The sequence below is a fragment of the Streptomyces sp. NPDC008317 genome (assembly GCF_042955955.1).
GTDB lineage: Bacteria > Actinomycetota > Actinomycetes > Streptomycetales > Streptomycetaceae > Actinacidiphila.
In genome coordinates this window covers 56,976-169,963 of sequence record NZ_JBIBFQ010000013.1, presented here as the reverse complement: position 1 = coordinate 169,963, position 112,988 = coordinate 56,976, and the positions used below count along the sequence as shown (strand labels likewise).

The 112,988-nt window shown below is 72.3% G+C and carries 104 protein-coding genes, 1 tRNA gene and 3 pseudogenes (1 of these 108 only partly in view); 43 read left to right on the top strand and 65 right to left on the bottom strand.

What is annotated here, in order from left to right:
* Positions 1-78 precede the first annotated feature (78 nt).
* The 4 genes from ACFY9V_RS33080 to ACFY9V_RS33065 are packed head-to-tail and all read left to right on the top strand — an operon-like array spanning position 79 to position 3,624.
* Positions 79-810 (top strand): SigE family RNA polymerase sigma factor, encoded by a 732-nt coding sequence (locus ACFY9V_RS33080; RefSeq protein ID WP_391049628.1) that lies wholly within the window; start codon positions 79-81, stop codon positions 808-810.
* On the top strand, positions 798-1,595 hold the full coding sequence (locus ACFY9V_RS33075; protein ID WP_391164073.1) for a hypothetical protein: 798 nt from the start codon (positions 798-800) through the stop codon (positions 1,593-1,595). Before ACFY9V_RS33080 ends, ACFY9V_RS33075 begins: the two co-directional genes overlap by 13 nt.
* A 4-nt stretch (positions 1,596-1,599) precedes the next feature.
* A complete protein-coding gene (gene cseB / locus ACFY9V_RS33070; protein ID WP_355342294.1) occupies positions 1,600-2,283 on the top strand; it encodes a two-component system response regulator CseB in 684 nt (227 codons plus the stop codon).
* Positions 2,284-2,289: 6 nt separating this feature from the next.
* Positions 2,290-3,624 carry an ATP-binding protein gene (locus ACFY9V_RS33065; protein WP_391164072.1) on the top strand — a complete coding sequence of 445 codons (1,335 nt, stop codon included), beginning with the start codon at positions 2,290-2,292 and terminating at the stop codon, positions 3,622-3,624.
* Positions 3,625-3,708: 84 nt separating this feature from the next.
* Here the strand turns inward: ACFY9V_RS33065 and ACFY9V_RS33060 are convergent, their stop codons facing one another.
* Positions 3,709-4,119 (bottom strand): hypothetical protein, encoded by a 411-nt coding sequence (locus tag ACFY9V_RS33060; RefSeq protein WP_391164071.1) that lies wholly within the window; start codon positions 4,117-4,119, stop codon positions 3,709-3,711.
* A gap of 108 nt (positions 4,120-4,227) precedes the next feature.
* Positions 4,228-4,728, bottom strand: a complete 501-nt coding sequence (locus tag ACFY9V_RS33055) for an ATP-binding protein (RefSeq protein ID WP_355342288.1) — start codon at positions 4,726-4,728, stop codon at positions 4,228-4,230.
* 158 nt (positions 4,729-4,886) lie between these two features.
* Here ACFY9V_RS33055 and ACFY9V_RS33050 point away from each other — a divergent pair, with 158 nt between their 5' ends.
* Together ACFY9V_RS33050 and ACFY9V_RS33045 are read left to right on the top strand one after the other, a co-directional pair.
* Entirely contained in the window at positions 4,887-6,263 is a 1,377-nt protein-coding gene (locus ACFY9V_RS33050; RefSeq protein ID WP_391164070.1) for a transcriptional regulator, read from the top strand.
* Complete coding sequence (locus ACFY9V_RS33045) at positions 6,260-6,619, top strand: hypothetical protein (RefSeq protein ID WP_391164069.1); 360 nt, start codon at positions 6,260-6,262, stop codon at positions 6,617-6,619. Before ACFY9V_RS33050 ends, ACFY9V_RS33045 begins: the two co-directional genes overlap by 4 nt.
* Before the next feature lie 69 nt (positions 6,620-6,688).
* Here ACFY9V_RS33045 and ACFY9V_RS33040 read toward each other — a convergent pair whose 3' ends face one another.
* The gene (locus tag ACFY9V_RS33040) at positions 6,689-8,263 is read right to left on the bottom strand and encodes a DHA2 family efflux MFS transporter permease subunit (RefSeq protein WP_391049634.1); all 1,575 of its coding nucleotides are present in this window, start codon (positions 8,261-8,263) and stop codon (positions 6,689-6,691) included.
* 234 nt (positions 8,264-8,497) lie between these two features.
* Here ACFY9V_RS33040 and ACFY9V_RS33035 point away from each other — a divergent pair, with 234 nt between their 5' ends.
* A complete protein-coding gene (locus tag ACFY9V_RS33035; protein ID WP_355342276.1) occupies positions 8,498-9,076 on the top strand; it encodes a helix-turn-helix domain-containing protein in 579 nt (192 codons plus the stop codon).
* Positions 9,077-9,250: 174 nt separating this feature from the next.
* On the opposite strand, the gene ACFY9V_RS33030 is transcribed toward ACFY9V_RS33035, so the two are convergent.
* Positions 9,251-9,988 (bottom strand): M23 family metallopeptidase, encoded by a 738-nt coding sequence (locus tag ACFY9V_RS33030; RefSeq protein ID WP_355342273.1) that lies wholly within the window; start codon positions 9,986-9,988, stop codon positions 9,251-9,253.
* Positions 9,989-10,514: 526 nt separating this feature from the next.
* Between ACFY9V_RS33030 and ACFY9V_RS33025 the strand changes: the two are divergent.
* Together ACFY9V_RS33025 and ACFY9V_RS33020 are read left to right on the top strand one after the other, a co-directional pair.
* Positions 10,515-10,691: pseudogene (locus tag ACFY9V_RS33025) on the top strand (hypothetical protein); the annotation flags it as partial.
* A gap of 832 nt (positions 10,692-11,523) precedes the next feature.
* Positions 11,524-13,017 (top strand): annotated as a pseudogene (locus ACFY9V_RS33020) (NACHT domain-containing protein); the annotation flags it as partial.
* Positions 13,018-13,274: 257 nt separating this feature from the next.
* Here the strand turns inward: ACFY9V_RS33020 and ACFY9V_RS33015 are convergent.
* Complete coding sequence (locus ACFY9V_RS33015) at positions 13,275-15,794, bottom strand: ATP-dependent Clp protease ATP-binding subunit (protein ID WP_355342267.1); 2,520 nt, start codon at positions 15,792-15,794, stop codon at positions 13,275-13,277.
* A gap of 434 nt (positions 15,795-16,228) precedes the next feature.
* Between ACFY9V_RS33015 and ACFY9V_RS33010 the strand changes: the two genes are divergently transcribed.
* Positions 16,229-16,813, top strand: a complete 585-nt coding sequence (locus ACFY9V_RS33010; RefSeq protein WP_355342264.1) for an SCO3374 family protein — start codon at positions 16,229-16,231, stop codon at positions 16,811-16,813.
* Here the strand turns inward: ACFY9V_RS33010 and ACFY9V_RS33005 are convergent.
* From ACFY9V_RS33005 to ACFY9V_RS32960, 10 genes are all read right to left on the bottom strand, one after another.
* Positions 16,744-17,082 carry an Lsr2 family protein gene (locus ACFY9V_RS33005; protein WP_355342261.1) on the bottom strand — a complete coding sequence of 113 codons (339 nt, stop codon included), beginning with the start codon at positions 17,080-17,082 and terminating at the stop codon, positions 16,744-16,746. The genes ACFY9V_RS33010 and ACFY9V_RS33005 overlap by 70 nt on opposite strands.
* Before the next feature lie 121 nt (positions 17,083-17,203).
* Entirely contained in the window at positions 17,204-17,722 is a 519-nt protein-coding gene (locus ACFY9V_RS33000; RefSeq protein WP_355342258.1) for an amino-acid N-acetyltransferase, read from the bottom strand.
* 9 nt (positions 17,723-17,731) lie between these two features.
* Entirely contained in the window at positions 17,732-18,127 is a 396-nt protein-coding gene (locus tag ACFY9V_RS32995; RefSeq protein WP_355342255.1) for a BlaI/MecI/CopY family transcriptional regulator, read from the bottom strand.
* A gap of 166 nt (positions 18,128-18,293) precedes the next feature.
* Positions 18,294-18,470, bottom strand: a complete 177-nt coding sequence (locus ACFY9V_RS32990) for a hypothetical protein (RefSeq protein WP_355342252.1) — start codon at positions 18,468-18,470, stop codon at positions 18,294-18,296.
* Between the two features lie 60 nt (positions 18,471-18,530).
* Complete coding sequence (locus ACFY9V_RS32985; protein WP_391164068.1) at positions 18,531-19,307, bottom strand: hypothetical protein; 777 nt, start codon at positions 19,305-19,307, stop codon at positions 18,531-18,533.
* Between the two features lie 164 nt (positions 19,308-19,471).
* On the bottom strand, positions 19,472-20,266 hold the full coding sequence (locus tag ACFY9V_RS32980; RefSeq protein WP_355342247.1) for a type III pantothenate kinase: 795 nt from the start codon (positions 20,264-20,266) through the stop codon (positions 19,472-19,474).
* A gap of 6 nt (positions 20,267-20,272) precedes the next feature.
* Positions 20,273-21,331, bottom strand: a complete 1,059-nt coding sequence (gene nadC / locus ACFY9V_RS32975) for a carboxylating nicotinate-nucleotide diphosphorylase (RefSeq protein ID WP_355342244.1) — start codon at positions 21,329-21,331, stop codon at positions 20,273-20,275.
* The gene (locus ACFY9V_RS32970) at positions 21,328-23,175 is read right to left on the bottom strand and encodes an L-aspartate oxidase (RefSeq protein ID WP_355342241.1); all 1,848 of its coding nucleotides are present in this window, start codon (positions 23,173-23,175) and stop codon (positions 21,328-21,330) included. Before ACFY9V_RS32970 ends, nadC begins: the two co-directional genes overlap by 4 nt.
* Positions 23,172-23,951, bottom strand: coding sequence for a pantoate--beta-alanine ligase (gene panC / locus ACFY9V_RS32965; RefSeq protein WP_391049788.1), 780 nt, complete (start codon positions 23,949-23,951; stop codon positions 23,172-23,174). The genes ACFY9V_RS32970 and panC overlap by 4 nt, the downstream gene beginning before the upstream one ends.
* Positions 23,952-24,001: 50 nt before the next feature.
* Entirely contained in the window at positions 24,002-24,898 is an 897-nt protein-coding gene (locus ACFY9V_RS32960) for a DUF2520 domain-containing protein (RefSeq protein WP_355342364.1), read from the bottom strand.
* Positions 24,899-25,652: 754 nt separating this feature from the next.
* Between ACFY9V_RS32960 and ACFY9V_RS32955 the strand changes: the two genes are divergently transcribed.
* Positions 25,653-26,798 carry a beta-eliminating lyase-related protein gene (locus ACFY9V_RS32955; RefSeq protein ID WP_391164067.1) on the top strand — a complete coding sequence of 382 codons (1,146 nt, stop codon included), beginning with the start codon at positions 25,653-25,655 and terminating at the stop codon, positions 26,796-26,798.
* A 16-nt stretch (positions 26,799-26,814) separates the two neighbouring features.
* Here ACFY9V_RS32955 and ACFY9V_RS32950 read toward each other — a convergent pair whose 3' ends face one another.
* The 4 genes from ACFY9V_RS32950 to cdgB all read right to left on the bottom strand — a co-directional run bounded on the left by ACFY9V_RS32950 (position 26,815) and on the right by cdgB (position 31,872).
* Complete coding sequence (locus ACFY9V_RS32950) at positions 26,815-27,792, bottom strand: zinc-binding dehydrogenase (RefSeq protein ID WP_391164066.1); 978 nt, start codon at positions 27,790-27,792, stop codon at positions 26,815-26,817.
* A 113-nt stretch (positions 27,793-27,905) separates the two neighbouring features.
* The gene (locus tag ACFY9V_RS32945; RefSeq protein ID WP_355342358.1) at positions 27,906-28,595 is read right to left on the bottom strand and encodes a response regulator transcription factor; all 690 of its coding nucleotides are present in this window, start codon (positions 28,593-28,595) and stop codon (positions 27,906-27,908) included.
* Positions 28,596-28,670: 75 nt separating this feature from the next.
* Positions 28,671-29,870: a histidine kinase gene (locus ACFY9V_RS32940; protein ID WP_391049646.1), complete on the bottom strand. Its 1,200-nt coding sequence runs from the start codon at positions 29,868-29,870 to the stop codon at positions 28,671-28,673.
* Between the two features lie 337 nt (positions 29,871-30,207).
* Complete coding sequence (gene cdgB / locus ACFY9V_RS32935) at positions 30,208-31,872, bottom strand: diguanylate cyclase CdgB (RefSeq protein WP_355342229.1); 1,665 nt, start codon at positions 31,870-31,872, stop codon at positions 30,208-30,210.
* A gap of 288 nt (positions 31,873-32,160) precedes the next feature.
* Between cdgB and ACFY9V_RS32930 the strand changes: the two genes are divergently transcribed.
* Positions 32,161-32,679: a flavin reductase family protein gene (locus ACFY9V_RS32930; RefSeq protein WP_355342226.1), complete on the top strand. Its 519-nt coding sequence runs from the start codon at positions 32,161-32,163 to the stop codon at positions 32,677-32,679.
* Between the two features lie 86 nt (positions 32,680-32,765).
* Here the strand turns inward: ACFY9V_RS32930 and arfB are convergent, their stop codons facing one another.
* The gene (gene arfB / locus ACFY9V_RS32925; RefSeq protein ID WP_355342223.1) at positions 32,766-33,203 is read right to left on the bottom strand and encodes an alternative ribosome rescue aminoacyl-tRNA hydrolase ArfB; all 438 of its coding nucleotides are present in this window, start codon (positions 33,201-33,203) and stop codon (positions 32,766-32,768) included.
* Positions 33,204-33,380: 177 nt separating this feature from the next.
* Between arfB and ACFY9V_RS32920 the strand changes: the two genes are divergently transcribed.
* From ACFY9V_RS32920 to ACFY9V_RS32895, 6 genes are all read left to right on the top strand, one after another.
* Complete coding sequence (locus tag ACFY9V_RS32920) at positions 33,381-33,956, top strand: TerD family protein (protein ID WP_355342220.1); 576 nt, start codon at positions 33,381-33,383, stop codon at positions 33,954-33,956.
* Between the two features lie 191 nt (positions 33,957-34,147).
* On the top strand, positions 34,148-34,636 hold the full coding sequence (locus ACFY9V_RS32915) for a hypothetical protein (protein WP_391049648.1): 489 nt from the start codon (positions 34,148-34,150) through the stop codon (positions 34,634-34,636).
* 145 nt (positions 34,637-34,781) lie between these two features.
* A complete protein-coding gene (locus ACFY9V_RS32910; protein ID WP_391164065.1) occupies positions 34,782-35,774 on the top strand; it encodes a zinc-binding dehydrogenase in 993 nt (330 codons plus the stop codon).
* 149 nt (positions 35,775-35,923) lie between these two features.
* Positions 35,924-36,379 (top strand): TerB family tellurite resistance protein, encoded by a 456-nt coding sequence (locus ACFY9V_RS32905; protein WP_355342211.1) that lies wholly within the window; start codon positions 35,924-35,926, stop codon positions 36,377-36,379.
* 270 nt (positions 36,380-36,649) lie between these two features.
* Positions 36,650-37,435, top strand: a complete 786-nt coding sequence (locus ACFY9V_RS32900; protein ID WP_391164064.1) for a hypothetical protein — start codon at positions 36,650-36,652, stop codon at positions 37,433-37,435.
* A gap of 168 nt (positions 37,436-37,603) precedes the next feature.
* Positions 37,604-38,362 (top strand): hypothetical protein, encoded by a 759-nt coding sequence (locus ACFY9V_RS32895; protein WP_391049653.1) that lies wholly within the window; start codon positions 37,604-37,606, stop codon positions 38,360-38,362.
* Positions 38,363-38,463: 101 nt separating this feature from the next.
* Here ACFY9V_RS32895 and ACFY9V_RS32890 read toward each other — a convergent pair whose 3' ends face one another.
* Positions 38,464-39,408 carry an endonuclease/exonuclease/phosphatase family protein gene (locus tag ACFY9V_RS32890; protein ID WP_391164063.1) on the bottom strand — a complete coding sequence of 315 codons (945 nt, stop codon included), beginning with the start codon at positions 39,406-39,408 and terminating at the stop codon, positions 38,464-38,466.
* A 590-nt stretch (positions 39,409-39,998) separates the two neighbouring features.
* On the opposite strand from ACFY9V_RS32890, the gene ACFY9V_RS32885 reads away from it, so the two are divergent.
* Positions 39,999-41,390 (top strand): ricin-type beta-trefoil lectin domain protein, encoded by a 1,392-nt coding sequence (locus tag ACFY9V_RS32885; protein WP_391164062.1) that lies wholly within the window; start codon positions 39,999-40,001, stop codon positions 41,388-41,390.
* A 152-nt stretch (positions 41,391-41,542) separates the two neighbouring features.
* A complete protein-coding gene (locus tag ACFY9V_RS32880) occupies positions 41,543-43,219 on the top strand; it encodes a beta-1,3-glucanase family protein (protein ID WP_391164061.1) in 1,677 nt (558 codons plus the stop codon).
* Between the two features lie 74 nt (positions 43,220-43,293).
* Here ACFY9V_RS32880 and ACFY9V_RS32875 read toward each other — a convergent pair whose 3' ends face one another.
* The 4 genes from ACFY9V_RS32875 to ACFY9V_RS32860 all read right to left on the bottom strand — a co-directional run bounded on the left by ACFY9V_RS32875 (position 43,294) and on the right by ACFY9V_RS32860 (position 47,395).
* Positions 43,294-44,220 (bottom strand): teichoic acid biosynthesis protein C, encoded by a 927-nt coding sequence (locus ACFY9V_RS32875; RefSeq protein ID WP_391164060.1) that lies wholly within the window; start codon positions 44,218-44,220, stop codon positions 43,294-43,296.
* A 284-nt stretch (positions 44,221-44,504) separates the two neighbouring features.
* A complete protein-coding gene (locus ACFY9V_RS32870) occupies positions 44,505-45,365 on the bottom strand; it encodes a sugar phosphate nucleotidyltransferase (RefSeq protein WP_391164059.1) in 861 nt (286 codons plus the stop codon).
* Positions 45,366-45,485: 120 nt separating this feature from the next.
* On the bottom strand, positions 45,486-45,914 hold the full coding sequence (locus ACFY9V_RS32865) for a hypothetical protein (RefSeq protein ID WP_188280613.1): 429 nt from the start codon (positions 45,912-45,914) through the stop codon (positions 45,486-45,488).
* A 350-nt stretch (positions 45,915-46,264) separates the two neighbouring features.
* Positions 46,265-47,395, bottom strand: a complete 1,131-nt coding sequence (locus tag ACFY9V_RS32860; RefSeq protein WP_355342187.1) for a sn-glycerol-3-phosphate ABC transporter ATP-binding protein UgpC — start codon at positions 47,393-47,395, stop codon at positions 46,265-46,267.
* A 184-nt stretch (positions 47,396-47,579) separates the two neighbouring features.
* Here ACFY9V_RS32860 and ACFY9V_RS32855 point away from each other — a divergent pair.
* A tRNA-Thr gene (locus ACFY9V_RS32855) sits at positions 47,580-47,653 on the top strand.
* 360 nt (positions 47,654-48,013) lie between these two features.
* On the opposite strand, the gene ACFY9V_RS32850 is transcribed toward ACFY9V_RS32855, so the two are convergent.
* From ACFY9V_RS32850 to ACFY9V_RS32810, 9 genes are all read right to left on the bottom strand, one after another.
* Positions 48,014-49,237: a hypothetical protein gene (locus tag ACFY9V_RS32850; protein WP_391164058.1), complete on the bottom strand. Its 1,224-nt coding sequence runs from the start codon at positions 49,235-49,237 to the stop codon at positions 48,014-48,016.
* Positions 49,238-49,299: 62 nt separating this feature from the next.
* Positions 49,300-49,518: a hypothetical protein gene (locus ACFY9V_RS32845; protein WP_391164057.1), complete on the bottom strand. Its 219-nt coding sequence runs from the start codon at positions 49,516-49,518 to the stop codon at positions 49,300-49,302.
* Between the two features lie 101 nt (positions 49,519-49,619).
* Positions 49,620-51,191, bottom strand: a complete 1,572-nt coding sequence (locus tag ACFY9V_RS32840) for a DoxX family membrane protein (RefSeq protein ID WP_391164092.1) — start codon at positions 51,189-51,191, stop codon at positions 49,620-49,622.
* Between the two features lie 280 nt (positions 51,192-51,471).
* Complete coding sequence (gene rlmB, locus ACFY9V_RS32835; RefSeq protein WP_355342096.1) at positions 51,472-52,431, bottom strand: 23S rRNA (guanosine(2251)-2'-O)-methyltransferase RlmB; 960 nt, start codon at positions 52,429-52,431, stop codon at positions 51,472-51,474.
* Positions 52,432-52,612: 181 nt separating this feature from the next.
* The gene (gene cysS, locus ACFY9V_RS32830) at positions 52,613-54,004 is read right to left on the bottom strand and encodes a cysteine--tRNA ligase (protein WP_355342093.1); all 1,392 of its coding nucleotides are present in this window, start codon (positions 54,002-54,004) and stop codon (positions 52,613-52,615) included.
* A gap of 170 nt (positions 54,005-54,174) precedes the next feature.
* Complete coding sequence (locus ACFY9V_RS32825) at positions 54,175-54,564, bottom strand: PPOX class F420-dependent oxidoreductase (protein WP_355342090.1); 390 nt, start codon at positions 54,562-54,564, stop codon at positions 54,175-54,177.
* A 97-nt stretch (positions 54,565-54,661) separates the two neighbouring features.
* Positions 54,662-55,252 (bottom strand): 2-C-methyl-D-erythritol 2,4-cyclodiphosphate synthase, encoded by a 591-nt coding sequence (ispF, locus tag ACFY9V_RS32820; RefSeq protein ID WP_391049670.1) that lies wholly within the window; start codon positions 55,250-55,252, stop codon positions 54,662-54,664.
* The gene (ispD, locus tag ACFY9V_RS32815; protein WP_391164090.1) at positions 55,242-55,973 is read right to left on the bottom strand and encodes a 2-C-methyl-D-erythritol 4-phosphate cytidylyltransferase; all 732 of its coding nucleotides are present in this window, start codon (positions 55,971-55,973) and stop codon (positions 55,242-55,244) included. Before ispD ends, ispF begins: the two co-directional genes overlap by 11 nt.
* Before the next feature lie 336 nt (positions 55,974-56,309).
* Positions 56,310-56,792, bottom strand: coding sequence for a CarD family transcriptional regulator (locus tag ACFY9V_RS32810; protein WP_033174074.1), 483 nt, complete (start codon positions 56,790-56,792; stop codon positions 56,310-56,312).
* Between the two features lie 544 nt (positions 56,793-57,336).
* On the opposite strand from ACFY9V_RS32810, the gene ACFY9V_RS32805 reads away from it, so the two are divergent.
* Complete coding sequence (locus ACFY9V_RS32805; RefSeq protein WP_355342083.1) at positions 57,337-57,954, top strand: DUF461 domain-containing protein; 618 nt, start codon at positions 57,337-57,339, stop codon at positions 57,952-57,954.
* Between the two features lie 132 nt (positions 57,955-58,086).
* On the opposite strand, the gene ACFY9V_RS32800 is transcribed toward ACFY9V_RS32805, so the two are convergent.
* Together ACFY9V_RS32800 and ACFY9V_RS32795 are read right to left on the bottom strand one after the other, a co-directional pair.
* On the bottom strand, positions 58,087-58,767 hold the full coding sequence (locus tag ACFY9V_RS32800; protein WP_093716893.1) for a response regulator transcription factor: 681 nt from the start codon (positions 58,765-58,767) through the stop codon (positions 58,087-58,089).
* Positions 58,764-60,110 carry an ATP-binding protein gene (locus ACFY9V_RS32795; RefSeq protein ID WP_355342080.1) on the bottom strand — a complete coding sequence of 449 codons (1,347 nt, stop codon included), beginning with the start codon at positions 60,108-60,110 and terminating at the stop codon, positions 58,764-58,766. The genes ACFY9V_RS32800 and ACFY9V_RS32795 overlap by 4 nt, the downstream gene beginning before the upstream one ends.
* 182 nt (positions 60,111-60,292) lie before the next feature.
* On the opposite strand from ACFY9V_RS32795, the gene phoU reads away from it, so the two are divergent.
* On the top strand, positions 60,293-60,976 hold the full coding sequence (phoU, locus tag ACFY9V_RS32790) for a phosphate signaling complex protein PhoU (RefSeq protein WP_355342077.1): 684 nt from the start codon (positions 60,293-60,295) through the stop codon (positions 60,974-60,976).
* Positions 60,977-61,635: 659 nt separating this feature from the next.
* Here the strand turns inward: phoU and ACFY9V_RS32785 are convergent.
* On the bottom strand, positions 61,636-62,394 hold the full coding sequence (locus ACFY9V_RS32785; RefSeq protein WP_355342074.1) for a phosphoglyceromutase: 759 nt from the start codon (positions 62,392-62,394) through the stop codon (positions 61,636-61,638).
* 92 nt (positions 62,395-62,486) lie between these two features.
* On the opposite strand from ACFY9V_RS32785, the gene ACFY9V_RS32780 reads away from it, so the two are divergent.
* On the top strand, positions 62,487-63,899 hold the full coding sequence (locus tag ACFY9V_RS32780; RefSeq protein WP_391164056.1) for an MFS transporter: 1,413 nt from the start codon (positions 62,487-62,489) through the stop codon (positions 63,897-63,899).
* A 79-nt stretch (positions 63,900-63,978) separates the two neighbouring features.
* On the opposite strand, the gene ACFY9V_RS32775 is transcribed toward ACFY9V_RS32780, so the two are convergent.
* The 3 genes from ACFY9V_RS32775 to mshA all read right to left on the bottom strand — a co-directional run bounded on the left by ACFY9V_RS32775 (position 63,979) and on the right by mshA (position 67,715).
* Positions 63,979-65,721 carry a glycosyl hydrolase family 28-related protein gene (locus tag ACFY9V_RS32775; RefSeq protein ID WP_391164055.1) on the bottom strand — a complete coding sequence of 581 codons (1,743 nt, stop codon included), beginning with the start codon at positions 65,719-65,721 and terminating at the stop codon, positions 63,979-63,981.
* A gap of 115 nt (positions 65,722-65,836) precedes the next feature.
* Positions 65,837-66,427, bottom strand: coding sequence for a YbjN domain-containing protein (locus ACFY9V_RS32770; protein WP_391049679.1), 591 nt, complete (start codon positions 66,425-66,427; stop codon positions 65,837-65,839).
* Positions 66,420-67,715 carry a D-inositol-3-phosphate glycosyltransferase gene (mshA, locus tag ACFY9V_RS32765; protein WP_391164089.1) on the bottom strand — a complete coding sequence of 432 codons (1,296 nt, stop codon included), beginning with the start codon at positions 67,713-67,715 and terminating at the stop codon, positions 66,420-66,422. Before mshA ends, ACFY9V_RS32770 begins: the two co-directional genes overlap by 8 nt.
* Positions 67,716-68,539: 824 nt before the next feature.
* Between mshA and ACFY9V_RS32760 the strand changes: the two genes are divergently transcribed.
* The 3 genes from ACFY9V_RS32760 (at position 68,540) to ACFY9V_RS32750 (ending at position 72,276) form a co-directional block, all read left to right on the top strand.
* Complete coding sequence (locus tag ACFY9V_RS32760) at positions 68,540-69,328, top strand: class I SAM-dependent methyltransferase (RefSeq protein ID WP_391164054.1); 789 nt, start codon at positions 68,540-68,542, stop codon at positions 69,326-69,328.
* A 139-nt stretch (positions 69,329-69,467) separates the two neighbouring features.
* Positions 69,468-70,520, top strand: a complete 1,053-nt coding sequence (locus tag ACFY9V_RS32755; protein ID WP_391164053.1) for an NlpC/P60 family protein — start codon at positions 69,468-69,470, stop codon at positions 70,518-70,520.
* A 295-nt stretch (positions 70,521-70,815) separates the two neighbouring features.
* Positions 70,816-72,276: a SpoIIE family protein phosphatase gene (locus tag ACFY9V_RS32750; RefSeq protein ID WP_391164052.1), complete on the top strand. Its 1,461-nt coding sequence runs from the start codon at positions 70,816-70,818 to the stop codon at positions 72,274-72,276.
* An 83-nt stretch (positions 72,277-72,359) separates the two neighbouring features.
* On the opposite strand, the gene ACFY9V_RS32745 is transcribed toward ACFY9V_RS32750, so the two are convergent.
* The 3 genes from ACFY9V_RS32745 to ACFY9V_RS32735 all read right to left on the bottom strand — a co-directional run bounded on the left by ACFY9V_RS32745 (position 72,360) and on the right by ACFY9V_RS32735 (position 73,916).
* Positions 72,360-72,713 carry a DUF2516 family protein gene (locus ACFY9V_RS32745; protein WP_355342053.1) on the bottom strand — a complete coding sequence of 118 codons (354 nt, stop codon included), beginning with the start codon at positions 72,711-72,713 and terminating at the stop codon, positions 72,360-72,362.
* Between the two features lie 124 nt (positions 72,714-72,837).
* Positions 72,838-73,443 (bottom strand): hypothetical protein, encoded by a 606-nt coding sequence (locus ACFY9V_RS32740; protein WP_355342050.1) that lies wholly within the window; start codon positions 73,441-73,443, stop codon positions 72,838-72,840.
* Positions 73,440-73,916, bottom strand: a complete 477-nt coding sequence (locus ACFY9V_RS32735) for a helix-turn-helix transcriptional regulator (protein WP_355342047.1) — start codon at positions 73,914-73,916, stop codon at positions 73,440-73,442. The genes ACFY9V_RS32740 and ACFY9V_RS32735 overlap by 4 nt, the downstream gene beginning before the upstream one ends.
* 552 nt (positions 73,917-74,468) lie before the next feature.
* Here ACFY9V_RS32735 and ACFY9V_RS32730 point away from each other — a divergent pair.
* On the top strand, positions 74,469-75,701 hold the full coding sequence (locus ACFY9V_RS32730) for a DNA gyrase subunit B (protein WP_391164051.1): 1,233 nt from the start codon (positions 74,469-74,471) through the stop codon (positions 75,699-75,701).
* 47 nt (positions 75,702-75,748) lie between these two features.
* Here ACFY9V_RS32730 and ACFY9V_RS32725 read toward each other — a convergent pair whose 3' ends face one another.
* Positions 75,749-77,359 carry a DHA2 family efflux MFS transporter permease subunit gene (locus tag ACFY9V_RS32725; RefSeq protein WP_391164050.1) on the bottom strand — a complete coding sequence of 537 codons (1,611 nt, stop codon included), beginning with the start codon at positions 77,357-77,359 and terminating at the stop codon, positions 75,749-75,751.
* Positions 77,360-77,468: 109 nt separating this feature from the next.
* Between ACFY9V_RS32725 and ACFY9V_RS32720 the strand changes: the two genes are divergently transcribed.
* Positions 77,469-78,164 (top strand): helix-turn-helix domain-containing protein, encoded by a 696-nt coding sequence (locus ACFY9V_RS32720; RefSeq protein WP_391164049.1) that lies wholly within the window; start codon positions 77,469-77,471, stop codon positions 78,162-78,164.
* Here the strand turns inward: ACFY9V_RS32720 and ACFY9V_RS32715 are convergent.
* Positions 78,161-79,135: an FAD-dependent oxidoreductase gene (locus ACFY9V_RS32715; RefSeq protein WP_391164087.1), complete on the bottom strand. Its 975-nt coding sequence runs from the start codon at positions 79,133-79,135 to the stop codon at positions 78,161-78,163. The genes ACFY9V_RS32720 and ACFY9V_RS32715 overlap by 4 nt on opposite strands.
* Positions 79,136-79,424: 289 nt before the next feature.
* Between ACFY9V_RS32715 and ACFY9V_RS32710 the strand changes: the two genes are divergently transcribed.
* From ACFY9V_RS32710 to ACFY9V_RS32700, 3 genes are all read left to right on the top strand, one after another.
* Positions 79,425-80,027: a helix-turn-helix domain-containing protein gene (locus ACFY9V_RS32710; RefSeq protein WP_391049693.1), complete on the top strand. Its 603-nt coding sequence runs from the start codon at positions 79,425-79,427 to the stop codon at positions 80,025-80,027.
* A 211-nt stretch (positions 80,028-80,238) separates the two neighbouring features.
* Positions 80,239-81,147 (top strand): methyltransferase domain-containing protein, encoded by a 909-nt coding sequence (locus ACFY9V_RS32705; protein ID WP_391164048.1) that lies wholly within the window; start codon positions 80,239-80,241, stop codon positions 81,145-81,147.
* Between the two features lie 306 nt (positions 81,148-81,453).
* Complete coding sequence (locus ACFY9V_RS32700; RefSeq protein ID WP_391164047.1) at positions 81,454-82,326, top strand: hypothetical protein; 873 nt, start codon at positions 81,454-81,456, stop codon at positions 82,324-82,326.
* A 184-nt stretch (positions 82,327-82,510) separates the two neighbouring features.
* On the opposite strand, the pseudogene ACFY9V_RS32695 reads toward ACFY9V_RS32700, so the two are convergent.
* Positions 82,511-82,657 (bottom strand): annotated as a pseudogene (locus tag ACFY9V_RS32695) (RNA polymerase subunit sigma-24); the annotation flags it as partial.
* Between the two features lie 193 nt (positions 82,658-82,850).
* Positions 82,851-83,756, bottom strand: a complete 906-nt coding sequence (locus ACFY9V_RS32690; protein WP_355341999.1) for an alpha/beta fold hydrolase — start codon at positions 83,754-83,756, stop codon at positions 82,851-82,853.
* A 331-nt stretch (positions 83,757-84,087) separates the two neighbouring features.
* Between ACFY9V_RS32690 and ACFY9V_RS32685 the strand changes: the two genes are divergently transcribed.
* Both ACFY9V_RS32685 and ACFY9V_RS32680 read left to right on the top strand, forming a co-directional pair.
* Positions 84,088-86,178, top strand: coding sequence for a BTAD domain-containing putative transcriptional regulator (locus ACFY9V_RS32685; protein WP_391164046.1), 2,091 nt, complete (start codon positions 84,088-84,090; stop codon positions 86,176-86,178).
* Positions 86,179-86,225: 47 nt separating this feature from the next.
* Complete coding sequence (locus tag ACFY9V_RS32680) at positions 86,226-86,732, top strand: macro domain-containing protein (RefSeq protein ID WP_391164045.1); 507 nt, start codon at positions 86,226-86,228, stop codon at positions 86,730-86,732.
* A 393-nt stretch (positions 86,733-87,125) separates the two neighbouring features.
* Here ACFY9V_RS32680 and ACFY9V_RS32675 read toward each other — a convergent pair whose 3' ends face one another.
* Positions 87,126-87,668, bottom strand: a complete 543-nt coding sequence (locus tag ACFY9V_RS32675; RefSeq protein ID WP_355341990.1) for an ion channel — start codon at positions 87,666-87,668, stop codon at positions 87,126-87,128.
* 250 nt (positions 87,669-87,918) lie between these two features.
* Here ACFY9V_RS32675 and ACFY9V_RS32670 point away from each other — a divergent pair, with 250 nt between their 5' ends.
* Positions 87,919-88,368, top strand: coding sequence for a MarR family transcriptional regulator (locus ACFY9V_RS32670; protein ID WP_355342340.1), 450 nt, complete (start codon positions 87,919-87,921; stop codon positions 88,366-88,368).
* Between the two features lie 28 nt (positions 88,369-88,396).
* Here the strand turns inward: ACFY9V_RS32670 and ACFY9V_RS32665 are convergent, their stop codons facing one another.
* Positions 88,397-89,653 (bottom strand): FAD-dependent oxidoreductase, encoded by a 1,257-nt coding sequence (locus ACFY9V_RS32665; protein WP_391164044.1) that lies wholly within the window; start codon positions 89,651-89,653, stop codon positions 88,397-88,399.
* Positions 89,654-89,865: 212 nt separating this feature from the next.
* Between ACFY9V_RS32665 and ACFY9V_RS32660 the strand changes: the two genes are divergently transcribed.
* Positions 89,866-90,984 (top strand): MerR family transcriptional regulator, encoded by a 1,119-nt coding sequence (locus ACFY9V_RS32660; protein WP_391164043.1) that lies wholly within the window; start codon positions 89,866-89,868, stop codon positions 90,982-90,984.
* Between the two features lie 46 nt (positions 90,985-91,030).
* Here ACFY9V_RS32660 and ACFY9V_RS32655 read toward each other — a convergent pair whose 3' ends face one another.
* Entirely contained in the window at positions 91,031-92,062 is a 1,032-nt protein-coding gene (locus ACFY9V_RS32655) for an ADP-ribosylation family protein (protein ID WP_391164042.1), read from the bottom strand.
* A 150-nt stretch (positions 92,063-92,212) separates the two neighbouring features.
* Between ACFY9V_RS32655 and ACFY9V_RS32650 the strand changes: the two genes are divergently transcribed.
* The 3 genes from ACFY9V_RS32650 (at position 92,213) to ACFY9V_RS32640 (ending at position 95,215) form a co-directional block, all read left to right on the top strand.
* A complete protein-coding gene (locus ACFY9V_RS32650; protein WP_391164041.1) occupies positions 92,213-92,926 on the top strand; it encodes a M15 family metallopeptidase in 714 nt (237 codons plus the stop codon).
* A gap of 95 nt (positions 92,927-93,021) precedes the next feature.
* Positions 93,022-93,744: a flavin reductase gene (locus ACFY9V_RS32645; RefSeq protein ID WP_391164040.1), complete on the top strand. Its 723-nt coding sequence runs from the start codon at positions 93,022-93,024 to the stop codon at positions 93,742-93,744.
* 175 nt (positions 93,745-93,919) lie between these two features.
* Positions 93,920-95,215 carry a M14 family zinc carboxypeptidase gene (locus tag ACFY9V_RS32640; protein ID WP_391049704.1) on the top strand — a complete coding sequence of 432 codons (1,296 nt, stop codon included), beginning with the start codon at positions 93,920-93,922 and terminating at the stop codon, positions 95,213-95,215.
* A 387-nt stretch (positions 95,216-95,602) separates the two neighbouring features.
* Here the strand turns inward: ACFY9V_RS32640 and ACFY9V_RS32635 are convergent, their stop codons facing one another.
* Positions 95,603-96,727: a ThiF family adenylyltransferase gene (locus ACFY9V_RS32635; protein WP_391128542.1), complete on the bottom strand. Its 1,125-nt coding sequence runs from the start codon at positions 96,725-96,727 to the stop codon at positions 95,603-95,605.
* Positions 96,728-97,032: 305 nt separating this feature from the next.
* Between ACFY9V_RS32635 and ACFY9V_RS32630 the strand changes: the two genes are divergently transcribed.
* Entirely contained in the window at positions 97,033-98,316 is a 1,284-nt protein-coding gene (locus tag ACFY9V_RS32630; protein ID WP_355341969.1) for a M14 family zinc carboxypeptidase, read from the top strand.
* Positions 98,317-98,400: 84 nt separating this feature from the next.
* Here the strand turns inward: ACFY9V_RS32630 and ACFY9V_RS32625 are convergent, their stop codons facing one another.
* Positions 98,401-99,441, bottom strand: coding sequence for an aspartate-semialdehyde dehydrogenase (locus ACFY9V_RS32625; RefSeq protein ID WP_391049713.1), 1,041 nt, complete (start codon positions 99,439-99,441; stop codon positions 98,401-98,403).
* Positions 99,442-99,554: 113 nt separating this feature from the next.
* Positions 99,555-100,430 (bottom strand): dihydrodipicolinate synthase family protein, encoded by an 876-nt coding sequence (locus ACFY9V_RS32620; RefSeq protein WP_391164039.1) that lies wholly within the window; start codon positions 100,428-100,430, stop codon positions 99,555-99,557.
* Positions 100,431-100,514: 84 nt separating this feature from the next.
* On the opposite strand from ACFY9V_RS32620, the gene ACFY9V_RS32615 reads away from it, so the two are divergent.
* Positions 100,515-100,955: a GNAT family N-acetyltransferase gene (locus tag ACFY9V_RS32615; protein WP_355341960.1), complete on the top strand. Its 441-nt coding sequence runs from the start codon at positions 100,515-100,517 to the stop codon at positions 100,953-100,955.
* A gap of 76 nt (positions 100,956-101,031) precedes the next feature.
* Here the strand turns inward: ACFY9V_RS32615 and ACFY9V_RS32610 are convergent, their stop codons facing one another.
* The 3 genes from ACFY9V_RS32610 to ACFY9V_RS32600 form a co-directional block, all read right to left on the bottom strand.
* Positions 101,032-102,174, bottom strand: coding sequence for a phosphotransferase (locus tag ACFY9V_RS32610; protein WP_391164038.1), 1,143 nt, complete (start codon positions 102,172-102,174; stop codon positions 101,032-101,034).
* Between the two features lie 132 nt (positions 102,175-102,306).
* Positions 102,307-103,032, bottom strand: a complete 726-nt coding sequence (locus ACFY9V_RS32605; RefSeq protein WP_391049721.1) for an HAD-IA family hydrolase — start codon at positions 103,030-103,032, stop codon at positions 102,307-102,309.
* Positions 103,029-103,931 (bottom strand): GntR family transcriptional regulator, encoded by a 903-nt coding sequence (locus tag ACFY9V_RS32600; RefSeq protein WP_355341952.1) that lies wholly within the window; start codon positions 103,929-103,931, stop codon positions 103,029-103,031. Before ACFY9V_RS32600 ends, ACFY9V_RS32605 begins: the two co-directional genes overlap by 4 nt.
* Before the next feature lie 235 nt (positions 103,932-104,166).
* Here ACFY9V_RS32600 and ACFY9V_RS32595 point away from each other — a divergent pair, with 235 nt between their 5' ends.
* Positions 104,167-104,334 (top strand): hypothetical protein, encoded by a 168-nt coding sequence (locus tag ACFY9V_RS32595; RefSeq protein WP_355341949.1) that lies wholly within the window; start codon positions 104,167-104,169, stop codon positions 104,332-104,334.
* 70 nt (positions 104,335-104,404) lie between these two features.
* Here the strand turns inward: ACFY9V_RS32595 and ACFY9V_RS32590 are convergent, their stop codons facing one another.
* Positions 104,405-105,661 (bottom strand): GNAT family N-acetyltransferase, encoded by a 1,257-nt coding sequence (locus tag ACFY9V_RS32590; protein WP_355341946.1) that lies wholly within the window; start codon positions 105,659-105,661, stop codon positions 104,405-104,407.
* 182 nt (positions 105,662-105,843) lie between these two features.
* Positions 105,844-106,530, bottom strand: coding sequence for an ABC transporter substrate-binding protein (locus ACFY9V_RS32585; protein WP_391049725.1), 687 nt, complete (start codon positions 106,528-106,530; stop codon positions 105,844-105,846).
* A gap of 201 nt (positions 106,531-106,731) precedes the next feature.
* Between ACFY9V_RS32585 and dtd the strand changes: the two genes are divergently transcribed.
* Positions 106,732-107,157, top strand: coding sequence for a D-aminoacyl-tRNA deacylase (gene dtd, locus ACFY9V_RS32580; protein WP_391164037.1), 426 nt, complete (start codon positions 106,732-106,734; stop codon positions 107,155-107,157).
* Positions 107,158-107,198: 41 nt separating this feature from the next.
* On the opposite strand, the gene ACFY9V_RS32575 is transcribed toward dtd, so the two are convergent.
* From ACFY9V_RS32575 to ACFY9V_RS32545, 7 genes are all read right to left on the bottom strand, one after another.
* On the bottom strand, positions 107,199-108,209 hold the full coding sequence (locus tag ACFY9V_RS32575; protein ID WP_355341940.1) for a folate-binding protein: 1,011 nt from the start codon (positions 108,207-108,209) through the stop codon (positions 107,199-107,201).
* A gap of 29 nt (positions 108,210-108,238) precedes the next feature.
* Positions 108,239-108,676, bottom strand: coding sequence for a Fur family transcriptional regulator (locus ACFY9V_RS32570; RefSeq protein WP_355341937.1), 438 nt, complete (start codon positions 108,674-108,676; stop codon positions 108,239-108,241).
* A 139-nt stretch (positions 108,677-108,815) separates the two neighbouring features.
* A complete protein-coding gene (locus ACFY9V_RS32565) occupies positions 108,816-109,379 on the bottom strand; it encodes an FABP family protein (RefSeq protein ID WP_355341934.1) in 564 nt (187 codons plus the stop codon).
* Between the two features lie 244 nt (positions 109,380-109,623).
* Positions 109,624-110,397: a hypothetical protein gene (locus tag ACFY9V_RS32560; RefSeq protein ID WP_391164036.1), complete on the bottom strand. Its 774-nt coding sequence runs from the start codon at positions 110,395-110,397 to the stop codon at positions 109,624-109,626.
* 140 nt (positions 110,398-110,537) lie between these two features.
* The gene (locus tag ACFY9V_RS32555) at positions 110,538-111,383 is read right to left on the bottom strand and encodes a hypothetical protein (RefSeq protein WP_391164035.1); all 846 of its coding nucleotides are present in this window, start codon (positions 111,381-111,383) and stop codon (positions 110,538-110,540) included.
* Positions 111,380-112,240: a hypothetical protein gene (locus tag ACFY9V_RS32550; RefSeq protein ID WP_391164034.1), complete on the bottom strand. Its 861-nt coding sequence runs from the start codon at positions 112,238-112,240 to the stop codon at positions 111,380-111,382. Before ACFY9V_RS32550 ends, ACFY9V_RS32555 begins: the two co-directional genes overlap by 4 nt.
* Before the next feature lie 54 nt (positions 112,241-112,294).
* A protein-coding gene (locus ACFY9V_RS32545) for a hypothetical protein (RefSeq protein ID WP_391164033.1) crosses the window boundary here: on the bottom strand, positions 112,295-112,988 show its 3' portion. Its footprint extends 50 nt past the window's final position; the window shows 694 of its 744 coding nt (coding positions 51-744); the start codon falls outside the window, past its right edge — the gene reads right to left on this strand; it ends in the stop codon at positions 112,295-112,297.

Below are 112,988 nucleotides of genomic sequence, written 5' to 3'. Positions count from 1 at the left end.
CAACATCCGCTCCGTAGCGTCCTCGATGTCGGCAGGGAACGACGACAGCGGCAGGCAGGCACGGGACGGAGTCACACCATGGCGGGGAACGGCGAGGTACTGGAGTTCGAGGAGTACGTGCGGACTCGGCAGGACGCCCTGCTGCGCAGCGCCCGCCGCCTGGTGCCCAATCCGGTCGACGCGCAGGACCTCGTACAGACCGCGCTGGTGCGGACGTATCCGCGCTGGGAGGGCATCGCCGACAAGACGCTGGCCGACGCGTACATGCGCCGGGTCATGATCAACACCCGTACCGAGTGGTGGCGGAACCGGAAGCTGGAAGAGGTGCCCACCGGCGAGCTGCCGGACGCGAGCGTGGACGACGGCTCGGAGCAGCGCGCGGACCGCGAAATGCTGCTCGACGTGATGACGGTGCTGGCGCCCAAGCAGCGGCAGGTCGTGATGCTGCGGCACTACGGCCAGCTCTCCACCCAGGAGACGGCCCGCGCGCTGGGCATGTCGACCGGTACGGTGAAGAGCACCCTGCACCGGGCGCTGGCCCGGCTGCGGTACGAACTGGAGCACGGCCGCTACGGCTACTCCCGGCTGGACGCGGTGGACCGGGACTCTGCCGGGCGTGACGCGTCCCAACCGGAATCGGCATACTCGACGCACCCGGCTCATTCGACGGACGCGACCGGACCGCTCGGCGCGGCCGCTCCGCTCGGCACGGCCGGCTCGACCGGGTCGGCCGGCTCGACCGACCCGCTGGACCCGGCCGCGCTCGGCCGGGAACCGATGGAACGCATGGAGGGCGTGTGGGCCGCGTAGCCTCGACTCTCGCGACGGGCGCGCTGGCGTGCGCGTGCGTCGTGGTCGCAGGCTGCGGTACGGCCGCCACCGGCGCCCGCCGTGAAGGCCCGGCGCCGGCCGCCACCCGGGTGAAGACGCCGTCCACCGTCGCCCCGGCGATCGTCGCCGACCAGGTGGCGCTGGCCACGATGGTGCGCAAGGACAACAGCGTCAGCGCGGACGTACGCGAGGATCTGACGCCGTGCGTGGGGGCCGGTTACCCGATGGACACCGACTCGGGCGACCTCACGGCGGGCGACGGCCCCGACCTGGTGATCAACGTGACGACGTGCGGCGACGGCCTCGGCATCGCCGCGTACGTGTACCGGATGGTCAACGGCAAGTACCAGAACGTGTTCGCGGACGAGCAGCCGCCGGTCTACGGCAGTGTCGAGGACGGGCGGCTCCAGATCATCCACGAGGTGTACAGGACCGACGACCCGGCGACGTACCCGACCGGGCAGGAGTCGATCACGTACGCCTGGCGCGGGCAGCGCTTCGTCGAGGTCGCGCGGGACTTCTCGGACTTCGGCGCGCGGACCCCGACCGTCTCGCCCGAGCCGACCTCGACCGACCCGGCGCCGCTGCCCAAGTCGGACCCGGTCGATCCCGGCGTGCCGGCGGCGGAGACCACGACCCCGGCGCCGGCCAAATCCCCCTCCTCCGGCGTGTCCGGCAGGCCGAGCAGTCCCGCCGCTCCCGGTTCGACGGCCCCGCAGATGTCGGCCGACGGCGACGCCGTCCAGCACGGCCAGGGACAATAGCCCGGTGGCCGCCACTCATGTCCTGTTCGTCGAGGACGACGACGTCATCCGCGAGGCGACGACTCTCGCGCTGGAACGCGACGGCTTCGAGGTCACGGCCGCGCCCGACGGGCTCGAAGGGCTCACGGCCTTCCGCGCCCGCAGGCCGGACCTCGCGCTGCTCGACGTGATGGTGCCGGGCCTGGACGGCGTGTCGCTGTGCCGCCGGATCAGGGACGAGTCGACGGTGCCGGTGATCATGGTGTCGGCGCGGGCCGACGCCATCGACATCGTGCTCGGCCTGGAGGCCGGGGCCGACGACTACGTGACCAAGCCGTTCGACGGCGCGGTGCTGGTGGCGCGCATCCGCGCCGTACTGCGCCGCTTCCGGGCGGCGGGCGGTGACGACGGGCTGGACGACGCGCCGCAGCTCTCCTTCGGGGACATCGAGATCGATCCCGAGGGCATGGTGGTCACGCGGGCCGGGGAGCGGCTGGCGCTGACCCCGACCGAGATGCGGCTGCTGCTTGAGTTCGCGGGCGCGCCCGGCACCGTGCTCTCCCGCGACCGGCTGCTCCAGCGGGTCTGGGACTACGAGTGGGGCGGCGACACGCGGGTCGTGGACGTCCATGTGCAGCGGCTGCGCGCCAAGATCGGCCAGGACCGGCTGGAGACCGTCCGCGGTTTCGGCTACAAGCTGCGGGCCTGAGGTCGCGTGCCGTCCCGTCCGGCGGACTCGCCGTCCGCCTCCTCGTACCCCGGAGCCCCGCGCCGCTCGCGTACCGGCCCCCGCCGCTTCGGTACCGGCCCGCGCTGGTTCCGTGCCGGTCTGCGCTGGAAGATCGCCGCGGCCATCGCCGTGGTGTCGGCGCTGGTCGCGCTCGCGCTGAGCCTGGTCGTGCACAACGCCGCGCGGGTCAGCATGATCAACAGCACCCGTGACGTCCAGGACGAGCGCGTCCAGTCGGCGCTGCGGATCTACGAGACGACCGGGCGGCTGGTCTTCTACGCCAAGATCGACGACCCGGAGCTGCCGCGCGAACTGAAGGAGTTCGCGGCCAAGGGGCAGCGCGCCACGTATGTGCAGGACACCGGCGGTCACCCGATGGTGTGGGCGGAGACGCCCGCCGCGGACGGCCGGGTGCTGTCGCTGAAGACCGGTTTCACCGACCGCTACTCCGTGCTGGACGACCTCGACCAGGCGCTGGTGGCCGGGTCGCTCGCGGTCGTCGTCGGCGGTACGGCGATCGGCGTGCTGATCGGCGGCCGGATGTCGCGGCGGCTGCGAAAGGCGGCGGTCGCGGCCCGCAAGGTCGCGGACGGCGACACCGAGGTACGGGTGCGCGAGGCGATCGGCGGCCGGCGCGTACGGGACGAGACGGACGAGCTGGCGCGGGCCGTCGACGCGATGGCCGACGCGCTGCAACTGCGGCTGGAGGCCGAGCGGCGGGTGACGGCCGATATCGCGCACGAGCTGCGGACGCCGGTCACCGGTCTGGTCACCGCCGCCGAGCTGCTGCCGCCCGGCCGCCCCTCGGAGCTGGTGCGCGACCGCGTGCACGCGCTGCGGACGCTGGTCGAGGACGTCCTGGAGGTGGCGCGGCTGGACGGCGCCGCGGAACAGGCCGACCTCCAGGAGCTGGCGCTCGGCGAGTTCGTCCGCCGCCGCGTCGTGGCACTGGCGCCGGACGCCTCGGTCACGGTGGCCGAGGAGGCCGTCGTGCCCACCGACCCGCGCCGCCTGGAGCGCATCCTCGGCAATCTGCTCGCCAACGCCGCCCGGCACGGCGGCGCCCCCGTCGAGGTGGTGGTCGACGGCCCCTATCTGCGCGTCCGCGACCACGGGCCCGGCTTCCCCCCGGACCTCCTGCGCGACGGCCCCAACCGCTTCCGTACGGGCTCCGCCGCCCGCTCGGGCGGCGGCCACGGCCTGGGCCTGACGATCGCCACCGGCCAGGCCCGCGTCCTCGGCGCCCGCCTCACCTTCCGCAACGTCCCCGCCGAGGACGGCGGCGGCGCGGTCGCGCAGCTGATGCTGCCCCGCGAGTAGCCGTGGGTCCGGCACTTCGCGGGGCTTGCACAATCCAGTGACCTCCCGCCACGCGAATGTCGGTCGCAGTCGAATGGCACGCGTCTACATCTCCCGCGGGTGGTCGGTGGACGCCGCGGGGACAGCCGTTGGCTGCCAGGGGTCGGTGAGTTCGTAGCAGTGGCCGCCGGGATGGTCCGCGTACTGGCAGCACCCCTCGTCCAGCGGTTCGGGCGCGCGTACCCGGCAGTCGGGCAGCACCGTGAGGGCGAGTGGCCCCTCGCTTCGGTCCCACCGGGCCCAGACCGAACCGGTGTCGCGGCCGTCGATGTGCATCACGTACGCGTGGTGGTCGCCTGCGGCGTGGGCCTGGAGCACGCATCGCAGGTCGCGGTCCACGTGCTCGGGCTCCGTGGTGTCGGGCGGGGCGAACGCCCTCGCCGCGGGCACGAGTTGGTCGGGTAAGAGGCGGCGGGCACCGCACACGGGTAAGGGTGCGGGCACGAAGTCGTTCACGGCGGACCCTCCATGGTTGTTCTCGAAGTCGCGTCGCCCGGAATCGAACCGGGGCTTGCCCGACCGGGGGGCCGGGTCTCTTCCACGGAAATACGGGGGGGGTGACGGTCACGCGGGCTCGCGCACCAAAGCGGCTACGACGGCCCACGTCGTCTTCGTGCCGTTCTCGTGCGGTGTCCAACCCCAGTCCCGCGAGAGCGCGGCCACCAACGGCAGCCCGCGACCGGTCTCGCCGTAGCGATCGGGGCCGCGGTCGATGACCGGCGGACGGCGCGAGCCGTCGCGTACTTCGATCAGCACGTGACCGTCGGCTGCGGTCACGGTCAACGCGATGCTCGGGCACGGCGCGTGCTGTAACGCGTTGCCGACCAGTTCGCTGAGCACGATCAGCGCCACGTCCGCTGCCTCGCTCAGTCGCCACTCGGCCAGGCGGTCACGCAACTCGTGGCGCGCACGGCCCACCTCGGCGAGTTCGGGCCTCAGCCCGAGTGCGATGCGATGCCGCGCAATCATGCGGGGCCGGCCGCGAGGCGCAACGGTTTTGGTCGGCATGGGCGATCTCCGTTCCAGAATGAGCAGCGTCTCCGGTAGTTGCTCGTAGTTGCTCATCGAGGAAAACCGATAGCGTCCGGCGATCGCGTGGCCACCGGCGTGTAAGAAGCATGCAATTGGCACATCGGAGTCGCCCCGACCGGGCATCCAGCCTCCAACGTGCCGCTTCAGAAGCTACGTTCTGACCGTCAACGTGCTGAAGTGCCGGAGCCGAGATGACCGCAGACGCCAAGCCCAACAACGTCATCCGCGATGTGCGGGAAGCTCAGTTCCGCATGAGCCGGACCGAGTTCGCCCGACACGTCAACGCCACGGCGTCAACTCTGGGCGAGAACACCGGCTGCACTCCGCGCCTCATCGCGGCGTGGGAGCGCGGAGAGGTCGCCAGCCCCCGGCCTGTCTACGAGCGCGTGCTGCACAAACTCACCGGTCGCTCCCTGACCGACCTGGGATTCAGCCCACGGCGGGCCACGATCAGCACAGTCGCGGTGACCGTCCGGCGGGCGACGTACGGACGGACCAGGGCCAGGACCGCGACCGGACACGGCGGGCCAATCCATATCGACAACGCGTTCGTTCAGGAGCCCGACTCAGGCACTCTTGAGGACATGATCCGTCGTGAGTTCCTACGACTCGTCAGCGTCACGGGGGCGATAGTCGCGCTCCCGCAGCCCCTGGCGCCGCCCGAGACCGGTGCGGCTCCCACCGAGGACATGCGTGAGCGCAGCACGCTCAATGCCGATCTATGGAGCGTCTACGGTCTGACATCGACCAAGCAGTCGGTGTATCCGCTGGTGCGGGAACAACTCGCCTCTCTCACCTCTGCCCTGAGGGGAGGGCAGCGGGCCTCGGATCACCGCGAACTGTGCGGCATGGTCGGCGACATCGCCCAACTCGCCGGCGAGGTCTGGTTCGACGCGAACCGGTACACCGAAGCCGCTCAGTGCTACCTGCTGGCCGGTGACGCGAGCAAGGAAGCCGGGAACCGGGATCTGTGGGCCTGTGCGCTGGTCCGGCACTCGTTCGTCAGTCTCTACGCGCGCCAGTACGACGAGGCGCTTCCGCTGCTTGAGGCAGCCGCGGCCCTCGCGCGGAACGGAGACGGTGAGCTGCCCACCCGCCACTGGGTCGCATCCGTGCGGGCGCAGGTCCTCGCCGGGCTGGGTGACGCGGACGGCTGCAACCGCGCGCTGGACGAGGCGGCCGGCGTGCAGGATCTCACCGGCCCCGCCCCCGGCGGCTGGCTGCGCTTCACCGGCGACCGACTGGCGGAGGAACGGGGGGCCGCCTATATCTCCCTGGGTCGGCTGGACCTGGCCGAGCAGGCTCTCACGAGAGCGCTTCGTGAACCGCTCTCCCCGCGCCGCCAGGGCTCGGTGCTCACCGACCTCGCCGTGATCGGTGCCCGCCGCAAGGACATCGACCGGCTGGTGAGCCATGGGACGGGCGCGGTGGACGTGGCATACCGGACCAGGTCGGGTTACATGATCCAAAAACTGCACGGCTTGAGGAGTCATCTCACGCCGTACGTGTCCGACAGGCGGGTCCGGGAGTTGTCGGACCGCATGACAGCGTTGGGAGTCCGAACGTGACACAAGAACCTGGACGCCTGTTTCGTGAGGCGTGGATCACCGGAGTGCACCGGCACTTCCCGGGGGAGCCGAAGGCCGGGTACGTGACGCCGTGGGAGGCGACGCCGGAGTGGGAGCGGGTGTCGGCAGCGGCCGTGGAGGGGCAGGTGCGGGAGTTCCTGGCGGTGAGCGGCGGGCACGCGGGCAGGCTCGGCCGGGAGCAGAAGGGGCGGTTCGTGGCGACGTGCTGGATCGCGCAGATCTACCGGCACTTCGAGGACCCGAAGCCCGGGTATGTCGCGGACTGGGCTGAACTGCCGCCCTGGCAGCGGGAAACGGACGCGGACATCTTCGAGGCGGTCGAGGCCGCGTCGTAGCCGCGGCGCGACCGAGCCCCGCGTCTGCCGGGGCGGGCGCGGGGCTCGTACGGGGTAACGGTCAGATGATCAGATGGCGTCGGCCAGGACCGGGGGCTGTTCGTCCTCGGAGCTGGCGGCCTTGGGGGCCGCGGCGCGCAGCGGGGTCTCGGTGATGAACCAGGCCGCGGCGAAGCCGACGACGCTGATGACGGCGCCCCACAGGAAGACGGTGTGGGTGCCGTCGGCGACCGCGTGGAAGTACGCGTCCTTCACGGCCGGCGGGAACTTGGCGATGGTGGCCCGGTCGAGCTGGGCACCGGCTCCAGCGGCCCCGGAACCGGCTCCGGCGGCGCTGGAGGCCATGCCGTGGGAGACCGTGTGCGTGAACAGGGCGCCGAAGAGCGAGACGCCGAAGGAGCCGCCGATCGTGCGGAAGAGGGTGGAGGACGAGGAGCCGACGCCGATGTCCTTCATCTCGACGCTGTTCTGCGCGATCAGCATCGTGATCTGCATGACGAAGCCCATGCCGACGCCGAGTACGGCCATGTAGAGGCCGGAGGTGAACCGGCTGGTGTTGACGTCCATGGTGGAGAGCAGGAACAGGCCGAAGGTCATGAAGGCGCCGCCGACCAGCGGGAAGATCTTGTACTTGCCGGTGGAGGTGGTGATGCGTCCGGCGACCATGGAGACGACGAGCATGGCGCTGAGCAGCGGCAGCAGCAGGAGTCCCGAGTTGGTCGCGGAGGCGCCCTGGACGGTCTGCTGGTACAGCGGCAGGAAGGTCATCGCGCCGAACATCGTGAAGCCGACGATGAAGCCGACCAGCGAGATCAGCGAGAAGTTGCTGTTGCGGAAGATCCGCAGCGGCAGCACCGGCTCGGCGGCGCGGGTCTCGGCGTAGAGGAAGGCCGCGAGCGAGACGAGGCCGAGCACGAGCAGGCCGATGATCTGCGCGGAGCCCCAGGCGTACTGCGTGCCGCCCCAGGTGGTGAGCAGGACCAGCGAGGTGATCGCGACGGTGAGCAGCGACGCGCCCCAGTAGTCGATACGGCCCGAGCGCCGCTTCTTCGGCAGGTGCAGCACGATGGTGACCATCGCGAGGGCGACGACGCCGATCGGCAGGTTGATGTAGAAGCTCCAGCGCCAGCCCCAGTTGTCGGTGATGCTGCCGCCGACGAGCGGGCCGCCGATCATGGCGATGGCCATGACACCGGCGATCATGCCCTGGTACTTGCCGCGCTCGCGGGGCGGGATCATCTCGCCGATGATCGCCATCACGCCGACCATCAGACCGCCGGCGCCCAGGCCCTGGACGGCGCGGAAGCTGATGAGCTGGTCCATGGTCTGCGACATGCCGGAGAGCGCGGAGCCGAGCAGGAACAGCACGATGGACGTGAGGAAGATGCCCTTGCGGCCGTACATGTCGCCGAGCTTGCCCCAGATGGGGGTGGAGGCGGCGGTGGCCAGCGTGTAGGCGGTGACGACCCACGACAGGTGGTTGAGCCCGCCGAGTTCGCCGACGATCGTCGGCATCGCGGTACCGATGATCATGTTGTCGAGCATCGCGAGCATCATCGCGATCAGCAGGCCCGCCATGACGACGCGCACACTGCGCTGTCGCGGCTCCGCCTTGACGGCGGCGGCGGTGTCGGTCTGGGACATGGCGGTGGGTCCTCCCCCGGTGAGGGCGGTTCTCCGGGTCCGGCGACACTCACTTCGCCGTCCGCTTACTTGCCGCCCGGCTAGCTAGGTACGGAATGAAGGTACGGGCGTAACTAGCCGGGCGTCAAGTAAGTGCGTAGGGTTTGACCAAGGCCGTACCGTCATGCCCCGTACAGCCCGTCGAGCCGGTCGGGCTCCGTCTGCCCGACGCGAGCGCAGCAGGAGTGCACAGCCATGGTCACAGCGCAGACCCGCCGCGGCGACACCCGCCGCCGCATCCAGGACGTCGCCCTCGAACTCTTCGCGGAGCAGGGCTACGAGAAGACCTCACTGCGCGAGATCGCCGAGCATCTGGACGTCACCAAAGCGGCGCTCTACTACCACTTCAAAACCAAGGAAGACATCCTCATCAGCATCGCGCAGGACCTGTCGAAACCGGTCGACGCGCTGATCGCCTGGGGCAACGAGCAGCCGCGCACGCTGGCCACCAAGCAGGAGGTGCTGCGCCGCTACAGCGAGGCGCTGTGGGGCGCGGAGGCGCTGTTCCGGTTCTTCCAGGAGAACCAGGCCACGGTGCGCGAGCTGAGCATCGGCGAGTCCTTCAAGGGCAAGATCGGCTCGCTGAGCGGGCTGCTGAGGGAGCCGGAGTGGCCGATGCCCGCGCAGGTGCGCTGCATGACCGCGCTCTTCGCCATGCACGCCGGGATGTTCGCGATGCGCGACATCGAGGGCGATCCGGCCGCCAAGCGCGCCGCCATCCTCGACGTCGCGCTCGACCTGGTCGCCCAGGCGGAGGCCGAGGCGGGGGTCTGAGGGGGCTGAGCTTGCGAGGGGCTGAGCTTGCGAGTGGCTGAGGGGCCCTTCCGAGGGGCCTCGCACGGGTAGAGACGGCGGCCGGATGTTGACGGCCGCCGTCTCTCTTGTACGACTGGATCTCTTGTGCGACTGGTGGGATCAGGCGTGCGTCGGACGTACGTCAGATGTACGTCAGACGTGCACGCCGTGCGTGCGCAGGAAGTGCAGCGGCTCGACGGAGGAGCCGTAGTACGGGGTCTTGCGGATCTCGAAGTGCAGGTGCGGACCGGTCGAGTTTCCGGTGGAGCCGGACTTGCCGATCTCCTGGCCGGTGTCCACCTTCTGGCCGACGTGCACGCCGATGTGCGACAGGTGGCCGTACTGCGAGTACGTGTTGTCCGCGTGCTTGATCACGATGTTGTTGCCGTACGCGCCGCCCCAGCCCGCCGTCACGACGGTGCCGGTGTGCGCGGCCCGCACGCTCGTGCCGCTCGGCACGACGAAGTCCTGGCCGGAGTGGGTGTGCGCCCAGTGCGGACCGGCCTGCGCGTACCCCGCGCCGATCACGTAACCGCTGGTCGGGGTCACCCAGGACGCGCTGCGGGCCTTGCGGTCGGCGGCGGCCTTGGCGTCCGCGCGCTTCTTGGCGTCGGCCGCGGCCTTGGCCTTGGCCTCGTTGGCGGCCTTGGTCTTCGCGGCGTCGGCCTTCACCTTGGCCGCGGTGGCCTGCTGGCCGCTGGCCTGCTTCTGCACCACGTCGGAGATGCTGCTCGCCGTCCCGGCGGCGAGGAATCCCTCGTGCTGCGTGTCGGCGGCGATCGCCGCCGTCGAGCCCAGGGCGAGCGCCGCGACCAGTCCGCCCGTCACTACCGCGACACGGCCACGGGTGACGGACTTCGGGGCACGGTTCATCGTCGAGTTCTTGCGCATGAAGAAACAACCTCACTGAAAGGGGGGAGCAACAGGTCCGGAGATCCGAAACATCCGACTGCGGCTCGTTGCCCATCCTTGGTAACGCGGCATTCCGCCGGACCACAAGGACCCCTATTACTAAGCGCGGTCGTAGCGCCTACCTCTCGGATTCCGCCCTTCCCTTCACCCTTTTTACGTCGAATGCCCGGTACGCCCCTGCGCTCAAGTCGCACCAAAACGGGCATCAAGGGCCCCGCCCCTTCACTTCCCTGTCCCCCGCCTGTGCGTGATCCACAGGCTCCGCACACCCCGCGAACCCGCCACTATTTCGCTTAGTAAGTGGCCTGGCTCACATGGGGCACATCACCTCGCCACGCGATCCGGCGAATTCCACCGGGACCAAGGACCTGTGACCGCCGCCACTTCCGCCGCCACTTCCCCGCCCCTTCCCCGCCCCTTAGAACCCGCCCCCTTCCACCAATTCGTGGCGCGGGTCACATTCCCGCCCCTATCGTGAGGCCCGGACACAAGGGGGGCCGGCCACGGCGGGATCAAGGCCGTGGTCGTCGAAGCGGGCGCCGACACCGCCCGCACCACGGGCCGCACCCACACGGTCTCCTTCACGCTCCGCCCGAAGGACGCGGCGACGGGCCGGCAGGTGGAGATCGCCGCCCCGGACGAGGGCACCCTGCCGGGTGACGCGCCCCGCCCGCCCCGGTGAGCGGGCCCTTACGGGAGCGGCTGGCGGTCGTCCGCAGCCGAGGCGTCCAGGGCAGCGGCTACCTGCTGACGCCCACGCTGGTCCTGACGGCCGCGCACCTCGTGGCGGGCACGGACGAGGCCAGGGTCACCGTGCTCGGCGGCGCCGGCGAGGTCGGCTGCCGCGTCGCGGGCCGCTGGTACGAGAACACGTCGGGCACCGACGTGGCCGTCCTCGTCGCGCCCCGGCCACTGGCCGACGAGAGCGCCTTCGCCCGCGGTCGCCCCAACCTGTGGGCCATGCTGTCCTCCCTCGCCCCCGTCCCCGACTGCCAGGCGATCGGCTTCCCCTACGCCCAGCGCGACGCGAGCGGCGGCCTCGACACCGAACAGCTCACCGGTACGTACAAGCCCGGCTCGGGCCTGCTCGGCGGCCGGGACGTACTCACCGTCGACGGCACCCCGCCCGCCCCGCGCCCCGACGGCCTCTCCCCCTGGGCGGGCATGTCCGGCGCCGCCGTCTTCGCGGGTGACGTCCTGATCGGCGTCGTGACCACCGACCCGACCGGCTGGCAGCACGGCCGCGTCACCGTCACACTCCTCCAGCGCCCCTACGACGGCACCGGCCTGCGCAGTGTCCTCAGCCAGCAGGGCTTCACCCCCTGTTCGTCCCGCCCCCCGGCCAGCTCACCGACCCCCGCTCCACCTTCGAGACCCGCTACGCCCCCTACCTCGTCAAACGCCACGGCACGCTCCGCATCTTCGGCATCGACCTCACCGACCGCAAACGCGCCACCTGGCCCCTGGACGCCGCCTACTACAGCCTGGAGGCGACGCCGACGGCCGATCCGGCCATGGAAGACCTCCCGCCGCGCGCCCACCGCCCGCTCCCCGCAGAGCAGGCGCTCGCCGGGCACGGCCGGGTGCTGCTGCGGGGTGTCGCGGGCTCGGGCAAGACCACCCTCGTGCAGTGGCTGGCGGTCGCCACCGCCCGGCAGGACCTGGGCGAGCACCTGGAGCACCTGCGCGGCCTGGTCCCGTACGTCCTCCCGCTCCGTACGATCGCCCGCCGCGACCGGCTGCCCGCGCCCGCCGACTTCCTGAGCGCCGTCGAGGTGCCGCTGAGCCCGCCGTCGCACTGGGCCGAGGACGTCCTGGCCGAACGGCGCGGGCTGGTCCTCATCGACGGCCTGGACGAGATCGACGAACGGTCCCGTGAGCGCGTCGGCGACTGGCTGCGCGGCCTGCTCGCCGCGTATCCCGGCAACCGCTGGCTGGTCACGTCCCGCCCGACGGCCGTCTCCGACTCCTGGCTCGCCGACGAGGGCTTCACCGACCTGACCCTCTCCCCCATGAGCCGGGGCGACATCCGCGCCTTCACCGAGCGCTGGCACGACGCCGCCCGCGCCAGCGTCCCCGACGAGGAGCCCGAGGAGCGGGCGCGCCTCGACACGTACCAGCGCACCCTCCTCGACGCCCTCCACACCAAGCAGGACCTGGCCCGGCTCGCCACGAACCCGCTCATGTGCGGCCTCATCTGCGCCCTGCACCGCGACCGCAGCGGCTACCTCCCCACCGGCCGCAAGGAGCTGTACGACGCCGCCCTCGGCATGCTGCTGATCCGCCGTGACCGCGAACGCGATCTGGCGACCCCGCTCACCGAGGAACCGCAGATCCAGCTCCTCCAGAAGCTGGCGTACTGGCTGGTGAAGAACGGCCAGGCCGAGATGGACATCTCCGACGCCATGCGCCTGATCTCAGCCGCCCTGCCCGCGATGCCGTCCGCCGCCGCGCTCGGCGACAGCGCCTCCGTCTACTGCCACCTGCGCGACCGCAGCGGGCTGCTGCGCGAGCCCACGCCGGACACGGTCGACTTCATCCACCGCACCTTCCAGGACTTCCTGGCCGCCCGCGCAGCCGTCGAAGACCTCGACTTCGACCTGCTGGCCGCCAACGCCCACCACGACCAGTGGGCCGACGTCATCCGCATGGCCGTCGCCCACGGCCGCCCGGCCGAGCGGGCCAGGCTGCTGCGGAAGCTGATCGAGCGCGGCGACGCGGAGCCGGACCACTCAGCCCGGCTGCACCTGCTGGCGACGGCGTGCCTGGAACACGCCACAGAGCTGGACCCGCGGGTCCGCGCGGAGGTGGTGCATCGTGCGGAGAGGCTCATCCCGCCACGGACGGCCGAGGACGTCCAAGGACTGGTGAGCGTCGGCCCGCTGGTCCTGGAACTGCTTCCGGGCCCGGAAAGGCTGAGCCGCGACGAGGCCTCGGCCGTCGTCCAGGTGGCGTGGTCCATCGGTGGAGACGCCGCGGTCGTTCTTTTGGCTCGGTTCGCAGCTCACGACCGCCATCACGGAAGCGCGTTGCCCCAGGGACCCCGGCCCGGTCGACCTGGCGCCGCTCGCGGCCCTTCCCGCTCTGACCAAGGTCACGGTCACCGGCCCCGGCCCCGTCCTCAACGCCGACCGCATCCCGCGCGTGAAGGTCACCGTCCACGCTCCGAGGTGACAAAAGGGGCGGGCCCCGGACCGTTACCGCTGGTCCGGGGCCCGCCCCTTACTACGCCGCTGTCGCGGCGGACGCTACCGCGCCGGAGGCGCTACGCGTCCTTGGTCAGATTCGGCCCGCTCGCCGTCTCCACCGGCGGCGCGTCCGCGACCGTGACCTTTTCCTCGCCACGGAACGTGAACTTGGCCGTCTCGCCCTCGCCCTCGACGTCGACCACGACGATGTGACCGGGGCGCAGCTCGCCGAAGAGGATCTTCTCGGAGAGCGAGTCCTCGATCTCGCGCTGGATGGTCCGGCGCAGCGGCCGGGCGCCCAGGACGGGGTCGTAGCCGCGCTTGGAGAGCAGCACCTTGGCGTCGGGGCTGAGCTCGATGCCCATGTCGCGGTCGCGCAGCCGCTCGTCGACCCGGCTGATCATGAGGTCGACGATCTGGAGGATGTCCTCCTCGGTGAGCTGCGGGAAGACGATGACATCGTCGACGCGGTTCAGGAACTCCGGGCGGAAGTGCTGCTTCAGCTCGTCGCTGACCTTGTTCTTCATCCGCTCGTAGTTGGACTTCGTGTCGCCCTGGGCGGCGAAGCCCAGGTTGAAGCCCTTGGAGATGTCCCGGGTGCCGAGGTTGGTGGTCATGATGATCACCGTGTTCTTGAAGTCCACGACCCGGCCCTGGGAGTCGGTCAGGCGACCGTCCTCCAGGATCTGCAACAGCGAGTTGAAGATGTCGGGGTGGGCCTTCTCGACCTCGTCGAAGAGGACGACGGAGAACGGCTTGCGGCGCACCTTCTCGGTGAGCTGGCCGCCCTCCTCGTACCCGACGTAGCCGGGAGGCGAGCCGAAGAGCCGCGAGACGGTGTGCTTCTCGCTGAACTCCGACATGTCGAGGGCGATCAGCGCGTCCTCGTCGCCGAAGAGGAACTCGGCGAGCGCCTTGGACAGCTCGGTCTTACCGACGCCGGACGGGCCGGCGAAGATGAACGAGCCGCCGGGACGCTTGGGGTCCTTCAGACCGGCACGCGTGCGTCGGATGGCCTTGGAGAGCGCCTTGACGGCGTCCCGCTGGCCGATGACGCGCTTGTGCAGCTCGTCCTCCATGCGCAGCAGGCGGGAGGACTCCTCCTCGGTCAGCTTGAAGACCGGGATGCCGGTGGCGGTCGCCAGGACCTCGGCGATCAGGTCGTCGTCGACCTCGGCGACGACGTCCATGTCGCCGGCCTTCCACTCCTTCTCGCGCTTGGTCTTCGCGGCGAGGAGCTGCTTCTCGTTGTCCCGGAGCGAGGCCGCCTTCTCGAAGTCCTGCGAGTCGATCGCGGACTCCTTCTCGCGGCGCACGTCGGCGATCTTCTCGTCGAACTCGCGCAGGTCCGGCGGCGCGGTCATCCGGCGGATGCGCATCCGGGAACCGGCCTCGTCGATCAGGTCGATCGCCTTGTCCGGCAGGAAGCGGTCCGAGATGTACCGGTCGGCCAGGGTCGCGGCGGCCACCAGGGCGGAGTCCGTGATGGACACCCGGTGGTGCGCCTCGTACCGGTCGCGCAGGCCCTTGAGGATCTCGATGGTGTGCTGGAGCGACGGCTCCGCGACCTGGATGGGCTGGAAGCGGCGCTCGAGGGCCGCGTCCTTCTCCAGGTACTTGCGGTACTCGTCCAGCGTGGTGGCGCCGATGGTCTGGAGCTCACCGCGGGCCAGCATGGGCTTGAGGATGGAGGCGGCATCGATCGCGCCCTCGGCGGCACCGGCGCCGACCAGGGTGTGCAGCTCGTCGATGAACAGGATGATGTCGCCGCGGGTGCGGATCTCCTTGAGGACCTTCTTCAGGCGCTCCTCGAAGTCACCGCGGTAGCGGGAGCCGGCGACCAGGGCGCCGAGGTCAAGCGTGTAGAGCTGCTTGTCCTTCAGCGTCTCGGGCACCTCGCCCTTGACGATCGCCTGGGCCAGGCCCTCGACGACGGCGGTCTTGCCGACGCCGGGCTCGCCGATGAGCACGGGGTTGTTCTTGGTGCGGCGGGACAGCACCTGCATGACCCGCTCGATCTCCTTCTCGCGCCCGATCACCGGGTCGAGCTTGGTCTCACGAGCGGCCTGGGTCAGGTTGCGGCCGAACTGGTCGAGGACGAGCGAGGTCGAGGGGGTGCCCTCGGCCGGGCCGCCTGCCGTGGCCGACTCCTTCCCGCCGGAGTAGCCGGACAGGAGCTGGATGACCTGCTGCCTGACCCGGTTGAGATCGGCGCCCAGCTTCACCAGGACCTGGGCTGCGACGCCCTCGCCCTCGCGGATCAGGCCGAGCAGGATGTGCTCGGTGCCGATGTAGTTGTGGCCGAGCTGGAGGGCCTCGCGGAGCGACAGCTCCAGGACCTTCTTCGCCCGGGGGGTGAAGGGGATGTGGCCGGACGGGGCCTGCTGGCCCTGGCCGATGATCTCCTCCACCTGCTGGCGGACCGCCTCGAGCGAAATCCCGAGGCTCTCCAGGGCCTTAGCGGCGACACCCTCACCCTCGTGGATCAGGCCCAGGAGGATGTGCTCGGTGCCGATGTAGTTGTGGTTGAGCATCCGGGCTTCTTCCTGAGCCAGGACGACAACCCGCCGCGCGCGGTCGGTGAACCTCTCGAACATCGTTAATCGCTCCTCAGAGCGGTCGGGCAGTGAGGGGTCGGTCCCCTCCCTGTCCTTCCGCATGCTAGTCCCGCACAGCGGCGCCGCTCACGTATCCACCCCCGCTCGCGCGAGGAAAGCTGCGCTACCGGCTGACGTCACTCACACAACCTCGATGGTGCGAGACGATGTTCCCGCAGGCCAGGCGAATACCCCTTTATCAAGTACGCCCGTGGCGAACGCACGCCCTCGCCTGCTCGAACACCAGCCCTTCCCACTAGGTACTTCTTACCCTCTGCCCAGGACACTCCATGCCGAAAGCGGCTGGGGAGTGCGCTAAGGGCGAACAACCTTGCGCCGTTACGGACACTTCCGGCCGACACCGAACGTGTTCACCCATCGACGGTACGTGGTCGCCGCCGTAACCCCTGCCCCGGCGGGCAGTTGCACACGGCATGGGCTGGTACGAGCACGAACTGGGGTGGCCGACCACCGGGGCGCTGCCGCCGGGTCTGGTCACCGGGGTGCGGTTCGACGCGGTGGACGTGCCCGCGGAGGCGGGTCTGGCGATGCTGAACCGTTTCCCGCGGCCGGGCCAGCTCGGCCCGGTGGCGCTGGACGGCCACCGGATCCGGCTGCTGGTGGCCGCCGGATCCGCCGAGGAGCTGCCGGGGCTGCTGGAGTGGCTGGAGTGGGGCGGTATCCGGCTGGATCTGACGGCGCTGGGGTCCGGCGCTCCGATGCGAGCGCCCGCGCACCCCGAGTGGGGCCGCCGGGAGGCCGCGTACGACCGGTCCGCGCCGGTGTGGCTGCGGCCTCCCCGACCGGGGTGCGAAGTCGAGTCCACGGTGCCCGCGCTGCGTGTCACGGATGGAGCCGATGGAACGGGGGTACCCATCGGGCTCACGGCACTGGTGGCCGCCCTTGCGACGGCCTGCCACCGGATCACGCTGCGGACGCGTAGCCAGGATCAGCCGTGGGCCTTCTCGTACGCCTCACGAATGGTGGCCGGAACACGACCGCGGTCGTTGACCTCGTAACCCTTCTCCTTGGCCCACGCACGGATCTTCGCGGTGTCGGGACCGGAAGCGCCGCCTCCGCGGACCGCCTTGGTGCGGCCACGACCGGCCCGTCCGCCGGTACGACGGCCACTGTCCGTGTACGGGTTGAGCAGCCCGCGGAGCTTGTCAGCATTCGCGGTGGTGAGGTCGATCTCGTAGGTCACACCGTCGAGAGCGAACGTGACGGTCTCGTCCGCCTCGCCGCCGTCGAGGTCGTCAACAAGAAGAACCTGGACCTTCTGAGCCACCGGCTTCCCTTTCATCGAAAACGGATTAACGGTAAAAGCAAAGCGCCTTTGCGGGAAAAACACAAACCCCTTGCACGAACGGGCGCCCGCGAGGTAGCGCGATCCGGACAAACCGGAACGGTCAGAGTTGCAGCAGCATGCGGCTGTTGCCCAAGGTGTTCGGTTTCACTCGCTCCAGGTCCAGGAACTCCGCGACACCCTCGTCATTGGAACGGAGGAGCTCGCCGAAGACATCGCCGTCGACCGGCGTCTCCCCGATCTCCACGAAGCCGTGCTTCGCGAAGAAGTCCACTTCGAAGGTGAGGCAGAAAATTCGGCGGACTCCCAGCCAGCGTGCGGTGTGCAGCAACTTTGCCAGCAACTGGTGGCCGACACCCTTGCCGCGCTGCGTCGGGTCCACCGCCAGCGTCCTGACCTCGGCCAGGTCCTCCCACATCACGTGCAGGGCGCCGCACGCGACCACGTTCGCGTCCTCGTCCCGTTCCGCGACCCAGAACTCCTGGATGTCCTCATAAAGGGTCACTGTCGGCTTGTCGAGCAGGATGCCGTCACGCACATAGGAGTCGAGCAGCGTCCGTACCGCGGCGACATCGCCGGTGCGCGCCCGGCGGATGGTGACGTCATTCGACATGAGGGGCATGTGCGGACGCTATCGCCCTTCGGGATCCGCAGGACCGGAGGGGTCGACGGACTGGATGATGCGCAATGCGTCACGGACCGCTTCACGCTGTTCCGGAGACATCATGCCGAAGAAGTGGACGAGCGCGGCGGCCGGGTTGTCGCTCGCGGACCACGCTTCGTTCATCAGTGCGGCAGAGTATGCGGCACGCGTCGAAACGGCCTCATAACGATAAGCGCGGCCTTCCTCCTCGCGGCGGAGCCAGCCCTTCTGGCGCAGGTTGTCCATTACGGTCATGACAGTTGTGTACGCGATGGATCGATCCCGTGAGAGATCCTCCAGGACCTCACGAACCGTGACCGGTCGGTTCCACTCCCACACTCGCGTCATGACGGCGTCTTCGAGGTCTCCCAATGGCCGGGGCACATTCCGGATACTAGCCGCAGACGTTCCGCTTATCGGGACCAAACGGGTCGGACCGGCGCACGGCGCCTTGTCGGGCGCCCCGCACCGGTCCGTGGATCGGGCATGGATCTTCGGCCAAGTATCAGATGATATTGATTTCCTTGGCCGTCAAATGCCGCGGCGGGCGTCAGCGGTCCTCGGCGGAGGGCTGGCGCGCGGCCTCGGCGCGGGCGAAGGCGGCGTCCACCGCCGCGTCCTCCTTGGCCTTGTTGGCCCCGCCCTGATTCTTGATGATCGTCACGATGACGGCGATGAAGAGGATCGCCATCACCAGCGGCGGCACGATCGCGGATACGTAGTCCATACCGACCAGCGTAGCCACGCCTCCCGCGCCGCCGACGGCGGGTGGGTGCGGCGGGGCCCGTCAGGCCGAGCGGGCCTCGTCGTCCCGCTTGGGCGCGGCGGGCTTGCGGCCGGGCGGCCAGATCTCGGCGGGCGTCGGCGGGCGCTTGGGCGCGCCCTCGCCGGGCCCCGGCGAGGGGGACGGCGCCGGGGACTTCGGGCGGGGCGAAGGAGCCGGGGACGGCTTCTTCTCCGCCGGGTCCGCGGCGGTGGCGGAACGGGCGCCCGGAAGGGCGAGCAGGCGGCGCGACGTGGTCATATGGGCCTCCAGACGGAGTCGTACGTCGTTCTCTGCGAGGGTTTCGCAGCGGCGCAGCAGTGCGGTGCGCCGCCGGTACTCCGGGGTTCCGCTCGGTGCGGCCCGCAGGCGGCGCAGTGCGGCGAGGTCGTCCGCGCCGGGTACGTAGCCGCTGGCGAGCGCGGCGGTGAGCCGTTCCAGATACCCGCCCGCGCTTCCGGGCAGCGCCTGCCGGTACCGGCTCAGCTCGTCCAGCAGGAACGACCGCAGCCGTCCCGCCTCCGCCACCGCGTCGTCCACGGCGTGCACGAGCCGGAGGTATTCCTGTACGTGCTCGGCGGGCCGCGCCGGTACGCGCGCCTGTGCGGCGGGGCGTACGGGTCCGCGGAGCTGTTCCGCCGGGCGTACGTGCTCGGCCGGGCGCGGCGCGAGCACGGCGTCGGCGGCGGTGTCGGTCCGGCCCGCGTAAGGGGACAGGACTTCCGCCAGGGCTCGGCGCAGCACGCGCAGTTCGTCCGCGCTGAACGCCATCCCGCCTCGGTTTCCGTGTGGCGTGGGCATAGCGAAAGATTAGTCTTTAACCGGACAAATCACACGCATCCTCGCGCACTCGGGTGCGTCGCCCGCCCCGTACCGCCGCAAGCCCCCCGTACGGCCCGGAGCCGCCCCGTACCGCCGGGCGACACGGCGAGACACGCCGGGCGACACGGCGTACACCCCGGGCGCTACGACGTCTGGACGTTCCGCTCGTACACCAGCCGCAGTCCGATCAGCGTCAGCCAGGGCTCGTGCTCGTCGATGATCGACGCCTCGCCCAGGACCAGCGGCGCCAGGCCGCCCGTCGCGATGACGGTCACGTCGTCCGGGTCGTCGGCCAGCTCGCGCGCCATCCGCTCGGCGATGCCGTCGGCCTGCCCGGCGAAACCGTAGAGGATGCCGGACTGCATGGCCTCGATCGTGTTCTTGCCGATGACGCTGCGCGGCCTGGCCAGCTCGATCTTGCGCAGCTGCGCGCCGCGCATGCCGAGCGCGTCCACCGAGATCTCGATGCCGGGCGCGATGGCGCCGCCCACGTACTCCCCGCGCGCCGACACCGCGTCGAAGGTGGTCGCCGTGCCGAAGTCCACGACGATGCACGGGCCGCCGTAGAGGTGCACGGCGGCCAGCGAGTTGATGATCCGGTCGGAGCCGACCTCCTTGGGGTGGTCGACCAGGATCGGCACACCGGTCTTGACGCCCGGCTCGACCAGGATCGACGGGACGTCGCCGTAGTAGCGGCGGGTCACCTCGCGCAGCTCGTGCAGCACCGACGGCACCGTCGAGCAGATCGCGATGCCGTCGATGCCGTCGCCGAGGTCGCCGAGCAGCGGGTGCATCCCCATCAGGCCCTGGAGCAGTACGGCCAGTTCGTCGGCGGTACGGCGCGGGTCGGTGGAGATCCGCCAGTGCTCGACGATCTCCTCCCCGTCGAACAGCCCGAGGACGGTGTGGGTGTTGCCGACGTCGATGGTGAGCAGCATGCGCCCCTACGCTTCCGCTCGTCGGCCCGCGGCGTCCGCGCGCAGGTCGAGGCCGATGTCCAGGATCGGGGAGGAGTGGGTGAGGCCGCCGACCGCCAGGTAGTCCACGCCGGTCTCGGCGTAGGCGCGGGCGGTGTCCAGGGTGAGGCGGCCCGAGGACTCCAGCACCGCGCGGCCCGCGACCAGCGCGACGGCCTCCGCGGTCTCGGCCGGGGTGAAGTTGTCCAGCAGGATCAGGTCGGCGCCCGCGTCCAGCACCTCGCGCACCTGGTGCATCGTGTCGACCTCGACCTCGACCGCCAGATCGGGGAACTCCTCGCGGACCAGCTTGAACGCCTGCGCCACGCCGCCCGCCGCGACCACGTGGTTGTCCTTGACCAGCGCCGCGTCCGACAGCGACATCCGGTGGTTGACGCCGCCGCCGCAGCGGACCGCGTACTTCTCCAGCGCCCGCAGGCCCGGTGTCGTCTTGCGGGTGTCGCGGACCTTCGCGGAGGTGCCCTCCAGCACGTCGGCCCACTCGCGGGTGGCGGTGGCGATCCCGGAGAGCCTGCACAGCAGATTGAGCGCGCTGCGCTCGGCGGTCAGCAGGTCGCGGGTGCGGGTGCGCACGGTGAGCAGCTTCTGCCCGGCCGCGACCCGGTCGCCGTCCTCCACGTGCCGCTCGACCTCGAACTCGTCGGTGCACACCACCGACAGCACCGCCTCGGTGACCCGCAGGCCCGCCACGGTGCCCGCCTCGCGGGCGGTGAAGTCGCCGGTGGAGAAGGCGTCCTCGGGGACGGTCGCCACGGTCGTGACGTCCACGCCCTGGTCCAGGTCCTCCTCGATCGCCATGTGCGCGATGTCCTCGACCTGCACCGGGTCAAGGCCCGCGTCCATCAGGAGCTGCGCCAGGTCGGGGTCGAGGCCGCACTCCAGCGGGTCGAGGCCGTACGCGTCGTCGTACGCCTCGCCCGCGCCGCAGCCGCAGCCGTCACCGCAGCCGCCGCCGGTCACCTCGCTCGGCGGGCCGATCTGCGGCAGCGGGAGGGCGACGGGCCGGGGACGGTCGGGGGTGGTCACGAGGGCTCCTTCGGATTCCGAGCGGCGTGCGGCGGACGGTTCGCGGTACTGGGCGCGGCGTCCGGCGCGGTGCCGTTGGGGGCGGCCCCATCATCCACGATCGGAGCGGTCCCGGGGGCGCCGCCCCGGGTGTCCCCCGTGCCGCCGCCGGTCGGCGGGAAGTCCGTGCCTTCGGTGGTGTGCACCGCGAGCGTGCGGTGCGGGGTGAGGCGTACGACGAGATGCCGGCGCCACGCCTGGTCGTCGCGGTCGGGGCGGTCCTCGCGCCAGTGGCAGCCGCGGGTCTCCTCGCGGCGGCGGGCGGCGGCGACCAGCACCCGGGCGACCAGGCCCAGATTGGTCGCCTCCCAGGTCTCGACGCACGGCTCGGCGGTCTTGCCGTCCCTGTCGTACTCCTCGACGGCCGCGGTGTGCAGCCGTTCCAGCGCGCCCGCCGCGGTGGCCAGGCTGTCGGCGCTGCGCAGGACGCCCGCGCCCGCCGACATGATCCGCTGCACCTCGTAGCGCGCCTCGGAGGCCAGCAGCGGGGTGTGCGCGGGCTCCGGGATGACGGGCTCGCCCGGCACCGTCGGGTCGGCGACGATGTCGGCGGCGATCCGCTCGGCGAAGACCAGCCCTTCGAGGAGCGAGTTCGACGCGAGCCGGTTCGCGCCGTGCACGCCCGTACAGGCGACCTCGCCGCACGCGTACAGGCCGGGGACGGTCGTACGGCCGAGGAGGTCGGTACGGACGCCGCCGGACGCGTGGTGCGCGGCGGGCGCGACCGGGATCGGCTCGGTGACGGGGTCGATGCCGTGGGCGCGGCAGGCGGCCAGGATGGTGGGGAAACGCTCCTCCCACATGGTGGCGCCGAAGTGCCGGGCGTCGAGGTACATGTGCTCGGCGCCGGTCTCCTGCATCCGCCGCGTGATGCCCTTGGCGACGATGTCGCGCGGGGCCAGCTCGGCCAGTTCGTGCTGGCCGACCATGAAGCGGACCCCGTCGGCGTCCACCAGGTGCGCGCCCTCGCCGCGTACCGCCTCCGAGACCAGCGGCTGCTGGCCCTCGGCGTCCGGGCCCAGCCACAGCACGGTCGGGTGGAACTGGACGAATTCCAGGTCGCTGACCTCGGCGCCCGCGCGCAGCGCCAGCGCCACGCCGTCGCCCGTCGACACCGCCGGGTTGGTGGTCGCCGAGAACACCTGGCCCATGCCGCCGGTGGCCAGGACGACGGCGCGGGCGCGTACGGCTCCGACGCCGTCGCGCTGCCCGGCGCCCATCACGTGCAGGGTGACGCCCGCGGTGCGGCCCTCGGCGTCGGTGAGCAGGTCGAGGACCAGCGCGTTCTCGACGAAGTCGATATTGGCTTCGCGGACCGCCTCGATCAGCGCGCGGGAGACCTCGGCGCCGGTCGCGTCGCCGCCCGCGTGGACGATCCGGCGGCGGTGGTGGCCGCCCTCGCGGGTCAGCAGGATCTCGCCGCTGGTCTTGTCGGTGTCGAAGTGCGCGCCGGTCGCGATGAGGCGGCGCACCGCGGCGGGGCCCTCGGTGACCAGGGTGGCGACGGCCGTCTCGTCGCAGACGCCCGCGCCCGCGACGAGGGTGTCGGCCAGGTGCTGCTCGGGGGTGTCGCCCTCGCCGAGGGCCGCGGCTATGCCGCCCTGCGCCCAGCGGGTCGAGCCGTCGTCCAGGTGCGCCTTGGTCACGACGGTGACCTTCGCTCCCGCGGCGGCGCAGCGCAGGGCGACGGTGAGGCCCGCGACGCCCGAGCCGACCACGACCACGTCGGAGGTCAGCGTCCAGCCGGGCTCGGCGGCGTACAGGCGGATGCCGGTACTCGCGCTTGTGGCTCTGGTTCCGTTCATTCGGCGGCTCCGAACTCCAGCGGGAGGTTGTCGATCAGGCGGGTGGTGCCGGCCTTGGCGGCGACGGCGAGGACGGCGGGGCCCGCGTGGTCCGGCGCGGCTTCGGTGAAGTCGGCGGGGTCGATGAGGGCCAGGTAGTCGACGGCGAGGCCGTCGGCCGTGGCCAGGACGTGTCCTGCCGCCCGTCGTACGGCGTCCGGGCCGCCCCCGGCCGCGTCCCGGCCCGCGAACAGGGCGCGGGACAGGGCCAGGGCGTGCTCGCGGTCCCGCTCCGACAGGTAGCGGTTGCGGCTGGACAGCGCCAGGCCGTCCGGCTCGCGCACGGTCGGTACGGCGACGATCTCGACGGGGAAGTTCAGGTCGGTGACCATGCGGCGGATCAGGGCGAGCTGCTGGGCGTCCTTCTGCCCGAAGAAGGCCGCGGCGGGCCGCGTGAGGTGCAGCAGCTTGGCGACGACGGTCAGCATGCCGTCGAAGTGGCCGGGCCGGGACGCGCCCTCGTACCGCTCGCCCATGGGTCCCGCGGTGATACGGACCTGCGGTCGGCCGCCGGGGTAGACCTCGTCGGTGGCGGGCGCGAAGACGTGGTCGGCGCCGGCCTTCTGCGCCAGCACGACGTCGGCTTCGAGGGTGCGGGGGTAGCGGTCGAGGTCCTCGTTCGGCCCGAACTGGAGGGGGTTGACGAAGACGGTGACGGTGACGAGGCCGTCGCCCGCGTAGGCGCGGGCCGCGCGGATCAGGGCGGCGTGGCCCTCGTGCAGCGCGCCCATCGTCATGACGACGGCGGCGGCCGGGGGCAGTTCCGCCGCGGTGTGCACCAGCTCGGTCACGGGGTCCCTCCATTGGCGAGGGCGCCGAGCAGCGCCTCCGCGAACTCCGGTTTCAGCATTCCGTTGGCCAGAGCGCGGTCCGCGGTGGCGCGGGCCATTCCCACGTACGAGGCCACCGTCTCGGGGGCGTGCGCGCGCAGTTCGTCCAGGTGCGCGGTGACGGTGCCGGCGTCGCCGCGGGCGACCGGCCCGGTCAGGGCGGCGTCGCCGGAGCGCAGGGCGTTGTCGAGCGCGGCGCCCAGCAGCGGGCCGAGCATGCGGCCGGGCTCGGCGACGCCCGACGCCTTGAGCAGGTCCATCGACTGGGCCACCAGGGTGACGAGGTGGTTCGCGCCGATGGCCAGTGCCGCGTGGTAGAGCGGGCGGGCGGCCTCCTCGATCCACTCGGGCTCGCCGCCCATCTCGATGACGAGCGCCTCGGCGGCCAGCCGCAGCTCGCCGGGGGCGGTCACGCCGAAGGAGCAGCCCGCCAGGCGCTGCACGTCCACCGGCGTGCCGGAGAAGGTCATCACCGGGTGCAGCGCGAGCGGCAGCGCGCCCGCGCGCAGCGCCGGGTCGAGCACGGACGTGCCATACCGGCCCGAGGTGTGCACCAGCAGTTGGCCGGGCCGCACCGCGCCGGTCTCCGCGAGGCCCTTGACCAGGTCGGGCAGGGCGTCGTCGGGGACGGTCAGCAGTACGAGGTCGGCGCGTTCGAACACCGCGGCCGGTTCCACCAGGGGGACGCCGGGGAGCAGCGCCGCGGCGCGGCGCTTGGACGCCTCGGACACGCCGGACGCCGCCACGGGGCGGTGCCCCGCCATGCGCAGCGCCGCCGCCAGTGCGGGGCCCACCCTGCCTGCTCCCACGACCCCGACGGCCAGTCGCGCCGGCCGCCCCTCCGCCTTGCCCATCTCGTCCACGCGCGCTCCGAGCCTTCCGTTCCAGTCCTCACCGGGGTACCGGACGCCTTCTCGTCAATCCTACGCGAATCCCCTCCGGGGCGGTCAGCCCGTGCGGGGTGCCCCCTGCGAGAGCTTCAGCACACCGCTGCGTCGTTGTCTTGTCTTTCCCACCCGCCCACCCGTGCGGGTGCTTTGTCGTCTGCGGGTGCCGCCTGTGCCTGGTCGGTGCCGGTCCGGGGCACCTCCTCGAAATCCGTACCACCTGGCCTTTACGAATCCGGCACCCGGCCGTCAACGTATTTCTGCGGGGGCACCCCGGCCCGTCCCCTCCTCGCTCGTCGGCGTCCGCCTGTCCGTGGATAGCTGAGGGAGAGGGGGTTCTTTCGGCGAACCGTCCCGCGCCACCCGACGTCCAGCCGGGGGGCGAAAGGTCTGTCGGAAGGGCGCACCGGCGCAGGGCGGTTCGCCGGGAGGACCCCCCTCCGCCACCCCCATCGGCGGGCGGACGCCGACGTACCGGGAGGGGACGGGCCGGGGTGCCCCCGCAGGGGGACGAACGGAAAGGGGCTGGACGTTTTCGAAGTGGGTGCACGTTCGTCGCCCGAGGAGGTGCCCCGGCCCGGCACCGACCAGGCACAAGCGGCACCCGCAGACGAAAAAGCACCCGCACGGGTGGGCGGGCGGGGAAAGGAGGGAGGGCGGGCACCCGCGCGGGGGGCGATAAGGCGTGGCGGGGGACCGCCCTGGAAGGGAGTATCGGGGGATGGGCGATGACGGCGAGATGCGGGAGAAGGTCGCGGCGGCAGTCGCGAAGTGCGACGGAAGGGTCCTGATGTCCGGCCCCAAGGCGACCCTTGGGGAACGGCTGGCGCGGCTCGCCGAAGAGGCGGCGACGGCGTACGACGTGACAGAGCCGGTGGACATCTACGGCGACGGCGTCGTGGCCGCCCTGGAGCGCCGCGTGGCGGAAATCCTCGGCACACAGGACGCGGCCTTCTTCCCGACGGGCACGATGGCCCAGCAAGTGGCCCTGCGGGCATGGGCGGGCCGCACGGGCAACGCGACGGTGGCGCTGCACCCGATGGCCCACCCGGAGGTGCACGAACGCGGCGCGCTGCACGCGGTGAGCGGCCTGCGCACCGTCCACCCGACGACGGAACCCCGCCTGCCGACCGCGGAAGAGATCCGCGACTTCGAGGAGCCGTTCGGCACCCTGATGCTCGAACTGCCGCTGCGGGACGCCGGTTTCGTGCTGCCGTCGTGGGACGAGCTGACGGCGACGGTGGCCGCGGCCCGCGACCGGGACGCGGTCGTGCACTTCGACGGCGCCCGCCTGTGGGAGTGCACACCCCACTTCGGCCGCCCGCTGCCGGAGATCGCGGCCCTCGCGGACAGCGTGTACGTGAGCTTCTACAAGTCGCTGGACGGCATCTCGGGCGCGGCCCTGGCCGCCTCCGCGGACGTCGTCGCGGAGGCGAAGGCGTGGCGGCACCGGTACGGCGGCATGCTGTTCCAGCAGTTCCCCGCCGCGCTGGCGGCGCTGGCCGGTCTCGACACCGTACTGCCGCGGCTCCCGTCGTTCGTGGCGCACGCCAAGCCGGTCGCGCGGGCCCTGAGCGAGGGCCTGACGGAGGGCGGTGTGCCGTGGCTGCGGGTGCACCCGGAAGAGCCGCAGACCCATCAGTTCCAGCTCTGGCTGCCGTATCCGGCCGACGTCCTGGGTGAGGCGTCACTGCGTCAGGCCGAGGAGACCAGGATCTCCCTCTTCGGCCGCGCCGTCTTCGCGGAGCCGGGCGTGCCCGGCCTGTCCATGACGGAGGTGACGGTCGCGGCCCCGGCGCTCGAATGGACCGAGCAGGACGTCAGGGAGGCGGCGGCGGCCTTCGCGCGCCGCCTCCCCCGGCCGTAGGACCGAGGCCGTCCGCTCAGCCGCCCACCCGCAGCAGCAGCTTCCCCGTGCTCCTGCGCGACTCCAGCAGCCGGTGCGCCTCCGCCGCACGCTCCAGCGGGAACTCGGCGCTCACCGGCAGCTCCACATCGCCGTCGGTGACGGTACGGAAGGCGGCGTCGGCGATCCGCCGCAGCCGCTGCGGCTCCTGCGCGGCCATGCCGAGGACGGAGAAGCCCGAGACGGACAGCCCCAGCGGATACGTGTCGGCGGGCCCGATCCACCAGGGCTCCTCCGAACCGGCGTTGCCGAAGGAGACGAGGCGGCCGAAGCGGCCGAGCGTGCCGAGGGTGCGGCGGAAGGTCTCGCCGCCGACCGGGTCGAGGGCGATGTCGACGCCCCGCCCGCCGGTCGCCGCCCGGACGTCGGTGTCGAAGGTCGCGGCCGTGAAGACCTCGTCGTAACCGGACTTGAGCGCGTGGTCGGCCTTGTCGAGGCTGGAGACGACGCCGTAGACGGCCGCCGCGCCGCCCAGCCGGGCGAGCTGTCCCGCGACCGTGCCGACGCCGCCCGCCGCGCCCTGGACGAGCACGGTGTCGCCCTCGCGCAGCCGCCCGACCTCGTGCAGCAGCGCGTACGCGGTGGGCAGCACGCTGGGGAGGGTGGCGCCGGTGCGCAGGTCGAGTCCCGCGGGCAGGGCGAAGACGGTGGCGGCCGGCGCGAGCGCGGTCTCGGCGTAGCCGCCGCCGTCGAGGAAGGCGGCGACCTCCTGGCCGGGCGTGAAGTCGGTGACGTCCGGGCCGACCTCGCGGATCAGCCCCGAGACCTCGAGGCCCGGCCGGAAGGGCAGCGCCTCCACCCGGTAGCCCTCGGCCCTGGCCTTGACGTCGGCGAAGTTGACGCCCGCCCAGGCGACGTCGACGGTGACCTCGCCGGGGCCCGGCGAGGGTAGCGGCACGTCCGCGAGGCGCAGCACCTCGGGACCTCCGTACTGCTCGAAAACGATGGCGCGCATGTCGTACTCCCCCGTGCTGTGATCCCTACCGGTCGGTACGGACCTTCCCTGATCGGCCCGGCGTGAACCCGTATCCGCGAACCGCCGGTAACCGCTTCAGGGGTCCGGCCGCCTCAGCCGCCGGCCCGCACCAGGCCCGTCTCGTAGGCCAGGACGACGGCCTGGACGCGGTCGCGCAGGCCCAGTTTGGTGAGGATGCGGCCGACGTGCGTCTTGACCGTGGCCTCCGACAGGACCAGCTTGCGGGCGATCTCGCCGTTGGACAGGCCCTGGGCGACCAGCAGCAGCACCTCGCGCTCGCGCTCGGTCAGCTTGTCGACCTCCTTGTGCTCCTCGGCCGCCGCGGACGGCAGCATCGGGGTGAAGCGGTCGAGCAGCCGCCGGGTGGTGCTGGGCGCCACCACGGCGTCGCCGCTGTGCACGGCCCGGATCGCGCCGAGCAGTTCGTCCGGCGGCACGTCCTTGAGCATGAAGCCGCTGGCGCCCGCCTTGAGCGCGGCGAAGGCGTACTCGTCCAGGTCGAAGGTGGTCAGGATGAGGACCCGCGGGCCCTCGCCCTCCCGGCGGACCGCCTCGCCGCGGTCGCCCCCGCAGATGTGCCGGGTCGCCTCGACCCCGTCCATCCGCGGCATGCGGACGTCCATCAGCACGACGTCGACCCGCGTGTGCCGCAGCACCTCCAGCGCTTCGGCGCCGTCGCCCGCCTCGGCCACGACCTCCATGTCCGGCTGGGCGGCGAGCACCATCCGGAACCCGGTGCGCAGCAGCACCTGGTCGTCGACGAGCATGACGCGGATCGCCATGTGTCCTACCTCTCGGTTGTTCTCCGTGGTCACGGCCGCCGGTCCTCGCCGGTCCCGGCCGTGGTGGTCGTCCGGCTAACCGGTTCTCAGCGGCAGCACCGCGCTGATCCGGAAGCCCCCGCCGGGGCGCGGACCCGCGTCCAGCGTGCCGCCGACCATGCCTATCCGCTCCCGCATGCCGATCAGGCCCTGGCCCAGGCCGTCCCGGCCGCCCTGCTGGTACAGCTCATGCCGGGCGCCGCGCCCGTCGTCCTCGATCAGCAGGTCGAGCGCCGCGTCGCCGAAGCCCAGCATGACGCTGGCGCTGGCGCCGTCCCCGCCGTGCTTGCGGACGTTCGTCAGCGCCTCCTGCACGATGCGGTACGCGGTCAGCTCGACGCCGCTGGACAGCGGTCTGGCGTCGCCCGCGACCTCGAATCTGACCGGCAGGCCCGCGCCGCGCACCTGGTCGATCAGATCGGCGAGCTGGTCGACGCCGGGCTGCGGCACGTACTCGCCGCCCGCGTCGTCGCCCGCGCGCAGCAGCCCGAGCAGCCGCCGCATCTCGGCGAGGGCCTGTCTGCCGGTGGTGGAGATGGTCGACAGCGCCTGCTTGGCCTGGTCGGGCGCGGCGTCCAGCACATACGCGGCGCCGTCCGCCTGGACGACCATCACCGAGACGTTGTGCGCCACGACGTCGTGCAGCTCGCGGGCGATACGGGCCCGCTCGGCCGCCACCGCCGCCTTGGACTGCGCCTCGCGCTCCCGGTGCAGCCGGGCCGCCCGCTCCTCCAGCTCCGCGTAGTACGCGCGGCGGGTACGGAGGCGGTCGCCGACCACCCACGACAGGGCGAAGATCACCGTCAGGAAGAAGGTCTGGAGCAGCGTCGTCCAGACCGTCGAGTACTCGTCGTGCGGCGGCCAGCGCAGCATCGACAGCGGCGCCGCCGCGAGGCCCGCCAGCAGGGCCAGCCGGGACGACCAGCGCTCGCCGTTGGACGCGCACGTGTAGATGATCGCCAGCATCGCCGCGTCGCCGGGATTGGTCTGCACGCCCAGCGCCAACTGGGTCAGGCCGACCCCGATGGCCAGCAGCAGCATCTTCTCCGGCGCACGGCGGCGCAGCGCCACCACGACCGCCAGCGCGCCGGACAGCGGCACCGCCAGCAGCCGCTCGGGGAACCTCAGGTCGGGGACTTCCAGCACCCACACAGCGCAGACCACGAGCAGGACGAGGGCCCAGAAGCCGTCGACCCACGTCGGGTGTCTGCGGAGAAAGTCGTAGATGCGCTGCACATAACCCAGCGTAGGCAACGGAACCCGTGCCGGGGTCAGCCGCTGGAGCGATCTCCCCTACTCCCCAAGGTGGACCCTCCGGGCCGGGTTCCCCCACTCACCTCTACGTCCCGCCGCCCGTGCCCCGCCTCTCCGCGGGAGGGCCCGCCCCGCCCTGGGCGCGGGGAGAGCGCGCCGCCGGCCCCCGCCGGCCGGTGGTCCGCAGACCACCGGACTGCCCCGCCGGGGCCGGTGGTGACCTGCGGGAGCACCGTGGCTGAGCGCGCGGTTCCTCCCCCGGCGCAACGGAAGCGCCCGGGGCCGGGCCGCGAAGAGCCACGACCCGCGCGGGGAGGGGTCAGCCGGCGCGGCGGTGGCCCGTGCGGGAGCGCGAGCGCTTCTCGACGTACATGCGTTGGTCGGCCGAGTGGAGGACTTCCTCGGCGGTCATCCCGCACCCGGCCCAGCCGATGCCGAAGCTGGCGCCGACGCGGACGGCGCGCCCGTCGACGCGGATGGGCGGGATGATGGCGTTGCGGAGGCGGACGGAGAGGTCGGCGGCGTCGGCGGGCGCCAGCCCGTCGGCGAGGACGACGAACTCGTCGCCGCCGAGGCGGGCGACGGTGTCGCCGTCGCGGACGGCGCCGGTGAGGCGGCGGGCGACCTCGATGAGGACGGCGTCACCGGTGTGGTGCCCGAAGCGGTCGTTGATGGACTTGAAGCCGTCGAGGTCGCAGAAGAGGACGGCGAGGCCCTTGCCCGCGTTCTCGGGGTCGCTCTCGTCGGGCGCGGTGACGTGGGTGTGCGAGTCGTAGCCGAGGGCGCCGAGGGGCGCGGCGAGCTCCTCGGGCCCGTAGCCGTAGCTGAAGGCGAACTCGTCGGGCCCTTCGCCGGGGACGCCGAGGGCGTCGGAGAGGTCGTGGGCGTCGCGGTCCTGGGGCCGCGAACAGAGCCGGGCGGAGAGCCGGGCGCGCAGTTCGGCGCTGTTGGGCAGGCCGGTGAGCGAGTCGTGGCTGGCGCGGTGGGCGAGTTGCAGCTCGCGGCCCTTGCGCTCCTCGATGTCCTCGACGTGGGTGAGCAGGAAGCGCGGCCCGTCGGCGGTGTCGGCGACGACCGAATTGCGCAGCGAGGCCCAGACGTAGCTGCCGTCGCGCCGCGCGAGCCGCAGTTCGGCCCGGCCGCCCTCGGCGGAGGTGCGCAGCAGCAGGCCGACGTCCTCGGGGTGGACGAGGTCGGAGAAGGAGTAGCGGCGCATGGTGGAGGCGGAGCGGCCCAGGAGGCGGCACAGGGCGTCGTTGGCGCGCAGCAGCTTGCCGTGCTGGTCGCCGCCCATCTCGGCGATGGCCATGCCGCTGGGGGCGTACTCGAAGGCCTGCCGGAAGCTCTCCTCGCTGGCGCGCAGTGCCTGCTGGTCGCGTTCGAGCCGGACGAGGGCGCGCTGCATGTTGGCGCGCAGCCGGGCGTTGCTGATGGCTATGCCGGCCTGGAACGCGTACATCTGGAGGGCTTCGCAGCCCCAGGGGCCGGGGTGCCTGCCGCTGGTGGGCTTGTCGACGGATATGACGCCGATCAGCTCGCTGCCGACGGTCTGCGAGGAGTACATGGGGGCGTAGAGGCGGTCGCCGGGGTGCCATTCGTCGGCGAAGCGGGGCAGCGGGCCCTCGGTGTGCCACTGGGGCACGTCGTCGTCGATGAGGACCCAGCCCTCGGTGTGCGGGATGAAGCGCAGGGTGCCCCAGCGCTCGCCCATGGTGAGGCGGCGCTCCCAGGAGGTGCGCGAGCCGATGCGTCCGGCCATGAGGGCCTCGGCCGCGGCGCTGCCCGCGAAGGCGGCCACGATGAGATCGCCGTCGGGGCGTACCAGATTGACGGCGGCCAGCTCGTAGTTCAGCCCCTTGACCACGCCTTCCGCGACGGCCTGAAGGGTGTCCGCGAGACTCCGCGCCGTGTTGAGGTCCGCGACGACCTGGTGCAGCTGACGCAGGGTCGCGAGACGGACATACGGCTCCGACTCGGTGTCCATGCCTCTCTCCGCGCCCTCGACAGCAACTCCTGATAATTTCAAATCAACGGATTACACGGGCCACTGAATCACAGCGAGCTGTGCCCCAGGTACACAGGGTCAACAATTCCTCGCCCTTGTGACTCAAGTCACATCATCATGTAAGCGGTTGAACACACAACGTAGAGCCCTGGTCCTAGGACCGGCCACGGCCCACCTCCGACCGGAGCCCGATGCGCGCGATTCCTACCGCCCCGTAACGTGAGGGATGTGCTTGAACCTTCACCCGGACGGCATCCTGGGACCACCATGGGCCTTTCCGAGACCGTCGACCTCGACGACTTCCGCGCCGCGATGTCCCGCCTGGCGGCGGGCGTCGTCCTCATCACCGCACACGACTCGGAGGACGAGCCGCGCGGCGAGGACGTCGGCATGACCGCCACCGCCTTCCTCTCCGTCTCGCTGGAACCGCCGCTGGTGATGGTGAGTGTCCGCGAGGGCTCGCGGATGGACGACCTGCTGGAGCGGCAGCCGCGCTGGGCCGCCTCGGTCCTCAGCGAGAGCCAGCGGCACATCGCGGGCCGCTTCGCGATGCGCGGCCGGATCAGCGACCGGCTGCTCTTCGAGGACATCTCGTACTACCGGGGCGAACACTCCGGCGCTCCCGTGCTCGGCGGCGCGCTCGCGATACTCGAGTGCGAGACGCAGCAGCGGGTGCCCGCCGGTGACCACACCCTGGTGGTGGGGCGGGTGCTGACGGCCAGGACGCCGAGCGCCGACGGCGGGCCGCTGACGTATTTCCGCGGCCGGTACCGCTACCTGCGCTGAGCCGTGGGCTCCCGCCCGCGCCGAGCCGTGCGCCGCATACCCGTATACCCGGGTATACGGGTCCCCGAGTACCCGAGGCGGTCCGCTCAGTCCCAGCCGCCGCCGCTGCGGCCCCGCTTGGTCTGACTGCGCTGCTTCTTCACGCGCAGCCGCCGCTCGTTGATCCCGCGCGGGATCTTCGTGGCGCGGCGCGCCTTGGGCGGCGGTGCCGTGGCCTGCGCCAGCAGCGCGGCGAGGCGGGTGAGCGCCGTCTCCCTGTTGCGCCACTGCGAGCGGTGCTCGGACGCCTTGACCGTCAGTACGCCGCCGGTCAGCCGTCCCGCGAGCCGTTCCAGCGCGCGTTCCTTCCACACCGGGGGCAGCGACTCCGTACGTGCGAGGTCGAAGCGCAACTCGACTTGCGAGTCGGAGGTGTTCACATGCTGACCGCCCGGCCCCGAGGAACGCGAGAAACGCCACAGAAGCTCGGCCTCCGGCACGGAGACCGAACCGCGAATGAGAAGTGGCCCGGACATGTGTCCCATGATCCCGCGTCCGGGGCCCGCGCGTCACGGGGTTTTCGACAGCGGCGCAACAGTTTCGGCGGCGGCGCAACAGCACAGTTGCAGGATTACTGAACCGTACGATCCTGTGACCGCGTTCTGGGGAATGACGGTAGTTTCGTCGGAGTACCTATGACAGACCACAAAAGGGGACTCCTCATGGCTGTAAGCCTGTCCAAGGGCGGCAACGTCTCACTGACCAAAGAGGCGCCCGGCCTGACGGCCGTGACTGTCGGCCTCGGCTGGGACGTGCGGACGACCACCGGCACCGACTTCGACCTCGACGCCAGCGCCATCGCCGTGAAGGTGGACGGCAAGGTCTACTCCGACGGCCACTTCGTCTTCTTCAACAACAAGCAGACCCCGGACCAGACCATCGTCCACACCGGCGACAACCGCACCGGCGAGGGCGACGGCGACGACGAGGCGATCAACGTCAACCTCGCGGGCCTGCCCGCCGACATCGACAAGATCGTCTTCCCCGTCTCGATCTACGACGCCGAGGCCCGCAGCCAGAACTTCGGCCAGGTCCGCAACGCGTACATCCGCATCGTCAACCAGGCCGGCGGCGCCGAGATCGCCCGCTACGACCTGAGCGAGGACGCGGCCACCGAGACCGCCATGGTCTTCGGCGAGCTGTACCGCAACGGCGCCGAGTGGAAGTTCCGCGCCGTCGGCCAGGGTTACGCCTCCGGCCTCGTCGGCATCGCGACCGACTTCGGTGTGACCCTCTAACACACGGGTCACCGTCAGAGCCGCCCACCGCACGGCCCCCGCCCCGGACGCTTCCGGGGACCGGGGGCCGTTCGCGTGTCCGGGCGCAGGTTCTCCCGTGTCCGCCTGTCCGCCTGTCCGCCTGTCCGGGTGTCCGGGTGTCCGCCTGTCCGGGTGTACGGGCCCGCACGCGCGGGTGACACCATCGGTGGGTGATCGACCTCGGATACGCCCTTTCGCGCCGCTTTCCCGACCCGCCGCAGATGGATTACCGGACGGCGGATGTGCGGACCCTGCGGCACGATCTGTTCTGCGGGGATGTGTATGTGGCCGAGGGCGAGCGGGAGTTGTCCACAGGCTGGGGATGGGTGCCGGTGCTGGACTTCGCCTGGGCGTTGTGCGACATCGTGGAGGAACTGGACCGGGACCCGGCGGGGAGCAGGGCGGCGCGGCCGCAATATGCGGAGTTCGACTTCACGGAGTCGGCGGACCGGCTGAGGTTCGTACGGCGTTTCGGCTATGTGGACGTGACGGCCGACTGGGTCGAGGACGAGCCGCCGTTGTCCTTGCACCACGCGGAACTACGGCGGGAGGCGCGGGATTTCCTGCACGATGTGGTGGCCGACCTCACGGATATGCACGAGGGCCTGGACGGAAATCCGGTGATCTGGGATCTGCTGAGCCGTTTCCCGCGGGTGTGAGGCGGGTGTGAGGCGGATGCGGGACCGGCGTGAGGCGCGTGTGAGGCGGTCACGGAAGTGAGGGCGCCGCTTGACCTCAAGTCCGCTTGAGGTTGTTGGCTGGGGTCCGCACGCGCCGCGCCCGTACCCCGACAGGAGACCCGCCATGCACGCCGTACGACTGCACGCCTTCGGCCCTCCGGAGAATCTGCGGTACGAGGAGGCGCCGGACCCCGTGCCGGGCGCGGGACAGGTGCGGATCTCGGTCGAGGCGGCCGGAGTGCACCTGGTGGACACCACACTGCGGGCCGGGAAGTACGAGGGCGGCCCGATGCCCGCGCCCGAACTGCCGACGATTCCGGGCCGGGAGGTGGCGGGCACCGTGGACGCGCTCGGGGACGGCACCGACCCGGCGTGGCTCGGCCGCCGCGTCGTCGCGCACCTGGGCATGGTGCCCGGCGGGTACGCGGGGGCCGCGGTCACCGACGCCGCCCGGCTGCACGCGCTCCCCGACGGCCTGGACGCCGCCGCGGCCGTCGCGATGATCGGCACGGGCCGTACGACGGTGGGCATCCTGCGGCTGGCGGAACTGCGGGCGGCCGACACCGTGGTGGTGCTGGCCGCCGCGGGCGGCATCGGGACGCTGGTGGTGCAGTACGCGCGGCAGCTCGGCGCGACCGTCGTCGGCGCGGCGGGCGGCGCGGAGAAGACCGAACGGGTCCGCTCGCTGGGCGCGGGCCTCGCCGTCGACTACGGGCGGCCGGAATGGACGCGGGAGGTGCGGGACTTCCTCGGGGGCGCGGGCGCGACCGTCGTCCTCGACTCCGTGGGCGGCGGCCTCGCGCGCGCCGCGGTCGGCCTGCTGGCGCCCGGCGGCCGGCACCTCGTCTACGGCTGGTCCTCGGGCGAACCGTTGCGTTTCGCCGACAGCGAACTCGCCGAGCGCGGCATCACCTCGCGGGTCGTCGTGGGCCCGGCCCTCCAGAAGTTCACCGGCACCCCGGAAGGGATGCGCGCCCTGGAGACCGAGGCGTTGGAGGCCGCAGCCGACGGCCGGCTGCGGCCCGCCGTACAGCGTTTCCCGCTCGCGGACGCCGCCGGGGCGCACCGGGCGCTGGAGTCGCGGGCGACGATGGGCAAGGTCGTCCTGATCCCGTAGCCGGGACCTCGGGCGGGGGACGGCGTACGGCCCGCACACGCGCTCGCCGGGTGCCGTCTTTCCGTCTTGGGAACTCCTTTACGCTCCCCGAGAGTTCTCAGATCGCGTACGGACCACGTACCGAACCCCGCCCGAGGAGAGACCCGCTCATGGCCCTGTGGGACCGCTTGAAAGACTCCACCAAGACGATGCAGACCCAGCTCAACGCGAAGAAGAACGACCTGAAGAGCGGGGCCTTCCGCGATGCCAGCATGGCGATGTGCGCGCTCGTGGCCGCCGCCGACGGCTCCGTCGACCCGTCCGAGCGGCAGCGCGTCGCGTCGCTGATCGCGAGCAACGACGTGTTGCAGAATTTCCCGGCGCCCGACCTCCAGCGCCGTTTCGAGGACTACCTGACCAAGCTCACCGCCGACTTCGCCCTCGGCAAGGTGGCGATCCTCCAGGAGATCGCCAAGGTGCAGAAGAAGCCGACGGAGGCGCGTGCCGTCATCCAGATCGGCATCGTCATCGGCGGCGCCGACGGCGACTTCGACAAGACCGAGCAGGCCGTCGTGCGCGAGGCGTGCTTCGCGGTGGGCCTCAACCCGGCGGAGTTCGACCTCTGACCGGCCCCGCGTGACCGGGGGTCTCCGTCACCGGGGGCTTCCGCGACCGGGGTTCGTGGTCCGGTCGAGTTCGTGATCCGGCGCCCCTGCCTCCGGCGGTGCGCGGCCTGGTGACGGCCGCGCCGCCGGGCGGCACATGCCGCGTGCCCATTTTTGGCCATATTGGGCTGTTCGAATGACATGACCCTCCGCGTCCCCATATCTTCATGCTGATACCAGCGGAAACCGGTACAGCACTGCGCGCCACCGGGCGACTCCTGGGGAAGCGAGGTGCTGACCGTGCCGGTGGAGGGCTCCGCGTGCCGCGCGGCGGCCGTGGCGGTACGAGCCGTCACACCGGTCGCCGTCGCCGTCTTCGCCGTCGCTGTCTTGGCAGGCGTCGTGGCCGGGGCGGGCCGGGCGTCGGCCGCGACGGAAACCGGCAGCGGCGGGGAAGCCGGGAGCGGCGGGCACCAGCCGGTGACCGTGGCGGTGTGCGTCGACGGCAGGATCATCAGCCGACTGCTGCATCTGGATGTCGCCTTACGGCTCCCGGTGGGCCGCCTCACCGTGAAGGTCGGTGAACCCTGCGGCCCGAGGCCGCCGTCCGGCGGGGGCTCGCCGACACCCACGCCGACGTCGTCCCCGACCCCCACCTCCTCCCCCTCCCCCACGTGCACCCCCACCGCGGCCCCGACACCCTCGGGCCCCGTAGCCGTACCGCCGCCCGTGACGCCGCCCACGAATGGCGCGGGCCGCCCGACACCGTCCCCCGCGGGCTCCGCGCCCGTTCCTCCCCCGTCCGCAGCGCCCGCCGACGCCGCGTCCGCCCGGCACCGTACGGCCGCCGCGGCCGGCGTACGCCCGGCCGCGCCCTTGTCACCGACGCCGTCGTCGGCCGGGGACGACGACGCGAAGCCGCGCGGCACGGGCGCCGAACCGCCCTTCGACGCGCAGCCGCCGCCGTCGCCCGGCCCCGACGAGAGCGTGTCGCGCTGGTGGCTGCTGTCGATGCTGGCCGTCCTGTTGCCCGCCGCCCTCGCGGCCCTGCCGCGCTTCGTCGCACGTCGCCGCTGACCTCGGTTCGTCCGGAGCGGTCGCGTCGTCAGAGGTCACCTCGCCCAGAGGTCACCTCGTCCAGAAGTCACGTCGCCCAGAAGTCACGTCGCCCAGAGCAGGCGCGCACCCGCGCGCACCGAACCACCTGAGACCTGAGCACCGCCGCACCGAAGCCCCAGGAGTCGTATGTCCATGTACGTCGTCTCGCTGCTGTCCGTCCTCGGCGGTGTCGCCTTCGCCGTCCTGCTGGGCCACTTCCTCGGCCAGGAACAGCGGCTGGCGAGCGTCGAGTTCAACGGTCAGGCGCTGTCGCTCATCGGCGGTGTCCTGCTCAGTTCCTTCATCCTGCTGACCGGTTTCCAGGTCGCCGGCAGCTGGTCCGCGCTGAGCACCGCGCGGTCCCGTACGTACGACGAGGCCAGGGCGCTGGGAGACACGTACTGGGCGGCGGGCGGTCTCGCGAGCCCCGACCGCGTCAAGGTGCGGGCGCTGCTGCGGCAGTACACCTCCGACGTCAGGACCGTGGAGTTCCCCGAACTCGCCCACGGGCACACCAGCCCCGAGGCGTGGCATGCCCTCGACCAGGTGCGCGCGGCCATCGGCGCCGCCGCGCCCGGCCACCAGACGGCGAAGTCCGCCGCCACGACGGCGCTGGCCACGGTCTACGAAACGCGCACCGACCGCGCCGCCGAGGTCAAAGCGGGCATGCCCCGGATCACCTGGCTCGCCATGCTGGTCGCCGGCGGCTTCCTCATCGCCTTCCCCCCGGTCCTCGGCCTCACCGCCACCGCCCGCCATCTCGTGGCCCTCTGTTTCGTGGGCGCCGCCATCGCCTTCGCCATCTGCCTCACCGCCCAGCTCAACCACGCCTTCCAGCACCCCTTCGGCGTCCGCGACACCGCCTTCACCTTCGCCGAGTCCCGCTTCCACCAAATGGACGGCTGACGTTCTGCGGACGGCTCGCCGCCGCGAGCGCGCCTCAGCCGTAACGAACGGCAGCCCGTTGCCGCGCGGGTGGACGGCAGGGGCGCTTCAGGAGGCGGGGGTCACCACTGCACGTCCGCCACCAGGGGGCGGTGGTCGGAGAGGGGGGTCAGGGGGGCGGTCGCCGAGGTCAGGGCGGGGCGGACCGAGGAGGGCGGGACGCCGTGGGCCAGGATGTGGTCGAACTGGACGAGGGGGCGGTGGGCGGGGTAGGTGGGGGTGCGGGCGAGGTCGTGCCAGCGCTCGCGGCCGGTGGCGGCGAGGACGGTCCTCGGTACGGCGCCGGTCAGGTTGAAGTCGCCCAGAAGCAGGTAGGGGCGGGGCAGGTCGGCGATCCAGCGGCGTACGGCGGCGAGTTGGCGGGCGTTCCAGCCGGGCACGAAGGACAGGTGCAGGGCGACGGCCGTGAACGGTCCGGCGTTGCCCTCCAGTACGGCGGCCAGCACGGCCCGCGGCTGGTCCCGTACCCATACGAGCCCCGGCCGTCCGGCCACCCGCAGCGGCAGCGCGAAGGGCGCGGGTGCGAGCCGCCGGGCCCGCCAGTGCCGTACCGGCAGCCGGGTGAGCAGGGCGACCCCGTGCGCGGGCGCATCGCCGTACGCCTCCACCCCGCCACCCGCGCCCGCGTCCGTATCCGTATCCGTATCCGTATCCGCACCCGCACCCGCACCCGCACCCGCACCCGCACCCGCACCCGCACCCGGTGGACCGTAGACCCGGAGGTCCGGCGCTTTCGGGTCCAGGACCCATCCCTCGCCGGGGACGGACCGGCCGTGGACGGCGGAGGCGAAGCGCCAGTGCGCGGCGCCCATCGCGTCGGCCGCGACCCGCGCCTGGTCGATCCGCCCGGACCGTTCCTGGGCGCGGTCGACCTCCTGGAGTGCCACGACGTCGGCGTCCAGCGCCGCCACGGCCGCGCCCAACGGCTCCCCCGCCGCCTCCCCCACCCCGAACGCCACCGGCCGCCCCCCGGTCATCGCCTGCCCATGCAGCACGTTAAACGTCACAAAGCGCACACTCCGACGATAGCCACACCCCCGGTGACCAGCAGCGCCCAACCGGGGCGGGCCGTATCCGCGAGTCGGGTGCGGCGAACCGCCCGGCGCGGACCGAGCCGTCGGTGAACCGGCGGACCGAGCCGTCGGTGAACCCCCTGCCGGTCGGTCGCCCCCCCCCGGTGCGCGGGCTCCCGCGAGATCACCGACCCGCCGGAGGCCAACAGCCCACCCGCCCAAGGCCGTTGGGGCCCGGCCCGGCGCCGGGCCGCCCCGCGGGCAGCGTTCCGGCCACCGCGGCCGGCCTCGGTCCCCCCACCCCCGGACAGCAGCCCAGAGAGCGCTCTCACCACATCTTGACGGCAGCGCATGTACACGGGTTCAATCAACTTCGCTCAGTTGTCTACACCACCGGACGCCCCGCCTCCGCGCCGCGACCGGTCCACCGCCGCGCCCGTTGCACCCCCGCTGCATCCGCCGCACCCCTCGCACCCCGCCGTACCACCGCATCCGCCGCCGTATCCGCGGCACCGCTCCCCCCCTCCGCGTGTTCCCTGGCAACTCTTCCCGTCCGCCGATTGACGGACCGTCAGGAGCTCTCCGTGACCCACCGCTCATCCCCCCACAGCAGATCCCCGCGGTCGGCCTCGCGCGCCCGCGCCTTCTCCGGACCCGCCGCATTCCGCGCCTTCCGCGCCTTCCGCGCCTGGCGTCAACTCGCCCTCGCCACAGCGCTCGGCGCGCTCGCCGTGTTCGCCGTCGGCACCCCGTCCGCGGACGCGGTCACCGTGCCGGGCGCGCCGTCCGGCTGGACCACCGTCTTCAGCGACGACTTCGCCGGCGCGGCGGGCAGCGCGCCGAACGGGTCGAAGTGGACGTACGACACCGGCCCCGGTGCGAACTTCGGGACCGGCGAGATCGAGACGATGACCAACTCGACCAGCAACGTCCACCTGGACGGCAACGGTCACCTCAACATCACCGCGCTCGGCAGCGGCACCAACTGGACGTCGGGCCGCATCCACACGCCCACCGCGGTCGCGGGCGCCCCGGCGGGCGGCAAGTTGCAGGTCACGGCGTCGATCCAGCAGCCCAGCCCGGCCAACGGCCTCGGCTACTGGCCCGCGTTCTGGATGCTCGGCCCCGGCCAGTGGCCCGAGAACGGCGAGATCGACATCATGGAGGACGTCAACGCCCTCTCCCAGGTGGCGGGCACGATCCACTGCGGCACGTACCCCGGCGGTGTCTGCAACGAGGGCAACGGCATCGGCAGCGGCCTGCGCGCGTGTTCCGGCTGCCAGAGCGGCTTCCACACGTACTCGATGATCCTCGACCGGACGAACACGTCCAACGAGTCGATCACCTTCTACCTCGACGGCGCCTCGTACTTCAGCGTCAGCGAGGGCCAGGTCGGCGCGGCCACCTGGCAGGCGGCGTACGACCACAACCTGAACATCATCTTCGACCTCGCGATGGGCGGCGGCTTCCCCAACGGCGTCTGCGGCTGTACCTCGCCGAGTTCGGCGACGACGTCCGGCGGGACGATGAGCGTCGGATACGTGGCCGCGTACACGACGACCGGCGGCGGTACGACCCCGCCGCCGTCCGGCGGCAAGGCCATCACCGGCTACGGCGGCCTGTGCCTGGACGACCGCGCGTCGAGTACCGCCAACTACAACCCCGTTCAGGTCTACACGTGCAACGGCACGGCCGCGCAGCAGTGGACCGTCGTGGAGGCGGGCAGCACCCTGCACGTCCTGGGCAAGTGCCTCGACGTCAACGGCGGCGGCACGGCCAACGGGACGCTGGTCGATCTCTACGACTGCAACAACACCGGTTCGCAGGTGTGGATACCGCAGTCCAACGGGTCGTTGTACAACCCGCAGTCCAACAGGTGCCTGGACGACACCGGTTGGTCGACCACCGCGGGCACCCAGGTGGAGATCTGGGACTGCACGGGCGGGGCCAACCAGGTCTGGCACCTGCCGTCCTGACGGTATTTCAGCTCTTGACGACCTGAGGCCCCGACGGCCTACGGCACTCCCGGCCCCAGGTCCTGACGTTCTTCCAGGCAGTCCCCCCACGCGAGCCGCCGCCCCGACGCACCGACGGCGGCGGCCCGCCTGCCACCTCCAAGGAGGAGTACGTGGTCTCCAGACGATCCTTCGTCACCGCGGTCGGCGCGGGCGCCGCCGCCGCGAGTTCCCCGCTGTGGGCGCGCGGCCTGACGTCGCGGGCCGCGGCGGCCGGTCCGTCACTGCCCGTCTCGCTGAAGAACAACTCGGGCAACGGCACGGTCTACGCCTACATCAGCGGCTCCGACAGCTCCGGCTGGCCCGGCTTCGTCACCTCGTCCGGGCACTTCCAGCGGCTGCCCAGCCCCTCGTCCGTCCTGACCCCGATCGCCGACTTCTCCCTCCAGTTGGGCGCCTCGGGCTCGGCCGCCACCACCTTCACGCTCCAGGACTACGTGATCGGCGGCCGGGTCTGGTTCTCGGTCGGCAAGAAGATCCAGTTCTACGTCAACCCGCCCGGCGGCAACGGCGGCGTACCCGGTCTCGTACAGCCCGGTTTCACCAGCAGCGACCCCAACTGGCTGACCAACTGGACCTTCTGCGAGTTCACGTACAACAGCGCCAACCTGTACGCGAACATCAGCTACGTCGACATGGTGGCGCTGCCCGTCTCCATGGCGACGACCGGCAGCGGCGGTTCGCAGTCGGTCAGCCCGCTGCCCTCGGGCGCGCTGGCCTCCATCGCCTCCGGGCTCCAGGCGCAGCACGCCGCCGACGGGGCGCCGTGGGACAAGCTGGTCGCCACCGACTCCTCGGGCGCCGCGCTGCGCATCCTGGCGCCCTCGCACTCGCCGACCGACTTCGGCGGGTACTGGAACAACTACCTCAACAGCGTGTGGAGTTACTACCAGTCGCACACGCTGACCATCAACGGGCAGGGCGGCATCGGCTCGTACTCGGGCACCGTCTCCGGCAACACCCTGGTCTTCTCGGGTCTGAACACCAACGGCGTGCCGTTCACCAAGCCCAGCGCCGTCGACATCTTCGGCTGCGCCAGCGGCCCGCTCTACAACTCCGGCGGCGACGCCCGCGGCGCGGTCGCCGCCCGGCTGGCCGCCGCCCTCAACCGCAGCTCGCTGCTGGTCGGCGGCGGCAACAACCAGCCCGACGGCGTCGCGCCCTCCGCGTACTACACGGACGCGACGACCAACCACTACGCGCGGCTCGTCCACAAGTACGCCAACGTCGGATACGCCTTCCCGTACGACGACGTCGGTCCCACCGGCGCCGCTCCCGTCGACGGTCACATCCAGGACGGCGCGCCGACCTCCTGGACGGTCTCGCTCGGTCCCGGCGCGGGCTCCGGCACCACCCCGCCGCCCGGCGGTGGCGGCACGGGCGCCTACTCGACCGTCCAGGCGGAGTCCTACAGCGCCCAGAGCGGCACCCAGACCGAGGCGTGCACCGACTCCGGCGGCGGCCAGGACGTCGGCTACATCTCCAACGGCGACTGGCTCAAGTACGCGGCCCTCGACTTCGGTTCCTCCTCGCCCTTGCAGTTCACCGCCCGCCTCGCCTCCGGCGCCGACCCCGGCGTCAGCGGCGCCCTCCAGGTCCGCCTCGGCAGCACCACCGGGACCAAGATCGCCGAGATCGACTTCGGCAACAACGGCGGCTGGCAGAACTGGCAGACCGTCCCCGCCAACGTCACCGCCTCCGTCACCGGCACCCACGACGTCTATCTCGTCTTCTCGTCCGGCTCCTCCGCCGACTTCCTCAACATCAACTGGTTCACCTTCACCCACTGATCCGGGTCCGTCCCTCAGCCTCCGCCGGGTCCGGGCCGCGCGATGTGCGGCCCGGCCCCAGCGGGTGGGGAACGTCAGATCAGGACGTCCTTGTAGTAGACGCTCGCGTAGCGGGTGGAGCTGGTCATGGAGGGGCGGGAGGCGAAGCCGAAGCACAGGCGCGGGTTGTCGTTGACGGTCCGGTAGACCATCATCCCCTCGGGCTCGCGGTAGAAGAGGGTCTTGCCTGCCGCGGTGAAGGAGCGCTGGACGACCTTGCCGGTGTTCATGTCGGTGGCCGTCACGTAGGAGTTGATGTCGGCGGGGTCCTCGTGCCCTGTGCCGTCCAGCGTGTAGAGGTAGTTGTCGAGGAACGTGTAGCCCTGGAAGGTCACGGAGCCGTTGCCGAGGGCGGGTTGGGCGAAGTGCGCCAGCGGGCTGGAGAACTGGCCCGCGGCGGCGTCGGCGAGCGAGAACAGGCTGTAGTGCATGCCGCCGCTCTCGCTGCGGCGGACCAACAGCCGTTTGTTGACCGGGTCGGTGGCGCAGGAGATCGTCTTGCTGCCGGTGAGGAACTTCTTCACCGACGACGGGGTGCCGCCGTTGACGAATTTGAAGCGGGCGAGCGCCGTGCCGCGACCGGCGTCACTGTGCTGGTCGGAGTCGCACTCCATCCAGATGTAGGACGCGGTGCCGACCGGCTCCACCCCGATCGACACACCGTGCCCCGCGTTGCTGACGTGCATGTGGCCGGTCAGCTCGCCGCTGATGCTCAACTGGTTGACGCACAGGTCGTCGCCGTCGCTGCCGTTCTGGATCTGCGCGATGTACAGGCGCCGGTTGACGTTGTCGTAGGCCATGCCCTGCATCGCGTGGTGCGTCTCGTGCAGCGACACCCCGCGGAACCGCTCGTACGACGGTTGCGACAGGTCGAACCGTTGGGAGGCCGGGACGTCGGCCGCTGCCAGTGACTCGCTCAGCGCGACGCCCGCGCCGACTCCGAGCAGGCCGGTACCGGCCACTTTTAACGCCGTGCGGCGCGAGAGGGATCGCGACAGTGATTTCGACATTGCGCCACCCTGGCACCACCCTTCACACCCCGCAATGCCCAGGGCGGAGGCGGGGCGGTCGGTCAGACGGCGGCGGGCGGCTGCACGGGGCGGGCAGTCCTACGGGGCGGGCGGCTGCACGGGGCGGGCGGTCAGACGGCGGCGGGCGGCTGCACGGGGCGGGCAGTCCTACGGGGCGGGCGGCTGCACGGGGCGGGCAGTCCTACGGGGCGGGCGGCTGCACGGGGCGGGCAGTCCTACGGGGCGGGCGGCTGCACGGGGCGGGCGCTGAGTTCCTTGGCCGCCTCCGTGAGGTCCTTGGCGGTGTCGATGGCCCGCCAGTAGGCCCCCTGGGGGATCGGGAAACCGGCCAGCCTCCGCTCGCGGGCCAGCCGCGGGAAGGTCGTGCGCTCGTGGTCGCCCCGGTCCGGGAGCTGGGCGGTGAAGCCGGGCGCGAAGACGTACACGCCCGCGTTGATGAGGAAGGGCGAGGGCGGGGCCTCGATGAAGTCCAGCACCTGGCCGAACTCGTTGGTCTCGACGGCGCCCCACGGGATACGGGGGCGGGCCAGCGCGAGGGTCGCGATCGCGTCGCGCTCACGGTGGAAGGCGGCCATCTCGCGGAGCGAGAAGCGGGTCCAGATGTCGCCGTTGGTGGCGTACCAGGCTTCGTCGGGCCGGGGCAGCGAGGCCGCCGCGTACTTCAACCCGCCGCCGCGGCCCAGCGGTTCGCGCTCGACGACCGTGGTCACGTTCAGCGGCTGCGGGGTGCCGTCCAGCCACTCCTGGAGCACCTCGGCGAGGTGGCCGCAGGACACGACGGCGTCGGTGACGCCCTCGGCGGCGAGCCACGCGAGCTGGTGCCCGATGATCGGCGTCCCGGTGCCGGGGATCTCCACCATCGGCTTGGGGCGGTCGTCGGTGTACGGCCGCAGCCGCGAGCCCTGGCCGCCGGCCAGGAGCACGGCCTGGGTGACCGGCGCGGCGTCGTGGCGCGAGGCGTCATCCGGCGCGGCGTCGTGGCGCGAGGCGTCATCCGGCGCGGCGGCGTGGTGCGTGGCCTCGGCGCGCGAGGCGTCGTGGGCGGTCGAGGGGGAACGGTCGTCGGCGCGCGTCATGCAGCGCACCCTATGCGAAGGCGGCGTACGTCCCGCACCGGGCGGGCCGTACGCCGCAAGGGGTTCCTCGCGCGTGCCGGTGGTGGGAGGCGGCCGGAGAGGCCGCCGTCAACAGCGATGTCAGCCGACCGAGGCGACGCCCGTCGCGAAGGCGGTGTCGCACACCGGGCGCGACCACGCCTGGGCGCGCTGCGTGGCGCCGTCGTACTTGGCGACGGCGGCGCGCCCCAGCGACCGGGCGATCGACGCGCAGTACCGTGCGAGCGACGGCTGACGCGCCATCTCGACCTGCAACTGGGTCAGAGCGGCGCCGGGGTCCTTCTCCTGGAGTTCGTCCAACAGACGGCGGCGCAGCACCTCCTGCGGTGCCTTGGAGGCATCCTGCGCGGCAACCTGCTCCTTCGTCTTCGCGGATGCGGTGAGCACCTGCGAGTCGGAGGAGGAGTCCGCCCACGGGACGCGGGTGACGGCGAGCGTTCCCGACAGCACGAGAACGACCGGAAGAACGAGCGCGAATGTCTTGCCGAGACGGCGAGCTACCTGGTTCACGCATCGGATCGTAGCGACTGGTGATGATTTGGCGACATTTAGTCACCCTGACGAGGGAGTGAAAATCTCGGAGAGGGTGTTCGGGTGTTGACGAACACACCCGAAAGGCCGGATATGCGTATGTATTTGTCGACAACGTGTACGGATGGCGGGGGTGGCGGCGAGGCGGGGGCGAGGCGGCGACGCGGCTCAGATAGCGGCGGCACACGTACCGGCGGGGCACATACCGGCGGGGCACATACCGGCGGCACACGTACCGGCGGCACACGTACCGGTGGCACACGGCGACGGCCCGCCGGTACGTGAGGAGTCACGTACCGGCGGGCCGTCGGCGTGGAGGAACCGGTGGATCAGCGGTTGTCGGTCAGGCGCTCGCCGGAGGAGGTGGCGAAGACGTGCGTCTCGCCGGCGCGCGGCACGACGTGCAGCACGGAGCCCTTCTCGGGGATCGCGCGGCCGCCGACGCGGATGACGACGTCCTTGTCCTCGTCGCCGACCTTGGCCGAGCCGTACACGTAACCGTCGGCGCCCAGCTCCTCGACGACGTTGACGGTGACAGCGAGACCCGCCGGGCCCTCCTTCGTCAGCGCCTTGGAGCTGTCGTTCTCGGAGACGATGTCGAAGTGCTCGGGGCGGACGCCGACGGTGACCGTACGGTCGCCCTTGTCCGACGCGGCCTGCACCGCTTCGCGCTCGACGTTCACGACCGCGTTGCCGAACTTCACGCCGCCGTCGGTGATCGGCACCTCGATGAGGTTCATCGCCGGGGAGCCGATGAAGCCGGCCACGAAGAGGTTCGCGGGGCGGTCGTACATGTTCCGCGGGCTGTCGACCTGCTGGAGGATGCCGTCCTTGAGGACCGCCACGCGGTCACCCATCGTCATGGCCTCGACCTGGTCGTGCGTCACGTACACGGTCGTGACGCCCAGACGGCGCTGGAGGCTCGCGATCTGCGTACGGGTCTGGACGCGGAGCTTGGCGTCGAGGTTCGACAGCGGCTCGTCCATGAGGAACACCTGCGGCTCACGGACGATCGCGCGGCCCATCGCGACACGCTGGCGCTGACCGCCGGAGAGCGCCTTCGGCTTGCGCGCCAGGTACTCGGTGAGGTCCAGGATCTTCGCGGCTTCCTCGACCCGCTTGCGGATCTCGGCCTTGTTGACGCCCGCGATCTTCAGGGCGAAGCCCATGTTGTCCGCGACGGTCATGTGCGGGTACAGCGCGTAGTTCTGGAACACCATCGCGATGTCCCGGTCCTTCGGCGGCAGGTGCGTGACGTCCCGCTCACCGATCCGGATCGCACCCGCGTTGACGTCCTCGAGACCCGCGAGCATGCGCAGGGAGGTCGACTTGCCGCAACCCGAGGGCCCGACGAGAACCAGGAACTCGCCGTCCCCGACCTCGATCTCCAGGCCGTCCACCGCGGGCTTGTCGCCACCGGGGTAGATGCGGGTCGCCTTGTCGAACGTGACAGTTGCCATGACTGATTACAGTCCCTTCACCGGCAGGAACGTGCCGGACGATCCGAGTAAAGGAAGGATTGGTCCAGTCCACACTGTGTGAACCTTCCCGTGACGCTACCTTGCCCCCCGCCCCTTGTCACCAGCCCCCCGCCCCCCACTTTCCCTCCCACCCCCCGATCCGTGCCCGCTACACTTCTCCTGCGCCTCCTTAGCTCAGCTGGCCAGAGCACCGCTCTTGTAAAGCGAAGGTCGTCGGTTCGAATCCGACAGGGGGCTCTCTGTTTGTGCTGGTCAGGTGCCCCGCCGTCCTTGTGGGCGGTGGGGCCTTTCCCGTCCGGCACACATTCAGCACACATCGTGTCCCGGACGGGGTGGGGAGGAGGCAGCCGGTGCCTCCCAAGGACGAGCTGGCGAAGCGGCGGTACGACAAGCTCGTAAGCCAGGTCGAGGCTCTGATGCGCGCGTCACTGAAGCCGGAGTACCAGGGGTACGGCGGGCAGCTCGTCCTGAACGCCAAGGACATCGAGGAGCTGGGCAGCTCGCCCGACGAGATCCGCCGAGCGGCGCGCGACCGACGCTCTGGACGCCTTCCTGGGCCGAGACGACTGATCAAGGCTGTCCCGCAACTCCCCACGGTCACACCGCTTGAGCGACGGGGTTGCCTTGGAGGTTGTGGTCGGCGCAGGGCCATGTGCTTGCGGCGAGCGGGGCGAGCGGTGTCGGTACGAGGTGCAGTTCCTTGCCGAGGGTGAGGGCGACCATGCCGTTGTCCAGAATGAGGACGCGGCTGGTGACGCCGGTGCCAGGAAGTTCTGCAAGTGTGTGGGCCTTCAGGCCGGCGTCGATGGCGGTCAGTTGGTCGTTGCGCCAGTAGACGGTGGTTCCTTCCTGGTCCACTGCGGCGGGTGCGGTGTAGTAGCCGGGCAGGCCCGGGCCGCTGGTCAAGGTGTCGTCCGGCGCAAGTCGCTGATATCTGGAGTGAGAAGGCAGCCGGTTCTCCATTTCGACAATGGAGACGACGCCGTCAGCACCGATCGCGAGCGTTCCATGGCTAGGCCAGGTGGCGACGCGGGCGCCTTCGGAGGTCCAACGCGTTGTCTCCAGGGCTCCGTAACCCTGGGCGCCGATGAGGAAGCCCCGGTCCCCGTCGATCGCTTTGTGCCCGCCGGGCGCGGCTGCCGTCGCGGCCGATGTCTTGCCCGTGCGTAGATCGAGAAAGAACGTGCGGCCGAGTCCGCTTCTTAGGTCTTCGAATGACGCGGCCACGCTGTCCCCGGCAATCATCAGCGGCTCGTGGTAAGCCACGCTGACCTCACCTGGCGCCCACGCGGGTTTCTGCCGCGCCTGCCAGCCGGAGTCCTCGCTGATCTCGACTATTCCGGGATACGAGATGTCGCCGAAGCGGATCGGGGTCGACCATACGCGGGTGCCGTCTTCGCGGTGGCGGGAGATCCGCGGTTCACTCATGGGCCCCTCGCGGCGAAGGGGTCCGCGCGCCGCAGTCCACAGGATGCAGAAGCCGTCGGGCAACAGGGCGAAGGTGCCGATGTCCTCGCCGGGCCGGCTGGGCGGGACCACGGAGTTGACGGTCCGGCCGTCCGCGTCGATCTCATCCAGAACCCGCCAGGTCGATTCAGGGCGGGACACCCAGACGGTTCCACGGCCGGTGGCCCGCACCCACGGGTGACCGGTTCCCGGGAACGAGCGCTGCCACTCCGCACGTCCCGTCTGGCTGACGGCGGTGAGGACGGTCTCCATGGGATTCGCGCCGTAGCCGATGACGAAGAGCAGACCGGCCGGATCATCGGCCACGACGTTCCGCGCCTGGCCAGGCAGGACGACGCGCAGAGGAGCATTCATGGACGTGCATCCTGCCCGGCCGTCCAGAGCGACGCCACCACGAGTGCCGGCCATGAGAACGCTCACCCGTGACCGGGCGTGCAGCCGTTGACGCCGCCCCCGCTCGGAAGCGGGGGGACGACATCCAACGGGAGTCCGGCCGTCGTCAGGCCGGTAGCGCGTCCTCTGGCGAGGATCATGGCCCGGCGTTTGTGCATCTTCTTGGAGACCTCGTCCAGGCGGTCGGGGAAGAGGTGGCCGTAGACGTCGAGGGTGAGGGTCGCGGACTTGTGGCCGAGCATGGTCTGGACGACGTCTCGTGAGGTCCTTTCCCGGGGGGATCGGCGTGGCGTGAGGACCGCGCCCTCTGGGGTGGGGGCGCGGTCCTGGGGGTGGGGGAGGGTCAGGAGGTGCGGGTGGGGGACGGGGAGGAGGGGTCTCCGAGGACGTGGAGGCCGAGGAGGCCGCCGATGGCGCCCTGGGTGGGCTTGGGGGCCGGGGCGGACGGGGCGGGAGCCTCCGGCTGGGAGGGCGGGGCGGGCGGCGGGGCCTGCGAAGTCCCGCCGGAGGAACCGCCGCTGGAGGAGGACGTCGAGCCGCTGGTCGGGCGGGAGCCCGCGGAGTGGCCGCCGCCGGTCGACGAGGAGGACGTGGACGACGAGGACGTCGGCGCCTTGGACGTCGGCTGCCCCTTGGCCTTCTTCTTGTCCTCGCCCTTCTTCTTGGACTTCGGCGACGCCGACGGCTTCGGCGACGCGCCCTGCGGCCCGCTGCCGCCCGAGACCTCGGGCAGCGGGGAGCCGGGCAGATTGTTGGTCGGAATGACCGTCGGCCGCTGCGGCCTGTCGTCGTGCGTGCTGGACGCGCGGACGGCGGCGCCGAGCACCGAGCCGATCAGCAGCGTCAGACCGGCGATCACGGTGGCGAGCACCGTGCCGCGCCGCAGCACCCGGCGGCGCAGGTCCCACACCGTGACGCGCGGGCCGAGCCGCCGCCAGGCGTCCCCGGCGAGGTGACCGTCGATGGAGTACACCGGCGCGCCCGCAATGATCAGCGGGCTCCACGCGGCGAGGTAGATGAAGTCCGGGGCGTCGTACACCGGGACCGTCCGCCAGCTCACCGTCACCAGCAGCGCGATCGACAGCCCCGCGCCGAAGAAGGCCGCGACACGCTGCCACAGACCGCAGACGGTCAGGACGCCGACGACCACCTGGAGGAAGGCGATGCTCAGGCCAGCGCCCACCGGGTGGTTGAGCGCGGCGTCGCGCAGCGGCTCCGCGAGGGCCCACGGGTGCAGCGAGTTGAGCCAGGTGACCATCGAGCCGCGCTTGCCGCCGTCGAAGTAGACGGGGTCGCAGAGCTTGCCCATGCCCGCGTAGATCGACACGAAGCCGAGGAAGATCCGCAGCGGGAGCAGCACGATGCCGAGGTTCATCCGGCGGTCGGGGTACCAGGCGTGCTTGGCCGGTTCGCCGTTGCGGGTACGCGGCCTGCGCTCGGCGCCGTCGACGGACGAGGAGTCGCCGACGTAGCCCACCCGCTGCTCGTCGGAACCGCCGTCCGCGCCCTCGTCGTACGCGCCGGTCGCCGGGCGTACGCCGCTGAGCAGGCCGGTCGGGGACTGCGCGCCGCGCTGGCCCACGACGGTCGGCACGGGGGGCGCCGCCGTGGTGTCGTCGATCCGCGGCAGCACCTGGGTGGCCGCGCCGGAGGAGTTCGCGCCGCCGGCCACGCCCGCGCGGCGGACCGCCTGGAGCAGTTCCCCGGCCGCCGGGTCGCCCGGCGTGGAGCGGCCCGACCACACCACCGGCGACAGCTTCCGCCGCCCGGCCGCGCCGGGCCGCGCTTGCGTCACGACGGGGATCTGCGCGGTGTCGTCGAGGCTGAGGGCACGGCCCGGGGTCGCGCCGAGCTGCACCCGGAAGCTCGCGTGATTGACGATGACCTGGGCGGGATCGCTCGGCACCCTGGCCATGCTCAACGGAGCGGGCTCGTCGAAGCCGGGCAACCCTCCCCCCGTAGGAGTGCGGGGTGTTCTGGTGTCCACACTCATCTAACCGAGTGACGGACGTTTAGGACACTGCCTCCGCGCCCCCACGATGTCCGAGACCCGTCAACGCCCGGTCAGCGCCCCGGCGATGACGATTCGAAGACGCGTCCGAGAACGCCTCAGGAAGGGTCACAGGGCGGCTCAGAGCCTGCGCCGCGCAAGCTTTTCAGGCCCGGCGCCACGACCCCGGCGCCACAACCACCGCTCAGGCCCTGCGCCGCGACGCCTCGTACAGCACAACACCCGCCGCCACACCGGCGTTCAGCGACTCCGCCGCGCCGCCCGGCATCGGAATCCGCACCAACAGGTCGCACGTCTCGCTGACGAGCCGCGACAGCCCCTTGCCCTCGCTGCCCGCGACGATGACGACGGGCCCCGACAGGGCGTCCAGCTCGTGCAGTTCGAGGTCGCCGTCCGCGGCCAGGCCGACGACGGTGAGCCCGGCCTTCTGGTACGACTCCAGGGTGCGGGTGAGGTTGGTGGCGCGCGCCACCGACACCCGCGCCGCCGTACCCGCGGACGTCTTCCACGCACCGGCCGTCATCCCGGCCGCGCGCCGCTCGGGCACGACGACGCCGTGCCCGCCGAAGGCCGCCACCGAGCGGACGACGGCGCCGAGGTTACGGGGGTCGGTGACACCGTCGAGCGCGACGATCAGCGGGTCCTCGCCCGCGTCGTGCGCGGCGGCGGCCAGATCGTCCGGGTGCGCGTACTCGTACGGCGGGATCTGGAGCACCAGGCCCTGGTGGTTCAGGCCCGCGGTGAGCCGGTCGAGCTCGGGGCGCGGGGCTTCGAGCAGCGGTACGCCGCGGTCGGTGGCCAGCCGCAGCGCCTCCCGTACCCGGTCGTCGTTCTCGATGAACTGCTGGACGTACACAGCTGTGGCCGGGATGTCGGCGCGCAGCGCCTCCACCACCGGATTGCGGCCGACGACCAGCTCGGAGGTCGACTTGGAGCCCCGGCCCGACGGGCGCCGGGACTGCGAGGAGACGGCCCGCTTGGCCGCGGCGTTGGCGACGCGGTTCTTCTTGTGGCCCTTGCGCGCCTCCGCGGGCGGCGTCGGGCCCTTGCCCTCAAGGCCCCTGCGCCGCTGCCCGCCGCTGCCGACCGTGGCGCCCTTTTTGTTGGATGTACGGCGGTTCCTGCGCTGGCTGTTCCCGGCCATGGGGCACTCTCACTTCGCTTCGGTCATGCTCGCCGGACATGGGTCCGGCGTACGGATATACGGGTCGGGTCGGGTCGGGGCGACGGGTCGGGCCCGTCGACCGGAGCCGCGGAGGCGATCCGCCAGGAGGCGTTCCGCCACGGAGGCAGTCGGCCGCTGAGGCGGTCGGCCGCGGGATCGGTCAGCCGCGCAGCGTCCAGCGCGAACCCGTCGGTGTGTCCTCGATCTCCAGACCCGCCTGTACGAGCTGGTCGCGGATCGCGTCGGCGGTCGCGTAGTCCTTGCGGGCGCGGGCCGACTGCCGCTGTTCGAGGACCAGCCGGACCAGGGAGTCCACGACGCCGTGCAGGTCGTCGCCGCGGTCGGCGCCCGTCCAGTGCGCGTCGAGCGGGTCGAGGCCCAGCACTCCGAGCATCGCACGGACCTCGGCCAGACGCGCGACCGCGGTCTCCTTGTCGTCCGCCGTCAGCGCGCTGTTGCCCTGCCGGACGGTGGTGTGGATCACGGCGAGCGCCTGCGGCACTCCCAGGTCGTCGTCCATCGCCTCGGCGAAGGCGGGCGGCACCTCGGCGGCGGGCTCGACCGGCCCGGCTTTCTCGATGACCCGCTGCACGAAGCCCTCGATCCGCGCGAAGGCGGACTCCGCCTCGCGCAGCGCCTCCTCGCTGTACTCGATCATCGACCGGTAGTGCGGGGTGCCCAGGTAGTAGCGCAGCACGATCGGCCGCCAGCGCTGCACCATCTCGGAGACCAGCACCGAGTTGCCGAGCGACTTGCTCATCTTCTCGCCGCTCATGGTGACCCAGGCGTTGTGCACCCAGTAGCGGGCGAACTCGTCGCCGTACGCCTTGGCCTGCGCGATCTCGTTGTCGTGGTGCGGGAAGATCAGGTCGATCCCGCCGCCGTGGATGTCGAAGACGCTGCCCAGGTACTTGTGGGCCATCGCCGAGCACTCCAGGTGCCAGCCGGGACGGCCGCGGCCCCACGGCGTCTCCCACGACGGCTCGCCGGGCTTGGTCGACTTCCACATCGCGAAGTCCCGCTGGTCCCGCTTGCCGGTCTCGCCCTCGCCCTCGGGCTGGCGCAGATTGTCCAGCTCCTGGTTGGACAGCTCCAGGTACTCGGGGAACGAGCGCACGTCGAAGTACACGTTCCCGTCGGCCTCGTACGCGTGCCCGCGCTCGATGAGGCCGCGCATCATCTCGATCATCTCCGGTACGTGGCCGGTGGCGCGCGGCTCGTACGTGGGCGGCTGGCAGCCCAGCGCGTCGTAGCCCGCGGTGAAGGCGCGCTCGTTCTCGTACCCGATCGCCCACCACGGGCGGCCCTGGTCGGCCTCCTTGGCGAGGATCTTGTCGTCGATGTCCGTCACATTGCGGATGAACGTGACGTCGTAGCCGCGGTAGCGGAACCAGCGCTGGATGATGTCGAAGTTGAGCCCGGACCTGATGTGCCCGATGTGCGGGGCCGCCTGCACGGTGGCGCCACACAGGTAGATCGAGACGCAGCCCGGCGTGAGCGGGACGAAGTCACGGACCTGGCGCGCGTTGGTGTCGTACAGGCGAATAGTCACTCCACAAGGGTAGTGGCCCGGAGCGGGTGCCTTGTGCGGTCTGACACAGGGCACACACAACGGTGACAATCGGCTGTACGGCGACCCCCGCGCCCCGGCCCCGCCCGGCTGGACGGCGGCCCGGCTGTACGGACGGCGGCCCAGCTGTACGGACGGCGGCCCCGCGCGGCTCAGCCGTGCTCGACGATGCGGTCCGCGCTCACCCGTACGACGACACGCACGTCCCCGGGCTCGTCGTTGCCGTACTCCTCACCGGTGTACTTCCGGCTCAGCGCGTTGATCAGGTCGTCGCCGCCCTCACGGGTGAGGGTCGCCGTGCCCCGGATCTCCAGGTACTTGTACGGGTTGTCGACCGGGGTCACCAGCACGGTGGTGCGGGGGTCCTTGAGCAGATTGAGGTGCTTGCGACGGCCCTCCTTGGTGGAGACGAGCACGTCGTCACCGTCACGCGTCACCCACACGACGGACAACTGGGCCTGGCCGTCGGGCTGGAGGGTGGCGATGGTCGCGAAATTCTTGCCGTCGATCAGGGCGCGGGCGGAGTCCGGGAGGGCGGCCATGAGCGGGTCCTTTCACATGCCGGGGCGGTGATCTTCCGGCTACGCAACGTGCCGGGCGGGCGGAGAATTCCCCCACCCGCCCGTGGGTTTTCCTCGCTCACTCGTGCGGGTGAGCGCGGACCACCAGTGCCGTCGCGACGGCGGCGAGGCCGTCGCCGCGGCCGGGGAAGCCCAGGCCGTCGCTGGTGGCGGCGCTGACCGAGACGGGGGCGCCGACCGCCGAGGTCAGGACCTTCTGGGCCTCGTCGCGGCGGCGGCCGATCTTGGGGCGCTTGCCGACGACCTGGACCGCCACGTTGCCGATGACGAAGCCCGCGTCGCGCACGATCCGGGCGGCCTCGGTGAGCAGGGCGGTCCCGGAGGCGCCCGCCCACTCGGGCCGGTCGGTGCCGAAGTGGGCGCCGAGGTCACCGAGCCCGGCGGCGGAGAACAGGGCGTTGCAGGCCGCGTGGGCGACGACGTCGGCGTCGGAGTGCCCGGCGAGCCCCGGCCCCTCCCCCTCCCAGAGGAGTCCGGCGCACCACAGCTCGCGCCCTTCCTCGAAGGCGTGGATGTCGGTGCCGATGCCGACCTGGGGAAGCACGTAGCCGGGCGGCAGACCGGAGCCGGGCAGACCGGAACCGGACGGATCGCCGCCGGGCAGATCGGACCCGGACACCCCGTGCCCGAGCGGGCCGTCAGTAGCCATCGGTGGCCCTCCTGCGGGCGAGTACGGCCTCGGCGAGTACGAGGTCCAGCGGGCGGGTGACCTTGAACGCCTCTTCGTGGCCCGGCACGACCAGCACCGGTACGCCGAGCTGTTCGACCATGCTCGCGTCGTCGGTGACATCGCGGGTGACGGTGGCGTGCGCCTTGGCGAGCGTGCCGCGGTCGAAGCCCTGCGGGGTCTGGACGGCGCGCAGCAGGGCGCGCTCCGGGGTGCCGGTGACCAGATGGGTGACCGCGTCGACGCTCTTGACGGTGTCGGCCAGCGGCAGCGCGGGGACGACGGCGGGGGCGCCGCCGCGTACCGCCTCGACCACGCCGTCCACGGTCTCCACCGGCACCAGCGGGCGGGCCGCGTCGTGCACGAGGACGACGTCCACGTCGTCGGGGAGCGCGGCGAGGCCGAGCCGTACCGACTCCTGCCGTACGTCACCGCCGGGGACGACCCGTATGTCGGTGGACTCGGGCAGGCCGTGGGCGTCGAGCAGCGCCCTGACCTCGGGGACGCCCTCGGGCGGGGCGACGACCACGATCACGTCGACGGCGCGGGCGCGGGCCATCGCGCGGACGGCGTGCACCAGGATGGGCACCCCGCCGAGGGTGCGCAGGGCCTTGGGCGCGCCGGGGCCGAGCCGAAGTCCACGGCCGGCGGCGGGAATGACTGCTGCGGTACGCAGGTTTGTGTCCTTGTATGAGGTGGGTATCGCCTGGGAGTACCCCCAGCCGAGGTTGGGGACAGTGCCGGGCAAGCGCTCACCGCGGACCCCTTCCGTGAAGTCCGCGGGGATGTGCCACGCCCGGTACCGCCTGGTGAGCGGTGCCGTATGTCTCCGGCCGTATGTCTCCGGCCGTATGTCTCCGTACGCGGGCACAAGCATGCCGCAGCACCCGGTCGTCATGCCCGACCGGGTGCCGCGGTAATTCCCTCGGGTGGTGTTTCCGGGGGCAGTGCGTCGCCGTACGTCACGGTCGGCGTGGCCACGCCGATTGAGACGAGAAACGAGAACCTCGATGGCACGTGGTGGGCGCGCGCGAGGATCTTAGGACGCGAGAACCTCGTCGAGCAGCGCCTCGGCCTTGTCCTCGTTGGTGTTCTCCGCCAGAGCGAGTTCGCTGACCAGGATCTGCCGGGCCTTGGCGAGCATGCGCTTCTCGCCGGCCGACAGGCCGCGCTCGCGCTCACGACGCCACAGGTCGCGGACCACTTCTGCGACCTTGATGACATCGCCGGAAGCGAGCTTCTCCAGATTTGCCTTGTATCGCCGGGACCAGTTGGTGGGCTCCTCGGTGTACGGCGCGCGCAGCACCTCGAAGACCCGGTCCAGACCCTCCTGACCGACCACGTCGCGTACGCCGACGAACTCCGCATTGTCCGCGGGCACACGTACCGTCAAGTCGCCCTGGGCGACCTTGAGCACCAAGTAGGTCTTGTCCACGCCTTTGATCTGGCGAATTTCGATTGCCTCGATCAGCGCGGCCCCGTGATGGGGATAGACCACGGTGTCGCCAACCTTGAACGTCATGTGACAGGTACCCCTTCCGTGGCTATCCAGGGTAACACGGGAACGCCCTCATCTGAATGGCGTTTTCGCAGGTCAGAGCATATCTCAGGGCTTGACAACGGCCCCCGGGACGTGCTGGAGCATGCCTCCCGCGCGAGGTATCCGCAGGTGGGAGCAGGTATACGGGGAGGCTGAAACGCCGCCGTTACAGGCTCTACCGCCGCCGAACAAGGGGCAGTACGTCCCTATTTGTCGCTCCCGGACGAGTGGATCATCGCTACTCCGTTCGGGAACCTGCCCGCAGATGATCCAATTTTGCACAGTCGTGGAACAACGGCGGAACACTCGCGGAAAACCGGCCGCGCCGATCATGAACGACGTCGGGTAATCACGTCGGGGGAATGCGGAATGCAATGGGTACGCGCGCCCGGCCCGCCACCGGGCGGGTGAACCGCGCGGGTGAGCCGGGCTCCCAGGGGCCACCCGGTGCGCGGGCGCGTCAACGGCTCGGTAATCTAAGGCCGCTGGAAGATCTTCCGAACCTGATCTAGGAGATGCCGCCGCCGTGGTCCGCAGCTTCCGTCGCGGCGCCCTCGCCGCCGTTTTCGCGCTCTCGCTCGCCCCGCTCGCCGCCTGCGCGGCCGGGAACGACGCGCAGACCCTGAAGGTCCAACCGGACAGCGACTCCGTGACTCACGGCGTGATCAAGGTACAGAACGCCGTGGTGCTCACCCAGAGCGCCGGCAACGGACCCGCGACGGTCTCCGCGCGCCTGTTCAACAACGGCGACGACGCCCAGACCCTCCAGTCCGTCCAGCTCGGCTCGACCAGGGTCACGCTCGCGGACAAGGACGGCGGCCAGACCGTCAGCGTCCCCGGCCACGGCACCGTGCTCCTCGGCGGCAAGGGCAACCCGTCCGCCGTCGTGGACAGCGGCACCGAGGCGCTGCGGGACGGCGACGTGCAGAACGCCGTGTTCGAGTTCAGCTCCTCCGGGCCCGTCGCGATCCAGCTCAACGTGATCCCGGCCACCGGCGACTACCAGCAGTTCGGTCCCAGCTCGCTGCCGACCACCCAGGCGCCGACGCCGAGCACCACGCCGACCGGCTCGGCCACGCCCACCGGCTCGGCCACGCCGACGGACACCGCGACCCCGACGGGCACCGCGACCCCGACCTCCTGAGGTCGGTTTTCGGACAACCTGAAACGGCCCGGTGGCACACTCGCCACCGGGCCTTTCCCGTATACGAATCCGGGACGCGCTCTGCCGTCCGCGCGCTGTGTCAGGGCCCGGGACCAACGCCCGGACCCGGGTTTACGGCTCGAACTTGTAGCCCAGGCCGCGGACCGTCACCAGATAGCGCGGCGCGCCCGGGTCGGGCTCGATCTTGGCGCGCAGCCGCTTGACGTGCACGTCGAGGGTCTTGGTGTCACCGACGTAGTCGGCACCCCAGACCCGGTCGATGAGCTGCATACGGGTCAGGACGCGGCCCGCGTTGCGCAGCAGCATCTCCAGCAGGTCGAACTCCTTGAGCGGGAGGTCGACCTTGCCGCCGGAGACGGTGACCACGTGCCGGTCGACGTCCATCCGGACCGGACCGGCCTCCAAGGCGGCCGGGGAGATCTCCTCGGGCTCGCCGCGGCGGCGGAGCACCGCGCGGATGCGGGCGACCAGCTCCCGCGAGGAGAACGGCTTGGTCACATAGTCGTCCGCGCCTATCTCCAGGCCGACGACCTTGTCGATCTCACTGTCCTTGGCGGTCACCATGATGACCGGGACATTGGACTTCAGCCGGAGCTGGCGGCAGACCTCGGTGCCGGGCAGGCCCGGCAGCATGAGGTCGAGCAGCACCAGGTCGGCGCCATTGCGCTCGAACTCGTCCAGCGCGTCGGGCCCGGTCGCGGATATGGCGACCTCGAAGCCCTCCTTGCGGAGCATGTACGACAGCGCGTCGCTGAAGGACTCTTCGTCCTCGACGACGAGTACGCGTGTCACGGAAGGACCTCCGGGGCGGGGATGTGTTCGGGGAGAGAGCGGAAGAGCTGTTCGTCCGACGGCTCGTCCAGCGACTCCTGGTCGGAATCGAGATCGGAGTCGCGGTCGGAGTCGGGATCGGAGTCGGGGTCCGCGTCCGCCTCGGCCACGGGATCGGTGCCGGGCGGCAGTGCGCGGTCGCGGGCGATCCCGGCTTCGGGAAGCCGCAGTGTGAAGGTGGAGCCCTGACCCTCGGCGCTCCACACGGTGACCTCCCCGCCGTGCGAGGCGGCCACGTGTTTGACGATGGACAGCCCGAGCCCGGTGCCGCCGGTGGCCCGCGAACGCGCCGGGTCGACCCGGTAGAAACGCTCGAAGACCCGGTCGCGGTCCTTCTCGGAGAGGCCGATGCCCTGGTCGGTGACGGAGATCTCAATGAGATCCCCGCCGGGTGCGTTGATCCTGCGCCCCGCGATGCCGACCCGCGTACGGGCCGGACTGTAGTTGACAGCGTTCTCGACGAGATTGCCGAGGGCGGCGGCGAGCTGGCCCCGGTTTCCCCATATGTGCAGGTCAGGGGTGGTTCCGGTAGCCATGGTGATCTGTTTGGTGTTGGCCTGGTGACGGCAGCGGTCGACGGCCTCGGCGACGAGGTCGTCCACGGCCACCGGCTCGGCGTCGTCGAGCAGGTCGTCGTCCTGGACCCGGGAGAGGTCGATGATCTCCTGGACCAGGCTGGTCAGCCGGGTGGCCTCGATCTGCATCCGGCCCGCGAAGCGGATGACCGCCTCGGGGTCGTCGGAGGCGTCCATGACGGCCTCCGACAGCAGGGAGAGCGCCCCCACGGGGGTCTTCAGTTCGTGGCTGACATTCGCCACGAAGTCACGGCGGACCGCCTCGATCCGCCGGGCCTCGGTGAGGTCCTCGACCAGCAGCAGCACCAGCCGGGAGCCCAGCGGGGCGACCCGCGCCGAGACCGCGAGACCTTCGCCGCGGCTCACACCGCGGCGCGGCAGGTCCAGTTCCACCTGCCGTATCTCGCCGTCCCGCCGGGTCTCGCGGGCCATCTGCAGCATCTGGTCGACGGCCAGCCGGCCGCCGCGTACCAGCCCGAGGGCGTACGCCGCCGAGCTGGCCTTGACCACCGTGTCGCCCTCGTCCAGGACGACGGCGGAGGACCGCAGGACCGAAAGGACGGTGTCCACGCCCGGCGGCAGCGCGCCGGTCATGTTGTCGGGCCGCATGGCCGTACGGGTGGGGCGGGCCTGTTCCCGCTCGCTCCAGCGGAACGCGAGCACGGCGATCACACCGGTCAGCAGACCGGCTATCGCACTGGCTGCGGCGACTGCCGCGTTCACGTCCATAGCCCCAGGTTAGGTGGGTCGCGCAAGCGATCCACAACCCCGGAAGCTACCTCTCGGATGCTCGTTGCCAAGAGTTCACCTTCACGTGGGGAGTGGTTCACTCAGGGTGTGCGGTCGGTACGCGTACGCCCATCAGCGTGGCAGCGTGGAGGAGAAACCTCTGTTCGGACGGAAGGAAAGCGATGCGGGACGCATATCACGAGGAGCTGGACTCGATCGGTGACGGTCTGGTCGAGATGGCCCGGCTCGTCGGCTCCGCGATCGGCCGCGCCACCACCGCGCTGCTCGACGCGGACCTGAAGGTCGCGGAGAGCGTCATCGCCGCCGACGAGAAGGTCGACGAGATCCAGCGGGAGCTGGAGAACCGGGCGATCACCCTGCTGGCCCGGCAGCAGCCGGTCGCCACCGACCTGCGGATCGTGGTCACGTCGCTGCGGATGAGCGCGGACCTGGAGCGGTCCGGCGACCTCGCCCGCCACGTGGCCAAGCTGGCCCGCCTGCGCTTCCCCGAGTCGGCCGTGCCGCGCGACCTGCACAGCACCATCCTGGAGATGGGCCAGCTCGCGCAGCGCCTGGTCGCCAAGGCCGGCGAGGTCATCGTCAGCAAGGACGTGGACGACGCGCTCCAGCTCGAAGCGGACGACGACCGCATGGACGAGCTGCACCGCACGCTCTTCCAGCACCTGCTGGACGACCGCTGGAAGCACGGCATCGAGACGGCCGTGGACGTGACGCTGGTCGGCCGGTACTACGAGCGCTTCGCCGACCACGCCGTGTCGGTCGCCAAGCGCGTCGTCTACCTGGTCACCGGTGAGCACGCGGACGAGATGACGCCGCAGACGCCGTCGGCGGTGGAGGGCGCGTAGCGCCGTCCGGCGGGGGGCTTTCGCGGCGCGCGGGCCGGTGGCGGCACGGAGGGCTTTCGCGGCGCGCGGGTCGGTCGCCGCGCGTAGGGCGCGTAAGGCATTCGGGGGAGGCCGGAGTGCGCTCGTGCGCCGGGGGTGCGCTATTGAAGGGCGCGGCCGGCGCGGAGTTCACTGGTGGGTAGGCAAGCCTGAGGAGGGTGTACTGATGCAGGAATCCCCCGTCACGCCAACTCCCGTACGCGACCAGCCGTCTTCCGACCACGCCCCGCGGCCGCTCCGGACCCCGCTGCCGCTGGTCGCCGCGTGCGGCTGCGGCTCGGGGTGCGGCTGTGGCTGTCAGTCCGGCGGCGCCTGCCAGTGCGGAGGCTGCACCGGCTGACGCCCCGTCCGTCCCGACTCGTCTGATCCGTACCGTCCCGTCGCACCAACCGTTCACACGGACGACGGCCCGCGCTTCCTGACGGACGCGGGCCGTCGTCATGCCCGGCCAACGACGACGGCCGCGCCCTCGGACCGCCCTTGTGACGACTCGGAAGGCTCCGTCGACGTCCTGCCGGCCGACGGGCTGCTCGGCCGCCGACCCGCCGTCGACCCGTGAACGACAACGCCCCCCGTCTGCGGGAAAACCCGCGGACAGAGGGCGTGGCGGTGCGAGAGGACTACTTCTTGCCCTGGTTCTTGACCGCCTCGATGGCGGCTGCCGCGGCGTCGGGGTCGAGGTAGGTGCCGCCCGGGTTGAGGGGGCGGAAGGAGGCGTCGAGCTGGTAGGAGAGGGGGATGCCGGTGGGGATGTTGAGGCCGGCGATGTCGGCGTCGGAGATGCCGTCGAGGTGCTTGACCAGGGCGCGCAGGGAGTTGCCGTGCGCGGCGACCAGGACGGTGCGGCCCGCGAGCAGGTCGGGGACGATGCCGTCGTACCAGTACGGGAGCATGCGCAGGACGACGTCCTTGAGGCACTCGGTGCGCGGACGCAGCTCCGGCGGGATGCTCGCGTACCGCGCGTCGTCGCTCTGCGAGAACTCGGCGCCGTCCTCCAGGGGCGGCGGCGGGGTGTCGTACGAGCGGCGCCACAGCATGAACTGCTCCTCGCCGAATTCGGCGAGGGTCTGCGCCTTGTCCTTGCCCTGGAGCGCGCCGTAGTGCCGCTCGTTGAGCCGCCAGGAGCGGTGGACGGGCACCCAGTGGCGGTCGGCGGCCTCCAGGGAGAGCTGCGCGGTGCGGATGGCGCGCTTCTGGAGGGAGGTGTGCACCACGTCGGGGAGGAGACCGGCGTCCTTGAGCAGCTCGCCGCCCCGGACCGCCTCCTTCTCACCCTTGTCGTTGAGATTGACGTCCACCCAGCCGGTGAACAGATTCTTCGCGTTCCACTCGCTCTCGCCGTGGCGGAGCAGGATCAGTTGGTACGGAGCAGCAGCCATGGGCCCGAGCCTAATAGAAATCCCCTGGCGCCACCCGACCGCCCTCTGTAATATTCTCCAGCCGGTAGAGGTCATTACACAAAGGGGTCGCGGTGACGGCGTTCAGTCGGGCGGTACGGGAGACGGTGAGCGGTCTTCCCCGCCAGTTCTGGTGGCTGTGGACCAGCACCCTGGTGAACCGCCTCGGCGGCTTCGTCGTGACGTTCCTCGCCCTCTATCTCACCGTGCAGCGCGGCTACTCCGCCTCGTACGCGGGCCTGGTCGCGGCCCTGTTCGGGCTCGGCGGCGCCGCGGGCGCGGTGCTCGGCGGGGTCCTCGCCGACCGGATCGGCCGCCGCCCCACGCTGCTCGCCACCCAGCTCGGCGCAGCCGCCACCACCGCGGTGCTCGGCTTCGTGACCAACCCGCTGGCCATCGCCGCCGTCGCCACCCTCGTCGGCCTGACCAGCAGCGCCTCCCGGCCCGCGCTCTCCGCGATGATCGCCGACCTCGTACCCCCGAAGGACCGGGTGCGCGCCTTCTCCCTCAACTACTGGGCGATCAACATCGGCTTCGGCGTCTCGGCCGCCGCCGCGGGCTTCATCGCCTCCGAGGGATACGTGTGGCTGTTCGTCGGCGACGCGCTGACGACCGTGCTGTGCGCGGTGGTCGTGTACGTCAAGGCGCAGGAGACGCTGCCGGTGACGGCGAAGGTGACGTACGTGGACGGGAGGACGGTGAGCGGGAAGGCGGTGAACGGGAAGGCGGTGAACGAGAAGGCTGGGAGCGGGACGTCGGCGAGCGGGACGACGGCGAAATCCCGTCCCCGTAAGGCGACTTCGCGGCGCGCTGCGGACTCCACCGACATCCGGCTCTCCGACGTCCTGCGCGACCAGCGCTTCATGGCCCTGGTCGGCCTGACCTTCCTGCTCGGCTCGGTGATGAACCAGGCCAACTCCACACTCGCCGTCGACATGGGCGCGCACGGCCTGTCCGCCCGCCAGTTCGGTGTCGTCATCGCCATCAACGGCCTGGTGATCGTGCTGCTCCAGATCCCCGTCACCCGGCTGGTGCGGCGGTACGGCAACGCGGCGCTGCTGGGCGTCGGTTCACTGCTGATGGCGTGGGGCTTCGGCCTGACCGTCCTCGCGGGCTCGGTCGCCCTCTACTCGCTGACCGTCGTCGTATGGACCCTCGGCGAGATCGTGCACGCCCCCGCCTCGATGTCGGTGGTCGCCGACCTCGCCCCGGCCACCGCCCGTGGCCGCTACCAGGGCATGTACACCCTGTCCTGGTCCGCCGCGGCCTTCGCCGGTCCCCTGGTCGGCGGCGTCACCCTCGACCAGCTCGGCCGCACCACCGTCTGGCTGGGCTGCGCCGTCCTCGGCACGCTCGCGGGCGCCGGTTACTACCTGCTGCTGCGCGGCCGTCCGGCCGCCCCGGTCCTCCCCACCGCCCCTGTGGCGGCCGGAGTCGAGGCCCAGGCCCCGGCTCCCCGCGACGCCCCGGAACAGGTCGGCGGCTGAGCGCCGCGGGCCGTTCGCCGACCGGGACACCAGCCGGGACGCCGACAGGGCCACGAAGGCGCTCGGCCGGAAGCCCCGGTCAGCGGCGGAGCCGCAGAGCGCGCTGCGCCTCGTAGAGGTTCGGCGGGTCGATCCCCGGAGTGCCGTAGGACTCCAGGCGCGAGTGCAGCGGGCCCGTGAAGTCGGGGACGTCGATCTGGCCGAAGGGGGTCACCGTGGAGATGCCGACGGTCGCGCTGTAGGGCGCGATGTCGTCGATCTTGACGCAGCCCGCGCGGCCGTTGGTGACGGTGACGTTCCAGTGGGTGAAGCGGGCGCCGTACAGCGGTCCGGCGGAGGCGTCGCCGCCGTGCTGACCGTCGTTGGAGACGGTGATGTCGGTACGGACGCAGGCGAACGGCAGGCCGCGGTGGGTGTCGAAGGTGCCCATCTCCATCCGGCCGCGCGACCAGACGTTGTACGACGACAGGCCCTCGGCGTTGATGCCGTGGAGCTGCGTGCCGGACGGGGCGGGCACGGTGCGCCGGTCGATCGCGAAGTCCTCGACGAGGTTGTCGTGCGAGCCCTCACGGCAGGCGTACGGGTGGTGGCTGCCGCGCCCCGAGACGCGGGTACGGCGGAAGGTGGTGGCCTTCGCCGCGACCATCAGGAAGCCGTTGTCGACGTCGACGGCGTGCACGTCGTCCACCCAGCAGTCCCAAGTGCACTGCGCGACCAGCCCGTTGTACCCCTTGTCGAGCAGATGCGGCGACTGCGGTGTGGGCGTCATCCGGATGGTCAGGCCCTCCACACCGGAGTTGACCAGCGGCTCGACCATCGTGGTGATCCTCGGCCGCCACAGCAGCCGGGTGTCCAGCGGCAGCGGCCGGTCGAAGGTGACGCGCCGTCCCCGGACTTCGGTGATCAGGGCCGGCCATTCGTAGGGGACGTACGAGAGCAGCTTGCTCTTGTCGGACCAGTCGTACGTGGCCGCGCCGTCGACGTCGCCCGCCATGTGGTCGAGCAGGCCGTGCGCGGGGTCGTCGGCGTATTGCAGCAACACGCGTGCGCCGGGTCGCAGTTGGCTGGCACTGTCGACGGTGACGCTCCAACTGCCCTGCGGGGCCTCCTCGGTGACGGTCGCGAGCGTCCGCCACTGGTCGCGCTTGTTGCCGGTCCAGCCCTCGAACGGCCAGTCCTTGGCGCGGATCGCGTCGGTCAGGGAGGCGTAGCGGTCGGCCGGGCACATCCAGACCAGGCCGCCCGCCCAGGACCACGACGACTTGTCGCCGCCGTACCGGCTGCCGTACGGGCCGATGAGGTCGGTCAGCGACCTGGTCGCGTACAGCACGGTGCGTCCGCTGCCCGCGCCGCGCAGGGTGGTGTTGCTCCAGCCGAGCCGGATGACGTCATCGATGCGGTACGTGCCCGGCGGGAGGTGGACGGTGCCGCCGCCCGCCCGGCCGACCTCGCGCAGGGCGCGGTTGATGGCGGGGGCCGCGTCGGCCGAGCCGTCCGCCTTGGCGCCGTAGCGCAGGACGTTCGCGCGGACGGGGTGGCGGCGGAAGCGGCGGGAGCCGCCGTCGTAACCGGCGCGGGCGACGTACGGGATCTGCGGGTGGGTGTACGGGGTCGCGGTGAACTCCCGCCAGAGGGCGAGGGGTTGGCGGCCCCCCTGCCCGGACGGGTCGACGGCCGCGTCGGCGGCCTTCGCCGTACCGCCGAACGCCGTACCGCCGAACGCCGTGCCGCCGAACGGCGTGCCGCCGAGCGCCGTCGCGGCTGCCGCCGCCGAGGTGACCTGGACGCTCGCGGTCAGCAGCTTCCTGCGGCTCATCGCCATGCTTCCACCCTTCACACGTAGGCCGCTCTCACGTATCTGAACGTGGTTCAGATCTACGACTGACGCGAGGGTGTCACGTGGTATGGACCAAGGGGAAGGGGTCGTGCGGTGATTCTTAGGACTGACCTTCGGTCAGGTGAGTGAACGCGTCCAGATTCCTGGTGGACTCGCCGCGCGACACCCGCCACGCGTACTCCTTGCGGATGGAGGTGGCGAACCCCAGCTCCAGCAGCGTGTTGAAGGAGCCGTCCGCGTTCTCCACGACCGCGCCGAGCAGCCGGTCGACCTCTTCCGGCGTGACGGCGGCCAGCGGGAGGCGGCCGTTGAGGTAGACGTCACCGAGCCGGTCGATGGCGTAACTCACCCCGTACAGACGGAGGTTGCGCTCCAGCAGCCAGCGGTAGAAGGCTTCCTGGTTCTCGTCGGGGTGGCGGACGACGAAGGCGTTCAGCGACAGGGTGTGGGCGCCGACCAGGAAGGAGCAGGTGGTGGAGAGCTTGCGGGTGCCCGGCAGTTGGGTGACGTACGTGTCCGGGCGCGGCGACTCCCACGGCAAGTCGGCTTCGCGCAGGGCCTGTTCGAGCGCGCGGACGGCTCGCGCCCGAAGGTCGCCGCGCGGGGCGTCGGGGGTCGCGCCGCCATGGGCACCGTCATGGGCTCCGTCGTCGGTGTCACCGTTGACGTCCACCGGGGTCTCCTCAGCCATGCGCCGATCGTAGGTGACGGCGGTGTTCGGCCTGCGCAGCCGCGTACACCTCGGTGGTGTCGGCCGCGGCCTTCCCCCAGCCGAACTCCCGCGCGTGCCGGGCCGCCGCCGCGCCCAGCGAGTCGCCGAGCGCCGGGTTGTCGATGAAACGGCGCAGCACCCGCGCGTAGTCCCGGGGGTCGTGCCCCGGTACGAGGAAGCCGGTGCGGTCGTCCGCCACCGCGACCGGCAGCCCGCCGACCGCCGCCGCGACCACCGGCGTACCGCACGCCTGCGCCTCTATCGCGACCAGCCCGAAGGACTCGTTGTACGACGGCATGACCAGGACGGTCGCCGCCCGGTACCAGTCCGCGAGCCGCTCCTGGTCCACCGGCGGCTGGAACCGTACGACGTCGGACACGCCGAGCCGCGCGGCCAGCTTGTGCAGCGCCTCCGGCTTGGCCAGGCCGCTGCCGCTGGGGCCGCCGACGATCGGCACGAGGAGGCGGTCGCGCAGCGTCGGGTCCTCGTCCAGCAGCACCGCGACGGCGCGGATCAGCACGTCGGGGGCCTTCAGGGGCTGTATCCGGCCCGCGAAGAGCGGGATCACCGCGTCCTGCGGGAGCCCGAGGCGCCGACGAGCCGCCGCGCGGCCCGGCTCCGGGCGGAAGCGGTCCAGATTCACGCCGGGGTGCACGACCGCGACCTTCGAGGCGGTCGCCTCGTAGTACCGCACCAACTCGTCGGCTTCCTCGGCGGTGTTGGCGATCAGGCGGTCGGCCGCCGCCACGACCTGCGTCTCGCCGATCACCCGCGCGGCGGGCTCGGGACAGTCGTCCTCGGCCAGCGCCGCGTTCTTGACCTTGGCCATGGTGTGCATGGCGTGCACCAGCGGCACGCCCCAGCGCTGCGCCGCCAGCCAGCCGACGTGGCCCGAGAGCCAGTAGTGCGAGTGCACCAGGTCGTAGTAACCCGGGCGGTGGCCCGCCCATGCCTGCATCACCCCGTGCGTGAACGCGCAGAGCTGCGCGGGCAGCTCTTCCTTGGCCAGACCCTCGTACGGGCCCGCGTCCACGTGCCGCACCAGCACACCGGGGGCCAGCTCGACCGCCGGGGGCAGCGCCCCCGTGGTGGCCCGCGTGAAGATCTCGACCTCCACGTTCAGGTCGGCGAGGCGCTTGGCCAGCTCCACGATGTAGACGTTCATGCCGCCCGCGTCGCCGGTGCCCGGCTGGTGCAGCGGTGACGTGTGCACGCTCAGCATCGCGACTCGGCGTACGCGGCGGCCTCCGGTGCGGCGACCCCTCATCCCCAGCGCGTGCTTGTGCTTCTGCGCACCGCGCAGCGCGGCGAGCCGGGACGACGTCTGCTGGGTCACCATGCGTTCCTTCCGAAGGCCGTACCCCCGCGTTCAACCATGGGGAACGCCGGAACTGGCGGTTCCATTTCCTTGTTGCCGAAGCGTGACCTTGGGGGGTGGGTGGCGTCTTGGTCTTTTTGTCTTTTTTTCCCGCCCGCCCACCCGTGCGGGTGCTTTCTTCGTCTGCGGGTGCCGCCTGTGCCTGGTCGGTCCCGGCCCGGGGCACCTCCTCGGGCGACGAACCTGCGGCCACCTGCGCCTGCTTCTGCCCCTGCCCGTTCGTCCCCCTGCGGGGGCACCCCGCACCGTCCCCTCCGGTCCGCCGGCGCCCGCCTGTCCGCTGTGGCTGAGGAGGGAGGGGGTGGGTGGGCACCTTGGCGCTCGCTCGTGGGGGGCGGGGAGGAGGGCGGGCGCAGGTAAGCCTGGCGGCGGTGGCCCACCCGTGGGGGCGGCGAGTCAGGGCATGGGCGGGCGGGGTCGGCGGACTAGCTGGAGGGCACCCCCGGGGCCGGGCGGTGACGCAGGGCGGCTCGCCGAAAGACCCCCCTCCCCCGGCAACCCCCACCGGCAGGCGGACGCCGACGAGCGAGGAGGGGACGGGCCGGGGTGCCCCCGCAGAAATACGTTGACGGCCGGGTACCGGATGCGCAAAGGCCAGGTGATACGGATTTCGAGGAGGTACCCCGGACCGGCACCGACCCAGGCACAAGCGGCACCCGCAGACGACAACACACCCGCACGGGTGGGCGGGCGGGAAAGACTAGAGTCGAGGAATGCGCGGCATGGTGGGGGTGGTGACCAGAGGAACCACCGGGCCCAACCGGCTGCGCCGGATGGACCGGTGGATCACCACCGCGCTGGAAGCGGAACTGCGGAGAGCCGACCACCCCGTCGTCGTCGACCTCGGATACGGCGCCGCCCCCTGGACAGCGGTGGAACTCCTGAGCCGCCTCCAGGCGGTAAGAGAAGACGTCCAGGTCGTCGGCGTCGAGATCGACCCGGCCCGCGTCGCGGCAGCGAAACCGTACGAGCGCGACAACCTGAGCTTCATACACGGCGGCTTCGAAGTCCCCCTCCCCCACGGAAGCCGCCCCGTCCTGATCAGGGCGGCGAACGTCCTGCGCCAGTACGACGAAAGCGAGGTCGCCGCCGTATGGACCCGGCTGCGCGGCCGGCTCGCCCCCGGCGGCCTCCTCGTGGAAGGCACCTGCGACGAGATCGGCCGCCGCCACGTCTGGGTGGCGCTCGGCCCCGAAGGCCCCCGAAGCGTCACCTTCGCCACCCGCCTCGGCTCCCTCGACCGCCCCTCCGACCTGGCCGAACGCCTCCCGAAGGCGTTGATCCACCGCAATGTGCCCGGCGAATCCGTGCACGCGTTCCTCACCGCCTTCGACCGGGCCTGGGCCTCGGCCGCTCCCCTGTCCACCCTGGGCGCGCGCCAGCGCTGGATCCGCGCCGTCACCTCGCTGCGCGCGGACGGCTGGCCGGTCGTGGACGGCCCCGCCCGGTGGCGCCAGGGCGAGGTCACGGTCGCCTGGCCCGCCCTCGCCCCGCACGCGTAACGCCCTCTCGCCCTTCCCCTTTACGGCTCGCCGTGCCACCATCCGCCAAGATGTGACGGCCCGTCAGATAAGCCCTGCGTTCAGCGGCGCGAGGAGCCGCGCGAACAGCCGCCGCGACCGTGACGTGAGGGAGGCTCGGATGACCCGCGGAATCCGAAGCGGCACCTGCGCGGCAGCGCTCACGGCGCTCACCGCCACGGTCGCGCTGACCACCGCCACCGCCACGGCCCCGGCGCAAGCCGCACCCCCGCGCACCGTGGCGCAGGTCAGGGCCGAGGTGGACGCGCTGTACCGGCAGGCGGAGGCGGCGACGGACGCGTACAACGCGGCCGGGGAACGCGTACGGGCCCAGCAGCACGACCTGGTGGCGCTGGCGGTGGCCATCGACCGTACGCAGACACGCCTGCGCACGCTCACCGCGCAGGCGGGGGCGCTGGCCCGCGCGCAGTACCGGGCCGGCGGGGTGCCGGACACGCTGCGGCTGGCGATGTCGGGGGACCCCGACACCTTCCTGTCGGACGCGGGACTCGCCGCCCGCGGCGCCCGCGCGGCGAGCGCCACGATCGACGCGCTGGCCGACACGCGCGGGAAGCTGGACGGCTACGCGCACGCCGCCACCGAGCGGTGGCAGCAACTGGTCGACGCGCAGCGGACGGCGGCCGGGGCGCGGCAGCGCGTACGGGCCAGGCTCGCCGAGGCCACCGCGCTGCTGGCCACGCTCAAGGAACAGGAGCGCGTCCGGCTCGCGCGGCTCGAGGACGAGGCGGCGTACCGCGCGCAGAGCGACTGGCTGGCGACCGGTGACGCGAAACGCCTGGTCACCGCCGCGTCCACGGCGTCCTCCGCCGCGGGCCGCCGCGCCGTGGCCTTCGCGACCCGGCAGATCGGGAAGCCGTACGTGTGGGGCGCGGCGGGCCCGTCCTCGTACGACTGCTCCGGGCTCACCTCCCAGGCGTGGGCGGCGGCGGGCCGTCCCATCCCGCGCACCTCGCAAGAGCAGTGGGCGCGCCTCCCCCACGTGCCCGTGGACCGGATGCGCCCCGGCGACCTCGTCATCTACTTCTCCGACGCCAGCCACGTCGGCATCTACGTCGGCGGCGGCGCGATCGTCCACGCGCCGCGCCCGGGGCGGGACGTGGTGGTGGCGGGGGCCGGTTCGATGCCGATCCTGGGGGTCGTACGACCGGGTTGATGACGGTTCGCGCGTATCTGGACGGAGGGAGACGTGGGGCGCGGAGGGATACGTGGGCGGGTACGCGTACGGGCGGCGGTCCGGATGCGGGCGGCGGTCCGGATGCGGGTCGCGGCGGGGGCGGGGTTGTGGCCGCCACGCGTGACCTTGGTCATGTGCGGATCAACACATCCACCGCGAAATCCCCTGCTGACCGCCGCATATGACGCTGACGGTTCACTCTCTGCCCTCCCGTCACCTTGCCTCCAGCCACTAGGGTCTCCGGAGATCCTCGGGGGAGGGAAGGAGTCGCTTGATGTCCGCAGCCCAACGCGGCACCGATCGGCCCTCAGCCACCGACGAGACGCGCGGGGCCGAGGGCCCCGCTGCCGTACCCGGTTCGGGGACGGCTTCCACGGCCGGGCCCTCGCCCCTTTCCGTACCGCCGTCCGTACCGACATCGGTCGCCGTGCCGGGGTCCGTCCCCGTACCGGCGTCCGTCCCCGTACCGCCGTCCACCGCCGTACCGGCGTCCGTCCCCGTATCGGCGTCCACCGCGCCGTACACGGAGTCCGGCGCCCTCTCGCTGCCCCGGCAGCGGCAGGATCCGGGCAGCGGTCCCGCGATCTTCACGCTGCTGGTGATCGGCGAGGACGCGACGGACGCCTTCACCGCGCCGTGGTTCCAGGAGCGCGGCGGGCCGCGGATCCGTATCCTGCGGGCACGTAATCTCACCGCGGCCGGCCGTCTGCTCACCGACGACGTGCACTGCATCCTGCTCGACCTGCCCGACGTGCTGGACGGCCTGCGGCAGGTGCTGCGGCTCGCGCCCGGCACCGCCGTACTCGTCCTGACCGACGGCGCGGACGACGGGCGGGCCGCGGAGGCCGTACGGGTCGGCGCCCAGGACCACCTCGCGCGGCACGAGGTCGACGCCGGGACCGTCACGCGCGCCGTCCGCTACGCCGTCGAGCGCAAGCGTGCCGACCTCGCGCACCGGCAGCTCACCGAGACGAAGCTGCTCGCGCAGGAGAACTCCCGGCTGGAGCGCGGCCTGCTGCCGACCCCGCTGCTGGACGGCGCGAGCCTGCGTTTCGCGGCGCGTTACCGCCCGGGGCGCAGCCGCGCCCTGCTCGGCGGCGACTTCTACGACACCGTCCGCGCCCCCGACGGCACCGTCCACGCGATGATCGGCGACGTCTGCGGCCACGGCCCGGACGCCGCCGCCCTCGGGGTCCAACTCCGCATCGCCTGGCGCGCGTTGACCTTCGCCGGGCTCGGCGGCGACGCGCTGCTGCGTACGCTCCAGCAAGTGCTCGAACACGAGCGGTCGGACGACGAGATCTTCGCGACGCTCTGCACCGTCGACATCGCGCCGGACGCGCGCAGCGCCGATCTGCATCTGGCCGGACACCCGGCGCCGCTGCTCTCGACCCCCGGCGCTCCCGGCAGCGTGCCGGAACTGCTGCCGTACACGGAGGGCGGCCCGGCGCTCGGCCTGCTCCCGGACGCCCGCTGGCAGCGGATACCGGTACGGCTGCGCGGCGAGTGGAGCCTGATGCTCTACACCGACGGCCTGATCGAGGGCCGGATCGGCCAGGGCACGCAGCGGCTCGGGCAGGACGGGATGGTACGGATGACCGCCCGGCTGCTGGCCGAGGGCCTGCGCGGCGAGGAACTGCTCGACGCGACGCTCACGGAGGCGCGGGAGCTGAACGGCGGGGAGCTGACGGACGACGTGGCGGTCGTGCTGCTGGAGCGGCCGAAGCGGATCTGAGGCCGGTCCGCTGGGGGGCCGGTCCGCCCGATATATATGGCCCGGTGGATACGGGCCGGTGGGTACGGCCCGGCGGGTACGCGTTAGCCGTTGTACGGGCCGTACGGGCCGTCGCTGCTGCTGCCACCGCCGCGGCGCCGCCGCAGGCCGCCGCCACGGCGCGGTCCGGTGATCTGCCGTACGGCGGGGCGTACGTCCACCATGTACACGATCACGGCGACCAGGCCGATGACCGGCAGGAACGACAGCACCGAGAACAGCTTCATCACCACGGCCGCGATGCCGAGGATGATCAGCCAGAACGCCTTGGTGTTCTTGTCCGCCGCCCGGTACGCGTCCTCACGGCGGATCGCCGCGTCCACGAAGGCGAAGGCCGCGAAGAGGAAGAGCGCCCACGACACCAGGCCGAGCACCCCGAAGAACCCCGTGATCAGCACGCCGTCCACCGCCCTTGTCGCTGTCGGCCGGCACCGTGCCGACCGTCCGCTTGTCGCCCGCCCAACCGTACCGGCTCCTGCACGAACAACGGGCCGGGCTCGCAAAGCGTGCCCGGCCCTCGCCTCACTCCGCGGACTTGTCGGTCGCCTTCTTCGCGCCACTCGGCTTACGGGGCGTGGTCTTGCGGGCGGCCGGCTTGTCGCCGGACGTGTCGGCGGGCTTCGCGGCCAGCCGGTCGCCGATCGACTCGGTCAGCGGCTCGTCGGCCGGGATGTCCGCGAGCTTCACGGCCGGCGGGATCTCCATGATTTCGTCGGCCGCGCCGCCGCGCCACTGAGCGACCGCGCCCTTGCCGCGCTCGGCCAGCTCGTCGTACGTCTCGCGCGCCTTGACCGCGTACTCGGCGGCCCGGCCCACGCCCTGGAGCGCCAGGTCCTGCACGGACCCGCCGATCTTCTTCAGGTCCAAGTCGATGCCGCTGATCGTCTCGTTCAGCCGCGTCTGCGCCTTGGTCGACGCGTCCTTGGCCTGCGCGGTGACCCGCTGCTGCACGTCCTTGGGGTCGGTGCCGCGGATCTTCTCGATCCGCTCGGGCGCCTGGTCCTTCAGCTTCTCCAGCAGCGCGGGCACCTCGCGGAGCTTCGCCGCGGCGAGGTCCGCCGTGCCCGCGACCGCGTACAGCGGGGTCGGGTTGCGCAGGCTCTTGACGATGTCGTCGGTGATGGTCATTTCTCGGATTCCTCCCGTACGAGTGTCGGAGACGAATCCGCCTCCACGTTCTTCCGCTCTTCTTCGGCGTTCTTCTGTTCTTCTTCGGCCTGTCGTGCGGCTTCCTCGGCCTTGGCGGCCGATTCCGCGGCGGCGTTCTCTTTCCTGAAGGACTCGTAGATCTGGATGAGCACCTGCTTCTGCCGCTCGTCGATCGACGGGTCCGACATGATCACCGCCGGCACCTCCAGCTCGTCCCGCTCCCGCGCGTCGAGCATCCCCGCCTGCACGTAGAGCGTCTCCGCCGAGATCCGCAACGCCTTCGCCAACTGCTGCAGGATCTCCGCACTAGGCTTCCGCAGCCCGCGCTCGATCTGGCTCAGATACGGATTCGACACACCGGCCGCCTCCGCCAACTGCCGCAGGCTGAGCCGCGCCCCCCGCCGCTGCTCCCGCAGGTACTCCCCGACGTTGCCCACCTTCAGCGAAGCCATGCCTCCACCTTCCCCCACCCCGCTAACTTTTGCAAGCACACCGCTTGCAACAGTGACCCTCCCAGCCTCACCGACTGCTCCCCCGGCCCCCGATGCCCCCCCCTGCCGCCGGTACGTCCGGGGCCGGTGCTGTCAGGGCCGGGAGATAGCGTTTTCGGCGACACCTGGACCCTGGAGGCCACTTTGAGCTGGGACCTTCTCCTTCTGCCGCTTCCTGCGGACATCCCGTCGGTCGGCGAGCTCCCCGAGGGCTACCGCGACCGGGTTGCCGGTGACTCGCGGGGCGGTCGCTGACGGCCGACCGGAGAGAGCGGCGGCCGGATGCACGATGGGGGAAATGGGCGCCTCGGGGGCGACGGGGAGGGGGGATTGAGGGGGCTCAGACGGGGTTTGGCCGCGCTTCCGGCGAGGGTGGGGAGTCGTGGGCCGGGAGGGGGCCGGGGGGCGGGCAGCGGGGCGGGCACGGGTTCGTCGCGTGGCGGCTGACCTGGTGTTTTACGCGGATTCGCCTAGGCTGGGGGGCTCGGGTGGACGCGGTCGGAGGGGGATCTCGTGAGTCGGGGCGGCGCGGAGGACGGCAGGGAGAAGGCCGGCGCGGAGGAGGTCCGCTGGCGGTACGAGGCCAGCGACATCACGGTGCTGGACGCGAGGGAGACCATTCGGCGGCGGCCTGGCATGTATGTCGGGACGACCGGCCGACGCGGGTTGCATCAGATGGTGTTCCAGGTCATGGGTCGGGCGGTGGACGAAGTGCTGGCCGGGCGGGCCGGGACCGTGGACGTCGTCCTGGGACCCGGCGGCGAGGTCAGCGTCGCCGACGACGGGCCGGGGGTCCCGGTGGAGGTCGCGGAGGACGGCGACGGCCTCGAAACGCTGCTGACCCGCACGGCCGGCAGGCCGCAACCCCCCGGTCGGCACTGCGCGGTCCTGGAGCGGGCGGGCTTCGGGCCCTTCGTCGCCAATGTCCTGTCGAGCAGCCTGACGGCCGAGGTACGGCGCGACGGGGTCCGGTGGGTGCAGGAGTACGAGCGCGGCGGCGCGATCGCGCCGCCGACCGTCGTGGGACCGGCGGCCGGCACCGGGACCACCCTCAGCTTCCGGCCCGACCCGGAGATCTTCCCGACCACGGAGTGCTCGTTCGCCGCGCTCGCGGACAGCTTCAGGGAGCTGGCGTTCCTGAACAGGGACCTGGAGATCTCGCTGACCGACGCGCGGTCACCGGGCGGGCAGCAGTCGGTACGGTTCCGATTCCCGTACGGGGTACAGGACTTCGTCGTCTTCCTCGACAGCCCCCACGGTCACGACGACCCCGACGCCCCGGCCCGGACACCCCTGCACCCCGACGTCATCGCCTTCGCCCGGGAGGACCCGCGGATGGAGGGGACGGCCGAGGTGGCCCTGCGGTGGTGCTCCTCCCCCGACGAGCGCATCCGGAGCTTCGCCAACAGCGCGCCCACCCGGAACGGCGGCGCGCACCTGGCGGGCTTCCGCGACGGACTCGCGCTCGCGGTCAACGCCTTCGCCCGGGAGCGGAGGCTGCTGTCGGCGGCCGATCCCGATCTCGGCGTCGACCGGATCGGCCAAGGACTGACCGCGGTCGTGTCGGTGAAGGTGGACCATCCCTGTTTCGAGGACCTGGCCCACGGCACGTTGGGCAACGCCGAGGTGCGCGCCTGCGTGAGGGAAGCGGTCAGGGAGCACGTCGGCAGGTGGGCGGAGGAGCACGCGGACCGGGCCGCGGCCGTCGTCGGGCGGATCGTAGGGGTCAGCGGGCGGGCGGGGTGAAACGGTCGTGGAGACCTCCGGACCCGACCGCCGCCGACGCGCCCGCCTCACCGGTCTGAGCGACGAGTCCGGCTCGGAAGAAGGAAGTAGGCGAGGAGGAGGGTCATGACGGCTACGCCGGCCCACATGGCCTGTTGCCAGCCGTCGACGAAGGACTGCTGGGCGGCGCGGACGAGGGCGGGGGCGGTGGGGCCGCCGGTGGCGTGGGCGGCTTCGACGGCGTTGGCGATGCCTTCGCGGGCGGTGGCGGCGGTGGCCGGGGGCACGCCGTCGAGGCGGGGGCCGATGGCGCCGCGGTAGCCGGAGGACAGGAGAGCGCCGAGGAGGGCGACACCGAGGGCGGTGCCGAATTCGCGGGTGACGTCGTTGAGCGCGGAGGCGACCCCTTGGCGTTCGCTGGGCAGCGAGCTGGTGATGGCCTCGGTGGCGGGGGTCATGGTGAGGCCCATGCCGATGCCCATGGCGAGCATGCCGGGCAGGACGGAGAGGTAGCCGCCGTCCAGGGAGACGAGGGTGGCCATCAGGGCCAGGCCCGCGCCGCCGAGGAGGATGCCGAGGGCCATGGTACGACGGCTGCCGACCCGTTCGGCGAGACGCGGCGCGAGGCCCGAGGTGGCCATCATCAGGACGGCCATCGGCATGAGGGCCAGCGTGGACAGCAGGCCCGACCAGCCCAACACGGCCTGGAGGAACGGGAAGAGGACCACGAAGATCCCGGCCTGGACGCCGAAGACGGCCAGCAGCGCGACGGAACCGCCGGCCAGGCCGCGCTCGCGGAAGAGGCGGACGTCCAGCAGCGGGCCGTGCCGCCGCAGCTCCCAGACCACGAAGCCGGCGGCGGCCAGGACGCCGACCAGCAGGCTGAGCAGGGTCACGGGCGCGGCCCAGCCCCGCTCGGGCCCTTCCTGGAGTACGAAGATCAGCCCGACCACCGCGACCACCGAGGTCAGCGCCCCGACCGTGTCGAAGGAGTGCGTCGCCGCGTCGCGCGAGTCGGGCACGGACCGCACCGTCATCACGGCGGCCACGAGCACGAGCGCCACGGGCAGGACGAAGAGATAACGCCAGCTCGCCACGTCGACCAGCGCGGCCGACAGGAACATGCCCAGGATGCCGCCCCCGCCCGCGACGCCGGTCCACACCCCGATCGCCCGCCCGCGCTCCTCGGCCGGGAAGGTGGAGGTGATGACGGCGAGCGTCACCGGCATGATCATCGCCGCGCCCACACCGCTCAGCACCCGCGCCGCGATCATGACCTCGGCCGACGTCGCCAGACCGGCGACGACGCTGGCGCCGCCGAAGACGGCAAGTCCCGTGAGCAGCAGGGGCTTTCGGCCCCATCGGTCGCCGACCGCGCCGAGCGGCAGCAGCAGCGCCGCCAGGCTCAACGTATAGATGTTGATGATCCACAGGATCGTGCTCTGCGAGGCGTCGAACGCGACGGCCAGGTCGGGCTGCGCGACGTTGAGGCCGGACACCGAGGCGATGACGGCCATCAGCGCGACGCAGACGGAGATCAGGATCGCGCGGCGCCGACGCGGGTCGTCAACACCTGCCGCGTCAGGGGCTGTTACGTCGACCGGTACGTCAACGCCCGTGCCCACGGCTGCGGCTTCGGCACTGACCCGCGCGGGCCGGTTCGGACTCTCCGTACTCATCTGGACGGACCTTTCACCAGGGACGGTCAACAGGGGAAACGCGGGAGCGATCGTCGCCACGACCGGCCCCGATGTGCAAAATTGTTTGCCGATCGGCAAACTGGGCTCCATGGATCATGTAGACGGCATGGCTGGCGCGGGCGGCACGGACGGCGCGGCTGGCGCGGACGGCACCGACGGCACCGACGGCACCGACGGCACCGACGACGAAGTGGGTCGCACCCTCGACGCCGTCGGCCCCCGCCTGAAGAATCTGCGGCTCGGCCGGGACCTGACGCTGACGCATCTGGCGGCGGCGACCGGCGTCTCGGTCAGTACGCTGTCGCGGCTGGAAGCGGGCCTGCGCCGCCCCACGCTGGAGCAACTGCTGCCGCTGGCAAGGGTGTACGGCGTCACCATCGACGAGTTGGTCGACGCGCCCCGCACCGGCAACCCGCGCCTCAACCTGCGCCCGATCGCCTGCAAGGACGGCTCGACCGTGCTGCCGCTGACCCGCAGGCCCGGCGGCATCCAGGCGTACAAATTCGTCCTGCCCGCCCCGCCGCGCGGCCCCGTGGAGCCCGTCCTGCGCACCCATGAGGGCTACGACTGGATCTACGTGCTCAACGGCACGCTCCGGCTGGTGCTCGGCGAGCACGACCTCGTGCTGAAGCCGGGCGAGGCGGCCGAGTTCGACACCCGTACGCCGCACTGGTTCGGCTCCACCGGCTCGGGGCCCGTCGAATTCCTCAGCCTCGTCGGCAAGCAGGGCGAGCGCGCGCACGTACGGGCGGCGCCGGACCCCGCCGCGTCAGAGCGCTCCTAGGGCGCGTCCGCCGCGGCGAGAGCCGCCTCGGTGTCGGCGGCGGCCAGGTCGGCGTTGATGTGCGCACCGGCCAGGGCGCCCGCGGCGGCGGAGGCGCCGACCTGGGCCGTCAGGTCGGTGGCGTTGCCCGCGACCCACACGCCCGGCACCGACGTGGTGCCCGCGGGGCCGGTGGCGGCGAAGCGGCGGCCCATCCCGCCCGGCAGGTCCTCCATCGGCAGACCGAGCCCGGCCAGTCCGTCGGTACGGGCCAGCATGCGGGTCGCGACGGCCAGGACGCGGCGCGGTACGAACCGGCCGTCGGTCAGCCGTACGCCCGCGATGTGCCCGCCCGCGGCGGACCCGGAGCCCTCCGTGGGCCCAAGGCTCGCCGTGGACCCGGAGGCCCGCGTAAGCCCGGCGCCCTCCGTGGACCCGGTCGACTCGACCGCCGCCACCGGGGTGTCCTCGACCCGGATCGCGCGGGCGGCGAAGCGCGTACGGGTCTCGTCGTCCAGGTCGGTGCCGCGCGTGAAGTAGACCAGGTCGTCGGTCAACTGCCGGAAGAGCAGGGCGTGGTGGACGGAGGCGGGGCCGACGGCGAGTACGCCAACGGGCTCGTCGCGCACCTCCCAGCCGTGGCAGTACGGGCAGTGCACGAGGTCGTGCCCCCAGTGCCGGGCGAGGCCGGGGATGTCGGGGAGTACGTCGCGCAGGCCGGTGGCGACCAGGAGGCGGCGGGCGCGGAGGGTGGCGCCGTCGGCGAGGGTGACCGTGAAACGCGGGTCGGCGCCGGGGGCGGCCTCGGCGGCGGTCACCTCGCCGACCAGCACCTTGCCGCCGTACCGCCGTACCTCCTCCCGGCCCCGGCGCAGCAGCTCCGCCGGGGGGATGCCTTCGAGGCCGAGGAGGCCGTGGACACCGTCGGCGGGCGCGTTGCGCGGGGTCCCGCTGTCGACCACGGCGACGGAGCGGCGGGAGCGGGCGAGCATGAGGGCGCCGTTGAGTCCGGCGGCGCCACCGCCGATCACCACGGCGTCGAGGGTCGGGGCGAAGGCGTCGGCCCCAAAGGCGTCGGCCCCATCGGCGGGATCGGTCACACCGGCCGGATCGGCCGCACCGGCCGGATCGTTCACGTGCGCGGGAAGCGTCGCGGGCATGGGCGTACCTCTCTATACGTGTCGGCTCTCTACGCGTCGGCTTGCGCCCTTGCGCTGAGCGGGAGCCCCGTCCGGGGCCCGGTACGACCACGCTAAACGGACTTTGCGCGCGAGGCATAACATGTTGCCTATGACGCAAGACGATGGAGATCTCGACAGCCTGGTGCGCAAGCGGATTCGCGCGCTGCGGGTGGCGCAGGGCTGGTCGCTGGACGAACTGGCCGGCCGCGCCCGGCTCAGCCCTTCCACGCTCAGCCGGATCGAGAACGGTCAGCGCCGTCTCGCGCTGGACCAGCTCGTGACCCTCGCGCGCGCCATGGACACCACGCTCGACCAGCTCGTCGAGACGGCCACGGAGGACGTCATCTCCAGTCCGATGATCGACTCCGCGCACCAGACGATGCGCTGGGCCGTGAAGGCCGACCCGGGTATGACGGTCGTACGGCAGCGCCTGACGAATCCGCCGCCGGACAGCCCCTCCCGGCTGCGCGCCCACCCCGGGCGCGAATGGCTCGTCGTCCTGTCGGGCACGGCCGTGCTGCTCCTGGGCAATCGGCGCTTCCGCGTGGAGACCAACCAGTCGGCCGAATTCCCGACGATGCTGCCGCACGCCATCGGCGCGGAGGGCGGGCCCTGCGAGCTGCTGGGCATCTTCGACCGTGACGCGCGGCGCGGGCACCAGCGCGGCGACGAGAAGAGCGGCGGCGAGGGGGACGGGGTCTGAGCCCGTTCGGCGAATCGGGTACGCCGGGGCCCACGAATCGCGCAGGTCGGCGCCCGCGAATCGGGTACGTCGAGGCCCGCGCAGGCCGGAGCCCGCGACTCGCGCGGGCCAGGGCGCGCGACTTGCGCCGTCGGCAGCCCGGACGCCCACCGTCTTGCCGTTCCCGAAAGCGACCGGGCCGCCCGCCCACGGCCCTCATACGGTGGGCGCCATGACTCACGCAGCCCCGCACGCGGCCCACGACGCCCACGGTCACGCCCCGCACGACCACGATCACGGCACCCCAAAGGCCAGCGCCTCGCACCACGACGCCGAGGCCGACAGCCAGGCCGACATCCTCGACCTCGACGCGGAAGTCCTCGCCGAGCACACCGCCTCGATCACCGCGTGGCTGCCCGTCGAAGCCGCCCCCCGCCACATCGTGGACCTCGGCTGCGGCACCGGAGCCGGGACCCTCGCCCTGCTGCGGCGCTTCCCCGAGGCCGAGGTCATCGCGGTCGACACCTCGGCCGACCACTTGCACCGCCTGCGCCGCAACGCGGAGGCGGCCGGGGTCGCCGGGCGCGTCCGTACGGTCCAGGCGGACCTCGACACGCGGTGGCCCGACCTCGGCTCGCCCGACCTGGTCTGGGCGTCGGCCTCCCTGCACCACATGGCGGACCCGGAGCGCACGCTGCGCAAGGTCCGCGACACGCTCGCGCCCGGCGGGCTCTTCGCCGTCGTCGAGTTGGCGGGCTTCCCGCGTTTCCTGCCCGAGGACGCGCCCGCGGAGCGCCCGGGGCTCGAAGAACGCTGCCACGCCGCGCTCGACCACCACCACACCGAGCACGTGCCGCACCGCGGCGCCGACTGGGGGCCCATGCTGAGCGCCGCGGGCCTGACCGTCGTGGGCGAGCGCGTCGTGACCGTGAACATCGGCCCGCCCCACGCCGAGGCCGTCGGCCGGTACGCGCTCACCAGCCTGACCCGTATGCGCGGCGGCATCGCTGGGACCCTGGCACCGGAAGACCTCGCCGCGCTCGACCGGCTCCTCGACGCCGCGGGCCCGGACAGCATCGCGCGCCGCGACGACCTGACCGTGCGGACCGAGCGCACGGTGTGGGCGGCGCGGCGCGCGTGAGTACGACCGTGGCCCGCGCCTGACCGGGGACGTTCGCCCGTACGACCATCCGCCGGTACGCCCGCCGTGGACCGGCACCGGATCGGCCGCGGTGCGGGCCGTGCGGCGCGTGGGCAGCGGGCGGTGCGGGTGACCGGGCGGACAGTCGAGGCGCCAACGCCCTTGCCAGTCAAGGCCCTTGCCCTCGACTGCCCTTCGGCCAGAGTTCACCCGCCACCGGTGGGCTTGTCCGCCGCCCCGCTGCTCCAATGGATGCCGCCGATGGCCAACTGGCCTTGTCAGCGGTCGACATGGAGGTTCGGGCTGATGAAGATCTGGCGAGCGGGAAGCACGGTGGCCGTCGCGGCCACCCTGGCGCTGCTGCCGCAGGCGGCGTACGCGACGACCTGGCAGCGCCTTCCCGCGTACTCCACCTGGACGGGCATCACCGCCCTGGAGCGCGGGCAGGGCATCGCCACCGACGGCACGTACTTCTACTACTCGGGCACGTACAGCCTCGACAAGGCGACGGTCGAGGGGAACCACGAGACGGCCTCCAACGCCCTTGCCATTCCTGGTGCGTTGAGCGGCGCCTACGGTTCCGACCACATCGGGGACATCGACGTGTACGGGGGCTACGTCGTCGCCCCGATCGAGGACGGCAACGGCTACCGGAATCCGCTGCTCGCCCTGTACTCCGCCAACGACCTGAGCTGGACGGGCCGTTACGTACGCCTGCCCCTCGCGCTGCTGCCCGGCGGCGTCCCGTGGGTGGCCGTCGACCCGGCCACCGGCCTCGTCTGGACCGCCCCCTGGAACCAGGACAGCGCCCAGGGCACCGACGAACTCGTCGGCTACCGCCTCAGCGACCTCCTCTCGCTCCCCGCCGGAGCCGAACTCCCCGTCGCCACCACCGTCCGCCTCTCCCGCCCCCTCAGCCGCATCCAGGGCGCCACCATGCTCGACGGCTCCCTCTACGCCTCCGTGGACGGCGACGGCGACAAGGCCGTCTACGCCATCGACCCCGCCACCGGCACCGTCACCCGCGCCTTCACCCAGGACGTCCAGCCCGACGACGAGGTCGAGGGCATCACCGCCCTCGACCTCGGGCCCTCCGGCGGCCGGCTCCACGTCCTCAACGTCGGCAGCGGCTGGAAGTCGATCTTCCTCTACCTCCAGCACTACCGGCCGGTGGGCTGACGCACCGGCGCCGTCCCGACCCGCCTCAGCGGGCGAGGCGGGTCGGAACGGGGCCGAGGCGGGTGAGTTTCTCGGGGTTGGCCACCGCGTGGCGGCCGGGGCCGGCGAGGAGGGCCGCGACGCGGGCGTCCCCGTGCACGGGGACGCGGGAGGCGGGGGCGGGGCCGTCGGCAACGGCGACGAAGGCGACGTCGGGGGCCGTCAGCAGCGGCTCCGGCAGCCACTCGCCGACGTACTCCTCGCGGCGGCGCGCCAGCGTGCGCAGCCGGTTGAGCGGCTGCCGCATGACGACCCGTACGAGGTACGCCCGCGGGTCGCCGACCCGCGACCGCGGACCAGATCTCCCCCGTGTACGGGGACCTGCACACCCACCGCGACCAGGCCGAACGGATCTTCACCGTCTGACCGTCGCCGGAGCCGGAAACCGGCGGCACCGCACCCCCGACGGGCACGGGTCCCGTCGGGCCGCCACGGCCCGCCACGCGTCCCCGACCGCGTCGTGTTCCGGCGGGCGGGCCTCCGGATCAGCGGGCGAGGAGGTCGCGGAGGGCCGTGACGACCGTCGCCGGGGACTCCTCCGCCATGAAGTGGCCGGTGTCGACCGTGGTGTGCCGGAGGTCGGGGGCCCACGCGGACCACAGCGCGGCGGCGTCGAACCCGAGCGCCGCGCCCCAGTCCTGCTGGAGGACGGCGACGGGCATACGCAGCCGGTTGCCCGCGGCGCGGTCGGCCGCGTCGTGGGTGACGTCGATACCGGCCGAGGCCCGGTAGTCCGCGACGATCGAGGGGATCGCGGCCCGGCAGGCGGCCAGGTAGACGGCGCGCACGTCGGCCGGGACGGCCTCGGGAGCCCGGACCCACAGGTCCAGGAAGTGGCCGAAGAAGAGGTCGGGGTCGGCGGCGATCATCCGCTCGGGCAGACCGGGCGGCTGCGCCATCAGGTAGAGGTGGAAGCCGACGGCGGCCGTGGTGCCGTGCATGGCGTCCCACATGTCGAGGGTGGGCAGGACGTCGAGGCAGGCGAGGTGCGTGACCGTTCCCGGGTGGTCGAGGGCGGCGCGGAAGGCGACCAGGGCGCCGCGGTCGTGGCCCGCGAGCGCGAAGCGGTCGTGGCCGAGGGCTGCGGCCACGGCCACGATGTCGGCGGCCATGGTGCGCTTGGCGTAGACGGCTGGTGCCGTCCCGGCGGGGCCGGCCGTGTCGTCGGCCTCGGCCGGCTTGTCGCTCGCGCCGTAACCCCGCAGGTCGGGGCAGATCACGGTGTGGTCGGCGGCGAGGTCGACGGCCACGTGCCGCCACATCAGGTGGGTCTGCGGAAAGCCGTGCAGCAGGACGACGGGCGGCCCGGAGCCGCCGACGGCGGCGGTGAGGGTGACGCCGTCGGCCGCGGGGACGCGGCGGAGGTCGAAGCCGGGGATGGCGGGTGGCATGGGGTGCCCCTTTCGGTGGGTGGACGTACGCGGGCCGTGCCCCGTACGCGGCGGTGCCGGTCGGTCGTACGCGAGCCGGGCGCGTAGGCGGTCCTGGTCCGTACGCGGGCCTGGTCCGTACGCGGGCCTGGTCCGTAGGCGGTCCTGGTCCGTACGCGGGCCGTGCGCGTACGCGGTCCGGGCGTATACGCGGTCTGTGCGCGTACGCGGTCCGGGTCGTACGCGGGCCTGGCGCGTCAACGGGCTCGTGCTTCCAGCGTGTGGGCGGCGGATGAGCAGCCGATGAGCGCGCTACCGTGACCTGGGGGAACTCCCGGAGAGGCGGTACGCGGTGCGGGTGGCGTTCGGCGTGCTGGGGCCGGTGGCGGCCTGGGCCGAGAGCGGGGACGGCCCGGACGAGGCGGTACGCGGTGCGGCCCTCGCGCTGAGGGGGCCACGGCACCGGGCCGTACTGGCCCGCCTGGTCATCGCCCGCCGCCGCGTCGTACCGGTCGCCCGGCTGGTCGAGGACCTGTGGCCGGAGCGGCCGGGGAACGACGGCGCGGGTCCCGGCCACTCCCCCGCGCCGCCCGCCGACCCCGTCGGCACCCTCCGTACCTTCGTCGCGGCCCTGCGCCGCACCCTCGAACCCGACCGGCCGCCGCGCGCGCCCGCCCGGCTGCTGGTCACCGAGGGCCCCGGGTACGCGCTGCGCGCCGCGGCCGACACGGTGGACGCGTGGCGCTTCGAGCAGGCCGTGACCGAGGCCGCCGGGCTGCCGCCGAAGGACGTACTCGCCCTGCTCCAGCGGGCGTTGGGGTGGTGGCGCGGGCCCGCGTACGCCGAGTTCGCCGACCAGCCGTGGGCCCGCGCCGAACGCTCGCGCCTCGCCGAACTGCGGCTGCACGCCGTGGAACGCCGGGCCGAGGCCCGCCTCTCCCTCGGCCTGGCCGCCGAGGCCGCCGCCGACCTCGACGCCCACGCGGCGGAGCACCCCTGGCGCGAGGACGCCTGGCGCCTGCTGGCCCTCGCCCTCTACCGTTCGGGCCGCCAGGGCGACGCCCTGGCCGTACTGCGCCGCGCCCGCGCCCTCCTGGTCGAACAGCTCGGCGTCGACCCCGGGCCCGGCCTGCGCGCCCTCGAAGCCGACATCCTCCGGCAGGACGACGACCGCCTCGACCCCGGCGCGGGCGGCGCCGAACGCGTCTGGGCCGAGGCCACCGCCGCCTACGACCGCACCGTCCCCACCGGCGCCCGCGCCCGCCTGGAATCCACCGTCACCCTCCTGCGCGGCCTCGCCGTCACCGGTGGCGACGGGCTCCGGTCCGCCCGCCGCCACCGCCTCGCCGCCGTCTCCGCCGCCGAAGAACTCGGCGACCCCCACCTCTGCGCCCGCGTCATCGGCGCCTACGACGTCCCCGCCGTCTGGACCCGCCTCGACGACCCCGCCCAAGCCGCCCAGGTGGTGGCCGCCGCCGAACGCACCCTCACGGCCCTGCCGCCGGGCCCCGCCGAAGAGGCCCTGCGCGCACGGCTGTTGGCGACGATCGCGCTGGAGACGCGGGGCGCGGACGTCGGCGGCGCGAACGTCGGCGGCGGGGGCGGTGGCGGCGGGGGCGGTGGCGGCGGGCGCGGGGCGCAGGCGGCCCGGTTGGCGCAGGAGGCGGCGCGGCGGCTGGACGATCCGGTGCTGCTGGCGTTCGCGCTCAACGCGACCTTCATGCAGACGTTTCAGCGGGCGGGTCTGGCACCGGAACGCGATGCGATCGGCGCGGAGCTGGTCGAACTCTCCGCGCGGCACGGCCTGTTCACGTCCGAGGTGCTCGGCCGGCTCATCCGGCTCCAAGCGGCCTGCGCACGGGGTGACTTCGGGGCGGCGGACGAGCACGCCGCCGCCGCCGACCGGCTGGCGGAGCGTCATGAGCTGCCGCTTGTCGGGGTGTTCACCCGGTGGTACGGGGCGCTGCGGCTCGCGGAGACCGGGACCTTCGAGGCGGCCGAGGCCGCGTACGGGGATGCCGCCGCCGAGCTGACGGGCGCCGGGATGCCGGGGCTGGAGCGCGGGCTCCTCCCCCTCGCCCTTCTGTGCCTGCGGCTCCGGCACGGCCGCGACCTGCTCGTCCTCGCGCGGACCGACGCCGACTGGGGCCCGTACGTCCCGTGGGTCCGCCCCCTCCTCCTGCTCGCCGAGGACCGCCGCCCCGAGGCCGCCGTCGCCCTCCGGGGTGCCCCCGCGCCCCCGCACGACCTCCTCTACGAAGCCATGTGGACCCTCACCGCCCGCGCCGCCCTCGCACTCGACTCCCCGCCAGCCAAGCGGCGGGCCCACGCCGAACTGCTGCCCGCCGCAGGTGAGCTGGCCGGCGCCGCCAGCGGACTCCTGAGCCTCGGCCCCGTCGACAGCCACCTGCGCGACCTGGCCGCCGCCCTGCGGACCCCCTGACCGAATTCGACGCGCCCCGACCCGCCTTCCCCCGCCATCATCAGTCCATGGTCCACATCGAGGTCGTCCAGGGCGACATCACCAAACAGGCCGTCGACGCCATCGTCAACGCCGCCAACGAGTCCCTCCAGGGCGGCGGCGGAGTCGACGGCGCCATCCACTGGGCCGCCGGCCCCCGTCTCGCCGAGGCCGGCGCCGCCGTGGCGCCCTGCGCGCGGGGGGACGCCGTCGCCACTCCCGGGTTCGACCTCGACCCCCCGATCCGGCACGTCATCCACACCGTCGGTCCCGTATGGAAGGGCGGCGCCTCCGGCGAGGCCGACGTCCTCGCCTCCTGCTATCGCCGCTGCCTCGAAGTGGCCGACACCCTCGGCGTCTCCACCCTCGCCTTCCCCGCCATCTCGACCGGCATCTTCGGCTTCCCCGCCGACCAGGCGGCTCGCATCGCCGTCGCCGTCCTCACCCACGCGTCGACTCGCGTCGAACACGTACGCCTCATGGCCTTCGACCGCCCCTCCCACGCCGTCCTCACCACCGCCCTCGCCGAAGCCTGACCCCTCCCCGGGACCCGTGGCGACACTCAGCCCCGTCGTGTCGCGTCGCGCCCACGCGGCACCAGCCGCCAATAACACACAGCCCCGCGCCCCTAAAAACCTCGACCCACCCACCCCGCACGAGGCCGAACCCCACAGGGGCGCGGGGAACGGCGCGGACAGCCACGGCGGTGGCGCGCCGTTCGCACGGCGGGTCGTGCCCCGAAGGGGCGCGGGGAACTGCGCGGACAACCCCCACCGGCCCGGCGGCCCGGAAACCACCGCGACCGCCCCGAACCGACCGGCGAGGCCCAGCGGGCCGCCGAAGGGGCGCGGGGAACTGCGCGGGGAAGCCCTGCCGGACCCGGGGGGCGGGAAAGCGGGGGCCGGGCCGGGAGGGGGCGGGACCCCTCGTCAGGGGGGCTGGTCGCGGTGGAGGGTGAGGCGGGTGAGGTCGATGACCAGGCGGAGCAGAAAGGCGAGGAAGACGAGGTCGATGAGGACCTGGACGCTGACGAGAATGCGGGCGAAATCGCTGGTGGGGGCGATGTCGCCGTAGCCGACGGTGCCGAGGGTGACGATGGCGAAGTAGAGCCCGGCGGTGCGGTCGACCGGCTCGGTGAAGCTGCCGGGTGAGAGGTGGGAGAGGGAGACGTAGGCGCTGGCGAAGAGCGCGAGGAAGAAGGCGAAGGTGACGACGAGGGTCTCCACGGCGCGGAGCTGAGGAAGATCGGCGTGGAGGATGCGGCGGAGTTCGAGGAGCATGACCGCGACGAAGACGACGGCGCCGATGCCGAGCCGGATCAGGGCGGCGGCGTCGGGACGGCCGCCGTTGAGCGGCAGGAAGTAGTACAGGACCAGGATCGCCGCCGTGGACAGCACGCAGCGGACCACACTCGCGGCCATCGCCCGGCGCCGCTCGGGGCGGTCGAGGTCGGCCAGCCGCCGCGCGCTCATCGCATCACTCCCTCGCCGGACGGACCGCCGGTCTCGATCGTCCGACGCCCGCGCCCCGGCGGCAATCCGGCCGGGTCCGAACGGGAACGGACGGGAACGCACGGGAAAGGACGGGGCCGAACGGGAACGCACCGCGTTCCCTATTTCCCCTCCTCCCCCTCCCACCCCTTCCATAGTTCGCGTCACGAACCACCACCCGATCGCCCCTATCCCGTAGGCTGGCCGTATGGGGAAGGACGCGGGCGAGCACATGGGAGTCGTCACCGCATTGGTGCGCTCCTCCTTCCTGGTAAACGCCGTGTACGCGGAGGCGGGCCGGGGGTACGGACTGACGCCGCAGCAGGGGCAGTTGCTGTGCGTGCTGATGGGACAGCCCCTGGGAATGGGCGAGTTGGGCAGCATCCTGGGGCTGGCGAAGTCGAGCCTGACCGGTCTTGTGGACCGCTGCGCGCAGCGCGGGCTGGTACGGCGGGAGGCCGATCCGAGCGACGGCCGCGCGGTACGGGTCGCGCTCACCGCCGAAGGGCGGTCGCTGGTCGACGCGTTCTACGCCGACACCTGCCGCCGCGTCGAGGAGTTGCCGTCCGGCCTGACCGAGGCGGAACGGGTCACGCTCGCGGGTCTGCTCAGCCGCGTGGTCCGCGACAACAAGGTGCCCGCCGTCTTCCTCGAACTGGACGAGGGCCCCGTCGCGCACTGAGCACGCGCCACGTCCCGTACCCGAAGGCTCAGCCCGTGCCGAAAAGCGCCGCGAACCGCCCCACGAGCAGATCCCGCCCCTTGTACGCGGCCACCCGCTCGGCCGGTAGGAGCACGGGTACGGGGGTCGGCCGGTCGTCGGACAGGGTCTGGCCGACACCCCCGCCGGGCCCGAGCGGCAACAGGACGGACGGTACGGGCGAGGGCCGGTAGACGGCCGAGGGCCGTTCGCCGCGCACCTGGGCGAGGATGTTCTCGGCGACGACGGCGGCGTGCTTCATGGCGTACCCCGCCATCTTGGCCTCGGCGAGGTCGGTGAGGTCGCCGAGCGCGTAGACGTGGTCGTGGACGTGGACGTGGTCGTGGACGCGGTCGTGGACGTGGACGCGGTCGTGGACGCGGTCGTGGACGTGGTCGTACGTCCCGCCGTTGCCATGGACGTTGAGCGTGTCGGTCACGCGGACCTGCCCCTTGGCCGTACGGGCGGTGAGGCGGCCGTCGGAGAGGTAGTGGCTGTTGACGCGTACGCCGTAGCAGCGGAACCAGATGTCGGCGGTGACCTGGTCACCGGAGGACGTGGCGACCGTGAACGTCTTCGCCTGCCCCGGCTCGGTCGGCGGCTGCGCGGCCAGGGTCGTACCGAGGCGCAATTCGACGTCCAGCGCGTCCAGTTGGCGCAGCAGGTCGTCCCGAAGCTCCGGCATGAAACCGGACAGCAACCGCTCGGCCGGGTCGAGGACGACGATGTGCTTGTCCGGCCACACGGCCCTGATCTCACCGGCGAGTTCGAGCCCGACGGGGCCCGCGCCGACGATCAACACCCGCTCGGACAGCGCCAGTTCGTCGTGACCGACGCGCAGTCTGCGCAGCGCCTCGGCCGTGGAGTCGGTCTCGGTCTTCGCCGGGAAGGCGTAGTCGGAGCCGGTGGCCAGGACGAGGAAGTCGGCGTCGACGCGGGCGCCGGAGGCCAGTGTGACGCCGCCGGGGTCCACCGAGGCCGCGCGGTCGCGGACCACCCGGCCGCGCGCCAGCAGCCGGTCGTACGGGAAGAACATGTTCGCCGCCCAGTCGGGCCTGACCAGGGCGCGCAGCGCGCCCGCCGCGTGCACGAAGGCGTCCTTCGGCTCGATCAGGACGACGTCCGTGTCCTGGTCCAGCGCCTTGGCGACGGCGGCGCCCCCGTACCCCCCGCCGACGACCGCGACCGTCCGCACCGCACGCGCCGCGCCCTCCGTACCCGCACCAGCACCACCACCGACGCCTGAATCCGCACCCGCACCCGCCATGTTCACCACTCCCCGCACACCTCGACATTTCGTTCGTCCTACGAACCATATTAGTTCGTAGAGCGAACCGTAAAGCCGTGCAGGTGAGGGCGCGGACGGCGGGAGAGGCGGAAGGCCGCGGACACTGCTTGACTCTCACGTCGGGGAAGACCCCAGCATCGGACGCGCGCCGGACGGAGGCCCGGCGCGAGGAGGGACGGAGGAGCGCGGGCATGGAGCGGGACACGGGACCCGGCCTGATGGGCATCGGGGCCTTCTCGAAGGCGGCCAGGCTGTCGCAGCGGGCGCTGCGGCTCTACGACGAGCTGGGCCTGCTCTCCCCCGCCCGCGTGGACCCGGCGACCGGCTACCGCTGGTACGCACCGGAGCAACTGGAGAAGGCCCGCCTGGTGGCGTGGCTGCGCCGCCTCGGGATGCCGCTGGCCGGAATCCAGGAGGTCTGCGCCCAGGAGGGCCGGGACGCGGCCCTGTCGGTCCGCGCGTACTGGACCCGCGTCGAGGCCGACACCGCCGCCCGGCGGGACCTGGCCGCCTTCCTCATCGACTACCTGTCCTGGAAGGACCCCGCCATGTCAGCCGCCACCGCACCGCTCGGCATCCGTTACGCCGCCCTGTCCGACACCGGGCTCGTCCGCGAGAGCAACCAGGACACCGCCTACGCGGGCTCCCGCCTGCTCGCCGTCGCCGACGGCTTCGGGACCGGCGGCGCCCCAGCGGGCGCCGCGGCCGTCGACGTACTGAAACGCCTCGACGCGGGCGCGAACACCGTCCCCGCCGGTGAGCTGCTGAATGCCCTGGAGGACGCCGTCGAGCAGGCCGGGCGGGCCGTCCGCGGCGTCGCCGCCGCCGAGCGCGAGCCGGGACACGTCGGCACCACCCTCACCGCGATGCTCTGGACCGGCTCCCAGCTCGCCCTCGTCCACATCGGCGACTCCCGCGCGTATCTGCTGCGCGACGGCGGCTTCTTCCAGATCACCCACGACCACACGATGGTCCAGTCGATGGTGGACGAGGGCCGCCTCAGCCCGGCCGAGGCCGAGTCCCACCCCCAACGGTCCCTGCTGGCGCGGGCGTTGTCGGGTACCGGCCCGGCCACCGACGGGAGCGCGGGCGCCGACATCCGGCTCCAGGACGCCCGCCCCGGCGACCGCTATCTCCTCTGCTCCGACGGGCTGTCCGCCGTCGTCCCGGCCGACGACGTACACGCCACGCTCGTGACGACCCCGGACCCCGACGACGCGGTCCGCGCGCTCGTGGCCCTCGCCAACCGCAACGGCGGTCCGGACAACGTCAGTTGCGTGGTCGCGGACGTCGTGGAGCTGCCCGCCTGACGCCCATGGCCCGCTGATCCACCGGACGGGCCCTAGGACTTGGGCCCTAGGACTTGGGCTCCAGCACGTCCACGCGCGGCAGGTCCCGGTGCCGGTGGTGCGCGTCGGCGACGGCGGCCAACGCGGGCCGGTCCAGGGCACGGTAGGCCGCGGCCAGCAGCTCATGGGCGTGACCCTCGCGGGTCGCGTCGCCGACCGAGGCCCAGTGCAGGTCGCGGCCGAGGACCAGCGCCTCCGTCGGGTCACCGGCCGCGAGGCGCCGCCGCGCCTCGGCGACGGCCGCCGCCAGCTCGCCGGGGTCCGCGAAGACCGCGGCCATGTGCGTGCCGAAGGCGTGCTCGTCCGCGCCGTTGTGCGGCGGGCGGCCGAGTGCGGTCTCGCCCGCCGCGAGGGCGCCGCCGCCGTCGAGCGTGGTGATCCGGCCGGGCTCGACCGGCGGGCGCCGGTAGCCGTACGTGTGGGCGCGTACGTAGTCCGCGCCGGTCGCGGTACGGTCGCCGGTCTCGAACTCGCCGATTTTCGACCGGAGTCGGACCATCCCCGGCGCACGCTCCGCGACCTCCTCCGGCTCCCGGCCGGTGTCCTCGTGCAGGTCGTACCAGTGGCGTTCGAGCGTGACGCGGACCGCCTCCAGCGGGGTGCGGCAGGTGCGGTCGATGCCGCCGCCGTCGTCGTTGTTGTAGTACGAGCCGACGCCCGCGCAGGTGCGGCCGTCGTCGTACCAGAGGCCGTAGTGCAGGCCGTCGGTGCCGCCGTGCAGGAAGGTCAGGAACTCCGGCGGGTCGCGGTAGTAACGGCCGTGCGCGCGGATGTCGACGCCGTCGCGGGCTCGCGCGCCGGGGGCGTCGAAGAGGTCCATCACGCCGTACGGCCACAGCTCCAGGTCCGCGAAGGCCGACGCCTCGACGGGGTCGAGCGACCCGATGAAGTCGTGGAACCGGAACAGCGAGTCCGGCAGCTCGAACCCCCAGTCGGCCAGCACGCGCGCCTCGACCGCCGCCCGCAGCCGCTCCCGGTCCCGTTCCTGCTCCCGGTTCCGGTCCCGTTCCTGCTCCCGGTCCCGTTCCTGCTCGCTCATCCGTCCGCCCCGTTCGACGACGCCCCGCGCCCGGCTCTGTCCCTGACCCGCGCAGGCTAGCGAAGGCCGCGCAGCCGGGGCGGTGGCGGGGCCGGGCGCGGGGCGGGGCCGGGCGCGGCACTTGGGCGGGCGGCAGGCGATGATCGGACCATGAGCGAAATCGTGCTGATGTCGGACCCGCGCATCGCGGCCATCCCCGTCGAGGACTGCGACGAGCCGCTGCTCGACGTGCGGGGCGGCGTACGGGGCGGTGGCGTACAAGGCGGGGCAGGAAGCGGCGGCCCCGGTACGGACGGACCGCTCGGCGCCGTCGACCCGCGCCGCCAGGACGACGACGGCAGCTTCGCCCACCTGCGCGAGGGCGTCCTGACCCGGCTCGCGCACGCGCGCACGCTGCTGCCCGACGGCGTCGGCCTGCTGTTCGTGGAGGGCTACCGGCCGCCGTCCCTCCAACGCGCCTATTTCGAGGGGTACTCGGCGCAGCTGCGCGCCGCGCGGCCGGAGTGGACGCCCGCGCGGATCAGGGAGGCCGCCAGCCGTTACGTGTCCCCGCCGGAGATCGCGCCGCACAGCGCGGGCGCGGCCGTCGACCTCACCCTCGTCGCGGACGGCCGCGAACTGGACATGGGCACCCGCGTGAACGCCAACCCCGAGGAGAGCGCGGGCGCCTGCTACACCGACGCGCCGGGGCTGTCGGCCGAGGCCCGCGCCAACCGCCGTACGCTGTCCGCCGCGCTCACCGCCGCGGGCCTGGTCAACTACCCCACCGAGTGGTGGCACTGGTCCTACGGCGACCGCTACTGGGCGCTCGCCACGGGCGCGCCGCACGCCCGCTACGGCCCCCGCGAGCGGCCCGGTTCCTGACCCCGCCGACACTCCCGTACCGGGGCGTACGGGCCCCCGTACGCGACGTCCGATACCCGCCAGCGACCGGCGGTCCCGCGCACAACACTGACCGTATGACCTCAGAGATCGCCGCGGCGACCGCACCCGCCGTCCACTCACGCATCGAGCCCGGAATCCTCTACTTCGGCACGCCCGTCGTGCTGCTCTCCACCGTGAACGAGGACGGGTCGGCGAATCTCGCGCCGATGTCGTCGGTGTTCTGGCTGGGGTGGCGGGCGATGCTGGGGCTCGGGGCGCGGTCGCAGACGGCGCGCAATCTGCTGCGCGACGGCGCGTGCGTACTGAATCTGCCCGAGGACTCGATGGCGGCGGCCGTGGACCGGCTGGCGCTGACCACCGGCCGCGATCCGGTGCCCGAGGGGAAGGCGCGGCGCGGATACCGTTACGAGGGCGGCAAGTTCGAGCTGGCCGGGCTGACCCCGGTGGCGTCGGAGACGGTCGCGGCGCCGCGCGTCGCCGAGTGCCCGGTGGCGCTGGAGGCGGTGGTCGAGGCCACCCACCCGCTGGCCGAGGACGACCCTCAACAGCGCGGCGGGATCGTGGTGTTCGAGGTACGGATCACGCGCGTGCTGGTGCACGACAAGGTACGGGCGGCGGGCACGCGGGACCGGATCGATCCGGACATGTGGCGGCCCCTGGTGATGAGTTTCCAGCACTTCTACGGGCTCGGCCCGCGACTGCGGGAATCGGCGCTGGCCACCATCCCCGAACGCCTCTACCGGGGGCCCGACATCGGGCGGTCGCGCGCCGACTCGGGGGCCACGGGGCGCTCTTGACACCCGGGGGCGGCCCGCACAGCCTTGGGTGGCGCGCCCACGGCACCCGAACTCCGCTACTCCGCCGGTGGCGCGCGATGTGCGATACGCGGCGCGCCGGTTCGGAGCGCGGTGGGGGTGGGCACGGCGAGTGGACGCCGCCGTGGTCGTGGATGTGGGACGAGGAGGAGCCGTCATGCGCGGGCCAGACGCGTATCCGACCGTGTCAGGTGTCGCGGCGGCGGCCCGCGTACTGACCCGGCGGCATCCCGACCTGTGCCGGATGCGGCTGGCCGGGGAGTCGCGGGCCGGGCGGCCCCTGTGGCTCCTGTCGGTGGGACACGGCAGCCGGCACGTGCTGGTGGTGGCCGGAGCGCACCCGGACGAGCAGACGGGCGGGGCGAGCGCGCTGTGGCTGGCCGAGCACGCGGTCGCCGACCGGCAGCGGCAGGCCGACGCGGATCTGACCTGGGACTTCCTGCTCTGCCTCGACCCCGACGGCACCGTGCTCAACGAGACGGGTCCGGCCGGGCCCCGGCCGCCCGCCGTCCACTACCGGCACACCTACCGCCCGGCGCCGGCCGATCAGCCCGAGCGGGCCGGGGCCTTCCGCGCGCCGGGTGACGAACTCCCCGAGACGATGGCCCTGTTGGCGGCGATCGACGAGCTGAAGCCGTTCCTCCAGTGCACGCTGCACGGCACCGACGTCGGCGGCGGTTGGGTGCGGCTGACCGCCGATGTGCCGGGCCTGGCCGAGCCGTTCGGCAAATACGCGGCCGAACTGGAGATCCCGGTGCAGACCGGCGCCTACGACGCGCTGCACTGGACCGGGTCGGGGCCCGGCGTCTTCGTGCGGCCCCCCGCGGGCACGCCCGGGCGGTTCACCGACGAGCCGGAGAACGCGGCGGGCTCCACCTGGGCCCGCCCGCACCGGCACGGCGGGCTGACCGCCGTGGTCGAGGTCCCGATGTGGGCCACCCGGCGCGTGGCCGACCAGGACGCGCACCCCGGCCCCGCCCAGGCCGTCGCCTCCCTCGCCGCCCGGCTGCGCAAGGACGGCGCCGCCACCGCGTCGGCGCTGGACCGCGCGTGGCGCCTGCTCTCCCCGCAGGCCGCGCACAGCCCGCTGCTGCGCGGTGTCGAGCAGGCCGTCGGCGCCTTCTCCGGCCTCGCCGACGACTACGAGACGCTCGCCGACGCCTCCCCCGTCCCCCTGACCATGGCCCACGTCGCCGCCCTCGACATCGCCGCCCGCCGTATGCCGCTGCGCGCCTCCGGGATGCTGCTGCGGCTGCTCGACGAGGAGCGCGGCGGCGAGGGCGACCCCGGCGGCGACCACGGCCGCCTGCGCGGCCGGCTGGAGCGCCGGATCGACTCCGGCGCCCGTGACCTGCTGGCCGCGACCGACGCCCACTGGGTGCCGGTCGGCGACCAGGCTGAACTCCAGGCCAGGACCGTCCTGGCAACCGTCGACCTCGCCTCGACGCGGTGACCCGCCCCCTCAAGGACCCCGCCCGCACCCCGGAGAGATCGGCGCACCGTGCCGGGGGCACGTCCCGGTCGAAGGTCGGGGGGAGGGACCGCGCGTTCGGCCACGACGGTGGCGCGGTGCTCGCACGGCGGGTCGTGCCCCCGAAGGAGCGCCGGGGGCACGTCCCGGCCGAAGGCCGAGGAACCGCGCGCCCGACCACCACGCTCCCGCACGTCACCACCCGCCCCCGGGGGGCAGCCCGGCGGTGTCCGGGCCACCCGCCGGTGGTGGGTGCTCGCGCGCCTGACGGGGCGCACCGCCTTTCGTCCGGGCGGCGAGCCGGTCAGTTGGGCGGGCTCGGGCACGACGCTTCCGCAGGTCACCACCCGCCGATGGGGCCTTGGGCCCTTACGTGGGGTGGTCGAGCGGGCCGCAGGCCGGGCAGTCGGGGCGGCGCGGGTGGCGTTGGAGTACGGGGTCGCCGAGCGCCATGAGGTTGATGCCGTAGCGGAAGCCGGGGCGCATCCGCGGGACGCCGGTGAGCAGGGCGATGGCGGCGTGGGCGACGAGCGTGCCGGACAGACCGGCGGTGACGGCGCTCGCCGGATTCCACGGCATGCGGGGCGAGGCGGCGTCCTCGCTCTGGCCGGGGCGCAGCCGCAGGTCGCGCCGTGCGTCCTCGCCCGCGCGCTGGCACTCCCAGCAGGGCCCGTCGCCGGGTACGTGGACGCCCGCGGTGACCAGCGGGCCGCGGTAACCGCCTTCCACCCAGGGCAGATTGAGGGCGATGCAGACGCGGTTGGCCCAACGGCGGATCTCCGGCGGCCGGTCGGCGCCGAGGACCAGCAGATCGTACGGTGACCGGCCGCCGCCGTCCGGGGCGAGGAGCGCGGCGAGGGCGTCGGGGCCGCGGATCTCCCGCCGTTCACCGGTGACGGTGACATCGGAGTTGAGGGCGCGCAGCGCGGCCACCGCCGCGTCGGCTTTCGGCCGCCCGATGTCGGCCTCGCGGTAGAGCGTCTGCCGGTTGAGGTTGGACAGTTCCACGACGTCGGGGTCGACGGTGTGGACGTGACCCACGCCGGAGGCGACCAGCGCCTGCGCTGCCATGCCGCCCGTACCGCCGACGCCGAGGACCAGCACGCGGGCGCCCGCCAGGCGCAGTTGGGCGTTCCACGGGCTGGCCCGTGAGCTGAGGTCCATCCAGCGCAGCAGCGCGACACCGCGGGCGTGCCGTACGCGGTCGCGGTCGACGAGCCCCGCGGGCAGCGGCGCCGCCGCGTCGTCCACGAAACCCGCCTCCCGTAAGTCCGCCATCGCGGAGCCGATCGTGGCGGCGGGCAGGAGTAAGCGGGGGTGCGCGGCGGCGACTTCGGCGGCGATCTGCGCCGCGGTGCGTGTGCCGTCCATCGCCTCGGTAAGGGTCCAGATCCAGCCGTCAGGGTCCTCGATCTCGGCGCCGATCCCGTAGATCACACTGCCGATCCTGACGTTGCCGTCGGCGGTGCGATAGGCCTGGTGTTCGGGTTTGATCCGCGGCCTGAGCAGCGCCTCGGAGTCATCGGTGTGCGGTTCGGTGTGCGGTGGTGCCGTCATCAGCCGACCCCCTCGTGCTCCGCCCGTACGCATGAGTACGTACGGACCTTGACACTGTCGCCGGGCCGCCGGAGCCTTGGCAAGGTGCGGGGGAATCAGTGGGGGATCCAGGGGCCAAACCGTTCAACTCCTCAGCGCTGCACCCTGCTTGGACAGAGAGGAGTCACCGTGGCGAACACCACTCTCGTCATCCGACGGCTGGACAAGGAAGAGACCACCGGCGACAGCAACTCCAACGGCACGTGACGTCGGACGCCGACGCCTATCCCAGCGTCGCGGAGGTCGCAGCGGCGGCCTCCGCGTTCGCGTACTCGCGGCCCGTGCTGAGCACCCTGCGGGTGGTCGGCCGGTCCCGGCAGGGGCGTCCGCTGCATCTGCTGACCGTCGGGCGCGGCCGACGGCACATCCTGGTCGTCGCGGGCCCGCACTCCGACGAGCGCGTCGGGCCCGCGACCGCGCTGCGGCTGGCGCACCGGGTCGCCGCCGACAGCCGCCTGCACTCCGGGGCGGGCGCCTCCTGGCACTTCCTGCTCTGTCTCGACCCGGACGGGACCGTACGCAGCGAGGCCGGGCCGCCGGTGCGGCGCACGCCCGCCGAGCACTTCCGGCACGCGTACCGTCCGCCCGCCGACGAACAGCCGGAGTGGGCACCGTCGATCCGGCCGCCGGACGACCAACTCCCCGAATCCCAGGCGCTGGTGAGCCTCATCGACGAGCTGCGGCCGGAGTTGCAGTGCTCGCTGCACGGCAACGACCTCGGCGGCAGCTGGGTCCAACTCACGCGTGACATACCGGGGTTGGCCGAGCCTCTCGGCAAGCTCTCCGCCGAGCGGGACGTGCCCGTGCAGACCGGCACGTACGACGCCCTGTACTGGACGGTGTCGGGGCCCGGCGTCTATCTGATGCCCGCGCCGGGCCAGCGCGCCCAGTTCGAGAACCTGCCCGAGGACGTCAACCGCTCGACCTGGATCCGCCCGCACCGCTACGGCGGGATGACCGCGCTCTTCGAGGTCCCGATGTGGGCCAGCCGCGATGTCGCCGACACCACGGCGCACCCGGACCCGGCCCGCGCCCTCGCGGCTCTCGCCGCGCTTCTGCGCCGCCACGCCGACCGTACCCACGCCCTGCTCGACGCCGTACGGCCGCTGGTCCCCGACCCCGGCTCCCCGGCCACCCGCCCCCTCCTGCGCATCACGGGCGGCATGCCCGCCATCATGCGCAGCGTCGCCGACGACTGGGACGGGCTCCACCCCTCCCCCGTCCCCCTCACCCTCGCGCACCTCAACGCCCTCGACATCGCCGCCCGCCGCATCTCCCTGCGCGCCACCGGGATCATGCTCCGCCTCCTCGACGGCCGCGGCGGCTCCGCCGCGCGCACCCTCCACGGCGTCTGTTCCGCCCAGCACGCCCGCTGGGCGGCCGAGTTGGCCGCCGGTCATGAGTTGACGTGGGTGCCGGTCCCCGACCAAGTTGACCTTCAGTCGGAAACAGTTCTCGCCGCCTTCCGCCTCCTCAACGAGACCTGACCCCCCTCCGGGGCGCGCCCCCACCCCACCGCCCTCGCGCAGGGCGGTGCTTTCAGGGCGCTGGGGGCGTACGCCCGAGGGGGTCTAGAGCGCCGCGGTAGCGGCAAGCTCGGCGGCGACGAGCTCGGCCACCTGAACGGCGTTCAAAGCGGCCCCCTTGCGAAGGTTGTCGTTCGAGACGAAAAGCGCGAGCCCGTTCTCGACGGTCTCGTCGAGGCGGATGCGGCCGACGTACGACGGATCGCGCCCGGCGGCCTGAAGCGGCGTGGGAATGTCGGAGAGCTCGACGCCGGGTGCGGACCGCAGAAGGTCATAGGCACGGGCGACGCCGAGCGGCCGGGAGAAGCGGGCGTTGAGCTGGAGGGAGTGGCCGGAGAAGACGGGGACGCGTACGCAGGTGCCGGAGACCTTGAGCTCGGGGATCTCGAGGATCTTGCGCGACTCGTTGCGCAGCTTCTGCTCCTCGTCGGTCTCGAAGCTGCCGTCGTCGACGAGGTTGCCCGCGAGGGGGACGACGTTGAAGGCGATGGGCCGGGCGTAGACGGCGGGCTCGGGGAAGGCGACGGCGTCGCCGTCGAAGGTGAGCTGGTCGGCGGATTCGACGACCTTGGTCGCCTGGCCGTGCAGCTCGGCGACGCCGGACAGGCCGGAGCCGGAGACGGCCTGGTAGGTGGTGGCGACCAGGGCGGTCAGCCCCGCCTCGGCGTGCAGCGGGCGCAGCACCGGCATCGCGGCCATGGTGGTGCAGTTCGGGTTGGCGATGATGCCCTTGGGGCGGTGGGCGATGGCGTGCGGGTTGACCTCGGAGACGACCAGGGGAACGTCGGGGTCGCGCCGCCAGGCGGAGGAGTTGTCGATGACGACCGCGCCCTGGGCGGCGACCTTCTCGGCGAGGGCGCGGGAGGTGGCGCCGCCCGCGGAGAACAGCACGATGTCCAGGCCGCTGTAGTCGGCGGTGGACGCGTCCTCGACGGTGATCTCGCCGTCGGCCCACGGCAGGGTGCTCCCGGCGGACCGGGCGGAGGCGAACAGCCGCAGCTCCGTCACCGGGAACGCGCGCTCGGCCAGCACCTTGCGCATGACCGAGCCGACCTGTCCGGTCGCTCCGACGATTCCGATCCTCATCCGGCTCTCTCCGATCGATGTGTGCCGTTCCGTACGGCTGTGTGCCGTTCCGTACGGCTGCGTGCCCGCCCGGTCGAGTATCCCCCGAGGCGGGAGCGGGGCGGCGGGGCATTTCAGGGGACGAGACGCAGCCTGGTCAGGGCGTCGTCCACGACGGCGGGCGGCGGGGGCAGCAGCGGCAGCCGTACGTCGGGGGTCGGGATGCGGCCCTCCGCGTGCAGCACGGCCTTGATGACGGTCGGGTTCGGCGCGCGGAAGAGGGCGGCCGCCAGAGCGGCGAGGCGGTGGCCGAGGGCCGTGTCCCCCTTGGCGTCCCCCGTGGCCGCGGCCTCCGCCAGCCCGGCCCAGCGGGCGGTGGCCAGGTGCGCGGAGGCGAGGATGCCGCCGGGGGCGCCGAGGGCGAACAGGGCGGGCGCGAAGATGTCGTCGCCCGCGAGGATCTCGAAGCCGTCCGGGTGATCGCCGAGCAGGTCGACGGTCTCGGCGTCGATGCCGCCGGTGGCGTACTTCACACCGGCCACGCCCGGCAGCGCGGCCAGCTCGCGCAGCGTGCGGGCGGTCAGCGGCTGCCCGGTGCGGTACGGCACGTGGTAGACGATCAGCGGTACGGGACCGGCGGCGGCCAGCGCCGCGAAGTGGGCGAGGACCCCGGCCTCGCCCGGCCGGGAGAAGGACGGCACCGTGGCCAGGACGGCGTCAGGCACCACCGGCCCCCCGGCGAGCGCCCCCAGCTCCCGTACGGCCGCCGCCGTGGCGCCGCCGGCCGCGCCGAGCACGAAACGCGCGCCGTGCTCGCGGCAGACCCGGCCGACGACCGCCGTCACCTCGGCGCGTTCGCCGGGGTCGAGGGCGGCGGCCTCCGCGGTCGTGCCGAGCGCCACGAGCCCGGCCGCGCCGTCCCGCAGCACCTCGTGCGCGAGCCCTTCGAGGGCGCCCACGGCGACCCGGCCCTGTGTGTCGAACGGCGTGACCAGCGGTACGAGGATCATGTCCGCGAGTCTGACCCGAGCCCATGGCGAAGGTCCAGTTAATTGTCGTGCACGGAACCGTTAAGCAGCGCTACTCTCCCGCGCATGTACGAGATCTCCGCGGACCCGGCCCGCCTCGACGTCCCCCGTATCCACGACTGGCTCTCCACCGACGCCTACTGGGCCCTGGGCCGCACCCTCGCCACCCAGCAGGCCGCCATCGACGGCTCCCTCAACTTCGGCGCCTACCACCCCGCCACCGGCGCCCAGCACGCCTACGCCCGCGTCGTCACCGACCTCGCGACCTTCGCCTACCTCTGCGACGTCTACGTCGACCCCGCCACCCGCGGCCAGGGCCTCGGCACCACCCTCGTCACCGCCATCCGCGACCACCTCACCCCCTACGGCCTGCGCCGCGTCGTCCTCGCCACCGCCGACGCCCACGCCGTCTACGCCAAAGTCGGCTTCACCCCCCTCACCGACCCCGACAACTGGATGACCCTGGGCCTCCAGAACCCTTCGGCGCGGGAGCCGCGGAACCGCTGACGCGGCCTCAGCGACGCCAGCGGCCCGCACCGCCTACGGGGATACGCGGCTCACGGGGCCTGCGGGCATACGCGGCCTACGCGGCCTCGGCGATGTCAGCGCGCAGCGGCGGGACGCGGACGCCGTCGCGCTGCCGCTTGCGCACCCAGTCCACCAGCGCCCGCTCGACCTCCGTACGCGTGGCCACCCGGCGCAGCCGCAGCGGCACCGCGGCCAGGTGCAGCGCCGCCCGCACCCGGCTCACCCCGGCCCCGACCATGCCAGGACCCGGATGCGCGTCGAGCGCGAGCGCCACGCGCATGGTGTCGGCGAACAGCGACTGGGCCCGTTCGTAGGCGGTGTACACCGGCAGGTCCCGTTCGAGCCCGGCGGCGGCCTCCGGGTGTACGCGGAGCACCGCACGCCGCCAGCGCTCGATGACCTCGGGCCGCTGGTCGGCCGGGTACCGCATCCGCACCAGGTGGATGGCCAGGTCGTGCAACGGGTCGCCCCACATGGCGAGTTCCCAGTCCACGACGGTGAGGCCGCCGTCGGCGCGGACGATGAGATTGTGCCGGTGCAGATCGCCGTGGAGCAGCGCGAAGGGCCGCCGGCGCAGCGGCGGCATCCGGTCGCGGAACCAGCGCAACGCGTTCGCCGGGACTTCCAGCGCGGCGAAGAGCGGTGCGAAGTCGGCCCAGTTGGCGGCGCGCACATCGTGCTCGGCGAAGTCCGCGCGGGCTCTGAGGAAGGCGTTGGAGTCGCCGTCCGCGGCCCAACCGGCGGGCAGCGGGGGCAGATCGGCCGCCGACACCCGGGTGAACCCCGCCATCTGACCGACGATGGCGTCCACGACGAAGGGATCCACCGGCTTGCCCGGCGCGCAGACCTCCGCCAGCGCCTGCCCTGGCACGTACTCGTGGACGGAGAATCCGCCGAGTCCCACGTAGTGCCGGGGGGTGTTCTCCACAACCGCCGTGCGCTGCAAGGCGTTCAGGATCTCGCCCTCGTCGGGCCAGACCCGCTCCACGACCTTCAGCGAACCGTCCAGCGGCACCCGCACCTTGACCGGGGTGTGCGCCTCGAAGCGCAGACGCTCCGCCATGCCGGGCGCCAGATCGATGACGTAGTTGCTGTTGTGATGACCTGTCAGCCGCTCACCGAAGCGCGTGGCATCCTGTCGGACCGTGTCCCAAGCGGCAGCAAGGCTCTGCTCCCGGCCGGTCGTCAGGACGCCCAAAGCATCGCTCCCACGCGCTCGCGCACTCACGAGACCGCCGAAGGGCGGCCAGTGTTTGGCACGAACATTAGTGGGTAGCGGCAGCCCCCGCCATCGGAGAGCCGTTAAGACCCGGTTACGGACCGCGACGCCTCACCCGTTCGGGCGACGACTCAACGCGCTCGCGGCGACGACGAGGTCACGCATCCCGACGACCACCGGATGGGGCTCGATCTCCTGGAGCCGCGCCACCCGGCTCCTGGAGCGCGCGTAACCGAGGAAACGTACCCGCGCCGCCCGCGCCGCCTCCGCGTCCCGCGGCGAGTCACCGATCATCAGGCACTGCTCCGGCCGTACCTTCAGCGCCGTCATGGCCCGCAGCAGGCAGTCGGGGTCCGGCTTCATCCTGGCCGGGTCGTACTGGTCACGGCCGTAGATCCGCGACCCGAAGACGCTTTCCAGCGAATGGCTCTTCAGATACGTCTCGACGGCCTGGGGCGAGTTGTTGGTGGTGATGGCGAGCAGTCGGCCACTGAGCGCCACGGCCCGTACGAATTCGTCGGCGCCCTCTGTCTCGCGCGCGGACGGTACGGCCGACTCCTCGCCGTGCGCGAGTATCCGCTCGAGCTCGGCGGCCACTCCGGGCGGCCAGGGCTCGCCGAGCATGGCGTGCGGGTCCTTGCTGCGCGCCGTCGCCGGATTCGGGGGACGTATCCCGTGCCGGTCGAGGTACCGGCGCATCTCTTCCGCTATCAGGCTGGCCGGATGCCTCGCGAACAGTTCGCAGACCGGTCCGTCGAAGTCGAGCAACAGGCATTCCGCCGCGTCGAGCAGGGCGAACGGGCTGCTCTCAGGTGATTCGAAGTACGTAGGAGTCACTCAAGGAGTGTCAGCGGCTCGGCGATCGTTGACCAGAGTGAGTCAAACCACTCCTGGGACTCGGTGACGAACTGCGAGTCCCGCTCCTTGGGCTTGTCGGTGTTCAGGCCGAACGAGAAGAGCGTCGCGGTGATGCCGAGGACGTCGTAGATGTTGCCCTTGCCCCGCTGGCCGAACTCGACCTCGCGGTCGATCACTTGATAGTGGCCGAACAGCGCGGTCCGGCCGTTGATGAGGTAGAGCTTGTGCATCGGGGTGATCGGTACGGTCCGCACCTCGACCGACTGCTCGACGTCGGGCTGGAATTCGGCCAGGGCCGCGAAAGCGGCGCGCACGGTGAGGACATGGGCGCGGACGAGTTGGCGCAGCCGCCACAGCGGGCGCTCGTCGGAGGCGTCGGCGACCAGCCGGGGAATCGCCAACTGCGCGGACAGGCTGGGCATCATGAGGCGGAGGCGGATCGACTCGGGCTTGAGGTCGCCGTCCTGAACCCGCGTCAGAGGTACGACCAGCGCGCGGCTGAGGGTTTCCGTGGTCAGCGAGTAGGCGTCGATGGTGACGTGCTGGTGCGTGAACGCCTCGTCGATGTGCGGCCGGAGGGCCTTGGAAGCACGTCCCGGCTCCTGGAGCCGAGTCTGCGAATCCGGGCGGTCTTCCTCCCAGCGCAGCACCTCGGACGGGCGTCCGCGCTGATTGTCGATGTAGCCGTCGTCGCGGAGTACGCCCAGCGCACGCTGGATCGTGGGACGGGAGACGTTGAAGCGCTCTTCCAACTCCGCCTGAGAAGGTATGCGTCCGCCGACCGGGTAGCGACCGTCGACGATCTCACCGCGGAGTACGTCCGCGATGTAGCGGTATGGGGGTCGGGAACCGTTGGTTCCGGCGTCTTCCTCGTCCACAAGACGACGTTACAACTTCCGGCGGGACAACGGTGCTTACCTGACCCGAGTTTATCGATCTCGGCCAACTGGGCACACCCTTGATAGAGGCAGCCTCTCTCAACTTCTCATTCGGGTAGGGAAGTTGAATGATCCAGCCTCATCGGGGGTCGCCAACTTCCCGTCCGATGGCGTGCGGGACATCGCAGCCACCCGCCTTCTGCAAAAGCGCGGAGTCGCGAAGGAGGGATCGGTCATGCTCGCTCTCAGTTTGTGCGCATATGCCTTCGAAGAGATCATCCAGTGGCGGTACGGCGCGGCAGGGGCCATCGCCGTCGGGCTGGTGGGACTCGGTCACAAGATGCGGAACACCACGTTCACCTGCATAGGGATCACCGCGATAGCGCTGCTGCTGGCGCAGTGACGGGCCGCGGAAAAGCGGGCAACCGGGTAACCGGGTAACCGGGTAACCGAGTAACGGGTCAGCGCGGGGATCAGAAGACGTCGGGGCACCAGGGCCGGCGTGGGGTGCGGAACAGGGCGTCGGCTGTCCTGGCCGCACCCGTTCGGTGTTCGGAGACACGGCCGAGGGCGGCGAGGCGGACCGGGGACTCGTCGCCGAGGTAGAGGCAGCCGAGGTCGGCGACGGACAGGGAGAGGTCGGCGGAGGCCGAGGTGGGGGTGCAGGAGGCGGCACCCGAGGGCGAGGTCTCCAGGAGGAAACGGCCGCCGGCCAGGCCCGCGGGGTCGTGGACGTCGAGCACGAGGGCGGCGGGGCCGCCCGCGTAGGTGCGGGCGGACAGGGCGGCGGGCACGTCGAGCATCCGCAGCCACATGAAGTCGGCGTAGGTCTCGGTGCGGGCGGCGCGCGGGTCGCCGAGGAGCAGCGGCAGGAGGTCGTCGGGCGCGCGGTGGCCGGACTTCAGCAGCGTCACCCAGTCCAGCGCGAGCAGGAAGCGCCACAGCGCGGTCTCGGCGGCCGGGGAGGCGGCGATCAGCCCGTGCACGCTCAGCTCGACCTTGGGGAACTTGCCCGGCCAGTGCTCTTCCTTGGCGGCGTACGCGGCCAGGCCGTCGACCCGGCCGTCGGCGTCGCGGTAGACCACGAAGAAGGGCTCGGTCCACGGCTGGGAGTCCAACGGCCGCTGTCCGGTGTTGACTTCCCACCAGTAGGGGGTGCGGTTGATCGCGCCGGGCGTCACCGCGCGGACCCGCTCGTGCAGCGCGGGGCCGACCTTGCGTACGTCCTCGACGGTCACGAGGTCCACCCGGCCGCCGTCGGTCGGGCCCGCCCAGCGCCGGTCGAGGCCCGCGCGCGGCACGTCGATCTCCCAGTCCGTCACCCAGGTCGCCGCGCCGAAGCCGTACCGTCCGTAGATCGGATATTCGGCCGCGACCAGGATCGACACCGGCTCGCCGCGCTCCTTGGCGGCGGCCAGGTCGGCCGCCATCATCCGGCTGGCCAGGCCGCGGCGGCGGTGCGTGCCGGTCACGGACACGTTCGTGACGGCGGAGGCCGCGACGGCCGCGCCGCCGGGCACGGTGAGCTGGCGCGGCATGCTGCGGAAGGTCGCCACGCAGCGGCCCTGGTCGAAAGCGCCCTGCGTCCGGCTCAGGTCGAACGCGGCCCTGCGGGCCTCGACCTCCGCCGCGCTCACCGAGGGCGCGAGATGGAAGCCGGCGAGCTTGGCCCGCACCCAGTCGGCGACGTCGGATTCGGCCAGCGTGCGGATCTCAGGGCTCGAGGTCATACGCGCACGCTACGGACGCACCCGGCCGTCCGCACCCGAATTTCGGCCGGGGAGCCGCCGGGCGCGCCGACCCGCCGCCACCCCGGGCCGACCCACCCTCCCCGCGCCGACCCGCCGCCACCGCGCGCCGAAACGCCGCCGCCGCGCGCCGCCCCGCCCTCCCCCGTCCGACGGCACCGCCCTCACCCGTCCGACAGCAGGTCGTCCACCTTCGCCTCGCCCTCCCGGTACCGCCGGGTGATCTCCGCGCTGCACCCGTCCACCGTCTGCTGGAGGGCCTGGCGGCGGCGTGAGACCTGCTGCTCGTTGCGGACCAGGCGGCCCATCGCCGCGTCCAGCTCCGGGTCGGTGCGGGCGTCGAGGTCGGACAGCTCCACCTCGGCGAGCATGTCCTCGGCGAGCTGCCGCACCCGCTCGGTCAGCGGGGTGCCGAGCGTGACGTGGCGGGCGGAGGAACGGACCCGCGAAGGCCCGTCGGTCAGGATCTCCGAGAGCCGGTCGAGCACGGGCGACGTACTCGGCGCGTCGGGGCCCTGCCCCGCGGCCGTACCGCGCGCGTCCCGCCCGCTGCGCCTGGCCTGCTCGGCCTGGAGGATGTCGATCCTGCCGTGCAGCATCCGCCGCAGATACGACAGGTCGGCCTCCTCCTGCTGCGCGTCCCTGCGCAGGGCGCGCAGCGCGCCCAGGTCGAGCGCGCCGAGGTCGGGCGCGGGCAGGTCGGCGAGCGGGTTGCGCGGCGCGGGCGTGCGCAGCGGACCCCGTGAACCCAGCGGACCAGATCCGTCGGCCTTCAGCATGCGGTGGCCCTTCGTGGTGGGCGCCGTCGGTACGGCAGTGCCGGAAGTCTCTCCAGCGCCGGAAGTGGTCATGCCTGTTGTCCCCTCCGTGGCGGCGCCTGCGCCGCCACCCTTCCGATGCTGCCACCTGCCCCTGTCACCCCGCAGCGACTCTGCACCCGAACGGCCGTCGCAACTGTTGTGCGAAGCCGCCGACCGGGCGTACGTTCCCCTCCCCGCGCTCCCCCTCACCCGTGTGGGTGGCGTGCGGGCGCGGCAGGCCACAATGGGCGCATGCGAGCGGTGGCCCAGCGGGTGAGCGAAGCGGAAGTCGTGGTCGACGGGGAGAGCGTCGGTGCCATTACGGGGCCCGGCCTGTGCGTCCTGGTCGGCGTGACGCACGACGACACGAAGGAGAAGGCCGCGGCGCTGGCCCGCAAGTTGTGGACGCTGCGGATCCTGCCCGACGAGCGGTCCTGTTCCGACATCGGCGGCCCGCTGCTCGTCATCAGCCAGTTCACGCTTTACGGTGACGCCCGGAAGGGTCGCCGCCCCACCTGGAACGCCGCGGCGCCCGGCGACCTCGCCGAGCCTCTGGTCGACGAGGTCGTCGCCCAGCTCAGGGCGCTCGGCGCGACCGTCGAGACGGGCCGGTTCGGCGCGGACATGAAGATCTCGCTGACGAACGACGGCCCGTTCACGGTGGTCATCGACATGTGAGGCGGCACCCGCGCCCCGAAATGCCACGCGCGCCAACGGACCTACGGCGCCACGACCGTCTCCTGCGACGCCGCCGTCTGCTCCGCCATCAGCACCGCGTCCTCCGGCGTGTTCCGCTTCACCAGGGCCAGTGCGATCGGCCCCAGCTCCCAGTGCCGGGCCGAGGACGTGACGAAGCCGATCGCGCGGCCGTCCTCGCCGTCCGAGGCGAGCCGGACCGGGGCGCCGTGGCCCGGCAGCCGCACCTCGCTGCCGTCCAGGTGCAGAAAGACCAGACGGCGCGGCGGGCGGCCGAGGTTCTGGACGCGGGCGACCGTCTCCTGTCCGCGGTAGCAGCCCTTCTGGAGGTGCACCGCGGTCTCCAGCCAGCCCAGCTCGTGCGGGATCGTACGATGATCGGTCTCCAGGCCCAGCCGCGGCCGGTGCGCCTCGATGCGCAGCGCCTCCAGGGCCAGCGCGCCGATCGGCGGCGCGGCCTTCGCGGCGAAGGACTCCAGCTCGGCGCGCGGCACGAAGACGTCCCGGCCGTACGCGGTCTCCCGTACGGCCCACTCCGACGGCACCGCCGTGATCGAACCGGCGGGCAGGTACACCACCGCGTAAGCGTCCGTGGCGTCCGCGGTCTCGACGCGGTAGAAGAACTTCATGCTCTCCAGGTAGGCGAGCAGCGCGCCCTGCGTGCCGGGCTCGACGTGCATCCAGGTCGTGGTGCCGTCGTCCACCAGGTAGAGGGCGTGCTCGATGTGGCCGTTCGCCGACAGGACCAGCGCCTCGGTCGCCTGCCGGGGGGGAAGTTTCTCGACGTGCTGGGTGAGCAGCAGGTGCAGCCAGGACAGCCGGTCGTCGCCGGACACCGTCACCACACCGCGGTGCGACTGGTCCACGAAGCCGGTGCCGTCCGCGAGGGCGCGCTGCTCGCGGAAGAGGTCGCCGTAGTGCGCGGCCACTCCCTCGTCGGGGCCCTCGGCGAGGACAGCGCCGGGCAGCGACAGCAAAGGACTCTTCTTCACGCCGGTGGTCGCGCCGTCCGTCATGTTCACGCCGTCAGTCATGCCGTCAAGACTACGACTCCGCGCCGGTGCTACGACTCCGCGTCCGAACGCCTGTCCGCGCAGTCCCGGCAGCGGCCGAATATGGCGAAGTGCTTCATGTCCGTCTCGAAGCCCAGCTCCGCGCGCAGCCCGTCCTTCAGCGGCTCGGCCAGCGCGACCGGCACCTCCGTGACGGAGTCGCAGTCGCGGCAGACCAGGTGCATGTGGTCGTGCCGGTCGGCGAGGTGGTAAGTGGGGGCGCCGTGGCCGAGGTGGGCGTGGCTGACCAGGTCCAGCTCTTCCAGCAGCTCAAGGGTCCGGTAGACGGTGGAGATGTTGATCCCCGAGGCGGTCTTGCGGACCTCGCACAGGATGTCGTCGGGCGTCGCGTGCTCCAGTACGTCCACGGCCTCCAGCACGAGCTGGCGCTGGGGCGTGAGCCGGTAGCCCCGCTGCCGCAGATCGGTCTTCCAGTCGATGGTCACCACACGGCCAGTGTAGGACCGTCCCGGAAAGCCGACCGTCCCGGAAAGGCGACGCTGGCTTCCCCGGCGTACGCGGGGCGCGGACCCGGGCGTACGCGCGATGCCGGGGCGTACGGCCGGCTCCGCCTCCGTGAAGCCCGGCCTACTTGAAGAAGGCGATGCCGTCGTCCGGCAGGTCCTTCAGGTCGGCGGCCCACTCCCGCGGGTCCACGACCTTCTTCAGGTGCGCCGACATGTACGCGCGCAGCGGCACCGCGGGGGTGGCCTTCTCGCCGACCCACATCAGGTCGCTGTTCACGTACCCGTACAGCCGCTTGCCGCCGCTGTAGTCGGGCGCGCCCGCGAGCCGTGCCACGGCGTCCGTGACCAGGTCGATCTGCGGCTTGCCGTCGGCCAGCTCGCCGGTCCAGATCTCCACGACGCCCTCGTCACGCGTGGTGGTGACGTCGACCTTGCGGTCCTTGTCGATCCGCCAGAAGCCGCTCTCGCTCTCCAGCGGCCTGACCTTCTTGCCCGCCTCGTCCAGCACCCACGAGTGCGAGGTGTACTCCAGGAACGGGCGGCCGTCGTGCGTGAAGACGACCTCCTGCCCGAAGTTGCACTTCTCGGAGCCCGGGAAGTCGTGGACGCCCGCGCCCTCCCACCGGCCGAGCAGGAACACCAGCGGTACGAGGTCGGGGTGCAGGTCGGACGGGATCTCGATCATGTCAGCGCTGGCCCTGGTAGAGCTTCTTCACCGCGTAGAACGCGAAGAGCGCGACGCCCAGGCAGACGAGCACGAGCAGGGCGTCGTAGACATACTCAATTTGCACGGGACGTGCTCCTCGGACGGATCATGCGGACGGGCCGCGCACGAGTCTAGTGCGCCGCCCGTCCGAAGGCGCGGCCAGGCCGCGTGACGTGCGCCCCAGCGCCCCGCCCCGCCGCCCCGCCGCCCGCGGCTCAAGCGCTCAGCCGAGCAGCTGCGCCTGGAGCCGTACGGTCTGGCGGAACGGCACCGCGGGTGTGCCCCGCTTGACGCCCGCCTGCCGGCCGGTCGACTGCACGACCAGCGCCAGCGTGTCCCCGGCGTGGACGAAGGCGTACCGCGTCGCCGTGTCGTCGTACGGCGGGGTCTGGGCGTACGCGGAGACGGTGACGGGGACGGGCAGGGAGTCCGACTCCACGGAGTTGTCGCCCTCCTTGCTGTCGACGCCGGTCAGCGTCGTGTACTCGGCGCTGGTGGCGTAGTCACCGGCGTAGGCGGTGCTGACGAACTGCACGAGGTAGATCTGCGTACGGGTACCGTCCGGCATGGACCAGGCGCGGCCCGCGATGTGCCGCAGGCCCTGTGCCGTGAGCGTGGTCCCGGCGGCGGCGCGGTCGCCGACGTCGAACCGCCCGACGTAGTCCTCGGCGGGCACCCAGCCCTTGACGCCGGGCAGCATGGTGTCCTCGACGGCGCCTTCGGGCAGCGGCAGCAGCAGTGACCTGAGGTCGGCGTAGTGGCGGCCCGAGGGGTTGACGCCCGTGTCCAGCGCGCCCGGCTTGCCCGCGGGCAGCTTCGGCAGCGCCAGCGGCGGAAACGTCCACCGGCCGTCGTCCGGCGTCTTGAGCCCCGGCACCTTCGTCCGCTCCGGCTGCGTCACCGCGTACGCCGTCGCCCCGCCGAACGCCGCGAAGACCAGAACGGCGGCCGTCCACCGCGCCAGCGCCCGCAGCCGCCGCCTCGGGCGGCGGGCCACGGGAAGGAGGTGCGGCTCGACGGCCGGCGCGTCGCCGGGCCCCTGGGACTCCGGCCGGGACTCGGAAAGCCGCTCAGGCTGAGACGGCGGCTGCGGCGCGAGGGGGGTGGCGGGCTGAGCCGCAGGCGAATTGTCGGGCATCAGACGGCCTCTCCCGGGTCCTTGATGCGGTCGAGTTGCTGGGCGAGGAGTTTGGCGGCCTCGTTCTTCTGGAGCGGGACGACACCGGAGGCGGTGACCGTGACCATGAGGTCGCCCTCGGTGGCCTGGCAGAGCATCTCGTCGAGCTTTTCGCCGGGCTCGGTCGGCGGCAGCACGCACGTCGCGCCGGGGTGGCCGTCGATCGTGGGCCCGTTGCGGAAGACGCCCAGCGCCTTGGTGAACTCGGTGAAGTAGTCGGTCTGGGCGTGCGCCGCCGTTTTGTTCTTCATCTGGACGATCTCGATCTCGACGATCAGATTCTCGATCGACCGGTACGTCCGCATGCCCGCGCCCTCGATGTGCAGCTGCGCGAGAGCCTTCTCCGTCTTCGCGCGCTGCTTCTTCGTCAGCCCGCCGAGGTCGCCCTTGACCAGGTCGGCGGCCTTCGTCGCGTTCAGTTCCACGTCGTTGCCGAAGCCCTCGACGTCCGGCCCCGGCCCGTAACCGGCGGGCATCGGCAGCAGCAGCTCGCTCAGGCTGCCGTAGTGGCTGCCGCCGGACTTCGCGCCGAAGTCCTCGGTGGCGGTCGGCGCGGGCGGCGTCCAGGGCGTGGCCACGGCGGGCTTGGCCGACGTGCCGTCGTCGCGCTGCTTCAGCACCGCGTAGCCGATCCCCCCGCCCGCCGCGACGGCCACCAGCGCGCCGACGGCGATCAGCGCGGGCCCGCGCCGCGACCGTACGGGAGCGGGCACGGGTGCCGGAGCGGGAGCGGGCGGGGGTACCGCCGGGGGCCCGAAGGGGGCGGCGGGGACGGACGGCGGTACGTTCTCGGGCTCATCGGTCACAGCCGCTCCAGTTGCCGCTTGATGAGGGACAGGACGGCCTTGACCTTGACCGGGTGCTCCGAGTCCAGGACGACCTCGACGAAGAGGTTGCCGACGCGGGCGAATCCGATGCCCCGGTACTGGGGCAGATAGCCGTCGCTCTCGTACGGCTTGCCCGAGCCCCACGCCTGGCCGTCGGCAGTGCCGGGCACGGGCGTGTTGTGGGCGAAGTGCGGGTTGGTGCCCGCGGCTCCCACTTGCTCGGTGAGGTGCCTGCCGGTGTACAGGGTCGCCTCGTCACGGAACTGCACGACTTCCACATGGGAGAAGTCGTGGCGGGCGTCCGTCCAGCCGGCGCCCGCCATCCGGCGGAAGTCGTTCTGGGCCAGCCGGGTGAAGGCGATGTCGGGGCGGCCGTAGCCGTCGGCGTATTCGACCAGCGACTGCCAGCCGCGTTCCAGCTCCTTCGTGCCCTTCGTCTTCGGTGTCGGCACGAGCAGTTTCAGCAGGTCGCCGTCGTAGACCGCGTTCCGGTCCTGGGCGACGGGGAGGGCCGGGACGTCCGGGCCCGTCCCCTTCGGCTGGGCCAGCGCGGGGCCGGTCAGCGGGGGCAGCGGCGTCGGCTCACGGTCGTGCTGGATCTTGTAGCCCACGCCTCCCCCGGCCAGCACGCCGAGCACCAGCGTGGCGGCGATCAGCAGCGTCGTGCGCCCGCGCGGGCGGGGCGGGTGCGGCGGCGTGGGCGGGAGGTCCTGCGTGGGCGGCGTGGCCGGGAGGCCCGGCGCGGGCGGCGTGGGCGGGAAGTCCGGCGCGGGCGGCGCCTCGGGCTCCGGCTCGGGGCCCCGCTCCTGGGCAGGGGTGTCTTCGGACAGGGACAAGGGGATCTCCACGAGATGGTTCGGAAGGAGAAGGTCGCGCGGCGGGACCCGAGGTCAGTGACCGGTCTTCAGCCGCTGGAACTGGGCGTCGAGCAGGCGCTGGACCAGCGCGGCGGACGGTGCCTTGCCGCCGGTCAGGGTGATCGTGATGTGGACGTCGCCCTGGTGGGCGACGGCGACCACGGCGCTGGTGCTCTCGGCCGAGGAGGACTGGAGGTTGTAGGCGCGGGCCGGATAGGCGGTGGTCAGCGGAATCCGGGCACCCTGGTACGAGTGCTGCGCGTCGTACGCGGCGGTCTGTTCCGCGCTGCCGAAGCGGATCAGCCGGGCGCTGACCTCGAAGGCCCCGTCCCCGGTGAGGTACGTGCGGTAGGCGCCGGTCCGGAAGCCGTACGTCTTCAGGGCCGCTCGGGCGTCGGACGGGTCGGAGGCGCTGCCCGCGATGTCGTCGGCGGTGTACGGCGAACCGTCCGGGTCGCCGTAGACGTCGGCGTCCGAGGGTGCGGGGAGCAGGAAGAAGCGCAGGTCACCGGTGTGGACGCCGTGCGAGACCCGGCCCGGGACGCGCGCGGCGGCCGTGGGGGGTGCCGAGGAGGGCGTGGCCGCGCCGGTCGTCGGGGCCGCTGTCGCGGCGGAGGGCCTGGCGGGCGGGGCTACGGACGCGTCGGCGTGGCCGGAGGAGGAGCCGAGGGCGACGACCGCCCCCGCTGTCACGGCCGCCACGGCGACCAGTCCGGCCACGGCGCCG

Coding starts and splice junctions, on each gene's coding strand:
- ACFY9V_RS33080 (WP_391049628.1), top strand. CDS start 79: ATGGCGGGGAACGGCGAGGTACTGGAGTTCGAGGAGTACGTGCGGACT.
- ACFY9V_RS33055 (WP_355342288.1), bottom strand. CDS start 4,728: ATGAGCAACTACGAGCAACTACCGGAGACGCTGCTCATTCTGGAACGG.
- ACFY9V_RS33050 (WP_391164070.1), top strand. CDS start 4,887: ATGACCGCAGACGCCAAGCCCAACAACGTCATCCGCGATGTGCGGGAA.
- ACFY9V_RS33040 (WP_391049634.1), bottom strand. CDS start 8,263: ATGTCCCAGACCGACACCGCCGCCGCCGTCAAGGCGGAGCCGCGACAG.
- ACFY9V_RS33035 (WP_355342276.1), top strand. CDS start 8,498: ATGGTCACAGCGCAGACCCGCCGCGGCGACACCCGCCGCCGCATCCAG.
- ACFY9V_RS33030 (WP_355342273.1), bottom strand. CDS start 9,988: ATGCGCAAGAACTCGACGATGAACCGTGCCCCGAAGTCCGTCACCCGT.
- ACFY9V_RS33015 (WP_355342267.1), bottom strand. CDS start 15,794: ATGTTCGAGAGGTTCACCGACCGCGCGCGGCGGGTTGTCGTCCTGGCT.
- ACFY9V_RS33010 (WP_355342264.1), top strand. CDS start 16,229: ATGGGCTGGTACGAGCACGAACTGGGGTGGCCGACCACCGGGGCGCTG.
- ACFY9V_RS33000 (WP_355342258.1), bottom strand. CDS start 17,722: ATGCCCCTCATGTCGAATGACGTCACCATCCGCCGGGCGCGCACCGGC.
- ACFY9V_RS32990 (WP_355342252.1), bottom strand. CDS start 18,470: ATGGACTACGTATCCGCGATCGTGCCGCCGCTGGTGATGGCGATCCTC.
- ACFY9V_RS32985 (WP_391164068.1), bottom strand. CDS start 19,307: ATGCCCACGCCACACGGAAACCGAGGCGGGATGGCGTTCAGCGCGGAC.
- ACFY9V_RS32980 (WP_355342247.1), bottom strand. CDS start 20,266: ATGCTGCTCACCATCGACGTCGGCAACACCCACACCGTCCTCGGGCTG.
- ACFY9V_RS32970 (WP_355342241.1), bottom strand. CDS start 23,175: ATGAACGGAACCAGAGCCACAAGCGCGAGTACCGGCATCCGCCTGTAC.
- panC (WP_391049788.1), bottom strand. CDS start 23,951: ATGACGATGGGCGCGCTGCACGAGGGCCACGCCGCCCTGATCCGCGCG.
- ACFY9V_RS32960 (WP_355342364.1), bottom strand. CDS start 24,898: ATGGGCAAGGCGGAGGGGCGGCCGGCGCGACTGGCCGTCGGGGTCGTG.
- ACFY9V_RS32955 (WP_391164067.1), top strand. CDS start 25,653: ATGGGCGATGACGGCGAGATGCGGGAGAAGGTCGCGGCGGCAGTCGCG.
- ACFY9V_RS32950 (WP_391164066.1), bottom strand. CDS start 27,792: ATGCGCGCCATCGTTTTCGAGCAGTACGGAGGTCCCGAGGTGCTGCGC.
- ACFY9V_RS32945 (WP_355342358.1), bottom strand. CDS start 28,595: ATGGCGATCCGCGTCATGCTCGTCGACGACCAGGTGCTGCTGCGCACC.
- cdgB (WP_355342229.1), bottom strand. CDS start 31,872: ATGGACACCGAGTCGGAGCCGTATGTCCGTCTCGCGACCCTGCGTCAG.
- ACFY9V_RS32930 (WP_355342226.1), top strand. CDS start 32,161: ATGGGCCTTTCCGAGACCGTCGACCTCGACGACTTCCGCGCCGCGATG.
- arfB (WP_355342223.1), bottom strand. CDS start 33,203: ATGGGACACATGTCCGGGCCACTTCTCATTCGCGGTTCGGTCTCCGTG.
- ACFY9V_RS32920 (WP_355342220.1), top strand. CDS start 33,381: ATGGCTGTAAGCCTGTCCAAGGGCGGCAACGTCTCACTGACCAAAGAG.
- ACFY9V_RS32910 (WP_391164065.1), top strand. CDS start 34,782: ATGCACGCCGTACGACTGCACGCCTTCGGCCCTCCGGAGAATCTGCGG.
- ACFY9V_RS32905 (WP_355342211.1), top strand. CDS start 35,924: ATGGCCCTGTGGGACCGCTTGAAAGACTCCACCAAGACGATGCAGACC.
- ACFY9V_RS32895 (WP_391049653.1), top strand. CDS start 37,604: ATGTCCATGTACGTCGTCTCGCTGCTGTCCGTCCTCGGCGGTGTCGCC.
- ACFY9V_RS32870 (WP_391164059.1), bottom strand. CDS start 45,365: ATGACGCGCGCCGACGACCGTTCCCCCTCGACCGCCCACGACGCCTCG.
- ACFY9V_RS32860 (WP_355342187.1), bottom strand. CDS start 47,395: ATGGCAACTGTCACGTTCGACAAGGCGACCCGCATCTACCCCGGTGGC.
- ACFY9V_RS32850 (WP_391164058.1), bottom strand. CDS start 49,237: ATGAATGCTCCTCTGCGCGTCGTCCTGCCTGGCCAGGCGCGGAACGTC.
- ACFY9V_RS32845 (WP_391164057.1), bottom strand. CDS start 49,518: ATGCTCGGCCACAAGTCCGCGACCCTCACCCTCGACGTCTACGGCCAC.
- ACFY9V_RS32840 (WP_391164092.1), bottom strand. CDS start 51,191: ATGGCCAGGGTGCCGAGCGATCCCGCCCAGGTCATCGTCAATCACGCG.
- rlmB (WP_355342096.1), bottom strand. CDS start 52,431: ATGGCCGGGAACAGCCAGCGCAGGAACCGCCGTACATCCAACAAAAAG.
- ACFY9V_RS32825 (WP_355342090.1), bottom strand. CDS start 54,564: ATGGCCGCCCTCCCGGACTCCGCCCGCGCCCTGATCGACGGCAAGAAT.
- ispF (WP_391049670.1), bottom strand. CDS start 55,252: ATGGCTACTGACGGCCCGCTCGGGCACGGGGTGTCCGGGTCCGATCTG.
- ACFY9V_RS32810 (WP_033174074.1), bottom strand. CDS start 56,792: ATGACGTTCAAGGTTGGCGACACCGTGGTCTATCCCCATCACGGGGCC.
- ACFY9V_RS32795 (WP_355342080.1), bottom strand. CDS start 60,110: ATGGACGTGAACGCGGCAGTCGCCGCAGCCAGTGCGATAGCCGGTCTG.
- phoU (WP_355342077.1), top strand. CDS start 60,293: ATGCGGGACGCATATCACGAGGAGCTGGACTCGATCGGTGACGGTCTG.
- ACFY9V_RS32785 (WP_355342074.1), bottom strand. CDS start 62,394: ATGGCTGCTGCTCCGTACCAACTGATCCTGCTCCGCCACGGCGAGAGC.
- ACFY9V_RS32775 (WP_391164055.1), bottom strand. CDS start 65,721: ATGGCGATGAGCCGCAGGAAGCTGCTGACCGCGAGCGTCCAGGTCACC.
- ACFY9V_RS32770 (WP_391049679.1), bottom strand. CDS start 66,427: ATGGCTGAGGAGACCCCGGTGGACGTCAACGGTGACACCGACGACGGA.
- mshA (WP_391164089.1), bottom strand. CDS start 67,715: ATGAGGGGTCGCCGCACCGGAGGCCGCCGCGTACGCCGAGTCGCGATG.
- ACFY9V_RS32760 (WP_391164054.1), top strand. CDS start 68,540: ATGCGCGGCATGGTGGGGGTGGTGACCAGAGGAACCACCGGGCCCAAC.
- ACFY9V_RS32755 (WP_391164053.1), top strand. CDS start 69,468: ATGACCCGCGGAATCCGAAGCGGCACCTGCGCGGCAGCGCTCACGGCG.
- ACFY9V_RS32750 (WP_391164052.1), top strand. CDS start 70,816: ATGTCCGCAGCCCAACGCGGCACCGATCGGCCCTCAGCCACCGACGAG.
- ACFY9V_RS32740 (WP_355342050.1), bottom strand. CDS start 73,443: ATGACCATCACCGACGACATCGTCAAGAGCCTGCGCAACCCGACCCCG.
- ACFY9V_RS32735 (WP_355342047.1), bottom strand. CDS start 73,916: ATGGCTTCGCTGAAGGTGGGCAACGTCGGGGAGTACCTGCGGGAGCAG.
- ACFY9V_RS32725 (WP_391164050.1), bottom strand. CDS start 77,359: ATGAGTACGGAGAGTCCGAACCGGCCCGCGCGGGTCAGTGCCGAAGCC.
- ACFY9V_RS32720 (WP_391164049.1), top strand. CDS start 77,469: ATGGATCATGTAGACGGCATGGCTGGCGCGGGCGGCACGGACGGCGCG.
- ACFY9V_RS32715 (WP_391164087.1), bottom strand. CDS start 79,135: ATGCTCGCCCGCTCCCGCCGCTCCGTCGCCGTGGTCGACAGCGGGACC.
- ACFY9V_RS32710 (WP_391049693.1), top strand. CDS start 79,425: ATGTTGCCTATGACGCAAGACGATGGAGATCTCGACAGCCTGGTGCGC.
- ACFY9V_RS32705 (WP_391164048.1), top strand. CDS start 80,239: ATGACTCACGCAGCCCCGCACGCGGCCCACGACGCCCACGGTCACGCC.
- ACFY9V_RS32700 (WP_391164047.1), top strand. CDS start 81,454: ATGAAGATCTGGCGAGCGGGAAGCACGGTGGCCGTCGCGGCCACCCTG.
- ACFY9V_RS32690 (WP_355341999.1), bottom strand. CDS start 83,756: ATGCCACCCGCCATCCCCGGCTTCGACCTCCGCCGCGTCCCCGCGGCC.
- ACFY9V_RS32680 (WP_391164045.1), top strand. CDS start 86,226: ATGGTCCACATCGAGGTCGTCCAGGGCGACATCACCAAACAGGCCGTC.
- ACFY9V_RS32675 (WP_355341990.1), bottom strand. CDS start 87,668: ATGAGCGCGCGGCGGCTGGCCGACCTCGACCGCCCCGAGCGGCGCCGG.
- ACFY9V_RS32670 (WP_355342340.1), top strand. CDS start 87,919: ATGGGAGTCGTCACCGCATTGGTGCGCTCCTCCTTCCTGGTAAACGCC.
- ACFY9V_RS32665 (WP_391164044.1), bottom strand. CDS start 89,653: ATGGCGGGTGCGGGTGCGGATTCAGGCGTCGGTGGTGGTGCTGGTGCG.
- ACFY9V_RS32660 (WP_391164043.1), top strand. CDS start 89,866: ATGGAGCGGGACACGGGACCCGGCCTGATGGGCATCGGGGCCTTCTCG.
- ACFY9V_RS32655 (WP_391164042.1), bottom strand. CDS start 92,062: ATGAGCGAGCAGGAACGGGACCGGGAGCAGGAACGGGACCGGAACCGG.
- ACFY9V_RS32650 (WP_391164041.1), top strand. CDS start 92,213: ATGAGCGAAATCGTGCTGATGTCGGACCCGCGCATCGCGGCCATCCCC.
- ACFY9V_RS32645 (WP_391164040.1), top strand. CDS start 93,022: ATGACCTCAGAGATCGCCGCGGCGACCGCACCCGCCGTCCACTCACGC.
- ACFY9V_RS32640 (WP_391049704.1), top strand. CDS start 93,920: ATGCGCGGGCCAGACGCGTATCCGACCGTGTCAGGTGTCGCGGCGGCG.
- ACFY9V_RS32625 (WP_391049713.1), bottom strand. CDS start 99,441: ATGAGGATCGGAATCGTCGGAGCGACCGGACAGGTCGGCTCGGTCATG.
- ACFY9V_RS32620 (WP_391164039.1), bottom strand. CDS start 100,430: ATGATCCTCGTACCGCTGGTCACGCCGTTCGACACACAGGGCCGGGTC.
- ACFY9V_RS32615 (WP_355341960.1), top strand. CDS start 100,515: ATGTACGAGATCTCCGCGGACCCGGCCCGCCTCGACGTCCCCCGTATC.
- ACFY9V_RS32595 (WP_355341949.1), top strand. CDS start 104,167: ATGCTCGCTCTCAGTTTGTGCGCATATGCCTTCGAAGAGATCATCCAG.
- ACFY9V_RS32590 (WP_355341946.1), bottom strand. CDS start 105,661: ATGACCTCGAGCCCTGAGATCCGCACGCTGGCCGAATCCGACGTCGCC.
- ACFY9V_RS32585 (WP_391049725.1), bottom strand. CDS start 106,530: ATGACCACTTCCGGCGCTGGAGAGACTTCCGGCACTGCCGTACCGACG.
- dtd (WP_391164037.1), top strand. CDS start 106,732: ATGCGAGCGGTGGCCCAGCGGGTGAGCGAAGCGGAAGTCGTGGTCGAC.
- ACFY9V_RS32575 (WP_355341940.1), bottom strand. CDS start 108,209: ATGACTGACGGCGTGAACATGACGGACGGCGCGACCACCGGCGTGAAG.
- ACFY9V_RS32565 (WP_355341934.1), bottom strand. CDS start 109,379: ATGATCGAGATCCCGTCCGACCTGCACCCCGACCTCGTACCGCTGGTG.